Annotated in this window: 103 protein-coding genes, 2 pseudogenes and 1 riboswitch (2 of these 106 only partly in view); of the genes and pseudogenes, 94 read left to right on the forward strand and 11 right to left on the reverse strand. The window is 37.1% G+C overall.

Annotation, left to right across the window (positions count from 1 at the left end; genetic code table 11):
* The 17 genes and pseudogenes from MKZ14_RS05235 to MKZ14_RS05315 form a co-directional block, all read left to right on the forward strand.
* On the forward strand, positions 1-1,430 hold the 3' portion of the coding sequence (locus tag MKZ14_RS05235; protein WP_339280648.1) for a proline--tRNA ligase. The gene continues 277 nt to the left of window position 1, outside the view; the window shows 1,430 of its 1,707 coding nt (coding positions 278-1,707); its start codon lies beyond the left edge, outside the window; it ends in the stop codon at positions 1,428-1,430.
* Positions 1,431-1,700: 270 nt separating this feature from the next.
* A pseudogene (locus tag MKZ14_RS05240) lies at positions 1,701-4,628 on the forward strand (PolC-type DNA polymerase III); the annotation flags it as partial.
* 716 nt (positions 4,629-5,344) lie between these two features.
* The gene (ltrA, locus tag MKZ14_RS05245; RefSeq protein WP_339280649.1) at positions 5,345-7,171 is read left to right on the forward strand and encodes a group II intron reverse transcriptase/maturase; all 1,827 of its coding nucleotides are present in this window, start codon (positions 5,345-5,347) and stop codon (positions 7,169-7,171) included.
* A 109-nt stretch (positions 7,172-7,280) separates the two neighbouring features.
* Positions 7,281-8,684: pseudogene (locus MKZ14_RS05250) on the forward strand (PolC-type DNA polymerase III); the annotation flags it as partial.
* 335 nt (positions 8,685-9,019) lie between these two features.
* Entirely contained in the window at positions 9,020-9,496 is a 477-nt protein-coding gene (rimP, locus tag MKZ14_RS05255; RefSeq protein WP_004269252.1) for a ribosome maturation factor RimP, read from the forward strand.
* Positions 9,497-9,520: 24 nt separating this feature from the next.
* Complete coding sequence (gene nusA, locus MKZ14_RS05260) at positions 9,521-10,660, forward strand: transcription termination factor NusA (RefSeq protein ID WP_048391564.1); 1,140 nt, start codon at positions 9,521-9,523, stop codon at positions 10,658-10,660.
* 136 nt (positions 10,661-10,796) lie between these two features.
* Positions 10,797-11,075 carry a YlxR family protein gene (locus MKZ14_RS05265; protein WP_004269250.1) on the forward strand — a complete coding sequence of 93 codons (279 nt, stop codon included), beginning with the start codon at positions 10,797-10,799 and terminating at the stop codon, positions 11,073-11,075.
* Positions 11,072-11,380, forward strand: coding sequence for a YlxQ family RNA-binding protein (locus MKZ14_RS05270; protein WP_004225011.1), 309 nt, complete (start codon positions 11,072-11,074; stop codon positions 11,378-11,380). Before MKZ14_RS05265 ends, MKZ14_RS05270 begins: the two co-directional genes overlap by 4 nt.
* A gap of 14 nt (positions 11,381-11,394) precedes the next feature.
* Complete coding sequence (gene infB / locus MKZ14_RS05275; protein ID WP_048391561.1) at positions 11,395-13,677, forward strand: translation initiation factor IF-2; 2,283 nt, start codon at positions 11,395-11,397, stop codon at positions 13,675-13,677.
* On the forward strand, positions 13,677-13,955 hold the full coding sequence (locus MKZ14_RS05280; RefSeq protein ID WP_008178987.1) for a DUF503 domain-containing protein: 279 nt from the start codon (positions 13,677-13,679) through the stop codon (positions 13,953-13,955). The genes infB and MKZ14_RS05280 overlap by 1 nt, the downstream gene beginning before the upstream one ends.
* 78 nt (positions 13,956-14,033) lie before the next feature.
* Positions 14,034-14,375, forward strand: a complete 342-nt coding sequence (gene rbfA / locus MKZ14_RS05285; protein ID WP_004225003.1) for a 30S ribosome-binding factor RbfA — start codon at positions 14,034-14,036, stop codon at positions 14,373-14,375.
* 108 nt (positions 14,376-14,483) lie between these two features.
* On the forward strand, positions 14,484-15,395 hold the full coding sequence (gene truB / locus MKZ14_RS05290) for a tRNA pseudouridine(55) synthase TruB (RefSeq protein WP_036080413.1): 912 nt from the start codon (positions 14,484-14,486) through the stop codon (positions 15,393-15,395).
* 12 nt (positions 15,396-15,407) lie between these two features.
* On the forward strand, positions 15,408-16,355 hold the full coding sequence (gene ribF / locus MKZ14_RS05295; RefSeq protein WP_339280650.1) for a riboflavin biosynthesis protein RibF: 948 nt from the start codon (positions 15,408-15,410) through the stop codon (positions 16,353-16,355).
* 174 nt (positions 16,356-16,529) lie between these two features.
* Positions 16,530-16,799 carry a 30S ribosomal protein S15 gene (gene rpsO / locus MKZ14_RS05300; protein ID WP_004224992.1) on the forward strand — a complete coding sequence of 90 codons (270 nt, stop codon included), beginning with the start codon at positions 16,530-16,532 and terminating at the stop codon, positions 16,797-16,799.
* Between the two features lie 421 nt (positions 16,800-17,220).
* A complete protein-coding gene (locus MKZ14_RS05305; RefSeq protein ID WP_339280651.1) occupies positions 17,221-17,742 on the forward strand; it encodes a DoxX family protein in 522 nt (173 codons plus the stop codon).
* 808 nt (positions 17,743-18,550) lie between these two features.
* Positions 18,551-20,665 (forward strand): polyribonucleotide nucleotidyltransferase, encoded by a 2,115-nt coding sequence (gene pnp, locus MKZ14_RS05310; RefSeq protein WP_036080410.1) that lies wholly within the window; start codon positions 18,551-18,553, stop codon positions 20,663-20,665.
* Positions 20,666-20,754: 89 nt separating this feature from the next.
* Positions 20,755-21,978, forward strand: a complete 1,224-nt coding sequence (locus tag MKZ14_RS05315; protein WP_339280652.1) for a pitrilysin family protein — start codon at positions 20,755-20,757, stop codon at positions 21,976-21,978.
* Between the two features lie 410 nt (positions 21,979-22,388).
* Here MKZ14_RS05315 and MKZ14_RS05320 read toward each other — a convergent pair whose 3' ends face one another.
* From MKZ14_RS05320 to MKZ14_RS05335, 4 genes are read right to left on the reverse strand one after another with little or no spacing between them, the layout of a single operon-like run.
* Entirely contained in the window at positions 22,389-23,003 is a 615-nt protein-coding gene (locus MKZ14_RS05320; RefSeq protein WP_339280653.1) for an ABC-2 transporter permease, read from the reverse strand.
* 10 nt (positions 23,004-23,013) lie between these two features.
* Positions 23,014-23,640, reverse strand: a complete 627-nt coding sequence (locus MKZ14_RS05325; RefSeq protein WP_339280654.1) for an ABC-2 transporter permease — start codon at positions 23,638-23,640, stop codon at positions 23,014-23,016.
* Positions 23,641-23,642: 2 nt separating this feature from the next.
* Positions 23,643-24,485, reverse strand: coding sequence for an ABC transporter ATP-binding protein (locus MKZ14_RS05330; RefSeq protein WP_339280655.1), 843 nt, complete (start codon positions 24,483-24,485; stop codon positions 23,643-23,645).
* Between the two features lies 1 nt (position 24,486).
* On the reverse strand, positions 24,487-24,864 hold the full coding sequence (locus tag MKZ14_RS05335; RefSeq protein ID WP_048391548.1) for a GntR family transcriptional regulator: 378 nt from the start codon (positions 24,862-24,864) through the stop codon (positions 24,487-24,489).
* 142 nt (positions 24,865-25,006) lie between these two features.
* Between MKZ14_RS05335 and MKZ14_RS05340 the strand changes: the two genes are divergently transcribed.
* The 60 genes from MKZ14_RS05340 to MKZ14_RS05635 all read left to right on the forward strand — a co-directional run bounded on the left by MKZ14_RS05340 (position 25,007) and on the right by MKZ14_RS05635 (position 90,751).
* Positions 25,007-25,270 (forward strand): hypothetical protein, encoded by a 264-nt coding sequence (locus MKZ14_RS05340; protein ID WP_004224966.1) that lies wholly within the window; start codon positions 25,007-25,009, stop codon positions 25,268-25,270.
* 9 nt (positions 25,271-25,279) lie between these two features.
* Complete coding sequence (locus tag MKZ14_RS05345) at positions 25,280-26,059, forward strand: NAD(P)-dependent oxidoreductase (RefSeq protein WP_016992822.1); 780 nt, start codon at positions 25,280-25,282, stop codon at positions 26,057-26,059.
* Positions 26,053-26,643 (forward strand): dipicolinate synthase subunit B, encoded by a 591-nt coding sequence (locus tag MKZ14_RS05350; RefSeq protein ID WP_004224962.1) that lies wholly within the window; start codon positions 26,053-26,055, stop codon positions 26,641-26,643. Before MKZ14_RS05345 ends, MKZ14_RS05350 begins: the two co-directional genes overlap by 7 nt.
* Before the next feature lie 82 nt (positions 26,644-26,725).
* The gene (locus MKZ14_RS05355) at positions 26,726-27,763 is read left to right on the forward strand and encodes an aspartate-semialdehyde dehydrogenase (protein WP_016992823.1); all 1,038 of its coding nucleotides are present in this window, start codon (positions 26,726-26,728) and stop codon (positions 27,761-27,763) included.
* A gap of 13 nt (positions 27,764-27,776) precedes the next feature.
* Complete coding sequence (gene dapA, locus MKZ14_RS05360) at positions 27,777-28,676, forward strand: 4-hydroxy-tetrahydrodipicolinate synthase (protein WP_016992824.1); 900 nt, start codon at positions 27,777-27,779, stop codon at positions 28,674-28,676.
* Between the two features lie 279 nt (positions 28,677-28,955).
* On the forward strand, positions 28,956-30,623 hold the full coding sequence (locus MKZ14_RS05365) for a ribonuclease J (RefSeq protein ID WP_312123987.1): 1,668 nt from the start codon (positions 28,956-28,958) through the stop codon (positions 30,621-30,623).
* A gap of 154 nt (positions 30,624-30,777) precedes the next feature.
* Positions 30,778-33,069 (forward strand): DNA translocase FtsK, encoded by a 2,292-nt coding sequence (locus tag MKZ14_RS05370; protein ID WP_036080382.1) that lies wholly within the window; start codon positions 30,778-30,780, stop codon positions 33,067-33,069.
* Positions 33,070-33,268: 199 nt separating this feature from the next.
* Entirely contained in the window at positions 33,269-33,997 is a 729-nt protein-coding gene (locus MKZ14_RS05375; protein WP_036080379.1) for a GntR family transcriptional regulator, read from the forward strand.
* 53 nt (positions 33,998-34,050) lie between these two features.
* Positions 34,051-35,136 (forward strand): BMP family protein, encoded by a 1,086-nt coding sequence (locus MKZ14_RS05380; RefSeq protein WP_036080376.1) that lies wholly within the window; start codon positions 34,051-34,053, stop codon positions 35,134-35,136.
* A gap of 377 nt (positions 35,137-35,513) precedes the next feature.
* Positions 35,514-37,061, forward strand: a complete 1,548-nt coding sequence (locus MKZ14_RS05385) for an ABC transporter ATP-binding protein (RefSeq protein ID WP_333006461.1) — start codon at positions 35,514-35,516, stop codon at positions 37,059-37,061.
* The gene (locus tag MKZ14_RS05390) at positions 37,061-38,107 is read left to right on the forward strand and encodes an ABC transporter permease (RefSeq protein WP_004224945.1); all 1,047 of its coding nucleotides are present in this window, start codon (positions 37,061-37,063) and stop codon (positions 38,105-38,107) included. Before MKZ14_RS05385 ends, MKZ14_RS05390 begins: the two co-directional genes overlap by 1 nt.
* A gap of 1 nt (position 38,108) precedes the next feature.
* The gene (locus MKZ14_RS05395) at positions 38,109-39,068 is read left to right on the forward strand and encodes an ABC transporter permease (protein WP_008178940.1); all 960 of its coding nucleotides are present in this window, start codon (positions 38,109-38,111) and stop codon (positions 39,066-39,068) included.
* 170 nt (positions 39,069-39,238) lie between these two features.
* Entirely contained in the window at positions 39,239-40,510 is a 1,272-nt protein-coding gene (locus tag MKZ14_RS05400; RefSeq protein ID WP_054550536.1) for a pitrilysin family protein, read from the forward strand.
* Entirely contained in the window at positions 40,507-41,808 is a 1,302-nt protein-coding gene (locus MKZ14_RS05405; RefSeq protein WP_333006465.1) for a pitrilysin family protein, read from the forward strand. The genes MKZ14_RS05400 and MKZ14_RS05405 overlap by 4 nt, the downstream gene beginning before the upstream one ends.
* A complete protein-coding gene (locus tag MKZ14_RS05410; RefSeq protein WP_333006466.1) occupies positions 41,805-42,533 on the forward strand; it encodes an SDR family oxidoreductase in 729 nt (242 codons plus the stop codon). The genes MKZ14_RS05405 and MKZ14_RS05410 overlap by 4 nt, the downstream gene beginning before the upstream one ends.
* A 45-nt stretch (positions 42,534-42,578) precedes the next feature.
* Complete coding sequence (locus tag MKZ14_RS05415; protein WP_004224939.1) at positions 42,579-42,836, forward strand: DUF3243 domain-containing protein; 258 nt, start codon at positions 42,579-42,581, stop codon at positions 42,834-42,836.
* A 216-nt stretch (positions 42,837-43,052) separates the two neighbouring features.
* Entirely contained in the window at positions 43,053-43,838 is a 786-nt protein-coding gene (locus tag MKZ14_RS05420) for a DUF3388 domain-containing protein (RefSeq protein WP_026023397.1), read from the forward strand.
* Between the two features lie 16 nt (positions 43,839-43,854).
* Positions 43,855-44,790, forward strand: coding sequence for a helix-turn-helix domain-containing protein (locus tag MKZ14_RS05425; protein ID WP_333006467.1), 936 nt, complete (start codon positions 43,855-43,857; stop codon positions 44,788-44,790).
* 47 nt (positions 44,791-44,837) lie between these two features.
* Entirely contained in the window at positions 44,838-45,416 is a 579-nt protein-coding gene (gene pgsA, locus MKZ14_RS05430) for a CDP-diacylglycerol--glycerol-3-phosphate 3-phosphatidyltransferase (protein WP_016992833.1), read from the forward strand.
* Between the two features lie 16 nt (positions 45,417-45,432).
* Positions 45,433-46,692, forward strand: a complete 1,260-nt coding sequence (locus tag MKZ14_RS05435; RefSeq protein ID WP_026023399.1) for a competence/damage-inducible protein A — start codon at positions 45,433-45,435, stop codon at positions 46,690-46,692.
* A gap of 161 nt (positions 46,693-46,853) precedes the next feature.
* Positions 46,854-47,918 carry a recombinase RecA gene (recA, locus tag MKZ14_RS05440; protein WP_016992835.1) on the forward strand — a complete coding sequence of 355 codons (1,065 nt, stop codon included), beginning with the start codon at positions 46,854-46,856 and terminating at the stop codon, positions 47,916-47,918.
* A 523-nt stretch (positions 47,919-48,441) separates the two neighbouring features.
* Complete coding sequence (rny, locus tag MKZ14_RS05445) at positions 48,442-50,001, forward strand: ribonuclease Y (protein WP_036080352.1); 1,560 nt, start codon at positions 48,442-48,444, stop codon at positions 49,999-50,001.
* 227 nt (positions 50,002-50,228) lie between these two features.
* Positions 50,229-50,957: a Wzz/FepE/Etk N-terminal domain-containing protein gene (locus MKZ14_RS05450; RefSeq protein WP_333006470.1), complete on the forward strand. Its 729-nt coding sequence runs from the start codon at positions 50,229-50,231 to the stop codon at positions 50,955-50,957.
* On the forward strand, positions 50,957-51,658 hold the full coding sequence (locus MKZ14_RS05455; RefSeq protein ID WP_333006471.1) for a CpsD/CapB family tyrosine-protein kinase: 702 nt from the start codon (positions 50,957-50,959) through the stop codon (positions 51,656-51,658). Before MKZ14_RS05450 ends, MKZ14_RS05455 begins: the two co-directional genes overlap by 1 nt.
* A gap of 31 nt (positions 51,659-51,689) precedes the next feature.
* A complete protein-coding gene (locus MKZ14_RS05460) occupies positions 51,690-52,454 on the forward strand; it encodes a CpsB/CapC family capsule biosynthesis tyrosine phosphatase (RefSeq protein WP_333006472.1) in 765 nt (254 codons plus the stop codon).
* A 94-nt stretch (positions 52,455-52,548) separates the two neighbouring features.
* The gene (locus MKZ14_RS05465) at positions 52,549-53,667 is read left to right on the forward strand and encodes a glycosyltransferase family 4 protein (RefSeq protein WP_333006473.1); all 1,119 of its coding nucleotides are present in this window, start codon (positions 52,549-52,551) and stop codon (positions 53,665-53,667) included.
* 126 nt (positions 53,668-53,793) lie between these two features.
* On the forward strand, positions 53,794-54,975 hold the full coding sequence (locus MKZ14_RS05470; RefSeq protein WP_333006474.1) for a glycosyltransferase: 1,182 nt from the start codon (positions 53,794-53,796) through the stop codon (positions 54,973-54,975).
* Complete coding sequence (locus tag MKZ14_RS05475) at positions 54,972-56,312, forward strand: hypothetical protein (RefSeq protein WP_333006476.1); 1,341 nt, start codon at positions 54,972-54,974, stop codon at positions 56,310-56,312. Before MKZ14_RS05470 ends, MKZ14_RS05475 begins: the two co-directional genes overlap by 4 nt.
* A 16-nt stretch (positions 56,313-56,328) precedes the next feature.
* Positions 56,329-57,420, forward strand: a complete 1,092-nt coding sequence (locus MKZ14_RS05480; RefSeq protein ID WP_333006477.1) for a glycosyltransferase — start codon at positions 56,329-56,331, stop codon at positions 57,418-57,420.
* The gene (locus tag MKZ14_RS05485) at positions 57,410-58,918 is read left to right on the forward strand and encodes a polysaccharide transport protein (protein WP_333006478.1); all 1,509 of its coding nucleotides are present in this window, start codon (positions 57,410-57,412) and stop codon (positions 58,916-58,918) included. The genes MKZ14_RS05480 and MKZ14_RS05485 overlap by 11 nt, the downstream gene beginning before the upstream one ends.
* 81 nt (positions 58,919-58,999) lie before the next feature.
* Complete coding sequence (locus MKZ14_RS05490) at positions 59,000-60,109, forward strand: acyltransferase family protein (protein WP_333006479.1); 1,110 nt, start codon at positions 59,000-59,002, stop codon at positions 60,107-60,109.
* A gap of 129 nt (positions 60,110-60,238) precedes the next feature.
* On the forward strand, positions 60,239-61,036 hold the full coding sequence (locus MKZ14_RS05495) for a TIGR00282 family metallophosphoesterase (protein ID WP_258859527.1): 798 nt from the start codon (positions 60,239-60,241) through the stop codon (positions 61,034-61,036).
* Positions 61,037-61,215: 179 nt separating this feature from the next.
* Positions 61,216-61,482, forward strand: a complete 267-nt coding sequence (locus tag MKZ14_RS05500) for a stage V sporulation protein S (RefSeq protein ID WP_004224903.1) — start codon at positions 61,216-61,218, stop codon at positions 61,480-61,482.
* Between the two features lie 262 nt (positions 61,483-61,744).
* A complete protein-coding gene (locus tag MKZ14_RS05505; RefSeq protein WP_333006481.1) occupies positions 61,745-63,484 on the forward strand; it encodes a 2-oxoacid:acceptor oxidoreductase subunit alpha in 1,740 nt (579 codons plus the stop codon).
* Entirely contained in the window at positions 63,484-64,350 is an 867-nt protein-coding gene (locus tag MKZ14_RS05510) for a 2-oxoacid:ferredoxin oxidoreductase subunit beta (RefSeq protein WP_036080315.1), read from the forward strand. The genes MKZ14_RS05505 and MKZ14_RS05510 overlap by 1 nt, the downstream gene beginning before the upstream one ends.
* Positions 64,351-64,521: 171 nt before the next feature.
* Positions 64,522-65,229 carry a lantibiotic protection ABC transporter ATP-binding protein gene (locus MKZ14_RS05515; RefSeq protein ID WP_333006187.1) on the forward strand — a complete coding sequence of 236 codons (708 nt, stop codon included), beginning with the start codon at positions 64,522-64,524 and terminating at the stop codon, positions 65,227-65,229.
* A gap of 1 nt (position 65,230) precedes the next feature.
* Positions 65,231-65,959, forward strand: coding sequence for a lantibiotic immunity ABC transporter MutE/EpiE family permease subunit (locus tag MKZ14_RS05520; RefSeq protein WP_333006186.1), 729 nt, complete (start codon positions 65,231-65,233; stop codon positions 65,957-65,959).
* Positions 65,960-65,962: 3 nt separating this feature from the next.
* Positions 65,963-66,715 (forward strand): lantibiotic immunity ABC transporter MutG family permease subunit, encoded by a 753-nt coding sequence (locus MKZ14_RS05525; RefSeq protein WP_333006185.1) that lies wholly within the window; start codon positions 65,963-65,965, stop codon positions 66,713-66,715.
* Positions 66,716-66,734: 19 nt separating this feature from the next.
* On the forward strand, positions 66,735-67,397 hold the full coding sequence (locus MKZ14_RS05530; protein ID WP_333006184.1) for a response regulator transcription factor: 663 nt from the start codon (positions 66,735-66,737) through the stop codon (positions 67,395-67,397).
* Positions 67,385-68,767 carry a HAMP domain-containing sensor histidine kinase gene (locus MKZ14_RS05535; RefSeq protein WP_333006183.1) on the forward strand — a complete coding sequence of 461 codons (1,383 nt, stop codon included), beginning with the start codon at positions 67,385-67,387 and terminating at the stop codon, positions 68,765-68,767. The genes MKZ14_RS05530 and MKZ14_RS05535 overlap by 13 nt, the downstream gene beginning before the upstream one ends.
* A gap of 313 nt (positions 68,768-69,080) precedes the next feature.
* Positions 69,081-69,458 carry a 2-oxoglutarate ferredoxin oxidoreductase subunit beta gene (locus MKZ14_RS05540; protein ID WP_333006182.1) on the forward strand — a complete coding sequence of 126 codons (378 nt, stop codon included), beginning with the start codon at positions 69,081-69,083 and terminating at the stop codon, positions 69,456-69,458.
* A gap of 235 nt (positions 69,459-69,693) precedes the next feature.
* Complete coding sequence (locus MKZ14_RS05545; RefSeq protein WP_333006181.1) at positions 69,694-70,782, forward strand: extracellular solute-binding protein; 1,089 nt, start codon at positions 69,694-69,696, stop codon at positions 70,780-70,782.
* Positions 70,772-71,608 (forward strand): alkaline phosphatase family protein, encoded by an 837-nt coding sequence (locus tag MKZ14_RS05550; RefSeq protein ID WP_333006180.1) that lies wholly within the window; start codon positions 70,772-70,774, stop codon positions 71,606-71,608. Before MKZ14_RS05545 ends, MKZ14_RS05550 begins: the two co-directional genes overlap by 11 nt.
* A 72-nt stretch (positions 71,609-71,680) precedes the next feature.
* A complete protein-coding gene (locus tag MKZ14_RS05555; RefSeq protein WP_312123965.1) occupies positions 71,681-72,526 on the forward strand; it encodes an ABC transporter permease subunit in 846 nt (281 codons plus the stop codon).
* Positions 72,523-73,308: an ABC transporter permease subunit gene (locus MKZ14_RS05560; RefSeq protein ID WP_036080291.1), complete on the forward strand. Its 786-nt coding sequence runs from the start codon at positions 72,523-72,525 to the stop codon at positions 73,306-73,308. The genes MKZ14_RS05555 and MKZ14_RS05560 overlap by 4 nt, the downstream gene beginning before the upstream one ends.
* Positions 73,305-74,306 carry an ABC transporter ATP-binding protein gene (locus MKZ14_RS05565; protein WP_333006179.1) on the forward strand — a complete coding sequence of 334 codons (1,002 nt, stop codon included), beginning with the start codon at positions 73,305-73,307 and terminating at the stop codon, positions 74,304-74,306. The genes MKZ14_RS05560 and MKZ14_RS05565 overlap by 4 nt, the downstream gene beginning before the upstream one ends.
* Positions 74,303-75,085 carry a DeoR/GlpR family DNA-binding transcription regulator gene (locus MKZ14_RS05570; protein WP_016991950.1) on the forward strand — a complete coding sequence of 261 codons (783 nt, stop codon included), beginning with the start codon at positions 74,303-74,305 and terminating at the stop codon, positions 75,083-75,085. The genes MKZ14_RS05565 and MKZ14_RS05570 overlap by 4 nt, the downstream gene beginning before the upstream one ends.
* A complete protein-coding gene (locus tag MKZ14_RS05575; RefSeq protein WP_333006178.1) occupies positions 75,085-76,095 on the forward strand; it encodes a histidinol phosphate phosphatase domain-containing protein in 1,011 nt (336 codons plus the stop codon). The genes MKZ14_RS05570 and MKZ14_RS05575 overlap by 1 nt, the downstream gene beginning before the upstream one ends.
* Before the next feature lie 115 nt (positions 76,096-76,210).
* Complete coding sequence (locus MKZ14_RS05580) at positions 76,211-77,479, forward strand: ATP-grasp domain-containing protein (protein WP_333006177.1); 1,269 nt, start codon at positions 76,211-76,213, stop codon at positions 77,477-77,479.
* A gap of 204 nt (positions 77,480-77,683) precedes the next feature.
* The gene (gene miaB / locus MKZ14_RS05585) at positions 77,684-79,228 is read left to right on the forward strand and encodes a tRNA (N6-isopentenyl adenosine(37)-C2)-methylthiotransferase MiaB (RefSeq protein WP_312123960.1); all 1,545 of its coding nucleotides are present in this window, start codon (positions 77,684-77,686) and stop codon (positions 79,226-79,228) included.
* Positions 79,229-79,666: a RicAFT regulatory complex protein RicA family protein gene (locus MKZ14_RS05590; protein ID WP_036080276.1), complete on the forward strand. Its 438-nt coding sequence runs from the start codon at positions 79,229-79,231 to the stop codon at positions 79,664-79,666.
* A gap of 134 nt (positions 79,667-79,800) precedes the next feature.
* Positions 79,801-80,460, forward strand: a complete 660-nt coding sequence (gene cotE / locus MKZ14_RS05595; RefSeq protein WP_176408483.1) for an outer spore coat protein CotE — start codon at positions 79,801-79,803, stop codon at positions 80,458-80,460.
* Between the two features lie 128 nt (positions 80,461-80,588).
* Positions 80,589-83,159 carry a DNA mismatch repair protein MutS gene (mutS, locus tag MKZ14_RS05600; protein ID WP_333006176.1) on the forward strand — a complete coding sequence of 857 codons (2,571 nt, stop codon included), beginning with the start codon at positions 80,589-80,591 and terminating at the stop codon, positions 83,157-83,159.
* A gap of 15 nt (positions 83,160-83,174) precedes the next feature.
* Complete coding sequence (gene mutL / locus MKZ14_RS05605; RefSeq protein ID WP_333006175.1) at positions 83,175-85,037, forward strand: DNA mismatch repair endonuclease MutL; 1,863 nt, start codon at positions 83,175-83,177, stop codon at positions 85,035-85,037.
* Positions 85,038-85,055: 18 nt separating this feature from the next.
* Entirely contained in the window at positions 85,056-86,549 is a 1,494-nt protein-coding gene (gene glpK, locus MKZ14_RS05610) for a glycerol kinase GlpK (RefSeq protein ID WP_333006174.1), read from the forward strand.
* Between the two features lie 18 nt (positions 86,550-86,567).
* Positions 86,568-88,214 (forward strand): glycerol-3-phosphate dehydrogenase/oxidase, encoded by a 1,647-nt coding sequence (locus MKZ14_RS05615; RefSeq protein WP_333006173.1) that lies wholly within the window; start codon positions 86,568-86,570, stop codon positions 88,212-88,214.
* A 3-nt stretch (positions 88,215-88,217) separates the two neighbouring features.
* Positions 88,218-89,135 (forward strand): alpha/beta fold hydrolase, encoded by a 918-nt coding sequence (locus tag MKZ14_RS05620; RefSeq protein WP_333006172.1) that lies wholly within the window; start codon positions 88,218-88,220, stop codon positions 89,133-89,135.
* Positions 89,122-90,024, forward strand: coding sequence for a tRNA (adenosine(37)-N6)-dimethylallyltransferase MiaA (gene miaA, locus MKZ14_RS05625; protein WP_333006171.1), 903 nt, complete (start codon positions 89,122-89,124; stop codon positions 90,022-90,024). Before MKZ14_RS05620 ends, miaA begins: the two co-directional genes overlap by 14 nt.
* A 97-nt stretch (positions 90,025-90,121) precedes the next feature.
* The gene (hfq, locus tag MKZ14_RS05630; RefSeq protein WP_036080261.1) at positions 90,122-90,352 is read left to right on the forward strand and encodes an RNA chaperone Hfq; all 231 of its coding nucleotides are present in this window, start codon (positions 90,122-90,124) and stop codon (positions 90,350-90,352) included.
* A 96-nt stretch (positions 90,353-90,448) separates the two neighbouring features.
* Positions 90,449-90,751, forward strand: a complete 303-nt coding sequence (locus MKZ14_RS05635) for a rhodanese-like domain-containing protein (RefSeq protein WP_333006170.1) — start codon at positions 90,449-90,451, stop codon at positions 90,749-90,751.
* A gap of 200 nt (positions 90,752-90,951) precedes the next feature.
* Here the strand turns inward: MKZ14_RS05635 and MKZ14_RS05640 are convergent, their stop codons facing one another.
* Positions 90,952-91,155, reverse strand: a complete 204-nt coding sequence (locus MKZ14_RS05640; RefSeq protein WP_016991965.1) for a LuxR C-terminal-related transcriptional regulator — start codon at positions 91,153-91,155, stop codon at positions 90,952-90,954.
* Positions 91,156-91,449: 294 nt separating this feature from the next.
* Between MKZ14_RS05640 and MKZ14_RS05645 the strand changes: the two genes are divergently transcribed.
* The 7 genes from MKZ14_RS05645 to cobT all read left to right on the forward strand — a co-directional run bounded on the left by MKZ14_RS05645 (position 91,450) and on the right by cobT (position 99,022).
* Positions 91,450-91,602: a hypothetical protein gene (locus MKZ14_RS05645; RefSeq protein WP_244905014.1), complete on the forward strand. Its 153-nt coding sequence runs from the start codon at positions 91,450-91,452 to the stop codon at positions 91,600-91,602.
* Positions 91,603-91,669: 67 nt separating this feature from the next.
* The gene (locus MKZ14_RS05650) at positions 91,670-93,082 is read left to right on the forward strand and encodes a radical SAM protein (protein ID WP_333006169.1); all 1,413 of its coding nucleotides are present in this window, start codon (positions 91,670-91,672) and stop codon (positions 93,080-93,082) included.
* Entirely contained in the window at positions 93,066-93,929 is an 864-nt protein-coding gene (locus MKZ14_RS05655) for an ATP-binding cassette domain-containing protein (protein WP_333006168.1), read from the forward strand. The genes MKZ14_RS05650 and MKZ14_RS05655 overlap by 17 nt, the downstream gene beginning before the upstream one ends.
* The gene (locus MKZ14_RS05660) at positions 93,926-94,609 is read left to right on the forward strand and encodes a hypothetical protein (protein ID WP_333006167.1); all 684 of its coding nucleotides are present in this window, start codon (positions 93,926-93,928) and stop codon (positions 94,607-94,609) included. The genes MKZ14_RS05655 and MKZ14_RS05660 overlap by 4 nt, the downstream gene beginning before the upstream one ends.
* Positions 94,610-94,659: 50 nt before the next feature.
* Entirely contained in the window at positions 94,660-95,868 is a 1,209-nt protein-coding gene (locus MKZ14_RS05665; RefSeq protein WP_339280656.1) for a hypothetical protein, read from the forward strand.
* Between the two features lie 39 nt (positions 95,869-95,907).
* A complete protein-coding gene (locus MKZ14_RS05670; protein ID WP_333006165.1) occupies positions 95,908-97,602 on the forward strand; it encodes an ABC transporter ATP-binding protein in 1,695 nt (564 codons plus the stop codon).
* Between the two features lie 96 nt (positions 97,603-97,698).
* A riboswitch (cobalamin riboswitch) is annotated at positions 97,699-97,875 on the forward strand.
* 91 nt (positions 97,876-97,966) lie between these two features.
* Positions 97,967-99,022, forward strand: coding sequence for a nicotinate-nucleotide--dimethylbenzimidazole phosphoribosyltransferase (cobT, locus tag MKZ14_RS05675; RefSeq protein ID WP_333006164.1), 1,056 nt, complete (start codon positions 97,967-97,969; stop codon positions 99,020-99,022).
* 113 nt (positions 99,023-99,135) lie between these two features.
* On the opposite strand, the gene MKZ14_RS05680 is transcribed toward cobT, so the two are convergent.
* Positions 99,136-99,741: a trimeric intracellular cation channel family protein gene (locus tag MKZ14_RS05680; protein ID WP_016991976.1), complete on the reverse strand. Its 606-nt coding sequence runs from the start codon at positions 99,739-99,741 to the stop codon at positions 99,136-99,138.
* Positions 99,742-100,081: 340 nt separating this feature from the next.
* Here MKZ14_RS05680 and MKZ14_RS05685 point away from each other — a divergent pair, with 340 nt between their 5' ends.
* From MKZ14_RS05685 to glnA, 3 genes are all read left to right on the forward strand, one after another.
* On the forward strand, positions 100,082-101,335 hold the full coding sequence (locus MKZ14_RS05685; RefSeq protein ID WP_333006163.1) for a methionine gamma-lyase family protein: 1,254 nt from the start codon (positions 100,082-100,084) through the stop codon (positions 101,333-101,335).
* A 154-nt stretch (positions 101,336-101,489) separates the two neighbouring features.
* Entirely contained in the window at positions 101,490-101,867 is a 378-nt protein-coding gene (locus MKZ14_RS05690; protein ID WP_004225812.1) for a MerR family transcriptional regulator, read from the forward strand.
* Between the two features lie 55 nt (positions 101,868-101,922).
* Positions 101,923-103,257 carry a type I glutamate--ammonia ligase gene (gene glnA / locus MKZ14_RS05695; RefSeq protein WP_036080236.1) on the forward strand — a complete coding sequence of 445 codons (1,335 nt, stop codon included), beginning with the start codon at positions 101,923-101,925 and terminating at the stop codon, positions 103,255-103,257.
* A gap of 98 nt (positions 103,258-103,355) precedes the next feature.
* On the opposite strand, the gene MKZ14_RS05700 is transcribed toward glnA, so the two are convergent.
* A complete protein-coding gene (locus MKZ14_RS05700; protein ID WP_016991980.1) occupies positions 103,356-103,661 on the reverse strand; it encodes a CotD family spore coat protein in 306 nt (101 codons plus the stop codon).
* 507 nt (positions 103,662-104,168) lie between these two features.
* Between MKZ14_RS05700 and MKZ14_RS05705 the strand changes: the two genes are divergently transcribed.
* A complete protein-coding gene (locus MKZ14_RS05705) occupies positions 104,169-105,020 on the forward strand; it encodes an IucA/IucC family C-terminal-domain containing protein (RefSeq protein ID WP_333006162.1) in 852 nt (283 codons plus the stop codon).
* Positions 105,021-105,081: 61 nt separating this feature from the next.
* Here the strand turns inward: MKZ14_RS05705 and MKZ14_RS05710 are convergent, their stop codons facing one another.
* Positions 105,082-105,654 (reverse strand): TetR/AcrR family transcriptional regulator, encoded by a 573-nt coding sequence (locus MKZ14_RS05710; RefSeq protein WP_333006161.1) that lies wholly within the window; start codon positions 105,652-105,654, stop codon positions 105,082-105,084.
* 163 nt (positions 105,655-105,817) lie between these two features.
* Here MKZ14_RS05710 and MKZ14_RS05715 point away from each other — a divergent pair, with 163 nt between their 5' ends.
* From MKZ14_RS05715 to MKZ14_RS05735, 5 genes are all read left to right on the forward strand, one after another.
* A complete protein-coding gene (locus MKZ14_RS05715; protein WP_312124605.1) occupies positions 105,818-106,741 on the forward strand; it encodes a DsbA family protein in 924 nt (307 codons plus the stop codon).
* Positions 106,742-106,755: 14 nt separating this feature from the next.
* Positions 106,756-107,076, forward strand: coding sequence for a monooxygenase (locus MKZ14_RS05720; RefSeq protein ID WP_312124606.1), 321 nt, complete (start codon positions 106,756-106,758; stop codon positions 107,074-107,076).
* 374 nt (positions 107,077-107,450) lie between these two features.
* Entirely contained in the window at positions 107,451-108,806 is a 1,356-nt protein-coding gene (locus MKZ14_RS05725; RefSeq protein WP_312124608.1) for a YjiH family protein, read from the forward strand.
* A 350-nt stretch (positions 108,807-109,156) separates the two neighbouring features.
* Positions 109,157-109,408 (forward strand): phage holin, encoded by a 252-nt coding sequence (locus MKZ14_RS05730; protein WP_333006160.1) that lies wholly within the window; start codon positions 109,157-109,159, stop codon positions 109,406-109,408.
* Positions 109,409-109,489: 81 nt separating this feature from the next.
* Positions 109,490-111,577 carry a DUF2339 domain-containing protein gene (locus MKZ14_RS05735; RefSeq protein ID WP_333006159.1) on the forward strand — a complete coding sequence of 696 codons (2,088 nt, stop codon included), beginning with the start codon at positions 109,490-109,492 and terminating at the stop codon, positions 111,575-111,577.
* Positions 111,578-111,763: 186 nt separating this feature from the next.
* Here MKZ14_RS05735 and MKZ14_RS05740 read toward each other — a convergent pair whose 3' ends face one another.
* Genes MKZ14_RS05740 through MKZ14_RS05750 form a run of 3 tightly spaced genes read right to left on the reverse strand, consistent with a single transcriptional unit; the run spans position 111,764 to position 114,333 of the window.
* Positions 111,764-113,431 (reverse strand): pilus assembly PilX N-terminal domain-containing protein, encoded by a 1,668-nt coding sequence (locus MKZ14_RS05740; RefSeq protein ID WP_333006158.1) that lies wholly within the window; start codon positions 113,429-113,431, stop codon positions 111,764-111,766.
* Positions 113,424-113,870, reverse strand: a complete 447-nt coding sequence (locus MKZ14_RS05745) for a prepilin-type N-terminal cleavage/methylation domain-containing protein (RefSeq protein WP_333006157.1) — start codon at positions 113,868-113,870, stop codon at positions 113,424-113,426. Before MKZ14_RS05745 ends, MKZ14_RS05740 begins: the two co-directional genes overlap by 8 nt.
* The gene (locus MKZ14_RS05750; protein WP_333006156.1) at positions 113,851-114,333 is read right to left on the reverse strand and encodes a type II secretion system protein; all 483 of its coding nucleotides are present in this window, start codon (positions 114,331-114,333) and stop codon (positions 113,851-113,853) included. Before MKZ14_RS05750 ends, MKZ14_RS05745 begins: the two co-directional genes overlap by 20 nt.
* A gap of 529 nt (positions 114,334-114,862) precedes the next feature.
* On the opposite strand from MKZ14_RS05750, the gene MKZ14_RS05755 reads away from it, so the two are divergent.
* On the forward strand, positions 114,863-115,343 hold the 5' end (the start) of the coding sequence (locus MKZ14_RS05755) for a G5 domain-containing protein (RefSeq protein WP_333006155.1). Its footprint extends 851 nt past the window's final position; only the first 481 of its 1,332 coding nucleotides appear in the window; it begins with the start codon at positions 114,863-114,865; its stop codon lies beyond the right edge, outside the window.

A 115,343-nucleotide genomic window follows, 5' to 3' on the forward strand; every position in this document is an offset into this window, starting at 1 on the left:
TAATGCGCTTAAAAGACCGTCATGACCGCGATTTTGCATTAGGACCAACACACGAAGAAGTCATCACTACTTTAGTACGTGATGAAATTAAATCATATAAAAAATTACCGTTAACGTTGTATCAAATTCAAACGAAATTCCGTGATGAAAAACGTCCTCGCTTTGGCTTACTACGCGGAAGAGAGTTTATCATGAAGGATGCTTATTCTTTCCATGCCTCACGCGAAAGTTTAGATGAAACATATGAAGATATGTATCGTGCTTATTCTAATATTTTTTCCCGCCTTGGCTTAAACTACCGCGCTGTTATTGCAGATGCAGGTTCGATTGGCGGTAAAGGAACACATGAATTTATGGTGCTTTCTGAAATCGGTGAAGATACAATTGCATACTCTGATACTTCTGATTATGCAGCAAATATCGAAATGGCTGAAGTAATCGTTGATTATCAACCATCTGATGAAGCTTTAAAAGAAGTGGAAAAAGTAGCAACACCAGAGCAAAAAACAATTGAAGATGTTTCAGCATTCTTAAAGGTAGAACCTGCTAATGTCATCAAATCCCTAGTTTTTGATGTAGATGGAGAGCTTGTTGTAGTCCTTGCACGTGGGGATCATGAAATTAATGATATCAAATTGAAAAATGCACTTGATGCAGGTTCTGTAGAACTTGCTAGTGAAGCAGCAATTCAAGAATTATTAGGGTGTGGCGTTGGTTCAATTGGCCCAGTGAAATTACCAGTAGACGTAAAAGTAGTAGCAGACCATGCTATTAAATCTATCCGTAATGGTATTGCAGGTGCAAACGAAGATGGATTCCATTTAGTCAATGTTAACCCAGAGCGTGATTTTGCTGTTAATGATTATTTAGATATTCGTTTTATTCAAGAGGGAGATCCATCTCCTGATGGACAAGGGAACATTAAGTTTGCAGAAGGTATCGAGGTTGGTCACATTTTCAAATTAGGTACTACATACTCTGATAAAATGAATGGTACATTCTTAGATGAGCAAGGTAAGGCTCAACCATTTATTATGGGGTGCTATGGTATTGGCGTATCTCGTATTCTAGCTGCTGTAGCGGAGCACTTCCAAGATGACAATGGCTTTACATGGCCACCACAATTAGCACCGTATGATATTCATGTTGTGCCAGTTAACACAAAAGATGAGGCACAAGTGGCATTAGCAGAGGAGCTTTATGGCTTACTAAAATCATACCGTTATGATGTACTAATAGATGATCGTCCTGAACGTGCGGGTGTAAAATTCGCGGATGCTGATTTAATTGGTTTACCTGTTCGAGTAACTGTTGGTAAAAAAGCAACAGAAGGTATTGTAGAAGTGAAATTCCGTCAAACAGGTGAAACATTTGAATGGAAAAAAGAAGAAGTAATTGATCGCCTTAACGAATTTTTCCGTAAAAATTAACGATGAGCTAAATTGTTGTTTATAATTGGAATTCGATGCTTTTGATAGAGGCTTTCGTATAATTTTGATAAGATAGATATAAATAATTCGCGACACTTCTGCGGGACAGTGAGCCAAGCAAGAAACAACAGATGGTAAAATCTCTGTTAAACTTGAAGAGCGCCCGCAGTGTGGGAGCGAATTTTTTTCTTGAGTTTTCACATGCATTTGAGACGAACTAGAACATGAGGCTAAAGAAACTGCCTCTTTCTGAAAGTAGGTGTCATTAGATTGGAACAGCAACAAGAGGCAAGAATGAGACTTCGAATGCTCTTGCAACAACTAGAGTTAACAGATGATGTATATATGTCATTTTTTGAGGAAGGTGAACTATCACGCCTGACAGTTCATAAAAAGGATAGACTTTGGCATTTCACCATTAAGCTAAAGGATATACTACCATTTCCGTTATATCAGCTTTTCCGTACGCATTTAACTGAGAAATTTTCAGCCATCGCCCAAGTTAATACGACATTTGAAACATTAGATAAAAATGTCACAGAGGAACTGGTGCAAGCGTACTGGCTAAATGTTGTGGAACAAATTGATGAGATGGCTCCAACGCTTAAAAACTGTCTTATTACCCAAATACCAACATGGAACGGCCAAAAAATCACATTATCCTGTATGCAGGAAATGGAATTTATGATGCTCAAAACTAAATATGCTGACAAACTGGCAGAAAGCTATGGGCAATTTGGTTTCCCTCGTATGGCAATCGACTTTGTGCTACAAGAAGAAACAGAAGAAATGATAGCGGCACAGGAAGCGTTTATGGAGCAGAAACGTATGGAAGAAGTGGCTCTAGCACAGCAAGCAATGCAAGATTTCCAAAAGCGTGAGCAGGAGAAGAAGGACAATCCAGCATTGGCAAACCTTGGTGACCGTCCATTCCAACTTGGGATGCATATTAAAGATGATGAAGTCATGGAAATTAAACGGATTGTTGAAGAAGAACGACGTGTTATTATTGAAGGATTTGTCTTTGATACGGAAATTAAAGAGTTAAAAAGTGGACGTTCCTTACTACAAATTAAAATTACCGACTATACAGATTCCATTGTTGTAAAAATGTTTTCTCGTGACAATGATGATGCTGAATTAATGCAACATTTGAAAAAGGGCATGTGGGTTAAAGTTCGAGGCTCTGTGCAAACAGATACGTTTATTCGTGATTTAATCGTCATGGCGAATGATATTAATGAAATCAAAAAAGCAACACGACAGGATTTAGCACCAGAGGGTGAAAAGCGTGTTGAGTTACATTTGCATACACCAATGAGCCAAATGGATGCTGTTACACCTGTTGATCGACTTGTTGCTCAGGCTGCAAAGTGGGGGCATCCAGCCATAGCTATTACGGATCATGCCGTTGTGCAATCTTTCCCTGAAGCATATGCAGCGGGGAAAAAACATGGCATTAAGATTATTTATGGTCTGGAAGCAAATTTAGTTGATGATGGTGTACCGATTGCCTATGCTCCAGAGCATCGTTTATTGGCAGACACAACGTATGTTGTTTTTGACGTAGAAACGACAGGGCTATCAACTGCATACGATACCATTATTGAATTGGCTGCAGTTAAAATTAAAGATGGGCAAGTGATCGATAAGTACGAAAGCTTTGCAAACCCACATCATCCACTTTCAGCAACGACCATCGAATTAACAGGGATTACTGATGATATGGTTCGAAATGCTCCAGAGGTAGAGCAGGTCATTAAAGAATTTCATGCCTTTATCGGTGATGCAATCGTTGTCGCTCATAACGCATCATTTGATATAGGCTTCCTATATACAGGCTATAAAAAATTTGGTCTTGAAGAGACAGTCCATCCTGTCATTGATACATTAGAGCTAGCAAGATTGCTTTATCCTACAATGAAAAACCACCGTTTGAATACGCTGTGTAAAAAATTCAATATTGAATTAACACAGCATCACCGAGCAATTTATGATACTGAGGCGACAGGGTATCTCCTGCTGCAGCTATTGAAGGATGCTGATGAGCTAGCTATTAAATACCATGATGACTTCAATAAGCATATTGGTGGTGGGGATGCCTATAAAAAAGGGAGACCTATGCATTGTACAATTTTAGCAGTAGATAATGCAGGCTTAAAAAACTTATTTAAAATCGTCTCACACTCGCATACAAAAACATTCTATCGTGTTCCTCGTGTGACACGTGCAGTGCTTGAACAATATCGTGAGGGCTTATTAGTAGGATCAGGTTGTAGTAATGGTGAAGTATTCGAAACGATGATGAATAAGTCTCCAGAGGAAGCAGAGAAAGTCGCTCGTTTTTATGATTATATTGAGGTGCAACCGAAGGCTGTATATGCGCCATTAATCGAACGCAATGTTGTACGTGATGAATGGACATTAGAAGATATTATCCGTAAACTTGTGAAACTCGGGAAGAAGCTAGATAAGCCTGTTGTTGCAACTGGAAATGTTCATTATTTAGATCCGACAGATGGGATGTTTAGGCAAATACTTATTGGTTCACAAGGTGGAGCGAATATTTTGAATCGCTCTAAGCTACCAGAGGTCCATTTTAGAACAACTGATGAAATGCTGAAAGAATTTGATTTTTTAGGACCTGATCTTGCAAAAGAAGTGGTTGTGACGAATACTCAAAAAGTGGCAGCAAGTATAGGTGACGTCAAACCAATTAAGGATGACCTATATACACCAAAAATTGAGGGCTCTGATGATGAGGTAACCAATTTAACTTATGAAATGGCCCATCGTATTTATGGCGAGGAGTTACCAGAAATCGTGAAAGCTCGAATTGAGAAAGAGTTAAAATCGATTTTGGGGCACGGTTTTGGAGTAATTTATTTAATTTCTGCCAAGCTAGTGAAAAAATCATTAGCTGATGGCTATTTAGTAGGATCCCGTGGTTCGGTTGGTTCTTCATTAGTAGCTACTTTTATGGAAATCACAGAGGTTAACCCATTACCTCCTCACTATATTTGTCCTAATTGTAAACATTCCGAGTTTTTTGATGATGGTTCTGTCAGCTCAGGCTACGATTTACCAAATAAAGACTGCACGGAATGTGGAACACCTTATAAAAAAGATGGACAAGACATACCATTTGAAACCTTCCTTGGTTTTAAAGGTGATAAGGTACCTGATATCGATTTAAGTGCGACACGTTGCTAATTGAAAAGATTAGCCACCATTAATGGTAGAACTGCTATTTCGAAGTGTGGAATGACGGAGTAACGCCCCGAAACACACTCGCTGAAGCTACGACATGCAAGCGGATGACTGCAAAATTGAAACTTGTATGAAGCTCGTTAAAGGGGGCTGAAGTTCACCCAAACAGTACAGCTGTGGAAAAGGAGACATCCTGTGAATGATAGGTCTGGCGTCTATAAACTTTCTATGGTTAGAATCAGTAGATTGACTGGGACGAACCCTCGATTGACTTTTCGTGAATGTCACACAGTAGAAATGCTGTGGGGTCCAAATTAGGGCTTCTAGGTGTGGATGAGTAAGCGTTTGATTATGAAAATCCATCTTGTGTTATAGGCACATGCAAGCCTAGCGGAATTTAGGGGGAACCTAAGGGAAGATGTACAGATAGAAATAGTGGAACGTGTGAAGCTCCAAACGTAAGAGACAGTTGCATGTCGATGACGACGGTACGAGGAAAGGCTTTTAGCTATAACTCGTTTTAACGGAGTGGCAGTAGTGCCGTAGTACCGATGATGAAATGCCAATGATGACTGAATAACAAATAGGTCGGAGGAAAAAACATTTCTGAGGGAAGGGCACAAGTCGTTAGTGTTGAAAACAAACCTACACAAGTCAGATTCTAGTATGACTAAAGAGAACGAAAGCTCAAAGGGAGTGATTAGTTGACTGACTTAATGATTCAAAAGTTAAGAAACAATGAGTATTTTGGATTGCAAACAACTTTTGATGATCTTTATAACGAAAGTAAAAATGGTCGTTATTTTACAGACATTTATGATGTGATTATTTCCGAAGAAAATATCATGCTCGCCTTTCGTAACCTTAAAAGTAATACAGGTAGTAAAACGAAAGGTACTAATGGACACACAATTAAACATTTAAACAAAATGAATGCTAATAAACTAATCAAGCTTGTTCGAAGAAGACTAGAAAATTATTCACCACATGCAGTAAGAAGGTTATTCATACCAAAACCGAATGGAAAGATGCGACCTCTTGGTATCCCAACTATTGAGGATAGATTAATACAGCAAATGTTTTTGCAAGTATTAGAGCCGATTACAGAGGCGAAATTTCATCCGCAAAGTTATGGCTTTAGACCGAAACGAAGCACACATGATGCCCTCGCAAGATGCTATCATATGGTGAATCATAGTCATCAGCATTTTGTTGTTGATATCGACATTAAAGGTTTCTTCGATAATGTAAATCATAAAAAGCTAATGAGACAATTATGGACGATTGGTATTAGGGATAAAAAAGTATTAGTAATTATCAAAAAGATGCTGAAAGCTGAAATTACAGGTGAAGGAGTACCAACGAAAGGAACGCCCCAAGGAGGAATTTTATCTCCGCTACTTGCCAATGTAGTATTAAACGAGTTGGATTGGTGGATTTCAAATCAATGGGAAACGAAACCAACACGAGTACCTTATAAGCTAAAACGCAATAAAACGGACGCACTTAAAAAGACAAGGTTAAAACCAATGTATCTAGTTCGATACGCAGATGATTTTAAAATATTCACGAACTCATATGAAAATGCTCGAAAGATTAAAATTGCTGTTGAAAAATGGTTAAAAGAACGATTAGGGCTAGAAATTAGTGAAGAAAAAAGTAAAATCACGAATTTGCGTAAGAATGGTACAGACTTTTTAGGAGTTCGCTTTAGAGCGGTACAAAAAGGCAATGCGAAAACAGGATACATCGTCAATTCTAAGATGGACCCAAGAGCAAAAGAAAAGGTACAAGGCGTTATAAGGCATCAGCTAGTAAAACTAAGAAAAAGTCCTACTCCACAAAAAGTGATGAATTTTAATGCGAATATTTTAGGGCTGCAAAACTATTATAAGATTGCAACTCGGATCGCTCAGGATTTTAATGAGATAAGGCATAACATTCACCCAAACATTAAATCACTCATGATTAGAAACATCTTTTTGAAAACAAAAGAAACAAACGGAGTGATTGATAAATTTTACGGAGATTACAATTATCCACGTTTCAAAAGCAATGGATTGCTGGTATATCCTATTGAAGCTGTTCGACATGATATACGAGGACAGCGAAAGCCTGAATTCACAATTTACAATGAAGCTGATAGGAAAGTAATTCATAAAGATTTAAAACAAGTGTCCATTCGAGAAATCGAAATGTTTCGTAAAGGAATATATAAATCAAAAAGTGTTCTGTATGAGAATAACCGATTGAGTAAATATGTAGCACAAAAAGGCTGCTGTGGTATTACGGGTGAGAGATTAACACCTCATCAAGCGTTATGTCATCACATTAAATCAACAGCACAAGGTGGTACAGATGAATACGATAACTTGATTATTATTAATAGAAAGTATCATATGCTCATTCACAATTCAGACCCTTTAAGGAATAAAGAATATCAGAAGATTTTAAGTAAATTCGAAATAAAAGCAATGAATAAATTAAACAGGCTAAGAACGGAAGTAGGAAATCCAAAGCTTAGTCTATAACATTCAACAAAACTAACGATGGAACGCCGTGTGAGTGTGAAAGCCTCATGCACGGTGTGGGACGGGGGAAAAGCTGGCGATAACTTCAAAGGCTTACCTATCGTCATATTTTTCGGGTGAATATCAGCCTCAAGCGCACAACTATACAAAGGTGCTATTTGGTGAGGATTATGTATTCCGTGCTGGAACAATCGGTACAGTGGCGGAGAAAACAGCATATGGCTATGTGAAAGGCTATGCAAATGATCATAATTTACATTTTCGTGGAGCAGAAGTTGATCGTTTAGTTCAAGGCTGTACAGGAGTAAAACGTACAACTGGGCAACACCCTGGAGGAATTATTGTTGTTCCAGATTATATGGACATTTATGATTTTTCTCCAGTGCAATTCCCTGCAGATGCGCAGGATGCAGAATGGCGTACAACCCATTTTGATTTCCACTCTATTCATGACAATATTTTAAAGCTAGATATACTTGGACACGATGATCCAACGGTGATCAGAATGTTACAGGATTTATCGGGAATCGATCCTAAAACAATTCCGACCGATGATCCTGTCGTCATGAAAATTTTTAGTTCTCCTGAATCTTTAGGCGTGACAGAAAAGCAAATTGGCTGTAAGACAGGGACACTAGGTATACCAGAATTCGGTACGCGTTTTGTACGTCAAATGCTAGAAGATACGAAGCCTTCGACATTCTCGGAGCTTGTACAAATTTCTGGACTTTCCCATGGAACAGACGTATGGCTAGGGAATGCACAAGAATTAATTCAAAACGGTACATGTGTGCTAAAAGAAGTAATTGGTTGTCGTGATGACATTATGGTGTATTTAATTTATCAAGGTCTAGAGCCGTCACTAGCCTTCAAAATTATGGAATCTGTTCGTAAAGGGAAGGGATTATCAGAAGAATTTGAAGCCGAGATGCTCGCCAATAAAGTACCAGGTTGGTATATTGAATCTTGTAAAAAGATAAAATACATGTTCCCGAAAGCCCATGCCGCAGCATATGTGCTAATGGCAGTACGAATTGCCTGGTTCAAGGTACATTTTCCAATCCTTTATTATGCAGCGTATTTCACAGTTCGAGCAGATGATTTTGATTTAATTGCAATGGTGCAAGGATCGCAAATGATTCGAGCACGGATTGATGAAATCAATATGAAAGGCTTAGATGCATCCACTAAAGAGAAAAACTTATTAACGGTGCTGGAGCTTGCATTAGAAATGTGTGAGCGAGGTATGAGTTTCCAAAAGGTTGACCTATATCGTTCCCAAGCTAGTGAGTTTGTCATTGATGGCAATTCACTAATCCCTCCGTTCGATGCAATTCCGGGTCTTGGAACCAACGTGGCGAAAACGATCGTAGCTGCTCGTGAAGAGGGAGAGTTTTTATCCAAGGAAGATTTACAGCAACGTGGTCGTGTTTCCAAAACGCTTATCGAATACATGGACCAGCTTGGTTGTTTAGAAGGCATGCCTGATGCTAATCAGTTATCGCTATTCTAGTATTACAATTGTTTTGCATGGAAAGGTCACAATGTAAATTCAAATTCCTGACACAATATGGTTATCTATAATGAAGGAAATTTGCATTGTGTCGAGAACTGTGCTATTCTAATGGTAATAATTTGTTGATATTTTTCCAGCAAAAGAGTGGGGCATACCCGCTCTTTTCTGTTGTTTAACCGTAGCAAAACAAATTTTGACTAACAGCAGGTAAGACCGTAAAATTTCACCAAAGCAACTGGTGGAATTTCTGTTTTATTATGGTTTATTACTGCGTTAACCTGATAGTGATGAACAATTCATACGCTAGAATTTGATAAATACAGGAGGAAATAATGAGCAAAGTACCATCTTTAATTGAAGAGCTCGCTAAACCAATTGTGGATGAGTTAAATCTTGAGCTAGTGGATATTGAGTTCGTAAAAGAAGGACGAAACTGGTTTTTACGTGTCTATGTTGATACACCTGAGGGTGGAATTGACATAGATCAATGTGCTCAAGTGAGTGAACGACTAAGCTTGTTATTGGATGAAAAAGATCCAATTACACAAAACTATTATTTAGAAGTTTCTTCGCCTGGAGCGGAACGTCCATTAAAAAAAGATACGGATTTTGTCAAAGCAGTTGGCAAGTTTATTTATGTAAAAACCTATGAGCCCATCAAGGACATGAAGGAATTCCAAGGCTACTTAACGTCATACGATGAACATACATTAGTGATGGAAGTGCGTATTAAAACACGTAAAATAACAGTAACAATTGAACAAGAAAAAATCGCATTGGCACGACTTGCCATCGATTTTTCTGCATAAAGCATATTTAGGAGTGAAAACAAAATGAGTAGTGATTTGTTAGATGCGCTGAATGCGCTAGAAGAACAAAAAGGAATTTCAAGAGATGTGTTAATCGAAGCCATTGAAGCGGCATTAGTTACAGCTTACAAACGCAACTTTAACCAAGCACAAAATGTTCGAGTAGACTTAAATTTAGATAAGGGCTCAATTCGTGTATTTTCACGTAAAGATGTTGTGGAAGAGGTAGAAGATGATCGTTTGCAAATTTCTTTAGAAGATGCAAAAGTCATTAATCCAGCCTATCAGCTAGAGGATATCGTGGAGCAGGAAGTAACACCACGTAACTTTGGACGCATTGCTGCACAAACAGCAAAGCAAGTAGTTACACAACGCGTACGTGAAGCGGAACGAGGTTTAATTTATGAGCAGTACGTAGACCGTGAAGATGATATCGTAACTGGCGTTGTTGAACGTTTAGATGCTCGTAATATCTATGTAGGTTTAGGGAAAGTAGAAGCGGCATTGCCTGTAAATGAACAAATCCAAGGTGAATCTTATCATCCACATGATCGTATTAAAGTGTATATTACAAAAGTGGAACGTACAACTCGTGGACCTCAAGTGATTGTGTCTCGTACACATCCTGGTTTATTACGTCGATTATTTGAGATGGAAGTACCTGAAATTTATGAGGGTATTGTAGAGATTAAATCAATTGCACGTGAAGCTGGAGATCGCTCTAAAATTTCTGTTTTCGCTCATAATGAGGAAGTGGATCCAGTTGGTTCATGTGTTGGGGCAAAGGGAGCTCGTGTACAAACAATTGTCAATGAACTAAATGGTGAAAAAATTGATATCGTAGAATGGTCTGAAGACCCAGTTGTATTTGTAGCTAATGCATTAAGCCCATCAAAAGTATTAGATGTACAAGTGAATGAAGAAGAAAAGTCGACAACAGTCGTTGTACCAGACTATCAATTATCTCTAGCTATCGGTAAACGTGGGCAAAATGCTCGTCTAGCAGCGAAGCTTACTGGCTGGAAAATTGATATTAAGAGTGAGACTGATGCTCGTGAATTAGGTATTTATCCTTCGGCTACAAGCACTTTCATCCCTGCTCATGATGAAGAAAGTGATTTTGATGATGTAGCAGTTGACTTATATCAAGACGACGAAGAATAAGTAAGAAAGCCCGTGTGACAAGTTAGCTGACAGTATTCAGTGGGCCCCCTACGCCGACTGAATACTGTCAGAGCGTCAAGTAGAGCATGACTTGTCCACCTCTTACGACAAGCTTCAGAGAGGAATGGTGATTCTTATGGCTGTAAACAAAAAAGTACCTCTTCGTAAATGTGTAGCAACTGGAGAAATGCTACCAAAGAAAGAGATGATACGTGTTGTTCGTTCGAAAGAGGGCGAAGTAAGTGTAGATGTCTCCGGGAAAAAGCCTGGGCGTGGTGCCTATGTCTCTAAATCAGAGCAGGCAGTTGACCTCGCGCGTAAGAAAAATGTATTAGGGCACCAACTTGATGTGAAAATTCCTGAAGAAATATACGAGGAACTTATTTTGCTGATTCGTAGGGAGTCAATTTTATGATAAATCAAGCAATATTTAATTTGCTTGGAATCGCAGCAAGAGCACGTAAGGTGATTTCAGGAGAAGAGTTAGTAGTAAAGGAAGTCCGCAATGGCAATGCTAAACTAGTACTGCTTGCAAACGATGCTTCTAAAAACTCTAGTAAAAAAATTCAAGATAAGTGCACGTACTACAACGTTGAGTATCATGTAATTGGAGATCGATATGATCTAGGACATGCTACAGGTAAGGAGGCCCGTGTGGCTTTAGCTATTACCGATAAAGGTTTTGCAAGTAAATTGTCTAGTCTACTCAACGAAAACTAATCGGGGGTGAGCAGATGACCAAAATCAGAGTTCATGAATATGCGAAGCAAGTGAATAAAACGAGTAAAGAGGTTATTGAAGCACTAAGTAAATTAAATGTGAGTGTAACAAACCATATGTCTATGTTGGAAAAAGACGCTGTGGCAAAGTTAAATCAAACATTTAAAGCAACACCTGAGAAAAATGTAGCAAAACAATCAACTCAAAACATGGCACAAAAACCTCAATCAAATGGCCAGCAAAAACCACAGCATTCGGTGAAAAAGCAAGAAGGACAAAGGCAGCAATCTGCTACTTCTAAGCCAAAAGTAAACAATCAACAACATGCACAGCAAAACTCAAATTCGTCTAACGAAAAATCTAAGAATACAAAAGGTAATCAAAATAGAAATATGACACAAAATAATAATAATAACAATAATAATCGTAGAGGTGGCGGTGGTTACAACCAACGTCCAAAACCAGGGATTCATGGAGGCAAACGTCGCCATCCAAAAACGCATCAACCATCAATTCCAGTGAAACAAAAGGAACTTCCAGAAAAAATTACTTTTGTTGAATCATTATCAGTTGCAGAATTAGCAAAAAAATTACACCGTGAGCCATCTGAAATCATTAAAAAATTATTCATGCTTGGCGTAATGGCAACAATTAACCAAGAATTAGATAAGGATGCAATTGAATTAATTTGCGCAGACTACGGTGTAGAAGTGGAAGAAGAAATTCGTGTAGATATTACGGATTTAGAAACACACTTCGAGCAAACAGAAGAAGTAAACGAGGCAGATTTATCAGAACGTCCGCCAGTTGTAACAATTATGGGTCACGTTGACCATGGTAAAACAACTTTATTAGACTCTATTCGCCATACAAAAGTAACAGCAGGAGAAGCTGGTGGTATCACACAACATATTGGTGCATACCAAGTTACAGAAGGCGACAAGAAAATTACATTCCTTGATACACCAGGACATGCAGCTTTCACAACAATGCGTGCGCGTGGTGCAAAAGTAACGGATTTAACAATTTTAGTGGTAGCTGCTGATGATGGTGTTATGCCACAAACAGTAGAAGCGATCAATCATGCCAAGGCTGCTGAAGTACCAATAATTGTGGCTGTGAATAAAATGGATAAACCATCCGCAAATCCAGATCGTGTGATGCAAGAATTAACAGAACATGGCTTAGTTCCTGAAGCATGGGGTGGAGATACAATTTTCGTTCCAATTTCAGCGTTAAAAGGTGAAGGCATTGATACATTGTTAGAGATGATTTTACTTGTAGCTGAAGTAGGCGAGCTTAAAGCAAATCCAGAACGTTTAGCACTTGGAACAGTAATCGAAGCTCAGCTTGATAAAGGTCGTGGCTCTGTTGCTACACTTTTAGTACAAGATGGAACATTAAAAGTAGGTGACCCAATCGTTGTAGGTCATACGTATGGTCGTGTACGTGCGATGGTAAATGACAAAGGTCGTCGAGTAAAAGAAGCTGGCCCATCAACTCCAGTTGAAATTACAGGTTTAAATGATGTACCTCAAGCAGGTGACCGTTTCGTTGTCTTTGAAGACGAGAAAACAGCACGTCAAGTTGGAGAAACAAGAGCAATGTCAGCGATTCAAGCACAACGTTCAGAAAAACAACGTGTAACGCTTGATAACTTATTTGAACAAATGAGCCAAGGCGAAATGAAAGAGCTCAACTTAATTGTGAAAGCTGACGTTCAAGGTACTGTTGAAGCTATGGCAGCCTCCCTAATGAAAATTGATGTGGAAGGCGTAAATGTGAAAATTATTCATACAGGTGCTGGAGCTATTACCGAATCTGATATTTCTCTTGCAGCAGCTTCTAATGCCATCGTTATTGGATTTAATGTACGTCCGGATGTTAACGCAAAACGTGCAGCAGAAGAAGAGGGTGTAGATATTCGCTTACACCGCATTATCTATAAAGTAATTGAAGAAATTGAACAAGCAATGAAAGGTATGCTTGATCCTGAATTTGAAGAAAAAATTATTGGTCAAGCAGAAGTTCGTCAAACAATTAAAGTATCAAAAGTTGGTACAATTGCTGGTTCATATGTAACAGAAGGAAAGGTAACACGTGATTCAGGTGTACGTGTGATCCGTGATAACGTCGTTATTTTTGAAGGTGAGCTAGATACGCTTAAACGCTTCAAAGATGAAGTAAAAGAAGTGGCAAAAGGATACGAATGTGGTATTACGATTACAAACTTCAATGATATTAAAGAAGGCGACATTATTGAAGCCTATATTATGGAAGAGGTTAAACGCGCCTAATGATCGTGTATGCAGAGGTTGAATTTATCATTCAAACTGCCCATTCGTTAAAGGAAAAGCGTGCTGTCTTACAGCGTATGATTACCCGCACAAAGCAGAAATTTAACGTTTCTATTGCGGAAATTGACCATCAAAATGTATGGCAGCGTACGAAATTAGCACTTGTTGCTGTTTCTTCGTCCAAAGAAGCAGCTGAACGAGAAATTAATCACGCGCTCCACTATTTAGAGTCAAATCCGTCATGGGAACAGCTTAATGTGTGGCGAGATTATTTATAAGTAGTAGTAGATAGTTGTCTAGCTTACGAAGGCATGGAACACACAACTATCTGTACATCGAAATAGAGGTGACAAATTATGTCTCTACGTTCAAACCGTGTTGCCGAGCAAATGAAAAAGGAGCTTGGTGATATTCTTGGCCGTAAAATAAAAGATCCGCGTGTTGGTTTTGTGACTGTTACAGGTGTTGAAGTAACGGGTGATTTACAGCAAGCGACTATTTATATTACATCTTTAGGCAACGAACGTGAACGAGAGGAAACGCTTAAAGCTTTAGTAAAAGCTTCGGGCTTCATTCGCTCTGAAATTGGATCACGTATTCGTTTACGACGTACACCAGAATTAATCTTTGAATTTGATTCATCGATTGAATATGGTAACCGTATTGATTCGTTGCTTAGAGATTTACACAAAGAATAAGCTAAAAAAAGTCTGCCACATGCATGTTTATGCAGGCAGACTTTTTATCTTCATGGAAAAGGTTATATTGCCAATGAATTATAGAGTAGGCAATTTGGGAGGAGCTATATGAACGGTATTTTACCGCTTTGGAAAGAAAGAGGCATGACGAGCCATGACTGTGTCTTTAAATTACGCAAAATTTTACGGACAAAAAAAGTTGGGCATACAGGGACACTTGATCCAGGTGTTGAGGGCGTACTGCCAATTTGTATTGGCCAAGCAACTCGAATAGCAGAATATTTAACTGACGCAGGGAAAACCTATGAAGCCATTATCTCAATAGGTCGTTCTACGACAACCGAGGATGCTGAGGGTGAAACCGTTGAAGAAGATCTTACGATAAAAAATTTTTCTCGTGAGCAGGTGTTAGAGGTTTTAGCTTCATTAACTGGCGTTATTGAACAAACACCACCCATGTTTTCAGCAGTAAAAGTAAATGGGAAGCGCCTCTATGAATATGCGAGAAAAGGCGAAAGTGTTGAAAGACCTACTCGCCAAGTAACAATTTATAATTTGGAGCTACTTGATGAGCTAGCACAATATGAGGGGCAAGAAATCACATTTCCAGTACGTATCGCTTGTAGTAAAGGGACATATATTCGAACATTAGCTGTGCAAATTGGTGAGGCTCTTGGCTATCCAGCACATATGAAAGAGCTTGTACGAACTGCTTCCGGTACTTTTACACGGGATAATTGTTTTACGTTAGCACAGGTTGCTGAGCTAATGGAGGATGAGCAAATAGCTACCTGTATTTTACCTGTCGAGTATGCATTAGCAGACTATCCATATATTGAGATTACGAGTGCTAATGAAAAAGAAATTTTCAATGGACAAGTGCTTCCAGCAGATGCATTATTAAATAGTCATGATAAAATTGTATACGGAATCAATGGAAAGGCAGTTGCGGTTTATCGGGCTCACCCTACAAAGGATGGGTTGATGAAGCCACATAAGATGTTTCCGACGATAGAGTAGGAGGATTTTTCAATGGAGGTCATTCATTTAAAATACCCACATCAATTACAGCAACGAGAAAGCATGCAGCCATATTCATTAGCTCTTGGCTTTTTCGATGGTGTACATAGAGGGCATCAAGCAGTTATCAAGGCAGCTAAGGAAGAAGGAAACAAGCGACAAATTCCAACTGCAGTGATGACATTCGATCCACATCCTTCATTAGTCCTTGGTGGACGTAACGAAAAGGTTTTTTATATTACACTCTTACAGCAAAAATTACAGCTGTTTGAAGAACAGGGTGTGGATACGGTATTCGTTGTCCACTTCACTTCTGATTTTGCCAAACTTTCACCAGCGGCATTTATCGATACATTTATCCGTGGATTAAATGTTCAGCATGTGACAGCTGGCTTCGATTATTCATTTGGAGCATTTGGTAAGGGAACAATGGAAGATATGCGTGTATTAAGCAATGGTGATTATGGCGTTACAATTGTTGAGAAGAAAACAGATGATGTTGAGAAAATCAGCTCTACCCGTATCCGCAAGCTATTACAAGAAGGCGATATGGAAGAAGCAACAGTGTTACTAGGGAGACCGTTTGAAATCAATGGGATTGTTGTACATGGTGATAAGCGTGGCCGTACTATTGGCTTCCCTACAGCAAATGTCCAAGCTTTAGAGGGAACGTTTATTCCAGCAAGTGGTGTCTATGCTGTTCGTCTGCTTGTGCAAAATAGCTGGTATGATGGTGTTTGTAATGTAGGCTATAAACCAACTTTCAAAGACCCAAATGATAAGCAATTATCGATTGAAGTCCATATTTTAAACTTTGATAAAAATATCTACGGTGAAGAAGTACATGTGGCATGGTATAAACGTATACGAAGTGAACGGAAATTCGATGGTATTGAGGCCTTGAAAACACAAATTGAAAAGGATAAACAAGAAGCAATCCGTTACTTTAACCAGCTATAAGAAGTACTTCATTACTGTAGTCACATTAGCCAAGTCGACGTTTTACTTGCTTGACTAAGTAATGTATGATAATATTCATAAGTGCATAAATGCTTAACCTTAGCTCGGTATATCGATGACTCCAACGTTTACTGTGCTAATGGGGATTAATTAAAATTTAGGAGGTCCATACAAATGGCTATTACAAAAGAACGTAAAAACGAAATTATCGCTGAGTACCGTACTCACGAAAGTGACACTGGTTCACCAGAAGTACAAGTTGCAGTATTAACAGAGGAAATCAACGCTCTAAATACTCACTTACGTACTCACAAAAAAGATTTCCACTCTGAGCGTGGTCTTCTTAAAATGGTAGGTCGTCGTCGTCACTTATTAAAATATCTTCGTGAAACAGACGTACAACGTTACCGTGAATTAATCAACCGTTTAGGCTTACGTCGCTAATTCATAGCAAAAGTAATCCTATATTAGACTGTAGACAAACATTCGTTTGTCTACAGTCTTTTTTTTGAAATAAACATTGTTCATAATATTTTGTTCAACAATAAGCCATAACTTTTTTACACTACGATGAACGATAGATAAAAATGATTTGATACTTGATAAAAGGGTGATATATTCTAATCACATTTCACAGCCCATGTTATAGTCATTGCGATCATCATTTGCAAGTGCAATTGAAGTAGACTGCTATTATATTTCATGAAATCAATCCAGCAAATTATAGATAGAGGCTCAAACAATTGGTACATAAGCGTCAATCATACAATCTAAATGCTATCATTGAATACTAGTAAAACGTTGGCTTTGGGTTAGAAAACTAGATGGTGAAATGTAAACTAAATCATTTAGAGGGGTGAGTAGGATGTTTAACCAATTATTAAGAGAGAATAATATTGTTGCAGGTATTCTAACAGTTATTCGTGTTTATTTAGGCTGGCATTGGCTTACAGCAGGTTGGGGAAAACTGTTTAATAGCTTTGATGCATCTGGCTTTTTAGCCAATGCGATTACAAATCCAGTGACAAGTGGAGAAGAGCTTGCATATCCACTGTATGTAAAGTTTATTGAATCATTTGCTTTGCCAAATGCCGGGCTAATTAACATTCTTGTGCCGTGGGGAGAATTTTTAGTAGGGCTAGGATTAATTCTGGGATGCTTAACGACATATGCTGCATTTTTCGGTATGGTCATGAATTTTGCTTTCTTAATGGCAGGTACGATATCTAGTAATCCGTGGGATATTTTACTTGCAATCTTTATAGCTGCTGCAGGTTACAATGCTGGGAAATTCGGACTCGACCGCTTCATTATGCCTATCATAAGTGAAAAGATGGCGAGAAATAAGAAAAAAGATGTAGTTCAACCTGTTGCTAAAATTACATAATAAACTTTTTTAGATATCTTATATTAGGAGACTACTCATTAGTTTGAATATACCCCACCCATTATATGGGTGGGGTATTCATATTGTTGAAAAAAGAACACGTCACTAGCAGAAGAGATCTTTTTGCAAGGTGAGGTGGTGATTTCTGTTCCACCTGCGTCCTTTCCAGGGGGCGTCCAATGAACCGCTAAATCCCCTAGGAAAGAAGCTGGCTAACCATTCTGCAAAAGTGTCTTTTCCTCTTTCATACTAGTAGTGAACGAAATAGCCCATTATCTGTAGTAGTAGAGAGGATGGGCTCCTATTTTCACGGTGGAGAATTGATGCGTGACAACAGCTTCCATAAAATGAGTAGTGAAAACCTTCACTTTATTTAAAAACCTTTGCTAAAAAGTTAACATTTGTGTTTCAACACTTTGTATAACCCGACTATTATTTACCAAGCTACTAACTTTTCTAGCTGATTCGACTTTCTTTTACCTTATAAGATGTTGTATGATAAGCTCCATGTTATAATAAGTCTATTGTTTAAACTTGTACGTGAAAAACTAATGTTAGCGAAGCAGTTATTTCCATTTACATACATTACTTTTCGTCAAGAAGGAATCAATATAAAAAAATCCATATACCAAAAATGCTTTTTCGATAAAATAAAGAAATAAATCTTAAATAAATTGGCAATAACTGAATTTAAATGTATGATTATTTCATGAAATATTATTTAGCATAGAACAAGCATTTTTGGTACACTTACTATTAGTACATACAGACGAAGTAAGTGTTTTTATAATAGAGAGGGGTTCATTGAATGAACGAAAAGAAAGTCTATTCCTATGAATGGGCTGGCCGTCCACTTGTAATTGAAGTAGGACAGTTAGCAAAACAAGCAAACGGAGCCGCATTAGTACGCTATGGCGATACTTCTGTACTTGCTACAGCAACAATGTCAAAATCACCTAAACCACTTGATTTCTTCCCATTAACAGTAAACTATGAAGAGCGTCTATATGCTGCGGGTAAAATTCCTGGCGGCTTTATTAAGCGTGAAGGACGTCCATCTGAAAAGGCGATTTTAGCAAGCCGTTTAATCGACCGTCCGATTCGTCCGATGTTCCCGGATGGTTTCCGTAATGAAGTACAAGTTATTTCTATGGTTATGTCAAATGATCCTGACTGTACATCTGAAATGGCAGCAATGGTTGGTTCATCACTAGCATTAGCGATCTCTGATATTCCATTTGATGGGCCAATAGCAGGTGTACAAGTTGGTTATATTGATGGAGAATTCATTGTCAACCCGACAGTAGAGCAATCGAATCGCTCAACAATTCATTTATCTGTAGCAGGGAACAAAGATGCTATTAACATGGTTGAAGCGGGTGCGCTTGAAGTACCAGAGGAAATTATGTTAGAAGCGATTATGTTCGGTCATGAAGAAATCAAAAAAATCATTGCTTTCCAAGAGCAGATTGTGGCAGAGGTTGGTAAAGAAAAGTTACCAGTGACACTATTTGAAATTGACGAAGCGATTCAAGCCGATATAAAAGCAGCTTGTGAGACTGATATGCATGATGCTATTCAAACGGCTGAGAAACATGCACGTGATGAGGCAATCCAAGCTGTTAAAGATCGGGTTATCGCTTCCTATGAAGAGCAAGAAGCAGATGACGAAACAATGAAACAAGTGTATACAATTCTTGATAAGATGGTAAAAGAAGAAGTACGCCGTCAAATCACGGAAGATAAGATTCGTCCAGATGGTCGTAAGCTCGACGAAATCCGACCACTTTCTTCTGAAACAGGCTTATTACAACGTACACATGGTTCAGGTCTATTTACACGTGGACAAACACAGGCACTTTCTATTTGTACTTTAGGTGCGCTTGGTGATGTACAAATTATTGACGGTTTAGGTGTGGAAGAGTCAAAACGCTTTATGCACCATTATAACTTCCCGCAATTTTCTGTAGGGGAAACAGGACCAATCCGTGGGCCAGGTCGTCGTGAAATTGGTCATGGTGCGTTAGGTGAGCGTGCACTTGAAGCAGTAATTCCTGATGAATCGGTCTTCCCTTATACAATTCGTTGTGTATCAGAAGTACTTGAATCAAACGGATCAACTTCTCAAGCTTCTATTTGTGCATCTACTTTAGCCATGATGGATGCAGGTGTTCCATTAAAAGCACCAGTGGCAGGTATTGCTATGGGTCTTATTAAAAAGGGCGAGCACTATTCTATTTTAACGGACATTCAAGGAATGGAAGACCATTTAGGCGATATGGACTTTAAAGTTGCAGGTACAGCTAAAGGTGTAACAGCGCTACAAATGGACATTAAAATTGATGGCTTATCTCGCAATATTTTAGAAGAAGCACTGACACAAGCAAAAGTTGGACGTATGCATATTCTAGAATCAATGCTTGCTACACTGGCAGAGCCACGTAAGCAATTATCTGAGTTTGCACCAAAAATTGTTATTGTAAAAATTAATCCTGATAAAATTCGCGATGTAATTGGACCAGGTGGTAAACAAATTAACAAAATTATTGAAGAAACGGGCGTTAAGATTGATACGGAGCAAGATGGTACAATCTATATTTCTTCTGCTGATGAAGCAATGAATGCACGTGCAAAACAAATTATTGAAGATATCGTACGTGAAGCAAAAGTAGGAGAATACTACTTAGCAACAGTGAAGCGTATTGAAAAATTCGGAGCCTTTTGTGAAATCTTCCCAGGGAAAGATGGCTTGCTTCACATTTCTGAAATTCAAGAGGAACGTACGAAGCAAGTGGAGGACGTCTTAAAACTTGGCGATCAATTACTTGTGAAAGTGATTGAAATCGACAAGCAAGGTCGTGTGAATTTATCTCGCAAAGTAGTAATTCAAGAGGAAAAAGAGCGCGCTGAACAAGAAAAATAATATCGATCAAAAGGCTGCGTAAATTGCGCAGCCTTTTTCGATAGTAGCAAGAAGAATAGTAGAGGATTTTTAAAATTGGGGGAGATAGTTTGGTTCAAGTACATACATGTCAGAATGGTGTTCGTATTGTATCAGAGCAAATTGATCATGTGAGATCGGTTGCATTAGGAATCTTTGTGAATGCGGGCTCTCGCTACGAGCTACCTGAAGAGAATGGTATCACACATTTTATTGAGCATATGTTGTTTAAAGGAACAGCAACTCGCTCAGCTCGTCAAATTGCTGAAGAATTTGATCGAATCGGAGGAGAGCTAAATGCCTTCACATCGAAAGAAAATACATGTTACTATGCTAAAGTTTTAGATCATCATGCGGAGCTTGCGGTCACAATACTAGCAGATATGTTTTTCAATTCTATCTTTGCGGAAGAAGAATTAGAAAAAGAGCGACAAGTAGTATTAGAAGAAATTTTAATGAGCGAAGATGCTCCTGATGATGACGTTCATGAGAAGCTGTGGGGTGTCATGTATCCGAATGATGCACTCGGTCGTCCAATACTAGGTACGGCTGCTACATTAAAGACATTTACAGCAGATGCTATACGAAAATATATGGATAAACATTATGGGCCAGAGTCCGTTGTTATTTCTATTGCAGGTAATATTTCATCTCAGCTTATGCAAACGATTGAAGATTTATTTGGTCACTATCAACCTTCACCGCATGCTATGGCGCCTGTCCTGACAAATCCTTCATTTTATCCAGGGGAAATTACAAAAATACGCGATACAGAGCAGGCACATGTCGCGATTTCCTATCCAGCAATTGGTGTAAAAGATCCAGATATGTATAGCTTTATTGCGCTTAACAATATAATTGGAGGCAATATGAGTTCTCGATTGTTTCAGGAAGTACGAGAAGAACGTGGGCTAGCCTATTCTATTTTCTCCTATCAATCGTGTTATGCAGATGTAGGTGCTTTTACGATTTATGGTAGTACTAGTCGACAGCAATTAGCACAGCTTCAGCACACGATTGATGCCACTTTATTAGATATTGTAGCGGGTGGTGTGACAGAGGAGGAGCTTGATAATGCGAAAGAGCAGCTTAAAGGAAGCTTTGTCCTTGGATTAGAAGGGACGGGAGCTCGTATGAATCGAAATGGAACAAGTGAACTTGTTCATCGCAAGCATCGAACAGTAGACGAGGTTCTTAAATCGATAGATGCTGTATCGATGGAGTCAGTAGATCGACTGATTGCTAAAATTTTAAAAGCAGAACCAGCTATCTCAATCATTGGTCCTAGCGAATAAAAATATTTTAATAAGGATAGCATTTTTTCCAGGCTATAACGAATTTTTTATTATATTGATACCTAGAAAAGGAGAACTTTGATTATTTTCAAAGTTCTCCTTTTCTATTCGTTTATCATCATTAGCAAAATAGCCTATTATTTCCAATTTGGATAAGTGACAGCAGCCCTCCATAATGAATAGGGCACACGTTTGCTAAAAAGGTAACACTTTGGGCTGGCGTGGAAGGTACTTCACGAGACAGACCAATCTCTAAACGGAGAGGTAGCGAAAGAGGCAGCTATGCGCATACCCATAAGAAAGCCAGTAGCCTGCAACGGAAATCCATTTCCATTTTAATTAACTGTTTTGTTATTCAATACGATTAAAAATAAGCAGCCAAATAAAGTAGCCTATTTTTTGATGACTGTTTAGTAAATCTCCTTTGCCATATATAAATAAAGACATTTGTAAAACACAATAAAACTGATGAGGATACTAACCAGTGTTGGTATGAACAAGATAATTAAATTTGCTGCTACTAGTGATAAATAGTAATGAATAACAAAATTTAGCAGAATGATAAGCACAACAGCTGTAAGCATTCTAACTGTTCGCATTCCCTCTGTTTCCTCAAGATGCTGAATATAAAATTGACTACAGATGAGGAAAGAAGCGCTACTTATATAAGCAAAGTACATAGCTAAATGCTCTATAAAATTTTCAGAGGCTTCGGGTTGTGAGAAATACGTTGGCGCAAGGACAATAAAGAGTAATGAAATAAGGCCATAGCAAAATAGAAAATCGGATTGCAATTGTGTCTTCTTTGAAAGAGGTAGTGTATTGACATACACGTTCCACTTTACTTGACGATCGCCTCTATATAAATTATCTACGAGGTTGGAAGAAATAACGACAACAAATAATCCAATGGAAGGACTTTCTACAAAAGGTATGTGAACAAAATTAAAAAGTAAACATATAATCATTGCAAAAAGAATAGTCCATTTTTGTACGACAATTCTTTGTAACAATAGTGCCCGCATGAGATTCCTCCTAAAACTCTTTTCTTTTATAAATAGCTGTAGAAACTAGAGAGGACAGGCATAGCAGTAAAAGTCCGCCAAAAGGTGTTAAATAGACATATTGCTTTAAATATAAAAGGGTTTGGGACATATCAGGAATATATTCTTTAAACATCCCTGTTAAGAAGCCAGGGATAAAACATAGCGCAATTAGGACGAACCTTCCTTTAATAGAGCCAAATTTAATATAGATAGGTAGTAAAACGGCTAACGAACAGAGCGCCAATGTTACAATCAAATTAAACGTTAGGAAAAATTCTGAAGTGATTTCGTTATTGGTAAAGAAATTGATAAAAAATAGGATAGGTAAAGCCATAACAAGGCCGATAATCATTAACATCACACTAAGTATATATTTACTAAAAACAATATCCGCTTTAGAAATTGGTAAAGTATTAGCATATTTATCCCACTTACTTTGTTCATCGTAGCTAAGCGCAGTTATCGCTTGTATCGTAACAATAAAGACAATAATAGCTAGGAGCATTGAGCTTTGCTGCATAAATATCGCCATCACAAGAAGAAATACAAGAACAAATGCTTGTGCTTTCATTTGACGTTGAATGGTCATTAAATCTTTTAAGATAAGTCCTACCATATTTAAACACTACCTTTCACAAAAAATAGCATGATATCTTCTATAGAAGGTCTTTCAAGTTTGAAAGCCTCATTTACTTCCTTTTTCAGCACTAATGCTTCTATTCCAAACGTACCAGGACGGGTTCTCAGAATAGCATGCTTCGGTAAGTCGTTTACTTCCTCACTATTTCCTTTGAAAATACCATATTCATATAAAAGAGCATCTTTACTCTCGCTCAATAAAATTTCACCATTATGAATTAACGTAATATAGTCAGCAATTTTTTCTAAGTCGCTTGTAATATGAGAAGAAAATAAAATGCTGTGCGTTTCATCCTGCATAAATGCTAAAAATAAATCCAAAATTTCATCCCGAATAATAGGGTCTAATCCACTTGTGGGCTCATCTAAAATCAATAGTTTTGGATGATGTGCCAATGCCAAGGCGATCGATAGCTTCATCCTCATCCCTCGTGATAGTTCCTTAATCTTCTTCCTCTTTGGCACCTTAAATTGAGCTAACCTTTCAAAATAATAGTCTGAATCCCATGTTTGAAATACTTTGCTCATGATTTTGTCGAGTTGCGTCGCATTTAGCGTTTCTGGTACATGTAAATCGTCAAATACAACGCCGATGTCGTTTTTTATCGATAGTTCGTGTTCGACATGATCTTTGCCAAATAGCAAAATTTCGCCATATTCTTTTTTTATTAAATTCAGCATGCATTTTATCGTTGTTGATTTGCCAGCCCCGTTTTCTCCAACAAAACCCATTACCGTGCCTTGAGGGACGGAAAAACTTATATCTTTAAGAAAAAAGCCTTCAAAGCCCTTATGTAGATCATGAATTTCAATGGCATTCATATTACTTATCCTCCTCTAACATTAAAGATAGTAGTTCTTGTAATTCTTCACCAGAAAGTCCAGCGGTTTTCGCTATTTTTGCTGCCTTTTGCAAATGCCCCTCTACCTGCCGTAATAGCTCCTCACGTAGAAAGTCTTGATTTCGTTCTGTGACAAAGCTCCCTTTACCAGCGACTGTTTCAATGAAACCGTCTCGCTCTAAATCAGCATAAGCCCGTTTAGTGGTCATCACACTTATTTTTAAATCCTTTGCTAGAGCGCGGATAGACGGTAGTGCGTCACCTGCCTGTAATTTATTAGCCAAAATAGCCTCTTTGAGCTGTATGGTGATTTGCTCATAAATAGGTTTTTCACTCGCATTACTTAAATGGATATGCACAAATCATCACCTCTTATTACTGTATATACACACTATATACAGTTGGTGATGAAAATGCAACATATTCGTACTTTTGGTAGGGGTCACGATTTGCAAAAACTCGGCATATATTGAGGTAACGGCTCAAGGAGGGAGATGAGGCATGCTACTATCTGAGATGGTGGATAAGGAGTTAATTCAAATTGAGGGTGGCGTACATTTTGGCATCCTGGCACATACAGAATGCCTATTAGATGTGCAAACAGGGAAAATACATGGCTTTGAAATTGTGAAAGATAAACTACCATTCCAAAAAAAGAAAATGAAAGTTAGTGAAATGATACCTTGGCACGAAATTATTTTAATTGGTGAAGATCGTATTTTATTTAATAAGACATCTACAGTACAGTCAGAATATTTACAGTGAGGTGAGCTTTTGGAAAACGAAAAATGGCTTGTTATCGGTGAGGACTCCCGGTTAAAGGAACTAGCTACAATGCTAAGAAGTCCATCGAGAACAGTGTTTTATAAAAGAACGACCGTATGGAACGAAGAGTTAAATAAACTTGTTTTAGAATTCCAGCCCAATAAAATTGTACTACCTATTCTTCCATTAAAAATAGAAGTTGAGCAGCTCTATGGTATATCACAAGTGAAATTTTATACAGGTCGATTAACAATGCATTGGAAGCAGTTACTAGAGAAAAATGAATCTATTTGCTATTTACAGCAAGAATCATTTATTTGGCAAAATGCTCGATTAACAGCAGAGGGATTTATCGCCACGTTTTACGGACTCGAGCAAAAATGTATTTACGGACAAAATTTCACAATCGCAGGTTTTGGGCGCATCGCAAAAATGCTCGCCTCTTTACTAGTTAAGATGGGTGCAAATGTTCATATTGTTGCACGTTCAGTTGTACAAGTGAGTGAAGCAAAAGCATATGGTTATAAAGCCACGAATTTAGATGATCGCCAATGGTCTATTACGGATGGCATTTTTATAAATACAATTCCTGCTAAATGGATTACAGAGTCTTTTATAGAGCATGTTCCAACAGTTTTATACGACTTGGCTTCAGAGCCAGGCTGTTTAGATATAGATTCTGAGCAACTACAAACGTATGTACTATTGCCGTCATTGCCTGGGAAATACTTTGCACATGATGCAGCTACAATATTGTGCAAGGCAATAGAGGAGGAAGAAAATTGTTAACGGGGAAACGAATTGGCCTAGGTATTACTGCTTCCCATTGTACGTATGAAGATGTAGTACCTAAAATCCAAAATTTTATTGATGTCGGAGCAACAGTTATTCCAATTATTACGCATTCCGTTTTACATGCAGCTACTCGCTTTGGTACAGGAGAAGAGTGGATTGCAAAAATAGAAGCTTTGACAGGAGAAAAAGTTATTTCTTCTATAAAAGAGGCGGAGCCATTTGGCCCATCCAATCCATTAGATGCAATGGTCATCGCCCCCATGACAGGCAATAGCATTAGTAAATTTGCTAATGCAGCAACAGATAGCCCTGTATTAATGGCAGCGAAGGCAACTTTGCGTAATGGTTCGCCTGTAGTTTTAGGTATTTCCACAAATGATGCACTAGGCTTAAATGGCATAAATATTATGAAATTGTTAAATGCCAAAAATATATATTTTATTCCATTTGGTCAGGATGCCCCTCACTCCAAACCAAATTCTTTAATTGCTGATTTTGAGCAAATGGTGGATACTGTTCATGCAGCAATTACGCAGAAAAAGCAATTACAACCGCTGTTGATACAATATTTCAAATAAATAAGAGATTACACACAATTTTCAGTATTTTTGTGATACAATAGCACACATTATGGAACATGTATTCAAGGAGAGATGACAGATGACAAAGCAGTTAACAGTTGCGGTTGTTGGGGCAACAGGAGCAGTAGGATCAAAAATGATGGAGCAGTTGATTAAACGTAAATTTCCGATTGGACATATTAAATTTTTAGCTTCTGCTCGTTCAGCAGGAAAATCAATCGAATTTAATGGTGAAACATATACAATTGAAGAAGCGACACCTGAGGCTTTCGAAGGCGTCAATGTCGCTTTATTCTCAGCTGGTGGCTCAGTATCTGCCGCGCTTGCACCAGAAGCAGCTAAGCGTGGTGCAGTAGTTATTGATAATACAAGCCATTTTCGTATGGATCCAGAGGTACCGCTTGTTGTGCCTGAAGTGAATCGAGGCGACTTAGCGGAGCATAAAGGGATTATTGCGAATCCAAACTGCTCTACAATTCAAATGGTAGCTGCACTTGAACCAATTCGTAATGCATTTGGTTTAACAAAAGTAATTGTTTCAACTTATCAGGCAGTATCAGGTGCGGGGATTTCTGCGATCCAAGAATTAAAGGCACAAAGCGAAAACTGGGATGCAGGTAAAGATGTAGAAGCCAATATTTTACCGTCTGGTAGTGATAAACGTCATTACCCAATTGCTCGTAATGTCATTCCACAAATCGATAAATTCACAGATAATGGATTTACATACGAAGAAATGAAAATGATTAATGAGACGAAAAAAATCATGCATGCACCAGAGCTAAAAGTAGCTGCTACTTGTGTTCGTGTGCCAGTCGTTTCAGGTCACTCTGAATCTGTTTATATTGAGGTAGAGAAAGAAGCGTCAATCCAAGAGATTTTTGATGTATTACGCAATGCACCAGGTGTGGTATTACAAGATGATATTGCAACACAAACTTACCCAATGCCTATTTATGCAGAAGGGGAAGACGCTACTTTTGTAGGACGTATCCGTCAAGATTTAGACAACAGCAAAGGGTTCCATCTATGGATCGTTTCTGACAATTTATTAAAAGGCGCCGCATTAAACTCTATCCAAATTGCAGAAGCAATGCTTGAGGATAACTTACTATAAGAGGGGTGTAAGGATGAATTTAGGTCGAATTGGAACGGCTATGATTACGCCGTTCAAAAATGATGGCACGATTAATTATCCAGAACTAGAACGTATTATTAATCATTTAATAGACAATGGTACTGATTGTATTGTTGCTTGTGGTACGACTTCTGAAAACCCAACTATGTCTACAGAAGAGAAGATTGAAGTTGTTCGCTTTACAGTAGAGAAAGTAGCAGGTCGCGTACCAGTTATTGCAGGTACTGGGGATAATGAAACAGCTTACTCTATTGCAATGACACATAAAGCAGAAGAAAATGGAGCAGACGGCATTATGCTTGTAGCTCCCTACTATAATAAGCCAAATCAACGTGGGATTTATGCTCACTTTGAAACCATTGCTAAACAAACGAGTCTCCCAGTTATGCTTTATAATGTCCCAGGGCGTACAGGGGTCAATGTTGCCTATGAAACTTCTGTTGCATTAAGCAAGATTCCTAATATTGCTTGGATTAAAGAAGCGAGCGGTAACTTAGATCAGATGGGTGATGTTATTGAGAATGTAGATCCAGATGATGATTTCTTAGTGTATAGTGGGGACGATGGTTTAACACTCCCACTAATGGCCATTGGTGGAGCGGGTGTTATTTCTGTAGCTGCACACGTGGTAGGTAATGATATGCAATTAATGATTAAAGCGTTTGAAGAAGGAAATCATAAGCTAGCAGCCAAAATTCACCGAGCCTTATTACCTTTAGTACGTGCGCTGTTCGCTCAACCCAACCCTTCACCGATTAAATATGCGATGACAAAATTAGGATTTGATACACTCAATGTCCGTTTGCCAATGATGGAAATGACAGATGAAGAGAAAGCTAATTTTGACCGAATTTGGGATACGTATCAAGAAAAAGCGAAGAGTTTTAGATAAATAGTAACGAGGCTGATAGCATTTCAGCCTCGTTTTTTTATATCTTATAAAATAAAATGTTTTAACCAAATCTGTAACTCCTTGTCCTCACAAATACTAATTAAGCTCTATTTATACAGGATATCCAATTTTTGTTTGCCATCTGCTAGCAATAAGCAAATAGCAGGAAAATCTATTTCCAACGTGAAACATGTATTTTTAATTTGTGCAAAAGCTTTGCAAACCGTATAATAAATGTTAAGTGGTTGCTGTTCGGGATATTTTTTAGGAGGAAATAAATTGACAAAAAAGAAAAATGAATTAATCCGCATCATCCCTCTTGGTGGTGTAGGCGAAATTGGGAAAGCAATGTACGTAGTAGAAATTGATGAAGAACTATTTGTGGTGGATAGCGGCTTAATGTTCCCAGAAGATGAAATGCTAGGTATAGATATCGTGATTCCTGACATTACGTACTTAGAAGAAAATAAAGAACGTGTGAAGGGTATTTTCTTAACACATGGTCATGAAGACGCGATTGGGTCTATTGCCTATGTATTACAAAAAATAAAGGCACCTGTGTACGGATCAAAATTAACCATTGCATTAGCAAAGGAACATTTAAAAGAATTACCTGCACCACATCAGGTGAAGTTTTTTGAAGTAACAAACCGTAGTCGTATGAATTTTAACTCAACGTATGTAACATTCTTCCACACAACACATAGTATTCCCGATTCGTTAGGGGTAGTGTTCCATACATCTGAAGGCGCGATTGTTCATACAGGAGAGTTTAAATTCGATCAATCAGCGACAGGTAAATTTAAACCTGATTTAGCAAAAATGGCACAGCTAGGAGAAGACGGCGTCTTTATTCTATTATCGGAGTCTTGCGAAGCTGAGCGACCAGGATATACGACATCAGAGATTGTCATTGAAGAACAATTATCAAAAACATTCCACTCAGCACCAGGTCGTATTTTAGTAGCTGTTTACGCATCAAACTTTATTCGAATTCAACAAGTATTTGCTCAAGCCCAGAAATCATTCCGTAAGGTTGTGATTGTGGGTAAACCATTGGAAAAAGCGGTTGATCTAGGCGTACAGCTTGGCTATTTAACAGTTCAAGAAGATACAATAATTCCGATATCGGAAATGCAAAAATATCAAGATGATGAAATTATCATTATTACAACAGGCAATAGAGGAGAACCCCTCGATGCTTTAGAAAAAATTGTCCGTAAACACCATCGTGACATTAAAATTAAACAAGGTGACACGGTACTAATCACCTTTACACCTTCTCCTGGCATGGAAGTTCAAATGGCAAATACAATGAACTCTATGTCAAAAGCAGGCGCTGAAATTTTGACTTCTAGCAAAAATGTTCATGTTTCAGGACATGGTAGTCAAGAAGATTTAAAGCTGATGCTAAACTTAATGCAACCAAAGTATTTTATTCCTGTACAAGGAGAATACCGTATGCTAATTGCACACTCTAAATTAGCACAACAGCTTGGTATGCAAAAATCCCAAATTTTTATCGCTGATAAAGGGGATATCGTAGAATATAAAAATAATAAAATGCGCATGAGTGGTCGTGTACAAGCTGGTAATGTCTTAATTGACGGTATTGGTGTAGGCGATGTAGGTAATATTGTACTTCGTGACCGTAAATTATTATCGCAGGATGGTATTTTCATTGTGGTGGTAACATTAAATCGAGCACAAAAGAAAATTGCCTCTGGCCCAGAAATTTTATCACGAGGCTTTGTCTATGTACGAGAATCAGAGGAATTAATGATTGAGGCTTCTGACATTGCGAAGAATGTGATTGAAAAGTACGTTGGGAAAGAAACCTTTGAATGGACGAATATTAAACAAGAAATTCGAGATACGCTAAATACGTATTTATTCCAAAAAACAAAACGTCGCCCAATGATTATTCCTATTATTATGGAATATTAATTGAACAAACTCATCGTATATGCTTTGAGGAAAAAATAAATGAAAAAGGATTTTCTCCCAATTGCGGTGGAAAATCCTTTTTTTGAAATAATCAAGTTCTACATGTGATGATTCGCTACATATATAGAATGGATTGCAGAAGAAGGTGAAATAGATGGCAGTTAGTAAGAGAAAAAAAGTTGCTAAAAGTAAGGCGACAACAGAAAAAAAAGAAATGCATCCGCTTATGTACGAAATTTTAGGGTTGCTCTTAATTGCGCTAGCAGTCATTATGATTTTTGAATACGGCATGATCGGGCGGATTCTACAAACAATCGCCATGTTCCTTTTAGGTAATTTACATTTTGCTGTTCCATTTATGCTTATATTTGTTGCATTGTTAATGATGATTGGTCGTAAAAAAGTTGGGATAAAGGATCGATTAATACTGGGCATGTTTCTCATTGTTATGAGCTTAACGATTTTTAGTCATGGCATATTATTTGAACAACTATCCAAATCAGGTGGTCTACTATCTGATTCTGTGCTACGTGAATCATGGCGAATTTTGATTAATACAGAAGGTATCATCCATCGCAGTAATGCTTTGGGGGGGGGGATGATTGGTGCCCTACTATTTAGTGGGCTTCATGTGTTATTTGAAGCCTCTGGGGCAAAAGTTGTTGCTTGGGTTATTTTCTTTATTGGATTAATTCTTGTCACTGGAAAAGCATTAGTGCCTTATTTAGCAGAAAAAACACCAGATATATTTGGCAAATGGAAAAAAAAGCACCGTGATAAGAAAAAAAATACACCGAAAAAACCAAATAATCGTCGTTCAAGAGTAGAGAGTGGGGATGAGGTAGCAGCCGTTAATCAATCTATAGATATGCCTGAACAGGAAGAGGAAATACCACATGAGCCGATTATTTCTGCTTTTACACAGAATGTTTCACAGGAAAGAGAAGTGTTTGATACAACTCACTTGTTGGAAAATGAACTAGAAGAAACAACGGATGATGTCCAGATTCAGGGCACAGATGCAGTAGAAAATGCAGACTATCAGCTTCCATCATATAATTTATTACAATTACCACCACAACATGATCAAAGTGGTGAATATTCAGTGATTCAAGCGAATGCCAAAAAGCTTGAGCAAACTTTACAAAGCTTTGGAGTAAAGGCAAAGGTGACACAAGTACATTTAGGTCCTGCTGTCACAAAATATGAAATTTTACCTGATATCGGAGTGAAAGTAAGCAAAATTGTTAATTTGCAAGATGATCTTGCATTAGCATTAGCAGCTAAAGATATTCGTATGGAAGCGCCAATTCCGGGGAAATCTGCGATTGGTATTGAAGTACCTAACAGTGAGGTAGCCATTGTAACACTTCGTGAGGTGTTGGAATCGAAGGATGGTGCTAAGCCTGAAGCATTATTACAGGTAGCATTTGGCCGTGATATTACAGGACAAGCTGTACTAGCAGAACTCAATAAAATGCCACATTTACTTGTAGCTGGTTCTACAGGCAGTGGGAAAAGTGTTTGTATAAATGGCATTGTGGTATCCATACTAATGCGTACAAAACCGCATGAAGTGAAGCTCATGATGATTGACCCAAAAATGGTTGAATTAAACGTTTATAATGGGATTCCTCATTTATTAGCGCCTGTCGTAACAGATGCACGTAAAGCTTCGCAAGCACTGAAAAAAGTGGTATCTGAAATGGAACGTCGCTACGATTTGTTTTCTCATACAGGTACAAGAAATATAGAGGGTTATAATGCACATGTACAAAAGGTTAATGAACAAACAGAAGAGAAACATCCAAAGCTACCATATATTGTGGTTATTGTAGATGAGTTAGCGGATTTGATGATGGTCGCTTCAAGTGATGTAGAGGATTCAATTACACGTTTAGCACAAATGGCAAGGGCTGCTGGCATTCATTTGATAATTGCCACACAACGACCAAGTGTAGATGTTCTAACAGGTGTCATTAAAGCAAATATTCCATCCAGAATTGCTTTTGCAGTTTCTTCCGCAATTGATTCGAGAACAATTTTAGACATGGGTGGAGCCGAACGTTTACTAGGAAGAGGCGATATGTTATTTTTACCTGCTGGAGCTTCTAAGCCAAAAAGGGTGCAAGGTGCCTTTTTATCAGATCAAGAAGTGGAAGCAGTCGTTCATTTTGTTATAGAACAGCAAAAAGCGCAGTATCAGGAGGAGATGATTCCTACTGAAGAAGAAACCATTTTAGAGGAAACAGATGATTTATATGATGAAGCAGTCCAATTAGTTGTCAATATGCAAACAGCATCTGTCTCAATGCTTCAACGTCGCTTCCGAATTGGTTATTCAAGAGCTGCACGTATTGTTGATCAGATGGAACAACGCGGTATTGTTGGGCCTCCAGAGGGTAGTAAACCTCGTCAAGTACTTGTTCACCAATACGATAACTAAACAAAAAATGAAGCTGAAAATGGTGAGAGTAACTGTATTTATGTCCAAAAATTTGCAGATAAAATAAAGAAAGAATGAATTCTATAACAGATTTTACTCAAAACTGTTTATTTCATTCTGCAAAAATGTTATATTTATGAACGATTAGTAGGAATGTTGTACATCAGATGTCTGATCTCTGATTTTGGTGGTGATATATGTGACTATTAAAGCAGATCATCGTCATCTCTATCTTCAAGTTATCGATCGTTTAAAATCTGACATCGAGGCTGGCATTTTTAAAGAAAATGAAAAGCTGCCTTCAGAATTTGAATTATCGAAATCACTAGGAGTCAGTCGAGCAACACTTAGAGAAGCACTTCGACTGTTGGAAGAGGAAAATGTGATTGTGCGCCGACATGGGGTTGGGACTTTTGTCAACCCGAAGCCGTTGTTTACATCAGGCATCGAGCATCTATCTAGTATTTCTTCTATGATCGAGGCAGCAGGTATGGAGCCAGGTTCGCGGTTTTTAAAAGCGACTGAGCACGTGCCTTCTGAGGAAGATTTAAAACGCTTCCAAAGTGATGGCGACGATAAAATACTCACGATTGAACGTGTCAGAACAGCGGATGGTGAGCCAGTAGTATACTGCATAGACAGGCTACCTGCAAGCTTCCTGCCTACTGACTTTGTCGAAAAAAAAGAAGTTTCACTGTTCTCTGCACTTGAGCAATCTGGCAAAATTCATGTAGCTTATGCTGTAACCTATATTGATCCAGTTGGGTATCATGAACAAGCCTCACCGATTTTAAATTGTGGACGTGAGACAGCTCTTTTAGTGTTAAAGCAATTGCATTATGATGATCATGATCAAGTAGTGCTCTATTCAAAAAATTATTTCCGAGCTGATAAATTCAGCTTCCATGTAGTTCGTAAACGGGTGTAGAACATTTCTAAATTTTTTCCTGCTAATTACAATACCTTTGGGGGGTTAATTAAATGAAAAAACGTAAATTTGGTTTAGTATTAACATCAGTATTAGCGGCAAGTGCTATTTTAGGTGCTTGTGGTACGAAAGACGACGAAAAGCCAGCGAAAGAAAATGACAAAGCTTCAGGCGGCGAAAGCACAGAAGAAGCTTTCTCAGTAGCAATGGTTACTGACGTAGGTGGCGTGGATGACAAATCATTCAACCAATCTGCATGGGAAGGTGTACAAGCTTACGGTAAAGAACACGGTTTATCAAAAGGTGATGGTGGTTTTGACTACCTACAATCAGCTTCAGATGCTGACTATGAAACAAACTTAAACAACTTAGTTCGTCGTGACTTTAACCTAGTATTTGGTATCGGGTTCATGATGGCTGATGCAATTGATGCAGTTGCTTCTGAAAATCCAGATAATCACTTTGCATTAATCGATGCTGAAGTAGAAGCAGACAACGTAGTAAACGTACTGTTCAAAGAGCAAGAAGGTGCTTTCTTAGCAGGTGTTGCTGCAGCGAAAACATCTAAAACAGGTAAAATCGGCTTCGTAGGCGGCGTTGATATTCCAGTTATTAACCGTTTCCACGCTGGTTTCGTTGAAGGTGCTAAAGCAGTAAATCCAGATATCGAAATTCAAGTAAAATATACTGGTGCGTTTGATAAAGCGGATCTTGGTAAAATTACAGCGAACAGCATGTATTCTTCAGGTGTAGATGTAATCTTCCACGCTGCTGGTGCAACTGGTAACGGTGTATTCTCTGAAGCAAAAGAGCGTAAAGCGAAAGATCCAAATGCTGATGTATGGGTTATCGGTGTAGATGCTGACCAATACGAAGAAGGTAAAGTAGACGATAAAACAAACGTTACATTAACTTCTATGTTAAAAGGTGTTAATACAGCAGTAGTAGATATTTCAAATAGAGCGAAAAATGGTGATTTCCCAGGTGGAGAAACACTTGTTTACGGTTTAGCTGAAGATGGCGTTAAACTTGCGGACTCTCGCGGTGCAATTCCAGAAGATGTACAAAAAGTAATCGACGAATATAAAGAGAAAATTGCTAAGGGTGAAATCAAAGTTCCAGAAAAAGTGGAAAAATAATTCATCTTTTGATCATCATAAGGGACTTTTAGAAGGACCTTATGATGATTTTTCAATCTATCGTTATATTTAGATTATTCGCAATACTCTATTTAGCTAGATTTATAGGAACCTTATAGAGGTAGTAATTATGATTTGAATAATGATGGTAACAAGTTAATAGAAGAAAGGTTTCTAACGATGACCTTTCCTGTATTAATTTAGCAAAACATCTACCTCTATACGTGGGATATTAAATCGGTCAATAAAATATAGCCTCTGGTAGAAAATTCATTACTGGACGTATGGCTTATCTGTACCATCCATCATGTAGCAGCAGATACTATACGCTAAGGCAAAAATACTTAATAATAGTGCCTATTAAGGGAGTGACAAATTTGGATTATGTGATTGAAATGCTAGGAATCCGTAAAGAATTCGGTAATTTCGTGGCGAATAATAATATCACCCTCCAACTGAAACAAGGCGAGATTCATGCATTGCTAGGTGAAAATGGTGCAGGTAAATCGACTTTGATGAATGTCCTTTTTGGTTTGTATCAACCAGAAGGTGGCGAAATTCGTGTACGTGGGAAGGCAGTAAAAATTACAAACCCGAATATTGCCAATGATTTAGGGATTGGCATGGTGCATCAACATTTTATGTTGGTAGAAAACTTTACAGTAACAGAAAATATCATTTTAGGCACTGAGCCTACTAAAATGGGAATTGTGAATATAAAAGATGCGGCTAAGAAAGTACAAGCACTTTCTGAAAAATATGGATTAGATGTTGATCCAAACGCCAAAATCGAGGATATCACGGTTGGTATGCAACAACGTGTAGAAATATTAAAAACATTGTATCGCGGTGCCGAAATTTTAATTTTTGATGAACCAACTGCATCATTAACACCGCAAGAAATTACCGAATTAATTCAAATAATGCGTCGTCTTATCGAAGAAGGTAAATCCATTATTTTAATTACGCATAAGCTAAAAGAAATTATGGAAGTTTCAGACCGTGTGACGATTATCCGTAAGGGAGAAGGGATTGGCACTGTTGTAACCGCTGCCACAAATCCTGATCAGCTTGCTGAAATGATGGTTGGCCGTCAAGTTGAATTCAAAACGGAAAAAACGGATGCGACACCAACTGACGAAGTGCTTGCAATTGAGAACTTGGTTGTTACGGATTATCGAAATATTGATAAAGTTAAAGGTCTTAATTTAAATGTTCGTAAAGGTGAAATCGTAGGTATTGCGGGTATTGATGGTAATGGTCAATCCGAATTAATTGAAGCCATTACAGGTCTACGCAAAATTAAAAGTGGTAAAGTCAAGCTGAATGGTAAAGATATTACTAACATGAAGCCTCGTAAAATTACAGAGGAAGGCGTAGGACATATTCCACAAGACCGTCATAAGCATGGTTTAGTTTTAGATTTCCCAATTGGTCATAATATTGCATTGCAAACATATTACCAATCTCCAATAGCGAAGGGCTTTGTCATGGACTATAAAAAGGTGTCAGAAAAAGCTCGCCAAATCATTAAAGAGTATGATGTGCGTACTGGTAATGGGGAGATGACACCAGCTCGTGCATTATCTGGTGGTAACCAACAAAAAGCAATTATTGGTCGTGAAATTGACCGTAACCCTGATCTATTAATTGCTGCTCTACCAACACGTGGACTTGACGTAGGAGCTATTGAATTCATTCACTCTCGTCTAATTGAGCAACGTGATAAAGGGAAAGCCGTTTTGTTAATCTCATTTGAATTAGATGAGGTTATGAATGTTTCGGATCGAATTGCCGTTATCTATGATGGACAAATTGTCGATGAGTTAAGTCCGAAAGAAACGACTGAACAAGAGCTAGGCTTACTAATGGCAGGGCAAAGTAAAAAAAATATCAAGCGTGATGCGAAGGAGGGGAACGACTAATGTCAAATCGTGTCATTAATATACTCGTTCCTATCATCTCTATCATTATCGGTTTAATTGTAGGGGCTATCGTCATGGTAGTCAGTGGCTATGACCCAGTGCAAGGTTATATCGCTCTTTGGACAGGTATTTTTGGAGATTCATATTCAATCGGGAACACAATTCGTCAAATTACACCATATATTTTAGCAGGTCTTGCGGTAGCCTTTGCATTCCGTACAGGGCTCTTCAATATCGGTGTTGAAGGTCAGCTAATTTTAGGTTGGTTAGCCGCAGCTTGGGTAGGTTATGCGTTTGAACTTCCTAAAATCATTCACTTACCATTAGCATTGCTTGCAGCAGCAGCTGCAGGTGCATTTTGGGCCTTTATTGCAGGTTTCTTAAAAGCGAAATTTAAAGTTCATGAAGTTATTGCGACAATTATGCTAAACTACACTGCACTTTATATTGCAAATGCAGTGATTAAAAAATTGTCCGATGGCAGCTTTAAAACAGAACGTATCCATGAGTCAGCCTCTTTACGTTCTCCGTTTTTAAGAGAGCTTACAGACAATTCAAGTCTTCACTATGGGATCATTGTTGCACTTTTAATGGTAGTCGTGATGTGGTTCATTCTAGAAAAAACAACACGGGGCTACGAGCTAAAAGCAGTAGGTTTTAACAAAAATGCTGCTGATTATGCAGGTATGAGTGTCAATAAAAATATTATTTTAGCTATGACGATTTCTGGTATGTTTGCAGGTCTTGGCGGCGCGATGGAAGCATTAGGAACGTTCCAAAACGCATCCATTAAACCTGGCTTTACAGGAATTGGTTTTGACGGTATCGCCGTTGCTTTACTTGGTGCCAATACACCACTTGGCGTAGTATTTGGGGCATCCCTTTTCGGTTCTTTAAAATATGGTGCATTAAATATGCCAAATGCTGCGGGTATCCCAGAAGAGATCGTATCCATTATCATTGCATTGATTATCTTCTTCGTTGCATCAGGCTATATTATTCGAGTAGGCTTACAAAAGCTGAGCAAGAAAAAGGAGGGACAATAACATGAGCTTTTTAGAAATGTTATATTTCATCATCCCTTCAGCGATTCTATATGCAACACCTTTGATTTTTACAGCCATCGGTGGGGTATTCTCTGAACGCTCTGGTGTTGTCAACATCGGGCTAGAGGGCTTAATGATTGTTGGTGCTTTTGTTGGTATATTTATCAATTTAGAATTTGCTTCATCATTAGGTGCGGCAACTGTTTGGGTAGCAATGCTAGCGGCTGTTGTAATTGGTGCGATTTTCTCACTTTTCCATGCCGTTGCTTCTATTTCATTCCGTGCCGATCAAACGGTATCAGGGGTAGCTATTAACTTATTAGGCTTAGCTGCTACTGTATTCTTGGTAAAAATGATTTATGATAAAGGTCAAACAGATATGATTGACCAACCTATTCGCCGTTTTGGTATTCCTTATTTAGAGGACATTCCGTTCTTTGGACGTTTATTGTTCCATGATGTTTACAGTACGTCTATTCTGGCGTTTGTGGTAGCTTTTGGTGCTTGGTTTATTATTTATAAAACACCATTTGGCTTACGCCTTCGCGCTGTAGGTGAACACCCAATGGCGGCAGATACAATGGGGATTAACGTCAATAAAATGCGTTATATTGCTGTTATGATCTCTGGAGCTCTAGGTGGGCTTGGTGGTGCTGTCTATGCACAAACAATTACGCACGACTTCTCACACGCAACAATTGCTGGTCAAGGTTTCATGGCTATTGCCGCAATGATTTTCGGGAAATGGCATCCGATTGGTGCGCTAGGTGCAGCTTTATTCTTCGGTTTAGCACAAACATTAAGTATTGCAGGGAACCAGATTCCATTTATCGAAAATGTTCCAGCCGTTTATCTGCAAATCTTACCGTATGTATTAACAATCCTTGCTTTAGCAGGCTTTATTGGTAAAGCAAACGCTCCAAAAGCGAGTGGACAGCCTTATATTAAAGGAAAACGTTAAGAAAAGCATTTTAAGGACTGAGCAAGCTATGCTCAGTCCTTTTTATATAGGATTGGCGTAATTTTTAATTTTTCCCATACATACTTTGGATTCCTTTTGCAATTATAGACAATAGACATGTATAGTATGTGTAGTACATCGTTATATTAAGAAGGATAGGAGGGTTTCATATGTTTAAAACAATACCTTTTGCAAAAGGTGTCAATTTGCATATCCGACAAACGACCCAATTTAAAACCGTAAATTTTTCAATTAAATGGAGAAGAGCATTAACAGCTAAAAGTGCATCAGAGCGTACAGTGTTAACAAATGTACTGCAGCACAGTAATGCTAAATATAAGACAACGGCTGCTTTTCGAAGCTTTTTAGATGACTTGTATGGTACAGTTTTGTATTTTGATACATCTAAGCGCGGAAATGAGCATACGGTTCTTATGAATGTAGAGACTGTTAATGATCATTATCTAGCAAATACAAGTGTCTTAAACGAAGTCCTTGGTTTATTGCATACAGCTATTTTTGAGCCTAATCTAGAAAATGGTGTCTTTAAGGAATCCGTTGTTGAGCGTGAGAAAAAGACAGTTATTCAACGTATTGAATCTATTTTTGATGATAAATCTCGCTTTGCTCAATTCCGTCTACAACAAATCCTGAGACCAAATGAGCCAGCATCAATTTCAGCGAATGGTAGTGTCGAAGAAATTCAAAAGATTACCCCTGCCTCATTATTTGAGGCTTATCAATCGATGCTAGCTAACGACAAAATCGATATTTATGTAGCTGGAGACATTAATGAAGAGGAAATTGTTGCGAAATTAAAAAAAGCGCTACCATTTAAGGATCGTACTCCTGAGGAAGTTCCAGCAGTACTCCCTCAACAACATCCAGACAATGATTATGTAAGAGAACAGCATGAAATGAAACAAGGTAAACTTCATATTGGCTTTAGCACACCTGTTAGATTTGGTGATGCAGATTTCTCTAAGATGCAAATTTTTAATGGGATTTTTGGTGGATATCCACATGCTAAGCTGTTTATGAATGTTCGTGAAAAAGAGAGTCTTGCTTATTATGCTTCTAGTTCCTATGCTTCGCATTATGGACTTGTATTTGTTGTATCTGGGATTGAAGCTAAAAATGAAGAAAAAGCGCTATCTTTAATTAAAGAACAACTTGCCGTCATGCAGGCTGGGGACATTACCGATTTAGAGCTGGAGCAAACAAAGGCTATGCTGACGAATCAGCTAAAAGAATCCTTAGATTCGGCACGAGGTCAAATTGAAATTTTTGATCAATATAAAGATTTACCTGAGGAATTCTCAGTTCAAGCCTGGGCAAATAAGTGGAAAGCTGTGACAAAAGAAGATGTTGTTGCAATGGCAAAGCAAGTGCAGCTTGAAGCGGTCTATTTCTTATGTGGAAAGGAGCAAGCCGCACAATGAAAACAATAGAATTTAAACAATTAGATGAAATACTTTATTATGAAAAACTAGACAATGGCTTAGATGTTTATATATTGCCGAAAAAAGGCTTTTCCAAAACATTTGTTACATTTACAACAAAGTACGGCTCTGTCGATCGTACGTTCGTGCCAATTGGTGACACAGAAAGTATTACTGTACCAGATGGTATTGCACACTTTTTAGAGCATAAAATGTTCGAAAAAGAGGATGGAGACGTTTTCCAAAAATTTAGCGAATATGGTGCTTCTGCGAATGCATTTACATCGTTTACGCGTACAGCTTATTTATTTTCATCTACTGACAATATTTATAAAAGTACAGAAACATTATTGAATTTTGTCCAAGAACCATACTTTACAGAAGCTACTGTCAATAAAGAAAAAGGAATTATCGGGCAAGAAATTACAATGTATGATGATCAACCAGACTGGCGTCTATACTTTGGCACAATCGAAAATATGTATCATCATCATCCTGTAAAGATTGATATCGCTGGTACAATTGAATCGATTGATGGCATTACAGCAGAGCATTTATATACATGCTACAATACGTTTTATCATCCTTCGAATATGTTGTTATTTGTGATTGGTGCTGTAGAACCAGAGCAAATGATGACGTTTATTCGTGACAATCAAGGTAAAAAAGAGTTCCCAGAACCAACGCCAATTCAACGCTTCTTTGATATAGAACCAACAGAGGTAGCCATTAAGGAACGTACATTAAATATGGATGTTCAAAAACCAAAAATTTATGTTGGTTTAAAAGCGAAAGACACTAATTTATCAGGTCAGGACATGTTAAAGCATGAGTTGTCCGTTCAAATTGCGCTTGAACTTATTTTTGGACGTACTTCTGATTTTTATGAACGTGTTTACGAGGAAGGTTTAATTGATGAGACGTATGCTTTTGATTTTACCTTAGAAAATGGCTTTGGATTTGCCATGATTGGATCAGATTCAGCAGAGCCTGATAAATTGGCAAAAACGATTATGGACGAATTAGCAAAATATGAAGGAAATAGCCAATTCGATCCTGCTGGTTTGGATCGTATAAAACGCAAAAAAATTGGGTTCTTCCTACGTGCACTAAATTCGATCGAGTTTATCGCAAACCAATTCACACGGTATTCCTTTAATGACATGAATTTATTTGATGTAGTACCAGTACTTGAGACTTTAACCGTTGAGGACTTACAAAAAGCATTTGCTTCTATCCAAGGTGAAACACAGCAAACAGTCTTTAAAATTCTGCCAAGTAAGCAGGATGCACAGTGAAAAAATTTGCCCTTGTTTTAGGTGCATCAGGTGATATCGGTCATGCCATTTGTCAAAGCTTAGCTGAGGACGGCTGGTCCATCTATGTACATTATTCAAACAATCAAAATGCGGCACAGAGATTATGTGAAATGCTTTCCGAAAATTTCCCTGCACAAGAATTTATGCTTGTACAGGGAGATTTTTCAATCGTTAATGGAGCAGAATTAGTAGCCGCGCAAATTTTCAATGTGCAGGCAATTGTTTTTGCCAATGGACAAGCCCATTATTCATTGCTCGAAGATACAACAGTGGAGGATATGGATGCTTTATGGCGTGTTCATGTTCAAAATCCTATGAGACTAACAGCTTTACTTTCTGGAAAACTTCGCAAGCATGATGTAAGCTATGTACTATTTATAGGTTCCATTTGGGGAGAGGCTGGCTCAGCGGGGGAGGCACTTTATGCAACTGTTAAGGGTGCGCAACATGCTTTTGTTAAATCCTATGCAAAAGAAGCGGCATTATCTCGGATTAGAGTGAATGCTATTGCTCCTGGCTTTATAAATACCTCAATGAACAGCCATCTAAATCAAGAAGAGCTTCAATACATTTTGGACGATATCCCACTAGGCTCCATTGGACAAACAAAAGATGTGGCTGAAATGGTACGTTTTTATTTGTCTGGTAAAGCTGATTATGTGACAGGACAAATCGTACGATTAAATGGAGGCTGGTACATATAATAATCTCTTTTGCACATACTACTTGTGTAAAGGAGGAGGAAGAATATGACCATTTTAGAAAACTGGCAAAAATGGACATCGTTTTTAGGACAAAACGTTATGCAAGCTGAATCAAGCGGTATGCCGAAGAAAATGATTCAAACGGCTGCTGTCCAAATTGGGGAATATTTGGCGACTAATGTCGATCCTAAAAACGAACAAGAGCGAGTGCTGTCGGATTTATGGGGCGTTGCCTCTGAAGATGAAAAACATGCATTAGCGAATTGTGTCATTAAGCTTGTACAAAATAAGCATGTGCAGTAAATAAAAGAGGAGAGCCAATCTCCTCTTTTTGCTATACAGTAAACTTTTTATCTGTGAAAACGGGAACGTATGTAAGCCTATTTAACAGTCATCAAAAAAAATTAGTAAATAACACTGTAATTCCATGTATTCTAACTTTCCATTACATAAAAAATCAGCTATGATGGAACTTATAAAGGATTTTTTACGTTAACTAATAGGAAGGGAACGAGTGTGTTGAGCGATTGGTACTTTGAATATGAAATTCAGGTGAATCGCCCTGGATTATTAGGAGATATTGCTTCACTTTTAGGGATGCTTCGTGTCAATATTATATCAATAAATGGTGTAGATGAGGATCGACGTGGTATGTTAGTGCATACAGACAATGATGAGGCAATTGAGCGTTTTCGTACAATTGTTTCGACAATGGAACATATTAACGTAACCAAATTTCGACAACCAAAACTTCGTGACCGTTTAGCCATTAGGCATGGTCGTTATATTCCTCGAGATGCAGATGAAAAAAACACATTCCATTTCGTAAGAGATGAATTAGGTATTTTAGTCGACTTTATGGCAGAACTCTTTAAAAAAGAGGGACATAAGCTGATTGGTATTCGTGGCATGCCACGTGTTGGAAAAACTGAATCCATAGTAGCCGCCAGTGTCTGTGCCAATAAAAAATGGATCTTTTTATCATCTACAATGATTAAGCAAACAGTTCGTAATAAGCTTGTGGGAGATGAATTTAGTCGTAACAATATTTTTATTCTAGATGGTATTGTAACTCGACGTTCATCTGATGAGAAACATTTGCAATTAGTGCGTGAAATGATGAATATGCCTTGTATCAAAGTTGTAGAGCATCCAGATATGTTTGTTCAGCATTCAGAATATAAAATAGAGGATTTTGATTATATTATTGAACTACGTCATCACACTGATGAAGAAATTACTTATGAAATAATGGAAAAAAATCATATGTCCGAATCGGATTCTTTTGGAGGATTTAATTTTTAATTTGATGTTAAAGTAGGTGTTATTAGTGGCAGAATTAGGGACTCGACTGAAAGAGGCGAGACTGTCTAAAGGCTACAGCTTAGACGATTTACAAGAAATAACGAAAATTCAAAAACGTTATTTAGTAGGAATTGAAGAGGGCAATTATTCCATTATGCCTGGTTCGTTTTATGTACGAGCTTTTATCAAACAATATGCAGAAGCTGTTGGGTTGGATGCGGAAGAAATCTTAGAGACATATAAAAATGAACTACCGAGCACTCCAAACGATCAAGTAAGTCAATCGATGACGAATAGCCCCAGCAGAAGAAAAGTAACGAAAGGCCCTTCGAATAAAATGATGGAGGCTATGCCAAAAATCATTGTTGCTTTATTTATTGTAGTCATTATTGTGGCTATATGGGTGCTATGGCAATCAAAAAACAGTCCAGGGACAAGCGAAGAAGTAAATCCAACTCCTGAGATGGAATATGACACAAATGTCAAGCCAATTGATAGTGAGAAGGATAAAAAAGAACAAGAAAATAAAGATGCACAGAAAAATGATAAAGATAAAGATGATACAAAAGCTACAGAAGAAACACCAACTGATGAAGATGACACTGATCAAACTGAAGAGATGAAGCAAACAATTTCCGCGGGTACTGTTGAAGCAGATGGAGCGACAACTTCTTATACGTTAACAGGGACGGATACAATGAAACTTAAAATCGAAATATCAGGCCCTACATTTGTTGGTATTCGCAATCAACAGCAACAAGAAATCTTAACAGATACGCGTGTCTATAATGCCGGGGAAGTAGTTGAATTTGACGCCTCAACACAAAACTATGTTCGTATTCGTCTCGGTAATTCAACGCAAGCTAAAATCTATATTAATGACGAACTTCTAACGTATGCACAACAAATTGTAACGCAAAATATCGTCATCAATTTCAATAAAGAACAGTAGTCATCCTATGATGACTACTTTCTTTCATCATGAAAGGTGTTAGAAAAATGAACATTCCAAATAAAATTACCATCTCTCGAATCTTGCTTATTCCATTCTTTGTCATTGTTATGATGTTTGATTTTGGCTGGGGAACATTATCGCTTTTTGGTGCTGAGATGCCAATCCATCATTTTATAGGTGCACTTATTTTTATCTTTGCTTCAACAACCGATTGGGTGGATGGTTATTACGCACGTAAGTATAACCTTGTGACCACATTTGGGAAATTTTTAGATCCCTTAGCTGACAAGTTACTTGTCTCAGCAGCCTTTATTTTAATGGTCGAGCTTAAGATGGCACCTGCTTGGGTAATTATCATTATTATTAGTCGTGAATTTGCTGTTACGGGTTTACGTTTGATTTTGGCAGGTGGAGGAGAAGTGGTCGCTGCCAATCAGCTTGGTAAAATTAAAACTTGGGCACAAATTGTAGCGATTGCTGCTGCTCTTTTACACAATACAATCTTTACATTGGTTGGTATTCCATTTGATAAAATCATGCTCTATATTGCATTGTTCTTTACACTTTGGTCAGGGTGGGATTATTTCTATCTAAATCGACGTGTATTACTTGAGTCTAAATAAGAAAGGTCTTGGGATCATGAATGCTGAAATTCTTGCGGTTGGCTCAGAACTATTATTAGGTCAAATTACGAATACAAATGCGAGATTTATCTCAAGCCAGCTATCCGAGCTTGGCATCAACGTTTTTTATCATACCGTAGTGGGCGATAATGCAAAGCGTTTAGAACAAGCTATCGAAGTGGCAGAGTCTCGTGCAGATCTCATTATTTTTTCGGGAGGACTGGGTCCAACAAAAGATGATTTAACGAAGGAAACGATTGCACGTCATCTTGGTGTTTCTCTTGAGTTTGATGAAGTAGCATTGACGTATATTGAGCAATTTTTTGCTAAACGAGGACGTCCAATGACGGAAAATAATCGTAAACAGGCATTAATTTTAGCAGGGAGTGAAGTATTAGCTAATCACCATGGAATGGCTCCAGGTATGATCTTCACAAAAAATGATCGCACTTATATTTTATTACCAGGACCTCCAAAAGAGTTAGAACCAATGTTTCAATTTGAGGCTAAACCTAAACTTGCTGCGATGCTTAATGATGGAGGGATCATTGCATCACATGTTATGCGATTTTATGGAATTGGTGAGGCCGAGCTTGAAGTACAAGTTCAAAATATTTTAGATGCACAAACCAATCCAACAGTTGCTCCACTTGCTTCTGATGGTGAGGTAACGTTACGCGTAACAGCTAAAGCCGCAACAGAGCAGCAAGCTAGGCAGCTTATTAAGGCAAAGGTTGCGGAAATACAAGCACTTGTTGGTGATTATCAATATGGTGTAGATGATGATTCCCTTGCCTCAAAAACGGTAGAAATGCTATTGGATAATAAGCTAACAATCGCGGCTGCAGAAAGTTTAACTGCTGGGTTATTTCAATCTGAGCTTGCGGAAATTCCAGGGGTAGGAAATGCTCTTATAGGAGGCGTTGTTACCTATGCAGCAGATGCGAAAGTAAAACAGCTAGGCATTTCACAAGAATTAATTGATACACATGGTGTTGTGAGTGCTGAGTGTGCGGCGGCAATGGCAAGTGCTGTTCGTGAGAAATTTGCTACAAATATTGGGATTGGCCTTACAGGAGAAGCAGGTCCCACTGCGCATGATCATCAGCCAGTAGGTACTGTTTGGATTGGTATTGCCATAAATGATGAGGAGCCGCTTACATATTTACTTCATTTATCAGGCATGCGGAATACGAATCGGCTCCGTGCGGTGAAATTTACATGCCACTATTTAATGCAGCTGTTAGAAGAACGTGGCTACACAAAACGTTATTAAAATAGATTAAAACATAGGAATTTGGGTAGAGGAAAACTATCCAAATTTTTATTTTGAAGGAAAATCGAATAAATGTTCGCTTTTTTCTTGCGTGTTTTCTCAAAAACAAGTATAGTAGAGATAGATAAAAACAGTGAACAGTTTTCGAAGGAGGAAAATGAATGAGTGATCGTAAAGCAGCCTTAGAACAGGCTCTAAAACAAATTGAAAAGAATTTTGGTAAAGGTTCCATCATGAAACTCGGGGAAAAAACCGATTTAGAAATTGCCACATCTTCAAGTGGTTCACTTGCACTTGATGCTGCATTAGGAGTGGGTGGATATCCACGTGGACGTATTATTGAAGTATACGGTCCAGAATCATCTGGTAAAACAACTGTTGCTCTGCATGCCATTGCTGAAGTACAAGCAACAGGTGGACAAGCAGCATTTATCGATGCTGAGCATGCATTAGACCCAATCTATGCACAAAAATTAGGTGTTAATATTGATGAGCTATTATTATCACAGCCTGACACAGGTGAACAAGCACTTGAAATCGCAGAAGCATTAGTGCGTAGTGGTGCTATTGATATTATCGTAATTGACTCTGTTGCTGCCTTAGTACCAAAAGCTGAAATTGAAGGGGATATGGGTGACTCTCATGTCGGCTTACAAGCCCGTTTAATGTCTCAAGCTTTACGTAAACTATCAGGTGCGATTAATAAATCAAAAACGATTGCTATATTCATTAACCAAGTTCGTGAAAAAATTGGTGTTATGTTCGGTAATCCAGAAACAACACCAGGTGGACGTGCACTTAAATTCTACAGCTCTGTCCGTTTAGAAGTGCGTCGTGCTGAAGCTATTAAACAAGGTAATGATATTGTTGGTAACCGAACTAAAATTAAAATTGTTAAAAATAAAGTAGCACCACCTTTCCGTACAGCTGAAGTAGATATTATGTATGGAGAAGGAATTTCTAAAGAAGGCGAAACAGTCGATTTAGGTGTGGAATTAGACATTGTACAAAAAAGCGGTTCTTGGTATGCATATGGCGATGAGCGCTTAGGTCAAGGACGAGAAAATGCTAAACAGTATTTAAAGGAAAATACTGCTGTCCTGGAAGACATAGCAAACAAAATCCGAGCTTCTTATGGTATTGCGGCTTCTTCTTATACAATTGCTGCACATGATGATGAAGAAGAGATGGATGAAGAATTAATGTTACTTCTTGAAGAAGAATAATTAATGATTGCATTGTTCCCACTTTATTGAGGGGGCAATGCATTTTTTTGTCTATATTCTTAAATTTTTACACATAATAAGAGAGAAGCTATGTATTTCGGTGTTTATTTCTAATGTACTGTTTTTTTATTAATTGTATTTAACGTGAAAATTTTCTAGTGAAATAGTAATAGGAAGAAAATTCGCTGAATGGATAGGACTTACTTTTTTTTGGCTAAGGTGGCGAACAGACGCCCGACTATCCTTGACAGAGCTTGAGGCTAGCTATACAATTAAATATGTATAATTTCTGAATTATGACTTTAAATAGGCAGTACATTTTATCTTCATTTAGCAAATGTTTTATAGTGAAATATCCTTTAAAATGGATGTCTAAACGCCTACTGGATGAAGATAATGCCTTTGGCCAATGAAACGGGTTTTGCACAAATTCTAACAAAATCTGGTGCATTTTAGCTAAGGCGACATAGATGTATGCGCCGACTGAAACTGTAATACCCAAATAGCAAGAGGAGGTGTTCATATGGATGGAATTACTATCATCTCCGCTTTGCTTGGACTCATCGTTGGTGCCGCTGTTAGCTATATCTACATGAAAAAAGTGAATGACTCAAAAATCACTGGTGCTAAACATGTCGCTGAAACAATCGTTGAAGAAGGAAAACGAGAAGCGGAGGCAATGAAGAAAGAAGCACTACTTGAAGCCAAAGATGAAACTCACAAATTTCGTACTGAAGCTGAAAATGACATTCGTGAACGTCGTTTAGAACTTCAAAAACAAGAGAACCGTTTATTGCAAAGAGAAGAGAATCTTGATCGCAAAGATGATGCTCTAAATAAGAGAGAAGCTGGCTTAGAGCGCAAAGAACAAGCTCTAGCTGAAAGACAACAGCATATTGAACAGATGGAGAGCAAAGTGGACGAGCTCATGGCATCACAAAAAACAGAGCTAGAACGTATTTCTGCTTTAACTAGGGATGAAGCTAAATCAATTATCCTCAATGAAGTAGAAAAAGAGTTATCAACTGATATTGCTGTGATGACGAAAGAAGCTGAAACGCGTGCGAAAGAAGACTCAGATAAAAAAGCACGTGAAATTTTATCATTAGCACTACAACGCTTTGCTGCAGATCACGTAGCAGAAACAACTGTATCTGTTGTGAACTTGCCAAATGATGAAATGAAGGGACGTATTATTGGTCGTGAAGGCCGTAATATCCGCACATTGGAAACGTTAACAGGAATTGATTTAATTATTGATGATACGCCAGAAGCGGTTATATTATCAGGCTTTGATCCAATTCGCCGTGAAACAGCACGACTTGCACTTGAAAAACTTGTACAGGATGGTCGTATTCACCCAGCTCGTATTGAGGAAATGGTGGAAAAAGCTCGACGTGAAGTGGATGAACAAATCCGCGAAACAGGTGAGCAAACTACATTTGAAATTGGTATTCATAACTTACATCCAGATTTAATGAAAATTTTAGGCCGCATGAAATATCGTACAAGCTATGGACAAAACGTCCTAAAACATTCAATTGAAGTCGCACATTTGGCAGGATTACTTGCTGCTGAACTTGGCGAAGATGTAGCATTGGCTCGCCGTGCAGGCTTATTACATGATATTGGAAAAGCAATTGACCATGAAGTTGAAGGAAGCCACGTCGAAATTGGTGTGGAATTAGCAACAAAATATAAGGAACACCCAGTTGTTATTAATAGTATTGCCTCGCATCATGGTGATACTGAAGCAACATCTGTTATTGCGGTATTAGTCGCTGCAGCTGATGCATTATCAGCAGCTCGTCCAGGTGCACGTAGTGAAACACTTGAAAACTATATCCGCAGACTTGAAAAGTTAGAGGAAATTTCAGAAAGCTATGATGGCGTAGAAAAATCTTTTGCGATTCAAGCTGGACGTGAAATTCGTATTATTGTACAACCTGAAAAAATTGATGATTTAGCCTCTCATCGTCTTGCACGTGATATTCGCAAACGTATTGAGGAAGAACTCGATTATCCAGGTCATATTAAAGTAACAGTTATTCGCGAAACACGTGCTGTGGAATACGCGAAATAAATAATAAAATATTAGGCATCCCTTGACCGAGGTCAGGGGATGCCTTTTTGTATGTGAATAAAATTCGATGTAATCTACCCAGTAAGAATAAATGGATGATTCCAACAATATAGTATGGAATAAAGCATAGTGAACTAGCCTCAACATGAATACCTTTTAAAAATTAACCAGCCTAGTTATACTCCGTTTTTACAACTGGTTTATGTTTTGACAAGGAGTGAGAAGCATTGAAAGAAACGATCACATTACAAGATATATTGAAAATAGTCCGAGAAAATCTTCTTTTTATCATAAGTTTTACACTTTTCGTAGCGTTGGTTACGGCCTTTATTAGCATCTTTATTTTAAAACCTACCTATGAGGCAGAAACGCAAATTTTAGTTAACCAAAAAAATATAGAGCAACCACATTTAGGCGTACAACAGGTTGAAACAGATCTCCGACTTATTAATACGTATAACATTATCATTACAAGCTCAGCTATTTTATCTAAAGTTATAAATAAGCTAGATTTGGATGTCACACCTGAAGTGTTAATGGATCAAATTACTGTATCAAGTGCCAATAATTCGCAAGTCGTCAATATTAATGTTGTAGACAAGCAAGCAGAATTGGCTGTTGAAATTGCCAATACAATAGCAGATGTGTTTCAAGAGGAGATCCAAGTTTTAATGACGGTTGATAATGTTAATATTTTGTCCGTTGCAAAATTAGATAAGGAGCCTGTACCGATTGCGCCAAATAAAACTCTTTATGTAGTAGCAGCCTCGTTTATTGGTTTTGTTTTAAGTGCTGCCTTCATAATTATAATAGAGAGCTTAGATACTACAATCAAGACAGAGCAAGATATTGAAGAGTTGATAGGGCTACCGATTATAGGCTTGATTAGTCAAATTAGTGATTCTCACAATAAAAGTGCTAGGATAAAATCCCGTAAAACGAGGAGGGGATCATAATGTTCTGGAAAAAAAAGAAGAAAAAGAAGCTAGTGAAAATGGCACGAAAACTTGTGACGATTGCAAATGGCCAATCTTTTATTTCTGAACAATTTCGAACAATCCGAACAAATATTACATTTTCAATGCCAGATAAAGAGATTAAAACAATATTAGTGACATCTGCAACACCAGGTGAAGGAAAGTCAACCAATGCAGCGAATATCGGCGTTGTTTTTGCACAAGAAGGAAAACGAGTCATCATCGTAGATGCAGATTTACGTAAACCAACAATGCATTATACGTTTCTATTGCAAAATGCTAGGGGACTATCAAATTTACTAACACGACATTTTACAATGTCCCAAGTTATCAATAGTACAGATATTGCTAATCTATTTGTCTTGACGAGTGGGCCTATTCCACCCAATCCAGCAGAGTTACTGGCTTCTAATGTAATGGAGAGTGTAATAGAAAACCTAAAAAAAGAGTTTGACATCATTATTTTTGATGCGCCACCGATTTTATCTGTGACGGATGCTCAAATTTTGTCCAATAAATGTGATGGTACATTATTAATTGTAAACAGTGGAGTTACAGAAAATGAAAGTGTGTTAAAAGCAAAGTCAAACCTAGAAGCCTCAAAAGCAAATATTTTAGGCGTCATATTAAATAACTATAAAATGCCACTCCATCAATATTATGAGCAATATTATTATTAATTCAAGTACTTAGACAGGGAAGTGAAGTACAGTGATTGATATACACAGTCATATATTATTTGATGTCGATGATGGACCGAAAACAATTGAAGAGACACTTTGTTTATTTGAGCAGGCAGTTTTAGAGGGGATTACAACGATTGTTTCCACTTCACATGTCTTACATCCATTTTATAATGTTCCTTTTAATGTAGTGAATGATCAAGTTGAACAGTTGCAATTGGCAATTGACCAACGTAACATGCCGTTAAAACTTTACACGGGACAAGAGGTACGCTTGGCCGGTAACATTCTAGAATTGTATGAAAAAAAACAATTACATACATTAGCACATTCCAATTATTTGCTGTTGGAACTCCCCTCTAATCATATTCCAAAATATACAAAGGATATCATCTACTCGTTATTAACAGCAGGCATAACACCCATTATTGCACACCCAGAACGAAATAGAGTCATTACAGAAAATCCAAGTCATTTGGAACAAATTATACGGGAGGGGGCACTTGCACAAATTACAGCAGGAAGTTTAGCAGGATTGTTTGGAAAAGCCATCCAAAAGCTTTCAATAAAATTTGTGCGCTCGAATCTTGTCCATACATATGGTTCGGATGTGCATAACTTAAGTACACGTCCTTTCTTATTTGAAAAAGGTCTTCGATATTTAGAAAAGCAAAAAGACTTAGATATGGTAGATTTTTTGCTTGAGAACAACGAACGAATCATAAACAATCAGCCATTAATTGTATATGAACCAGATGATACTTTCACAAAAAAATGGTGGAAGTTTTTTTAAAATGCGAGAGCATCTTTCAGCTGGAAGGATATAAAAGATAGCAACAAGTAGCTGAAGCGCTGGAGACATTCAGTGTTTAAGGGGGCCGTATGGGATGCGAGTTGTTTTTATGAGGAGTAACCCTGTTTCACCAGACCCAAGGGTTGAAAAAGAAGCACTTTGCCTTGTGAAAAATAATTGGAATGTCCACATTTTAGCTTGGGATAGAGATAATAAATATAAAGTAAAGGACCAACTGCTAGAAGGTGAACATGCAATCCGTATTACAAGGTTTGGTATTCCTGCAACATTTGGGGGAGGTTTGAAAAGGAACTTATTTCCATTTATAAAATTTCAGATTAAACTTTTTCAGTGGTTACTTCGCCATAAAAATACGTATGATATGATTCACGCTTGTGATTTTGATACAGCACTAATAGGTACAATATGTGGGAAATTACTGCGTAAAAAAGTAATCTATGACATGTTTGATTCGTATACCTCACCATTTTATGGACCAGCGAGTATTGGAAAGGTCATTGAAAGTATAGATTTACGTCTTTTGAATAGTGTAGATGCAGTCATTATATGTACAGAAAAGCGTAAAGAACAGATTGCTAAAGCTTCACCTAAAAAAATAGAGATCATATATAATACCCCGCGTTATATAGATTCAAATAATCGCTTAGATTTGAATCCGAAAAAAGTAAAAATAGTTTATGTAGGCATACTTACTGAAAATCGGTTGATTAATGAATTGGTTGAAGTAGTAAAGAATACGCCAAGTTACGAGCTGCATATTGGTGGATTTGGTAAATTAGCCGATACATTGCTGCAAACTTCAAAAATGCATGACAACATTCACTTTTATGGTAAGTTACCCTATGAAAAAACAATAGAGTTAGAAAATAGTTGTGACATTATGACGGCTATTTATGATCCTAACATTTCTAACCACTATTATGCTGCACCCAATAAATTCTATGAAGCATTAATGCTTGGTAAACCTTTGATTATGGTAAAAAATACGGGAATGTCGGAAGTAGTTGCAGCAAATAATTTTGGAGAACTTATTGATTATAATAGAGAGAGTTTACAAAAAGGAATTGAGAATTTGGTAAAGCGTAGAAAAGAATGGTCAGATATTTCTCATGAAATGAAGGCACTGTACGAAGAAAGTTATAGCTGGGCGAAAATGGAGAAACGAATCACTGATTTATACAGTAATTTATAAAAGGTGTGCGAAGGACGGAGTGACTCGTAGCGGCAATCGATATCCCAATTGAGGAAATTTGTTCATCCACAATCGTAAGAGCAATATGAAAATTTACAATAGTATTGGATTTTTAGGGGGACTAATATGAAGATATTATTTGTTGCACAAAATTTTCAAATGGGTGGTATCCAAAAGGCATTGATTAATATGCTAAAAGAAATCAGCCTCTACGAGCAATATAAGATAGATGTTTTTACATTTAGTGGTGGGGAATTAATGAACGATATTCCCTCCAATGTGAAGGTAAATACAGGGAACTTACTGTTGCAACTAATTGCTACACCTTTTGCTGAAGTGAAAAAAGGAAGTAACATATGGCATATTATTTTACGAATTGTGTGTATGATAGTCGTTCGATTGATAGGTTCCCACAACTTCTACTCGATGCTATTAAAAAAACATCGTATTAATGGTCATTATGATATCGCCATTTCTTATTTTAATGATGTACCTAATCAATATTTCAATAGAGGTACCAATTTATTTGTAGATCACTTTGTGGTAGCAGATCGTAAGTTCGCATGGATCCATACAGATCCCATTAAAGCGAATTTTAATTATGAAGCTTGTGTCAAAACCTATAAAAATTTTGATCGATTGTTCTGTGTTTCGGTAGCATGTAAGGAAAATTTGATAAATTTTCTTCCTGAATATCAACATAAAATTCAAGTGGTTTATAACTTTTTCCCAATTGAAGAGATTAAAGAGCAGGCATGTCAATATACACCGTTTCTAAAAAGCGAGTTGGATTTAATATCTGTTGGGCGAATTGAAAATAGTACAAAAAGGTTCGACCTTATTCCACATCTGTGTAAGTTGTTAAAGGAAGCTTCTATAAATAATTTCCGCTGGCGCATTTTAGGGGATGGACCAGACCTTTTGGCCAATCAGCAACTAGCTCTGCAACTAGGCGTAGAGGATGTAGTTGAATTTGTAGGGGAAATAAAAAATCCGTATCCCTATATAAAATGTAGTGATGTATTCATTTTAACATCAGCCTATGAAGGCTATCCAATGGTCATAGGGGAGGCATTAATTGTACAAACGCCTGTTATTACAACGGATTTTGCAGCAGCAGGTGAGCAAATATGTAATGGTCATAACGGGTTGATAACAGGCTTTAATGTTGAAGACATCTTTCAAGTCATTGCCAATGTAATGAAAAATACAGAATTACTAAATAATATGAAAAATTACATAGAAGAAAATCACTACACAAACGAAAAAGCTCAAGAGCAACTAGAATTGGAGTTTGATGCTATATGATAGTGGAAAATAAAAATTTTAGTGTGCTCATTTGCATTATTTCTAGTATCTTTGTCGTATTAAAAATATATACAGGTAGTAATCTATTTCTCTGGATCTTCTTTCTTTTAACAAGTACGGCGATGCTGCTAGATAAGCAGCAGCATCGAATTGACTATTTATTGTTTTTTATTTCATGGGTTTATGTCATTAAATTTGATATATCTGGCTATTCACTGCTTGTCGTACTTAGTTCTTTCTATATTTTGTTAAGTATTTTGACGATCTTTTTACAAAAGCAAGGTATATCAAAACGTCTCTTATTGACCTTTTTCTTATTTGCGTTTTATACGGTGGCCGTAACGTTAATTAGTGGGGGCAATCTTATAGCAGTTTTAGGCTTTGTGTTGAATTATAGTGTGCTCTTTTGTGCAGTAGTGACTATCAATGAGAGGACATATTTCAGAAGGTATACGTATATCTATGCATTGGGTTTACTAGCTGCTTCGATCGTTCGATTAATCAGTTATTCTGTTCCAAAAATTGATCATTTTATAGAGTCAATGACCGTTGTGAATACAGTGAAGACAATGAACTCAATTAGTACAAGATTTACGGGTTTAGATTTAGATCCAAACTACTTTAGTTTGCAAGTATTAATAGCAATGGCTTGTTTATTAGTGCTTTTTAATCTGGATGGAAAAAAGGAGAAAAAGTCAATTGTATTACTCGTAATATTAGCGTTTTTTGGCATACTGACATATTCCAAAATGTTTATTATTACATTCGTCGTTTTCATTTTGATGACATTCATCGTATTCATTAAAAATAATGTGAAGACAGCCATTAAATTTTCAACTTTTATAGTGATCATATGTGGGGTTGTACTCTATTTTTTTTACGAGTCTTTATTCGAAATTTATTGGATTCGGTTTTTCGGGTCAGGAATATCGACAGATGCTATTACCACTGGTCGAGTGAGTAGTTGGAGCATATTTATCAATGAAATCCTTCAAAACACGAAAGTATTTGTTTTGGGAGCAGGATTTGGCACAAGCTTTGCGAAGGTGAAGATGGCACATACAATGTACTTATCAACTCCCTATTATATAGGCCTACTTGGAGTAGCCTTGTCAGTACTATACATTTCAAGCCTCTATAAAGTACTTAGAGAGAATGTCGGTATTATTAATACACCAGGCTTTCAAATCCTCTCAATTAACGCTATTCCTCTCTATATCGTGTTACTAGCGAATATAGGACTTGATTCATTTGTCATGGATTATTTTCCATATCATATTTTATTAATTATGTTAGCTCTGACTATGAGTAAAAGTAAGACGGACTACTTACGATGAATGAGAGGTGAGGTGAGTGCCATTTTTAAGCATTATTGTCCCCATCTATAATACGGAGCCTTACTTAAATATGTGTCTTGATAGCATTTTGAGACAGGAATTCGTGGATTTTGAGTTGATATTAGTGAATGATGGCTCGACTGATAACTGCTCAGTAATTTGCGATGAATATGCCGAAGCTGATACAAGAATTACTGTCATTCATCAAGCAAATAGTGGTGCTGTCAGTGCCCGTAAAGCAGGGCTAAGCGTCGCCAAAGGACAGTATATTGGATATGTAGATAGTGATGATTGGATTGAAGTGGATATGTACAAATCATTATGCAATGCTGCACGTGATTTTGATGTAGATATTGTCATTTGTGACATTGTAGAAAATTATCCACTCCAAGAAGTGAAGAGAGCGCAGCTTGTCGCGCCCGGTTTGTACAGGAAGGATAGGCTGGAAAAAGAAGTGTATCCGATTATGCTATATTCGGGCGAGTATTACCGTTTTGGATTATTTCCATCTTTGTCTAATAAAATATTTAAAAGAGACCTATTAGAGAAAAATCTATTTGATGTGAATGAAAAAATTTGCATGGGGGACGATGCTGCTTGTACGTATCCAAGCTTATTTGATGCAGAAAGTATTTATATATTAGAAAATCAATACCTCTACCATTACCGTCAGCATACTTCTTCCATGACAGCTAGTTATGATCAGCTGTTTTTTAACAAAATACTTATTTTGTATGAACAATTGAAAGTTTTAAAGCACAGAAAAGCAGACCTGGTTCCTAATTTTACTGAACAACTTCAGTATTATTTTACTTATTTAATGATTGCAGCAGTGAATAATGAATTGAATAGATTTAACTATAAGCGTTTACATGAAAAGCGTATCTTTATCAAGAAAATGTTGATTCATGAAGTGTTTCATGAATCGTTGCACACTATTCGTATGACAAATATGCCGCTCAAATCAAAGGCCTACATTTGGTTATTAAGGAAAAAACAAATTCTATTACTTTTCATGTTGAATAGGATCAATCGGTGGTTAATTGATTGTAAAGGATTAATTCCCACTTTTACTAAAAGAAAAGGTGCTTACCAGCATGAGAACTAAGAGGGTAGTTTTAAATTTAATGTCTAATGTATTGCTACAAGTTGTTGCAGCGGTTATTAATTTCATTTTGCCTCGACTATTTATGACAACATATGGCTCTGCTACAAACGGGCTTGTTTCGTCGATTAAGCAATTTTTAAGTTATTTAAAAATAGTAGAGGCAGGTGTTGGTAGTGCATCCATAGTGGCGCTCTATAAGCCACTAGCCAAGGGTGATAAAGACCAAATAAATGGAATTCTTTCAGCGACTAATCGTTTTTATAGACGTTCGGGTTATGTCTTTGTTGGATTAGTCGCCATTTTGGCTATTTGTTATCCGTTATTAGTAGGAGATGAAGTGAATCCGCGAACGGCTCTTTACATGGTACTTATTTTGGGGATTAGTGGCATGTGGGAGTATTTTTTTATAGGGAAATATTTAGTTCTACTGTCGGCAGATCAAAAAAGCTATGTTATTTTTCGCATTCAAACAATGTTGCTTTTTGCGAGTGCACTATTGTCAGTTACTTTGATAGCATTTGGTTTTTCCATCGTCATTGTTGTTGCTAGTTCAAGTGCCATATTGTTACTGGATGTTCTTTTTTTAAGATTGTATGTTAAAAAGAAATATCCATATTTCAATAGTAAAAAACAAGCGAATACGTTAGCAATTAAAGATAAATGGGATGCTTTAATTCATCAAATTGCCTCGTTAGTGGTGTTTAACACGCCGTTTATTTTAATAACGATTTTTCTGGGCTTAACAGAAGTCAGTGTGTTTACAGTTTATAGTATGGTGTTTAATGCAGTCACATTGTTTATATCCACTTTTTCAGGGGCGATATTAGCAGCTTTTGGAGACATTCTTGTCAAAGAGGATAAGGACGTTCTTCGGAAATATTTTCATCACTTTGAATATATTTTTTATGGCATCATTGCTTTTAGCTACACATGTACAGCTATTTTAATATTGCCATTTATAAAGATTTATACAGCAGGGATTGAAGATGCCAATTACATAAGGCCCTGGTTAGCAATATTGTTTGTCATTGTAGGAGTAGCGAATACAATTCGGATTCCTGCCAATACGTTAGTGAATGCTGCAGGCCATTTTAGAGAGACGAAAAATCGTGCCATTATGGAAGCATTAATCAACCTTGTAGTTTCTCTTGTTTTTGTACAGTTTTTTGGCGCAGAAGGAATATTACTAGGAGGAATTTGTTCATACGTCTACCGAACTTATGATTTAATCATTTATTCTTCAAAAGTGATTTTACAAAGTTCCCCTTTAGATACTGTCAAAAAAATTGTGCGTAATAGTATCTTTGCATTTCTTGCAGCGACACCATTTATATTCTTTTTTGAGCTCCATATTACAAGTGCCAGTTCATGGCTTGTAGCAGCTATATGTATTTCCCTGTGGACGATGTTTATTGTATTAATAGGTAATTTTATTATTGAGCCTAAAGCAATGCGAGATATTTTGATGCAATTAAAGCGGACAATTACCAATAGCTAATAATTTTATCCCTGCATTTTAGTAAGGTAAGAAGCATAATTGAAAGGCAAATAGATTCCTTTGAAATGGCAGGTGATGATGATGAAAAGAGAAGTCAAAGAAATATATTTACTACGATTCGTTGCTTGCTTAGGAATTGTGTTAATGCATAGTGTTACGTTGGCGTTGAACATGTATAACATAGAAGAAGGCCCACAATTCGTAATCCTGACATCAATTCAGCTGATCTTTATGTTCGGGACACCTCTTTTTATATTTATCTCAGAGTTTGTCATTGCCTTTTCCTATTCAGATCGTTTGCCGAAAAAGTTTTATGTAAAACGTTATAAATATATTTTAGTTCCGTTTCTTTTTATTGGGTTCCTTGATGCAGTTCTTAAATCAATTGAATCACCTACTATTGAATTTGCAAAAAAACTCCTACTGAATTATTTAGAAGGTGATTATCACGGTTATTTTATCGTTATTATCTTTCAGTTTTATATCATACATCCATTTTTTGTAAAATTTATTGTATCGAGATATCCAGCCCATAAAGTAATAATAACTGCGTTTATTATTAATTTTGGTTACTTAGCCTTTTTTAATTTTTTGGATCCATATAAGTATTTTCCGTATTTGTCTTATATTAGTTTGCAATGGGATTTCTTTAATAAGATGCCATTTCCAGCGTGGATTGCTTATTTTGTAGTAGCTTATTATTGTGGAAAAAATTATGAAAAATTTCTATCGTTGTTACAGCGTTTTCGTCATCTGCTGCTAATAGTATCGCTAATTACAGTAAGCATTTTGCTAGCCTCCCAGCTATCAGGTATCATTACGGAAGTTCATTCTAAGAGAATAGACGTTATCCTTTATACATTCAGTATAGCTTTTCTGTTATTTTTCATCGCGAGTAACAGAAGAAAAATGCCGAAATTTATCATTTTTATTAGTCGATATTCCTTCGGTATCTATTTATTACATCCCCTAGTTAATAGCCTACTTAAAATTTTTTTAACGAATGTTATCGAAACATTAAGTGTCTTCTCTGTTATTGCCATTTCATTTATTATCAGTATTAGTTGCTCTATTTGTATAACCTATGTAATGAGTAAATGGCAATTCGGTGCATTTTTTGTAGGGCAACTCACCAACAATGGGTACTCCTCTAATAAAAAAGATGCACAATTACCCATCCAGCAATCCTAGATAAATTGGTGCTATCCAAAAAGTATCCAAAAACGTAAATTGAGTATGGCTTACGTTTTTACTTTGCGATTGCCAAAGCAAAGATGGTAAACTAAAAGATGTTATTTAGAGAAAGTGTGGTCTTGCATAATGAAAGTTCTATTTATTGGTGATATTGTTGGTTCAATTGGTCGAGATGCGGTGGAAAAATATTTACCTCGCTTAAAAAAGAAGTATAATCCAGATGTTGTGATTGCAAATGGAGAAAATGCTGCAGCTGGACGAGGGATTACTCGTAATATTTATAACAGCCTGCTACAAATAGGTGTAGATGTCATTACAATGGGCAATCATACATGGGACAATAAAGACATTTTTGATTTTATTGATGATGCGGATTACTTAATTCGACCAGCAAACTTTTCAAATGAAGCACCTGGTAAAGGTATGGTTCAAATTTCTAAAAACGGTGTGACATTATCTGTCATTAATTTACATGGTCGTGTATTTTTACCTCCACATGAGGATCCGTTTGCAATGGCAGATCAATTGATTGCAGAAGCACGACAAATATCTCCACTTGTCTTCGTGGATTTTCATGCTGAAGCGACTAGTGAAAAAATTGCTCTTGGTTGGCATTTAGATGGGAAGGCTTCAGCCGTTGTAGGCACACATACACATGTGCAAACAGCAGACGCAAGAATTTACCCGCAAGGTACAGCTTATATCACGGATGTTGGTATGACAGGTCCATATGATGAAATTTTAGGTATGACGAAGGAAAGTGTCATCTACAAATTCCAAACAAACATGCCATCTCGTTTTGAAGTTCCGAAAAAAGGGCGAGAGGTTTTAAGTGGTTTCTTTGTAGAGATAAATGATCGCACAGGGAAAGCTATTGCCTGTGAACGCATTTATATAAATGAAGACTATCCATTTCAAGGGTAGATAAGTCGAAGAATGTTTTTTTACGTTTCTTTTTCAGGGATATAGGTTTCTTTGTCAAACTAGTCTATTTCCGTTTTGCGGAGCATAAAATGTGCTACGGACAATAACTTGAGGTCCAAAAAGGGGGACACATGAGTTGTTGAGCGTAAACACTATTCGCGAAACGGGGAGGAATAATTGTGGATTCATTAAAAGTATCATCACGCTCTAATCCAAATTCAGTTGCAGGTGCATTAGTCGCGGTAATCAGAGAAAAAGGGCAGGCAGAAATGCAAGCAGTTGGGGCAGGTGCACTTAACCAAGCCGTGAAAGCAGTGGCCATTGCACGCGGATTTGTAGCGCCAAGTGGCACAGATTTAATTTGCGCGCCGGCGTTTGCCGATATTTTGATTGCTGGAGAAGAACGAACAGCATTAAAGCTGCTAGTGGAAAAACGTATTCGATAAAAAAGTAATGAAGTAAAATGCTCTGTCACATAATATTGTGGTGGAGCATTTTTTCGTTTTCCTATTTACATATGATAGATGTCACTTGAAATAGGGGCGTGATTTTGCTTAGATTTGAAAATTACAACTTTATGAACAGGATTTTCAGTCAAAGGTCTGATTTTCGCCTAAATCGTGGAGAAACAATAGTCCAGACGGTTTCTTCGTGTTAAACTTATGAAGGAAAAATAATAGTACACATTGGATTTAAGGAGTTGTTGACATGTTACATCAGCTTTCATGGAAAGTCGGTGGGCAACAGGGTGAAGGGATTGAGAGTACAGGTGAGATTTTCTCAATGGCAATGAATCGTCTAGGCTATTTCCTATACGGTTATCGTCACTTCTCTTCTCGAATTAAAGGTGGCCATACGAATAATAAAATTACAGTTCGTCCAACAGAAGTACGTTCAATTGCGGATGATTTAGATATTTTAGTGGCATTCGATCAAGAAACAATTGATGTCAATTATAAAGAGCTTACAGAAAAGGGTATTATTTTAGCCGATGCAAAATTTGATCCTGTTAAACCAGAGGATTCAAAAGCTCCATTATTTGCAGTACCGTTCACAGAAGTAGCAGCAGAGCTTGGTACTTCGTTAATGAAAAACATGGTGGCTATCGGAGCAACTGCGTCATTGCTAAACCTAGAAGATGCAGTTTTCCAAAATGTTGTCGATGATATTTTTGGTAAAAAGGGCGAAGAAGTCGTTCAAAAAAATATGGAAGCCATTACACGTGGTCGTCAAATTATGAATGAGCTTTTAGGTGATCGTATAGGCGAATGGGAGCTTGCACCTGCGGATGGTAAACGTCGTATGTTTATGATTGGGAACGACGCAATAGCACTTGGCGCAATAGCTGCTGGGACACGCTTTATGGCAGCATACCCAATTACACCTGCCTCTGAAATTATGGAATATTTAATTAAAAAATTACCGAAGTTCGGTGGCACTGTCATCCAAACGGAAGATGAGATTGCTGCAGCAACAATGGCTATTGGAGCTAACTTTGGCGGTGTACGTTCCTTTACCGCTTCTGCTGGTCCTGGTCTTTCATTAATGATGGAAGCAATTGGTCTTTCAGGTATGACTGAGCAACCTTTAGTAGTAGTGGATACACAACGTGGTGGCCCTTCAACTGGGTTACCAACTAAGCAAGAACAATCTGACTTGATGGCTATGCTTTACGGTACACATGGAGAAATTCCTAAGGTAGTCATTGCACCTTCTACGATGGAGGAAGCTTTCTTTGATACGATCCAAGCATTTAACATTGCAGAGGAATTACAATTACCAGTAATCTTAATGACAGATTTACAATTATCTCTAGGTAAACAATCTGTTGAGCCATTTGATTATAATAAAATTGAAATTCGTCGCGGTAAAATTGTGATGGATGATCTTGAGGAAGCGGCAGATAAAGCCTACTTCAAGCGTTATGAAGATACAGAAGATGGCATTTCACCTCGTGTATTACCAGGAACATTACATGGTATTCATCACGTTACAGGTGTTGAACATGATGAAACAGGGAAGCCATCTGAAGCAACGGGTAATCGCCAAACTCAAATGGATAAACGCTTCCGCAAATTAGAGAGCTTGAAATTTGATAACCCAGTCTATGTCAATGCACCACATGAGGAAGCCGATATTTTATTAGTAGGCTTTAACTCAACAAGAGGAGCTATTGAGGAAGTGCAAGAACGACTGAATGCGCAAGGAATGAAAGTGAATCATGCACATATTCGTTTAATTCACCCATTCTCATCTGCGGAAATGGCACCTCTTATTACACAAGCGAAAAAAGTGATCGTTGTAGAAAATAACTATACAGGTCAATTAGCTAATATTATGAAGATGAATGTTGGTGGTCACGATAAAATCGCGACAATCACTAAATATAATGGTACACCATTCTTGCCAGGTGAATTAGAAAATCGTGTGAAGGAGTTGACTCGCTAATGGCAACATTTAAGGATTTTCGTAATACAGTGAAACCAAACTGGTGCCCAGGCTGTGGAGACTTCTCCGTACAAGCAGCTATCCAACGTGCTGCTGCAAATGTTGGCATTGAACCAAATGAACTGGCTGTCATTTCAGGAATTGGTTGTTCAGGTCGAATTTCAGGATATATCAATTCTTATGGATTCCATGGTATTCATGGTCGTGCACTTCCGATTGCACAGGGCTTGAAAATGGCTAATCGTGATTTACATGTCATCGCTTCAGGCGGTGATGGTGATGGATTTGCAATTGGTATGGGGCATACAATTCATGCAATCCGCCGTAATATTGATATTACTTATATCGTGATGGATAACCAAATCTATGGTCTTACAAAAGGTCAAACATCTCCACGTTCTGCTGCTGGATTTATTACAAAATCTACACCAGGTGGAGCGATTGAGCCATCATTGAAACCATTAGAGGTAGCATTAACAAGTGGTGCGACATTTGTGGCACAGGGCTTCTCTACTGACATTAAAGAATTAACAGCTCTAATTGAAGCTGGTATTAACCATAAAGGCTTCTCGTTTATCAATGTCTTTTCACCTTGTGTAACGTATAACAAAGTGAACACATATGATTGGTTTAAAGAAAACCTAACAAAATTAGCGGATGTTGAAGGTTATGACCAGTCAGATCGTGGTATGGCGATGCGTACAGTGATGGAGCATGAGGGCTTAGTAACAGGCATTATTTATCATGATACGGAAACAAGGTCTTATCAAGAAAAAGTACCTGGCTACTCTGAGTTACCATTAACAGATATCGATATCAAAATGAGCGAAAATGATTTTAATGATTTAATAAAAGAATTTATGTAAAAAATAGAATCAAAGCATTTGGAATGTCATCATTCCAAATGCTTTTTTTGTGCTTTAGTAAGTGTTTGATCGTGGGTAAATGCATAGCCACTTTGAGTATTTGATATGATCCTTATAAAATCCTTATATTTATTTTTTACACTAAGGTCATTGAAAGGATGATGACTAATTATGAATGACTTGATTTTGAAAACAAACAATCTTAATAAAACGTTTAAAGGACAAAAAATCGTAGACAATTTATCGTTAGAAATTAAACGCAATACGGTATATGGCTTACTTGGACCGAACGGAGCGGGGAAATCTACAACCTTAAAGATGATAACGGGCATGCTACGACCTAATGAAGGAGATATCATTTTTAATGGACATTTATGGACTCGAAAAGATCTGCAGAATATCGGAGCCTTAATTGAAACACCACCCTTGTATGATAATTTAACAGCTAAAGAAAATCTAAAAGTTCGAACGATCGCGTTAGGCTTACCGCAAAGTCGGATTGACGAAGTATTGGAAATTGTAGATTTAACGAACACGAGGAAAAAACGAGCAGGTCAGTTTTCTTTAGGGATGAAGCAACGATTAGGTATAGCCATTGCACTGTTAAACAAACCGAAGCTGTTAATTTTAGATGAGCCGACAAATGGTTTGGATCCAATTGGTATACAAGAGCTGCGTAAGCTCATTCGCTCCTTTCCAGAACAAGGTATCACTGTTATTTTGTCAAGTCATATTTTGCATGAGGTAGAACAAGTCGTGGATGATATTGGCATTATTGCTGATGGCAAGCTGGGCTATCAGGGACCAGCTCCACAAGGTCATGAATTAGAATCACTCTTTATGCAGGTTGTCACTGCCAACAGAAAGGCTGGTCACTAGCATGTTAGCCATCATAAAAGCAGAACGATTAAAATGGAAGCGAACTTTTATTCCCAAACTTCTTTGGCTTACGCCTCTTATAACCTTACTTTTAAGCGCTGTACTTATGGGAGGTGCTTACTTTCAAACAGGTGCTTATAACTGGTGGTATACGATGCTACTGCCAGGTGCACTGACGATTTGCTGTGCCTTAGTGGTCGAAAAAGATAAGAAGTTGAAATACCATAGTATACTGGCACTACCGCTTGACCTCAAAAAAGTTTGGCTAGGAAAAATACTTTCATCAGGTGTATGGCTTTTCCTTATCACTAGTATGTTCTTTGGAGGAATTACAGCAGGGGGCTGGCTATTTGGTCATACATTACCAATAACAAGCAGCTTATTAAGTTCTCTAGTTATTTTCGTAACATTTTTGTGGCAAATTCCTTTATGTCTTTTTCTGTCAGCTAAATTAGGGACCTATTTGGCTATTTTGCTTAATGTAGTGGCCAATATCGTAGGGATTGTAGTATTTGCTGATGGAGAGCTATGGTATTGCTATCCATTTACGATTGGTGCACGTTTACTATGCTCAACCCTCGGCATATTACCAAATGGTCTGCCTGTACCTGAAGGAAGTTCTTTACTCGATAAAGATGTTATATTTCCTGGCTTATTGATAACAATTGCTTGGTTTATCATAATAAGTTTTCTCACAACAAAGTGGTTTCAAAAAAGGGAGGCAAAATAGCAAATGGACATGTTACGATTATTGAAAGCAGAATGTCTTAAAACAAAACGCACGAAATTGTTACTTACACATCTACTTGTCCCCATAGCTATTTCTGGACTGTTTTTAGCTTACTATTCCTATTCACCATGGGATTCTCATGGAAAAATAACTGCCTATTTTCAAGGCTTAGCGTGTGGACTACCTATGATTATAGGATTAGTATGTGCAATGGCATCCGAGCAGGAGGCAAATGCAGGTCATTATCAAAGCATGCTAGTCACAACAAAATTAAAAATAAAGGCATATCTGAGTAAGCTTGTATTATTATTGATGTATAGCTTTGGAGCCATCTTTATGTCTGTAGCTATTTTTAGTATTGGTTTTAGAGAACTATTACATGAACTAGATTTTGACTATTTATTTTATAGTATTGCTGCCTGTATTATATTCGGCAGCCATATTATCTTTTATATCTTACATTTATTTGTGAGCTTACAATTTGGGAAAGGTGCTTCGATTGGTTTAGGTATTGTAGAAGCTCTGCTGGTTGCTTTGTTGCTTACTGGTTTAGGGGATACTATTTGGCCGTTTTTACCGTATGGATGGAGCGGTCACTTTGTTACTTTATGGATTTTAGCATCGGCGGGTACAAATTTAACATGGCTCGAGGCAAGTATCCAGACTAGCATAGTTTGGTGTTTAGGCGGAATCATATTAGCATTTGCATTGTCTTGCTTATGGTTTTGGAGATGGGAAGGTAGAGCATCTGAATAGTGGGAATGGATGGTTGATTATGGCAAATATATTAGTAGTTGATGATGAAGTTGATATTTTAATGCTGATTAAAAATGCACTACAGGAAGATGAACATTTAGTAAGCATTGTGTCTAATTCGACAGAAGTAGAGAAGATGGAGCTAGGTTCCTATGATTTGATTTTGCTTGATGTTATGATGCCTGCTATTGATGGATTTACGTTATGTAGGCAAATTCGCCATGCTGTAGATTGTCCAATTCTTTTTCTTACCGCTAAATCCTTAGAGGAAGATATTATGTTTGGTCTTGGTTTGGGTGCAGATGACTATTTAATCAAACCCTTTAGTATTGGAGAACTAAGGGCAAGGGTCAATGCTCATATTCGACGTGAAAATAGAGAGAAACGGAATATCCTTTTTAATGGTAAAGTTCATTTTAATCTTTCCGGTAAAGAACTATTTGTTCAAAATGAGCGTGTTCTGTTAACCAAAAGTGAGTATGAAATATGTGAATTTTTAGCACGTCATCGCGGGCAAGTATTCTCTAAAGAACAAATATACGAAACGATTTTTGGATTTGATGGCAAAAGTGACAGTACAGCGATAACAGAGCATATTAAAAATATTCGTTCAAAGTTACATGCATTTGATATAGAACTTATTGATACGGTTTGGGGGATTGGCTATAAGTGGAAACCATAAAACCGAGGAAAGGAACACATCTGCATACATTTTTCCTGAGATATTTATTTTTTCTTTGCATTGGCATCATTCTTTTAGTAGCTCTATTAATAGGTCTATTTATGTTTGCCTTTTCAGCTAATATTATTTTACCTGCAAATTATGCAGAGACACAAATCACTTTAGCAAAAGACCGAATTGCGACAAGCAGCTCGGTAACGGACGAGATGATCCCTGATCTTGTAGATTATGCAGTGGTTTCTATGCAGGGAGAATTTATTTCAGGCAATTTAACAAAAGAAGAGGCTTCCTATGCATGGCATTTAAAACAAAAGGGAGAGAAGCAAGGAAGTTCTCGATTTTATGCATTTATTGAGCGCGAACAGGAAGTATGTATTTTACGCTATAGTTTAGTCCCTGAGTATCGATCTGCGATCATAAGAAATTATTTACCTAACCCGCAATTAACGGTTTTATTAGTTTTTATTATTGGAGTTGTTGTACAAGCAGCGGTACTTGCTGTTCATTTTGGCAGAAGACTAAAACAAAAAATGATGGGCTTGCAAGAAGCTATTGAAAAAATACAACATCAGAATTTGGCATTTCATTTACAACCATCTGGAATTCAAGAAATTGATGATATTGCTCTTTCCTTCGAACAAATGAAGGAAGCATTAAATACTTCTTTGACACAGCAATGGCGGGCAGAAAGATTGCGCAGAGAACAAATATCAGCACTGGCACATGACCTGAAAACACCATTGACAATTATTAAGGGAAATGCCGAGCTTTTATCGGACACTGCACTAGACGAAATACAAAAAGAATATAACCAATATATATTAAAAAATACGGTTGAAATTGAAAAGTTCACAAAGCAATTAATGGATCTTTCGAATATGGAGCAAGGTATTGTCACATCAAAATCAAATGTAGCCATGCATTCTTTTATTCAACAGGTCGAACAACAAATGAAAGCTCTTGCTTTAGAAAAAAATCTTGAAGTTAGTGTAGAAAAGGTCAGGCTACCTACTTCCATTATGATAGAGGAAGAGCTTTTTTATCGGGCTCTATTAAATGTGATTGTCAATGCAGTTGAGCACACACCAAATAACGGCAAAGTTACTTTATTTGTTCAAGGAAAGGAAGATGTTATTCATTTTACTGTGAAAGATAGTGGTACTGGTTTTTCATCAAAAGATTTAATAGAGGCTACCAAACAATTTTATCGTGGAGACCAAAGTAGAAACACAACAAATCATCATGGTATGGGCCTTTATATTGCAGAGTCAATTATTAAAAAGCATGATGGGGTATTGACACTCACTAATGATTCGATAACGGGAGGAGGGAAAGTGACAGTTACTATTCCTGTTATGAGCATGGAATGATAGCCTATTTTTTCAATTCACTTCAGGTATAGGTTAAAGTCATTGCTCTATTGAAGGCCTTTATGTTTACCCTAGAATAAAGTTAGTCCTTTTTATTGGAGGTAAGGTTTTACAACTAATTATCCTTATAAAGGACTTTTTCTATAGAAATAAAGGCGCAATTGGAGAAGAAAGCTTTTCTGTGGAATTTCACAAATTGGCTACTTTTTTAGAGGAATTTAATAAAAAACAAACCATTTAAGTGGATTGGATAAAGGGCTCTTTCAGGCAATGTTTCTATAAAAAATGCTACAATAAAAGAAAAAAAGAGGCGATGGACGTGAATAACGTCATTGATTTTATTGCAAAAAAAAAGGAACGTGAAGACCGAAAGCGTGCGCAGGATTTAGAACGTTATGTTGCAACTCAGTGTAATTTTCAGCAGCCTGAAAATATTGATGCTCTTGTAGAAGACAAACTAATTGAAGTCAAAGATCATACGTTATTTCTTGGTTTTCTATCCATTTTAAAGGATGAGCAAATAGAACCGCTAGATATTTTTCAAGATGTCTTTTCATTAGAGCCCTCTCGTTTTGAAATGACCTACAATATGAGATGGTGGTCAGTTGTGCAACTGGCATTTACATTTTTAACAATTCTCAAGGAAAATGAACCGCATACATATGCTGATTTTTTAGGTCTCTCCAAATAACCTAAGTATGTGTACGTCTGTAAAGCAAACGTACACATACTTAGGTTTTTCCTTATCTTCCCCCTTCAGCTTTACAAGTCTACTTCATTTATTCATTAAATTCATAGATATTTATAATTCCTCAATAATTTTTACTAAACATTCTTAACATCTCCATACTTGCTTAATGTTTGTTTTATAACATAACGTTTGTAAGCAAATAAAAATAAAGCAAAACAAATGGAGGGTCCAACACATGGCAATTCATAAACTGTGGAAAAAAAGTCTAATTGGAGCATTAGCCATTTCCATGTTGGCAGCTTGTTCTGACAGTTCATCTAGTGCAAATGAGGTAAACAAGGATTTATCGCTTGAGGACATTACAGAAAAAGCAAAGGAAGAGGGCACTGTTAATTCTGTTGGTATGCCAGATACATGGGCGAATTGGGTAGAAACCTGGGAGGAACTCGGGACTGAATATAGCATCAAACACAAGGATACGGATATGTCGAGTGCCGAGGAGTTAGCGAAGTTTGAAGCAGAGAAGGAAGATGCTACAGCAGATATTGGAGATGTCGGGATTGCTTTTGGACCAATCGCTAAGGACAAGGGCTTAACATTACCATACAAAACATCATATTGGGATGAAATACCTGATTGGGCTAAAGACGATGAAGGACACTGGATTGTTGGCTATACAGGCACCATTTCTTTCTTGACAGATAAAAATAATGTGAAGAATGCTCCAACATCATGGGAAGATCTGAAAAATGGAGATTACACAGTCAGTATTGGGGATGCATTAACAGCTAACCAAGCACAGTTTGCCATATTAGCAGCTGCTATGGCATTTGGTGGAGATGAGTCGAACATACAGCCAGGTATAGATTTCTTTGCTGAATTAGCGAAGCAAGGTCGTTTACAGGGGGATCCATCAGTAGCGAACCTAGAAAAAGGTGAAATCGATGTTGCGATTTTATGGGATTTTAATGCATTAGGCTATCGTCACCAAATCGACGAGGAGCGCTTTGATGTAGTGATACCAAAGGAAGGATCTGTTACTTCTGGTTATGCAACAGTTATTAATAAATATGCTAAAAACCCACATGCTGCCATGCTAGCACGTGAATACATTTTATCTGACGCTGGTCAAGAAAATTTAGCAAAAGGCTATGCTCGTCCGATTCGAGACAACGTAGAACTTCCACAAGATGTAAAGGATTTATTATTACCAGCTGATATGTATACGAATGCACAGCCAGTAAAAGATCAAAAGAAATGGGAAGAAACAACAAAGCAAATCCCTCAACTTTATCAAGAGCAGGTGTTAATCCATGCAAAATAACAAAGTGGTTCTCATTGTCATCGATGCATTACGCTTTGATACAGCCTGTACACATATGGGATTCTTACACCATCTAGTCGAGCGTCAGGTGGCTGCTCGCTATAAGATTTGCTCAGAGGTGCCATCTTTATCGAGACCATTGTATGAGACGATTTTAACGGGTACTCCCCCTATTGTCCATGGCGTTACCAGCAATATGACAGTGCGTTTATCGAACGGGCAAAGTGTCTTTCATGTCGCAAAGGAGCACGGTTTATCTACAGCAGCCTCCGCCTATTATTGGGTGAGTGAGCTTTATAATAGAGCACCATTCAATCATATGGAGGACAGAATACAACTCGATACACAATTACCAATTGACAACGGTATATTTTATTTTGAGGATCATTATCCAGATAGTCATGTGTTTGCCGATGCAATATGGTTAATGGATCAAAAGCAGCCTGATTTCCTTTATATTCATCCAATGAATGTCGATGATGATGGTCACAAATTTACGGCGGATTCTGCCCAATATCGCAATCGTGTTTTAGCGATGGATGCCTTATTATCATTATTTATTCCAAAGTGTATGGCACAGGGCTATGAGGTGATCGTTACGGCTGATCATGGCATGACAAGAGATGGGAATCATGGCGGCACAACGCATGAGGATCGTCATGTTCCGCTATTTGTCATTTCAGATGCTGTAAAGGCTGGTATAAAAGAAGGCATTATTTCGCAATTACAAGTTGCACCACTGTGCTGTCATTTATTAAATATCAAGCCTGCTGATGATATGGTGCCACTGCTATTAGACGGTGTGTTTACAGCAAAAGAGGTTTAAATAGTAGTAGTCGCTCTTATTGTAAGGAGCGGCTATTATCCCCATAAAGCTGCAAGTCATTTATAGAAAGAAGTGAGTGTGTTGATATCGAAGCGGCAATCCATTGCTTGGCTTTCGCCTTTTCTTGTATTACTATTACTGTTTTTCTTAGTACCGCTACTATATATGCTCATTACAAGCTTTCAAAATAGTGAGGGCTTTACATTGAAGCAGTATGAATCGATTTTTACGAACGACTACATTCTCCAAGGTTTTAAAAATAGTATTACATTATCTGTTATCTCGGCTATGATTGCGTTACTTATCACATTGTTCGCGGTTTATGCCATGATGAAGTTTTCAGAGCCAGTACGGGAGAAGATTTTAATACTTACGAACTTAACCTCCAATTTTTCAGGTATTCCGCTAGCATTTGCTTTTATCGTTTTACTTGGCAATAGTGGTTTATTTACATTGTTATTTGACAAATGGGATATTGATGTGTTGACGTCCTTTTCACTTTACAGTTGGAGCGGATTGTTACTTATTTATATTTATTTTCAGCTGCCATTATCGCTTATGCTGCTCTACCCCATTTATGATGGGATTCAGCAACAGTGGAAGGAGGCAGCAGCCCTTCTAGGGGCATCCAGCTGGCAATTTTGGATGAAAATTGGTATCCCTGTTATGCTGCCAGGAATTGTGGGAACCTTTAGTGTATTGTTTGCCAATGCCATGGGTGCGTATGCCTCTGCTTATGCATTAACAAGCAGTAATTATAATTTAGTGGCGATTCGTATTGGCTCCTTAATAAAAGGTGATATTTTTGCTCAGCCAGAGCTAGCCAGCGCCATTGCAGTAATATTAGCAGTGACAATGGTGACTGCCATGCTTATCAGTGAATGGAGCATCTCTAAAACAAGGAGGAAAGTAAAATGAAAAAGCGTGGTTTGGCTGATTTCTTTTTCCTTCTGCTAGTGGGGTATTTACTATTACCTGTGTTAGCAACAATGCTCTATGCGTTTGCAACAAAATGGAATAAATCGATATTGCCAGAGGGACTTACGCTAAAATGGCTTGCTACATTGTTTCGGGATACCGATTTTATTCAGGCATTTGGTCGTTCAGTACTTTTAGCAGGTGGTGCAGTTAGTATCGCACTCCTTGTCATTGTGCCAGCCATCTTTGTCATTGTCTTGTACTTTCCTAAATATGAAAAGTGGATACAGATGGCAGTGGTGATGGTGTATTCTTTTCCAGGCATTATTTTAGCTGTTGGGCTTATACGCGTTTATAGCAAAATAGGTATACCGATGATATTCGTTGTTTTAGGTGCCTATGTTGTGGGGATTCTTCCTTATATCTATCAAGGTACACGAAATAGTTTAAGAAATATAGATGCGAGACAGCTACTTGATGCGGCACAATTGCTAGGTGCCTCGAAAAGGCAGGCATTCACAAAAATTTTACTGCCTACCGTTTATCCGGGCTTATTTGCAGGAGCATTGTTATCCTTCTCAGTCTTATTCGGTGAGTTTGTCTTAATTAATCTTGTTGTCGGTTCTCGCTTTGAAACCGTTCAAATTTATTTAATGAAAAAGCTTAGCACAAGTGGACATATAGCTAGTGCAGTTGTATTCATCTATCTCGTGCTAATGGGTCTTTTAACATTCGTCATTGCAATCGTAACGAAACGATCGAAAGGTGCTACAAATCTATGAGTTATCTTATTATTGAAGGGCTTCATAAAAAATATGGACAAGTATCTGTTTTAACCAATATTCATATGGAAATACAAAAGGGGGAATTTATCACACTATTAGGTCCTAGTGGCTGTGGAAAGAGTACCATTTTGCGGATTGTTGCGGGCTTAACAGATGCATCGGCAGGTAAGATTTCGATTGAAGGAAAAGATATGAGTGGCGTACAACCGAAGGATCGTCAAGTAGGTATGGTCTTTCAATCCTATGCACTTTTTCCAAATATGACTGTGCACGAAAATGTTGCTTTTGGTTTGCGTATGCAAAAAGTCAATAAGACAGATATGGAGCAGCGTGTTCATGAAATGCTTGCGCTTGTTCATCTAAGTGAGAAAGCTAATGCTTACCCAAAAGAATTATCTGGAGGTCAACAGCAGCGTGTTGCTCTGGCTCGTGCATTAATTGTCCGTCCTAAAGTATTGCTATTAGATGAACCACTTAGCGCGCTCGATGCTCAAATTCGTAAAAAACTTCAAGCAGATTTACGATCAATTCAAAGAAAATTAAATATGACTATGATTCTAGTTACACATGATCAGGAGGAGGCAATGGCTGTTTCGGATAGAATATTCGTTATGAATAATGGCAACATTGCCCAAACAGGTACGCCAACGGAAATCTATACGAGACCAAATAATGAATTTATTGCTAACTTCATCGGTCATTATAATGTTTTTCCACGCCAATCTTTAGAAAAAATGCTTGGCAAATCTTTAATAGGTCAATCCACTAAATTTGCCATACGACCTGAAGCACTGCATCTCGATCAACGAGATGGAGACTTGTGTCTCTCTGGAATTGCCAAACAATCATTAATGAGCGGCAATATTATTCGTACTACGTTTGAAGGAGAAATGCCGTTTACAATGGAACAACTGCATCAACAAGGGTACTCGATTGAAATGGGAAAATCCTATAAGTGTTATGTCGCACAAGAAGATGTGATTGCGCTATCATGACTTACGCTAAACTGGAAAGATTTGAATTTATTTTAAAACAATTAGATACAGAAGGAAAAATTATTGTTGCTAATATTGCCGATGCCCTTCAGGTGGCACCAGAAACAATTCGCCGAGACTTTGATGAATTAGAGCAACAGCATTTATTATCAAGGGTTCATGGTGGGGCTATTAAATATACGAATGTACGCAATGAACCGGTATTTTTACGCAAGCTACAAATGCACAAGGACGCAAAGAGACAAATTGCTCAGATGGCAGCAAAACGCATTTGCGACGGCGATACTATTGCAGTAGACACAGGTACTACAACAGTACATATAGCCGATTTTTTACTAGCTGTTGAAGATATAACGGTTGTAACGAATTCAATTGCAGCAGCTATTCAATTTAATTTAGCCATAGAAGAACGACGCATGACAGGCAAGGTCATATTACTAGGGGGCACGGCGAATCCAAAACAATCTTCCGTTGCAGGTGCTATGACGTTAGAAATGCTAGATAATATGAATTTTGATAAGGCTTTTCTATCGTGTGGTGGTATGAGTGAGGGCATTGTTTATGATTACGATTTGGATGAATCTCTTATTTCTAAGAAAATGCTCAAGCATAGCAAAGTGAGTTATTTATTAGCCGATGGATCCAAAATTAATGGCAAATCATTTTTTCAAATCTGTCATCTTGATGAATGTACAGAAATTCTTTGCGAAAGCACTTGTCCATTAGAATGGCAGGCTTATGAGGAAAAATGGACGATATGTAATGGAGGGAAGAACTGATGACAATTGATTATCACGTACATTTAGAAGAGGGGCCTTATTCATTTCGCTGGCTAGAGCGTACATCGCAGGCACTGGAGTTTTTTCATTCGGATGATGAAACGGAAAAAGGCTCTAAGCAACAAATGACCTGTCATTTACAGCGGCTAGCACAGCGCGTGAAAAATGGCTGTTATAGTGAGGAATGGTTGGATTTATATCTCGAACAGGCAAAGCTGCTTGGCTTACGTGAGGTTGGTATTGTCGATCACTTATATCGTTTTCAAGAAACGCGTGCCTATTTTGAGCGCTATATGAGACTGGATGGTAGTGAAATTGGGCAGGTACAGCGCTATTGGCTGGATCGTGTGATGACAGAAAACATAGATGCTTTTGTGGCGTCCATTCAGCAGGCAAAGGAAAAATGGCGTCAACATGGGATTACGCTGAGACTTGGTATAGAGGCAGATTATTTTGTTGGTGGAGAGGAGAAATTAACGGCTTTACTAGCTGGTTATCCTTGGGATTATGTAATTGGTTCTGTCCATTTTGTCGATGGGTGGGGCTTTGATAATCCGCAAACACAATATCTTTTTGAGCAAATGGATCAACTTTCTTTACAACAAAATTATGAGCGATTTTTTAAAGTAGTTGAGAAAATGATTCTTTCCAATATGTTTGATTTTGTTGCCCATTTAGATAATTTTAAAGTATTTAATTATCAGGTGGAGGATCGTGCTTTTCTTGAAGCTTGGTATAAACGTATTGCAAAGGCACTAACATCTACTCAAACCGCCACTGAAATCAATGCCGGGCTGTATTATCGTTACCCTGTACAGGAAATGTGCCCGAGCCCTCGTTTTTTACAAACCTTACTTGAACATGGAGTTGCTTTTACTGTATCCTCTGATGCACATTTCCCAGACGATTTAGGTAAATTTACATCTGCTAATACAGAGCTACTAAAGAGTCATGGCGTTCAAGCCGTTGTCTCCTTTGAACAGCGAGTTAAAAAAATGATTACATTATAGGTTGAGTATAGGGCACTACAGCTTCGATATAGTGCCTTTTACTCGTATTACATAACTACAATTTAGCTCGCATACACATGATTAAATTCATTTTTTTAATGTGAGGAGAGTCCAATTGACATCCATAAAAGAACAACCCTTTTTGCCAATTATTATACAATCGGGTCAACATGCCTACGGGGTAGCCCGCTCTTTTTATGCAGCCTATCGCGTGAAAAGTCTTGTCATTGAGCCAGCTAAAAAAGGAAGATCGATGCGCTCAATCTTTTTGGGGGGCACTCAGGGAATTGCAACGCAAAATAGCGGTATTCTGGATTTTCAATATGTTGAACATTTAGATGACCCAGCCCTATTTGTACAAGCGCTAGTCAGAGTAGCCATGCAGTGCCAGCAAAAGAAATTGATTCTATTAGTGTGTGACTGCTACTATGCTGAGCTTATCATTGAAAATAAAAAGAAGCTTGAAAAGTACTTTATTTTACCTTATATAGATCAGGCTTTACTAAAAATGGTCCAAACTAAGGAAAAGTTTTACCAGCTTTGTGATAAATATCAGTTAAAATACCCCAAAACCATCATCATAACAAAGGAACATCATCCAAATAGAGACCTCCCTATCCAGTATCCCATTATTATTAAACCTTCCAATGCCGTGACCTATACGAACTGTTCCTTTCCTGAAAAGAAAAAAATATATCTAGTGCATGATGCCGACGAGATGGAGCACATCATTCGCTGTATTTATCGTTCTAGCTATCAAGACACCTTAATCGTTCAAGAATTTATTCCAGGCGATGATTCCTATATACGTGTTCTAGACGTATATGTAGGAAGGGATCGAAAAGTAAAGTTAATGTGTGTAAGCAACAAGCTACTTGAAGATCCCTCTCCACAAAACAAAGGCATTTCTTTAGCGGTCATGACCGATTATGATGAACAGCTAATGGAATCCATTCGGTATTTTTTAGAGGACATCGGCTATACAGGCTTTGCTAATTTTGATATGAAATATGATATCAGGGATGGGAAATACAAGCTATTTGAAATGAATTTGCGCCCAGGGGCTTCAAGCTACTATGTGACCGCAAGCGGGTATAATTTAATGCAATATGTGGTGGATGATTATTTATTCCAAGTTCATCATGAACGAACATATGTCCAGACGAAGCATGTATGGTCACTCCTTCCTCCAAAAACGTTATTTAAATACATGAAGAATGAAAAATTAAAAATAGAAGCAAAGCAATTAAAGAAAGATGGGCAATACACGGATGCATTACTATATAAAGAAGATATGAATATAAAGCGTTGGATAAAGCTGAAATTGTATCATTCATATTTACAGATAAAATACAGCAAGTATTTTAACAAAAGCAATGGTTAGCATAGGTGAAATGAAGGATAGGGCTTTAAAACTTTCAGGATAGAACGCCAGAGCTGATGGATAATTACGCCTATCTTCATATAATTAAGTCGAAACCACGACATTTGAGGCGCAAACCTTGTAGGAAGTATCAACTATTCAGTATAATAATAAAATGGGAATTCAAGTGCATGGATTTCGTTTGAAAGGAGTTACCTGATTGCGATGAATGAGGAACAACGCTTAGCAAATCAACAAGTCAATCAACCCAAAAAAGAAGACAAGCCTGAAAAGGATTATAGTAAATATTTTGAGAGGGTCTTTACAGCTCCTTCCTTAAAAGATGCTAAAAAACGTGGGAAAGAAGATGTCAAGTATCATAAGGATTTTAGCATTGCAGAAGAGTTCACAGGAATGGGCAAAGATCGCACTTTCTATATTCGAACTTATGGCTGCCAAATGAATGAGCATGACACAGAAGTAATGGCAGGGATTTTTATGCAGCTAGGCTACACACCAACAGAGGTGATTGAAGAGGCTGACGTTGTCTTGCTAAATACATGTGCTATTCGTGAAAATGCAGAAAACAAAGTATTTGGAGAACTTGGTTTCCTGCTGAAATATAAACGAAAAAACCCTGAGATGCTAATAGGGGTATGTGGCTGTATGTCGCAAGAGGAATCTGTGGTTAATAAAATTTTAAGAAGCTATCCACATGTCGATATGGTATTTGGTACACACAATATTCACCGTCTGCCAAACATTTTAAAAGAAGCCTACATGTCGAAAGAAATGGTCATAGAGGTTTGGTCTAAAGAAGGCGATGTCATTGAAAATCTGCCGAAAAAACGTCTTGGTTCCATTAAGGCTTGGGTTAATATTATGTATGGGTGCGATAAGTTCTGTACGTACTGTATTGTTCCGTATACACGTGGTAAAGAGCGTAGTCGCCGACCAGAGGAGATTATTGCTGAAGTTCGTGAGCTAGCGGCAGCGGGCTACAAAGAAATTATGTTGCTGGGACAAAATGTCAACGCATATGGCAAAGATTTTGAGGATATAAATTATCGTCTTGGAGATTTAATGGATGAATTAAGAAAGATTGATATTCCACGGATCCGTTTTACAACGAGTCATCCACGTGACTTTGACGATCATTTAATCGAAGTTCTTGCAAAACGTGGCAATTTAGTGGAGCACATCCATTTACCAGTACAATCTGGCTCGAATGACGTGCTAAAAATTATGGCGCGTAAATACACACGCGAACATTTCCTCGGTTTAGTGGATAGAATTAAAGCGGCAATTCCTGAAGTAACATTAACAACAGATATTATCGTTGGCTATCCGAATGAAACAGAGGAGCAGTTTGAGGAAACATTGTCCTTGTACCGTGAAGTCGGCTTTGAGGCAGCGTTTACGTATATTTATTCTCCACGTGAAGGCACACCAGCTGCGAAAATGATCGACAATGTACCTGAAGAGGTGAAAAAAGAGCGTCTTCAACGTTTAAATGAAGTGGTGGGCGAATACTCACGCAAAGCATTAGAGCGTTTAAATGGCGAGGTTGTCGAAGTATTAGTTGAAGGAACAAGTAAACGGCGCGACGATGTGCTAGCGGGCTATACGCGGAAAAATCGTTTAGTTAACTTTAAAGCACCAGCAGAAGTAATTGGTCAATTAGTAAAAGTAAAAATAACAGAGACTACATCTTATTCACTTACTGGTGAATTTGTAGAAGTCGTAAAAAATGAAAAGGTGGAAGCGTAAATGACACAAGTCTTATATACAAAAGAAGATTTAATTAAAAAATCACACGAAATTGCACATATGATTGCGAATACGCCAGAGGTTGAATTTTTCAAAAAAGCAGAAGCGCAAATTAATGAAAATCAACATGTACGTGAACGTATTGCAAGTTTAAAAAGCTTACAAAAACAAGCTGTTAATTTCCAACACTTAGGGAAAGAAAAAGCATTAAAAATGATTGAAGATAAAATTGCCAAAATCGAAGAAGAAATTAATGCCATCCCAGTCGTACAACAATTTAAAGAATCACAAGGCGATGTAAATGATTTATTGCAACTTGTTTCGAATACAATCGCAAATAATGTAACAAATGAAATTATTCGTTCAACTGGTGGCGATGTACTTCGTGGTGAAACCGGCTCGTATGTAGAAAACACTCAGCCAGGTAGCTGCTCTTAAAAGATGATAGAAATCAAAGCTCGAATGCTGTCATTCGAGCTTTTTTTACGTCTTCTTCTATTGAAGCTTACAGCGGCTATCTTAGGCCTCTCACAGAAAAGTTTTAAATGATCCATTTCATTCTCTAAAAATATATGTTCACCCAATGGGCGCTACCTGCATATGATGGAGTGAAAAGAGTCGAAGGAGGAATTGCGCTGAAACGTTTACGACAAATCGTGACGAAAGCAGTAGTTGCCAAAGGGAAGAAGAGAACGGAAGAACGTGTGACATTATCACCAACAAATAAACCGACAAGTATTTTAGGATGCTGGGTAATCAATCATACTTGCTCTGCAAAAAAAGTTGGGAAATTTGTAGAAGTAACAGGGAAATTTGATGTCAATGTATGGTATGCCTATAGTAATCATTCGAAAACAGCTGTGTTTTCTGAAACGGTTCACTATAAAGACAAAGTGAAGCTTCACTATCGAGAAGGTGAAATTAGTGTTGGTGATGATGTTCGTGTACGTGTGATACAAGAACCAAATTGTATTGAAGCGATAATCTCTCCATGTGGTACGAAATTTGAAATTGTAGTAGAACGTGAAGTAATTGTAGAAGTAATGGGTGAAACAACAATTTGTATTAGTGTGCATCCACTAGACTATGAAGAAGATTGGAACCTTAGTGATGAAAGTTCATCCTCATCTTCATCCTCATCAAGCTCTAGTTCTAGCTCATCTTCTAGTTCTGAAGGAGAAGGCAGGTATGTGTTAGAGTCTTCATCGTTTCCTGATGAACGTCCAAGATAAGTCTACTAAACATCATTTTTTGATACATGCGAAATGCTAGCATCTTAAAAAAGGTGATTGAAGCGTTTCGCATGTATCTTTTGTTATAATAAATATATCTATAAGGCAAGAGCGAGGTAAATAGTGATATGACAACATATACACCAATGATGCAACAGTATCTACAGGTAAAGGAAGATTACAAAGATGCCTTTTTATTTTTTAGATTAGGTGACTTTTATGAAATGTTTTTTGAGGATGCAATCAATGCCTCACAAATTTTAGAAATTACATTAACAAGCCGAGATGCAGGCGCAAAAGAGCGAATACCAATGTGCGGTGTGCCGCATCATTCGGCTAAAAATTATATTGAAACACTTGTGCAAAAGGGCTATAAAGTGGCTATTTGTGAACAAACAGAAGATCCAAAGCAAGCAAAAGGTGTGGTCAAACGTGAAGTGGTTCAGCTTATCACACCAGGAACAATTATGGAAGGGAAGGCCCTTGATGGTAAATCTAATCATTTTATTGGCGCGGCAGAGCAATTAGATGACACAACATTTGGCTATGCTTATTTAGATTTATCAACAGGTGAGGCAGTAGCGTCTTCTATTGAAGGCGATGGGAAAGCTTTATTAATGCAAATGCAGGCTTATGGCATTCGAGAACTGATTGTAACGGATAGTTTGCAGCTATTATTAGCAGAGCATGCCGTCAATGCTGGTATCGTGCTTTCAATTGAAGTGAATGAAATGCCTATGCACAAAGCAGCAGGCTATTTAGAAGCTGTACCACAACCGTTACAAATAGCATGTCTTCGATTGTTAGCATATATTGATCAAACGCAAATGAGATCTTTATCACATATTCAGGCATTCACATTTAATGAAATGAAAAATTATTTGCGCATTGATTCTAGCTCAAAGCGCAATTTAGAGCTGATTCAATCGATTCGTGGTGGCGATCAAAAAGGGACACTCTTATGGCTATTAGATGACACTGTGACAGCGATGGGTGGGCGAAAATTAAAGCAATGGCTACACCAGCCGCTTGCCACACGTTCAGCAATAGAGGCTAGACTAGCGATTGTGACGGATTTATTGGAAGAATATTTTGTACGAACAGAGCTTCAAGCATCCTTAAAACAGGTATATGATTTAGAGCGTTTGGCTGGTCGTGTTGCTTTTGGTAATGTGGGTGGACGAGATTTAGCCCAATTGCGTGATTCTTTACGCCAAGTGCCAACTATCCAGCAACAGTTAATGGGTTCAAATAAAGAAACGTTACAGCATTTAAGTGCAGACCTTGATACATGTTCAGATGTCGAGGCATTATTAGCAAAAGCGATTACCGATAATCCCCCTATTACCATTAAAGAAGGGGATGTTATCCGTGATGGCTATAATGAACGCTTAGATGAACTTCGCTATGCTGCTCGTAATGGTAAGGATTGGATTGCCCAACTTGAACAAGAAGAGCGTATGAAAACAGGTATTAAAAATTTAAAAATAGGCTATAATCGCATTTTTGGTTACTATATTGAAATTACAAAATCAAATATTCATTTAGCAGATTTAACACGCTATGAGCGCAAACAAACACTGGCGAATGCGGAGCGCTATATTACACAGGAACTAAAAGAAAAAGAAGCATTGATTTTAAATGCTGAAGAAGAAAGCTTAACATTAGAGTACAACCTATTTGTAGAAATTCGTGATGTATTAAAAGCTTATATTCCACGTGTCCAAGCACTGGCAGCAAGCATTAGTGAATTAGATGTTTTACTAAGCTTTGCAAGTGTCTCAGAAAAATATCGATTTACGAAACCGCAATTTCATGGTGGACGTGCCCTAGAAATTATAGAAGGACGTCATCCTGTAGTTGAAAAAATGCTGAATAAGCAAATGTATGTACCAAACGATTGTGTCCTAGAAGAGCAGAACAATATGATGCTTATTACAGGACCGAATATGTCAGGTAAAAGTACTTATATGCGTCAAGTTGCATTAATAGTTGTTATGGCACAGATGGGCTGCTATGTACCCGCTGAAAAAGCGAGATTGCCTATTACCGACCAAATTTTTACTCGGATTGGAGCGGCTGATGATTTAGCGGCAGGGCAATCTACATTTATGGTGGAGATGCTTGAATCGCAACATGCAATTATGCATGCAACAAAAAATAGCTTGATGCTATTTGATGAAATTGGACGTGGAACATCGACATATGATGGTATGAGTTTGGCACAATCAATGATTGAATATATTCATGACAAAATTGGGGCAAATACGTTATTTTCTACGCACTATCATGAATTGACAGCACTTGAAAAGGATTTGCCACGCTTACAAAATGTGCATGTTTCGGCAACCGAAAAAAATGGTACGGTCGTATTCCTGCATAAGGTAAAAAAAGGAGCGGCTGATAAATCCTACGGTATTCATGTGGCACAGCTTGCTCAATTACCTGAGGAAATTTTAGCTAGAGCCCGTGTATTACTTGAGAACTTTGAGTCAGGGAAAGAGGTAGTTGCCGAAACACAGGTGATAGCTGAACAACCAGTGCAGATGTCTTTATTTGCAGAGGAAGAGTCGATTTCTCCATCCGAGGCAAAGGTGCTAAAGAAATTAGAAAAGGTCAATATTCTAGGTACTTCACCGATGCAGGCGATGAATATTTTATATGAGCTACAGCAAGAGCTAGTGAACGCTAAAAAATAAAGGAGTGATACGTTAGTGGGAAACATACAAATTATGGACGAATGGCTATCCAATAAAATCGCAGCAGGAGAGGTAGTAGAAAGGCCAGCTTCTGTTGTCAAAGAGCTTGTGGAAAATGCTATTGATGCTGGAAGTACGTCCATTGATGTTTTTTTACTAGAAGCGGGTCTCACTTCCATTCAAGTAATAGATAATGGTAGCGGTATGGATGAAGAGGATGCACTCATGTCATTCTCTCGTCATGCTACTAGTAAAATTCATCAGGAACATGATTTATTCCGTATCCGGACACTTGGCTTCCGTGGTGAGGCTTTAGCATCCATTGCTTCTGTTTCTAAAATGACATTGATTACATCAAATGGTGAATCTGGCACACATTTAGAGCTTGAAGGTGGACATATCCTCACTCATAAGCCTGGTCCGTTGCGTAAAGGGACTGATTTAACTGTATCACAGCTATTCTTTAATACACCCGCGCGCTTAAAATATATGAAAACCATTCAAACTGAACTTGGGCATACAATAGACCTGATGAATCGCCTCGCACTTGGTAACCCACAAATTGCTTTCAGATTACTGCATAATGGTCAACAATTACTACAAACAAATGGCCGTGGAGATGTACAACAAGTACTTGCTGCTATTTATGGTGTACATAATGCCAAGAAAATGGTGTCTTTCCAAGGCGAGTCACATGATTATCAAATTTCTGGCTTTGTAACCTTGCCAGAGGTAACACGTGCTTCTAAAAATTATATGTCCCTATTTGTAAATGGTCGTTGGGTCAAGCATTATTTAGTACAAAAGGCTATTGTGGATGCCTTCCATACGTATTTACCTATTGAGCGCTACCCGATAGTTGTTCTATTTATAAAAGGTGATCCTTACTTAACAGACGTGAATGTGCATCCTGCAAAACATCAAATTCGTTTAAGTAAAGAGCCTGAGCTTTTGAAGCTAATAGAAGAAACCATTCGTGAAACAATACGCAACATTATTCGAGTCCCGCAAATGGAAAAGAAAGAAAAAATCGTTAAACCAGCTACTGAGCAATTAAACATTTGGAAGCCTGCTCCCAAGATGGATGTGGAGAAAATGAATGCCATCGTAGAAAAATTATATGATGTCCAAACCATTCAAGAAAATAATTGTGAGCAGATAGTTGAGCCTAAGCCTATTTCTACTGTTCGAGAGGAAAGTTGGCAGCCTACACCTCAAATGGAGGCTGAAATAAAAGATGAAGTAACTATAGTGGCACATTCCGAAATATTGGAAGACGCGCCTACAAAGGAACCCTTTCCTGAACTCGAAGTAGTAGGGCAAATCCATGGCACATACATTGTCGCACAGATGGAGGATGGTTTTTATTTAATTGATCAGCATGCTGCACAGGAACGTATTAAATACGAATTTTTCCGTGAAAAAGTCGGTCAAGTCAATCCTCATGAACGTCAGGCATTATTGTTACCACTAACATTCCATTATGCAGCCGATGAGGCATTGATCTTACGAGAACATAGGCATGAATTAGAAGCTGTAGGCGTATTTTTAGAGGAATTTGGACAGTCATCTTTTGTTGTGCGTGAACACCCGAGTTGGTTCCCACAAGGGGAGGAACAGGAAATCATTGAGGATTTAATTGAACAGGTGCTGACAACTAAAAAGGCTGATATCAAAAAGCTACGTGAGGCAGCAGCGATTATGATGAGCTGTAAAAAATCGATTAAAGCCAATCATTATTTAACAAAAGAGCAAATGGAAACATTGCTACGAGATTTACGCAATGCAGATAATCCATTTACATGCCCGCACGGACGTCCAGTGCTTATTCACTTTACTTCGTATGAAGTGGAAAAAATGTTTAAACGGGTTATGTAAGGGAGAGGGGGAAAATGGATGGGCGAATTTATTTTAGCGATTGATCAAGGAACGACAAGTTCAAGAGCCATTTTATTTAATAAAAAAGGTCAAATTGTTCATGTAGCACAAAAGGAATTTCAACAAATTTTTCCAAAGGCTGGCTGGGTAGAGCATAATGCAAATGAAATATGGGGATCTATCTTGTCCGTAATTGCGGCTGTATTAACCGAAAGTGGCCATGAAGCAAGTGAGGTTCATGCGATCGGCATTACCAATCAGCGCGAAACAACAGTGGTGTGGGATAAACACACAGGTCAGCCGATTTACAATGCGATTGTCTGGCAATCACGTCAAACACAGGACATTGTGAATGCATTAAAAGAACAAGGACATGAGGAACGTTTTCAGCAAAAGACAGGGCTACGCTTAGATGCCTATTTTTCAGCGACTAAAATTAAATGGATCTTAGATAATGTTGAAGGTGCGCGTGAAAAGGCAGACAATGGCGATTTATTATTTGGGACGATTGACTCCTGGATTGTTTGGCGATTATCAAAGGGAAAGGCCCATGTGACCGATTACTCAAATGCAGCTCGAACAATGCTCTACAATATTCATGAATTGCAGTGGGATGAGGAACTTTGCGAGCTTTTAGCTATTCCGATGTCCATGCTTCCAGAAGTGAGAAATTCATCAGAAATATACACAGAAACGGCTCCAAGTATATTTTTTGGAGAAAAAATTCCGATAGCTGGTATTGCGGGTGATCAGCAAGCCGCACTTTTTGGACAAACTTGTTTTACCAAAGGAATGGCGAAAAACACGTATGGCACTGGCTGCTTTATGCTTTTAAATACAGGACAGCAGGCAGTGACATCTGAAAATGGTTTACTAACGACCATTGCGTGGGGAATAGATGGGACAGTGACCTATGCATTGGAGGGTAGTGTGTTTGTAGCAGGATCAGCTATCCAATGGCTACGCGATGGACTACGGATGATTCGTACAGCAGAGGATTCAGAAACCTATGCTAGAAAAGTAGCCAATACGGATGGCGTCTATGTTGTCCCTGCCTTTGTTGGACTCGGTACACCTTACTGGGATACAGATGCACGTGGCGCCATTTTTGGGTTAACACGAGGAACGTCAAAAGAACATTTTATTCGAGCAACACTAGAATCATTAGCCTATCAAACGAAAGATGTACTAGATGCAATGGAAGAAGCAGCAGGTACTCCGATTGAAGTACTCCGTGTAGATGGTGGAGCTGTCAAAAATCAATTTTTAATGCAGTTCCAAAGTGATGTTTTACAGCTACAAGTAGAACTAGCAAAATTGAATGAGTCGACAGCCCTCGGTGCAGCCTATTTAGCAGGACTGGCGACAAGCTTTTGGCCAAACCAAGAGGCTTTATCCTCATTATGGGTGAGTGGGCAAACCTACCAACCTCACATGGATGAAGTGCAAGCCATGGCTCTGTATACAGGCTGGCAGAAGGCTGTTGAGGCAACACGAATTTTTAAATCATAGCTATTGGGGGAGAAAGGTATGTTTTCATTTGAGCAGCGACCAAAAATTATATATTATCTAGAGCACTATAGCTTTGACGTATTAGTCATTGGTGGTGGTATTACAGGTGCAGGAATTGCATTAGATGCCGCATCAAGAGGCCTTTCTGTCGCATTAATTGATATGCAGGATTTTTCAGCTGGTACGTCGAGTCGTTCAACCAAACTGATTCACGGCGGTCTACGTTATTTAAAGCAATTTGATGTGGGAGTTGTAGCAGAAGTAGGGAGAGAGCGTGAAATTGTTTATGATAATGCGGTACATGTCACAACGCCTGAAAAAATGCTATTACCTTTATATAAAAAGGGTTCACTCGGTCCCTTCACAACATCTATGGCATTAAAGGTCTATGACCGCTTGGCAGGCGTCAAAAAACATGAACGTAGAACGATGTTAAATGCTCAGGAAACCCTGGCATTAGAGCCTTTACTCAATCAAGATGGCTTAGTCGGCGGTGGCTATTATGTAGAATACCGTACAGATGATGCCCGTCTAACAATTGAAGTATTAAAAAAGGCTGTAGAATATGGAGCGCTTTGCCTCAACTATGCTGAAATGACGGAATTTATTTATGAAAAGAAAAAGCTTGTTGGCATTAAAGTGAGGGATCATGTGACGGGGAAAATGCTCAATGTCCATGCCGCCCAAATTGTGAATGCAACGGGTCCTTGGGTTGATGACGTACGACAAAAAGATAAAGTAGCGGATAACAAGCAATTACGTCTAACAAAGGGCGTTCATATTGTCCTCAAACAAAAGGATTTCCCGCTAAAGCAAGCTGTTTATTTTGATATTGCTGATGGTCGTATGGCCTTTGCCATTCCACGAGATGGCAAAACCTATGTAGGGACTACGGATACTGTCTATGAAGGTAATCCTGTACATCCAGTGGCAACACAGCAAGATGTGGATTATCTAATTGAGGCTGCTAAAAAGGTCTTTCCAACTGCTACTATCACAAGAGACACAATTGAATCCTCTTGGGCTGGCGTCCGACCTCTGATTTATGAAAAAGGTAAGGATCCATCAGAAATTTCAAGGAAAGATGAAATTTGGACAGCGCCAAGTGGTTTAATGACGATTGCGGGTGGTAAGCTTACGGGCTATCGCCAAATGGCTGAAACGATTGTGGATAAAATTGTGAAGTCCCGTCGCTACAAGCATGCAAGTGCCTGTTTAACACGTGAGCTAGCACTTTCTGGTGCAAAGGGAATTAACGCTATTAATTTCCCTGACTATATTGCCTATAAAGCTCGTGAAGGCGTACAATATGGCTTAAATTATGATGAAGCCAAGCATCTCGTACAAAAGTATGGCACGAATGTAGATGCCTTATTTGATCGGGTGAAATTTTTACATGAACATGGTAGTACAATGCCTCTTGCCTTACATGCGATGCTACTGTATGGCATTGAAGCCGAAATGGTCTATACACCAAGCGACTTCTTTATCCGTCGGACTGGTTTATTATACTTCGATATTGAAGCAGTAAAGCTTTATAAACAGCAAGTGATTCAGGTGATGCAACAACGCTTAAATTATACAGAGGAGCAAAAAAATAGATATATTGCTGAATTAGAGCAAGCCATTAACGATGCAACAAATTTTGTGAAAGAAGGGGAGTAAGGGATGGAGTGTTATATTCAAATGTCGGATGAACAATTTGTCTTCACGCGAACATTGGAGCCTTCAACGCCATGTATTGGACATATTCACATTTTGCATGGCATGGCAGAGCACAGCGGTCGCTATTTAACATTTGCGAAAACACTCAACGCAGCAGGCTATGTTGTGACGATGCACGATCACCGTGGGCATGGTGAAACGGCAGCATATAATGGGACATTGGGCTTTTTTGCTGAAGAAAACGGCTTTGAGCGTGTTGTAAAAGATGCTCATGAAGTGATTACACAACTTCACGTACCATACGCTAATGTACCATTAATTCTCTTTGGCCATAGTATGGGTTCTTTCATTACTAGACGCTATATTCAATTATACGGAGAGCAAGTAGATAATGTTATTCTCTGTGGCACTGGAAATGTGACAGCCTTGCATGCTGTAGGAAATCTAGTAGCCAAGGCTTTAGCAAAGGGACTAGGAAAAGAAACTGAAAGTAAGCTGTTAAATCAATTGAGCTTTGGTAGCTTTAATAAGCAATTTCCTAATCCGAAGACTGCCTATGATTGGTTATGTTCAGTACAACAAGAGGTGGAAAAGTATATCGATGATCCCTATTGTGGCTTTATTCCAACGAATCAATTTTTCGTGGATTTGACAACTGGCTTTGCCACACTAAATCGTAAAAGAGAATTAGCAAAAGTAAGAAAAGACCTCCCTATTCTCTTGATTAGTGGCAGTAAAGATCCGGTTGGTGAACAGGGGCTAGGCGTTTACAAAGTTGCTGAGCAATTGGTAGCGGTAGGTGTAGAGGATGTAACGGTTTATTTATTCGAGGAAAAACGACATGAAATTTTAAATGAAGACAATCAAGAAGCAGTCTTTCAAGTTTTATTACGGTGGTTAGAAAAATATGATAGAAACTAAATTGCAACAGGCAGAGGTCGTAGCAATAGTAGGACCGACTGCCTCTGGTAAAACGGCTTTAAGCATTGAACTGGCAAAAAAATATAACGGTGAAGTCATTAATGGTGACTCCATGCAAATTTATAAAGGGCTCGATATCGGTACAGCTAAAATTACTGAAGAAGAGATGGAGGGCGTTCCACATCATTTACTAAGCTTTTTAGAGCCGACAGAATCTTTTTCAGTAGCAGATTATCAAAAATTAGTACGTGCGAAGATCGCGGAAATTCAAGCTCGTCAAAAATTACCTATAATAGTAGGAGGCTCTGGCTTATATGTACAAGCTGTCCTCTTTGATTTCCAATTTACTGATGAAAAAGTAGATGAAGAAGCACGTAAAGCCTATTATGAGGAATTAGCAAAGCTTGGCCCTGAGGCAATGCATGATAAATTAAAACAACTCGACCCTCAAACAGCGGAGACAATCCACCCAAACAATACACGACGTGTTATTCGTGCTTTAGAAATGCTGGAATTAAGTGGTGTATCAAAAGCAGCAGAAGCGCAAAATCGAGGGGAAATGCCTCTTTACAATCATGTTATTTTAGGTCTAGGTCAAAACATGTCCCGTGACGTGCTATATGACCGTATTAATCGTCGGGTTGATTTAATGATGGAAAATGGTCTTCTGCAAGAGGTGAAGGGATTATGGCAGCAAAATATCCGAGGTGTGCAATCTATACAAGCCATTGGGTACAAGGAATTATATGATTATTTAGATGGCAAATGTACCTTAGAGGAAGCCATTGATAGCTTAAAACAAAATTCCCGTCGCTATGCAAAAAGACAACTTACTTATTTCCGCAATAAAATGGATGTTCATTTTATTACGCCAGATGACCGATTATAAGAATAAAGAAAAATTTCTAAAAATTACTAATTGATAAATTGGTAGAACGTGCTACTATAGGAATGAAGAGGTAGAAAGTTAGTAGGGAGGCTATTTGATGAAATCAATCAATTTGCAAGATACGTTCTTGAACCAACTACGTAAAAACAGTGTTTTTGTAACTGTATTTCTATTAAACGGATTTCAGTTAAAAGGGACCGTGAAATCATATGATAATTTTACAGTATTACTATTAGATGCTGAAAATAAGCAGCACCTAATCTACAAGCATGCCATTTCTACATTCGTTCCAGCAAAACAAATAGAGTTTTTAGAGACAGATGTATAAAAAGATTGTAAAACAGTTAGTGTTCTCCACACTGGCTGTTTTTTTTGCTACAAGCTATAATGATAGTGGAATTTGATATTTTGGAGGACGAAGTTAATGAAAACAATGGAAACAACACAATTATTAGATCTTTTAGATGCAAATGAGGACCTATATATTATCGATGTTCGTGAAGAGGAAGAAGTAGCACATGGTATGATCCCAGGCGCTCAGCATATTGCACTTGGAACAATCCCTGAACGTTTAGAGGAATTAGATATAGAAAAGCCATATATTATTGTATGTAAGGCTGGAGCTCGTTCTGCCAATGCGTGTGCTTACTTAGAAGCACAAGGATTTGATGTAACCAACCTTGAAGGCGGCATGCTGGCTTATGATGGAGAATTAGAATTTAAATAAAGTGTGAGTAAAAAAGAAAGAGTTCCTTATCTTGGAATGACAACTTCCAACTCGATTAAAATGAATAGACCAGACATATTATACACATAAATATGTTTGGTCTATTTTTTTGTTTTGTTCGTTCTTAACTAACAGAGCAGTTTAATGTAGTGTCATATAAAGGGATTTCTCCAAAATTAAATCTTTCATGAGTTGAAAATTTATTTGATACTTAGTAAGCCTAGTTTAATAGCTGTTACAACAGCACCTAAACGAGTTTCAGCATTTAATTTGCGAATAATAGAAGATATATGATATTCCACTGTTCTCCTACTCATACCTAATTCTAAACTAATCTCATTATTGGTTTTGTCCTCAGCAATACGTTCTAAAATCTCATATTCTTTAGGTGTTAACTTTATCATATGTAATACTCCCCCCTATTTATTTTCAGAAGATATCGTATCAACAAATTCCATTTTATTCTATATTCTGGATAAAAAATACCGTTTAATCAAATGTAAAAAGTGACAATTTTTCAAAATAATAATTAAAATTTCACTATGATTGCGGAAAATACGGATACCTCATTTGAGAAATTTTGTTAAATTTGAACTACAAAACAAATTAATATTTACATATTAGTACCTAATAATTAATTGTTTTGTTGTAGTTATAAGCGGTTTGAGGAGGTGAAAAAATGCTCAAGAGAATTAATCATGGTTTTAATAGTGCTAGTTCTAGATCTAAATGGTGTGTTTTTTGTGATGCAAAAGATTATTGCAATAAGTGTGATGCTATGGATTGGGGATGTGCTGGAGGCTGGGAAACTTGTTTTAGAAAAGATACAGACGGTTAAAACAAGTGCTTAATTTTTTATTTTGCAATGTAGAGTAAAATTATTTACTCTACATTGTATCAAAGAAATGGAGGGTATTTATGATTGAATCTATGGAGAAAAAAATTAAAGTATCAAGTTTTAAAGAGTTAGAAGTTAATCATAAAAAATATATTTATGTACCGAATACTAATGGTTTATTTGAAATAGATGATATTGTTTATTCTATTTTATCAAGTGACAACAAAAGCATAGTGGAAGTTTTTAATCAATTAAAAGAAAAAATAGCTGAAAATGAATTTAATAATATTATTCAATCACTAATAGAAAATAGGATTATCAATGATACTACTGAAAGTAATGCTGTTAACGAAGAAAATGTTAAAAACATAAGTGCACTCACATTAATGATGGTGCAAGAATGTAATTTACGATGTAAATATTGTTACGCTGGTGACGGAGAATATAACGAAAAAGGCAGAATGTCTATAATGACAGCAAAATCAGCAATTGACTATTTGCTAGAACAGTCAGGTGATCGTGATGATCTATCCATTGTATTTTTTGGGGGTGAACCTTTATTAAATTTTCCAGTAATTAAGCAAGTAGTAGAATATGCAAATCACAAAGTAAAATTACATAATAAAAAAATAGGCTTTAGTATGACATGTAATGGAACGCTAATAAATAAAGAAATCACAAAATTTATTTTAGACAATAACATCGCTGTTCAAGTAAGTGTTGATGGGACTAAAAGCGAGCATGACATAAATCGCTTTTATGGAAATAAAAAGGGAAGTTATGATGTTATTTTAAACAGAACAAAAGAATTAAGGGAGCAAAGACAATTGGGAGTAAGGGCAACCATTACTCCGAATAATGTTGATTTGGTAAATATATATGAGCATTTATTCGATTTGAATTTTAGAAGTATATATGCTGCCCCAGCTATGCAGATGTTTACAGAAGATCAATTCATTGAATTGTCTAAAAGTTATAATGAATTAATTTATTATTTCGAGTATTTAGTTAATAGAAAAGAATATTCTAAAGCAGTCAAACTCAATAATATAATGAAGAATTTAGAACGTATTCATATTGGACACGAATCAACATATTTTTGTGGTGCAGAGGTTAATTTTTTAGCAGTTGATATTAATGGTGATTTATATCCTTGTCATCGTTTTGTCAATAATAAAGAGTATAAACAAGGAAATATTTTTGAAGGAACCTATTCAATTGCTAGGTCAAAATTTTTAGAAGAAGCACATGTTTCAAATAGATTAAATTGTAACAAATGCTGGGCAAAAAATTTATGTGGGGGTGGGTGTCACCATGAAAATTTAGAATCAACAGGTAAAGTAACGACACCCCCTTTACATTATTGCATTTTAACACAAAAGCAATTAGAAGCTACCTTGCATTTATATTTACGTTTATCAGATGAACAAAGAGAATTATTATTAGAAAAGAAAAATACAAGAGAGTTTGTTAAAAATGGAAATCAAAATTAAAAATTTAACAAAAATTTATAAAAATATAAAGGTACTAGATAATGTCTCCTTAGAAATTCATAATGGTGTATTTGGTTTATTAGGGGAAAACGGAGCAGGAAAAACAACATTGATGGAAATAATCTCTACATTACTTCCATTTGATGACGGAGAAATTGAAGTTGCAGGGCTAAACGTAAAAAAAGAACCACTTAAGGTTTGTGAAATTTTGGGTTATCTTCCCCAGAAGTTTGATTTTTTTCCAAAGGTTACTTTAGAAGAGTCATTTGATTATTTATGTAAATTAAAAGGAATGAATAATAGCGAAAGCCGAAAACAGGAAATACACTTAAGACTTCAAGAGGTGGGGCTATTAAGCGAACAAAAAAAATATATTCAAGAACTTTCGGGTGGTATGAAACAAAGATTTGGCATTGCTCAAGCTTTAATTGGTAATCCCAAAATAATACTTATTGATGAACCAACAGTAGGTTTAGATCCTCATGAGCGCATTTCCTTTCGAAATTTAATTACTCGGATTAGTCGCGATAAAATCATTCTGCTTTCAACACATATTGTACAGGATATTGCTTCTACATGTAAAAATTTGATGGTGCTACAAAAAGGAAAAGTGAATTACTTCGGTAGTACAATAGACCTTATTAATAAAGTTCGAGGGAAGGTATGGCTTTATAATATTTTAGATGATGAAATACCTCATGTGGATTTATTTGTATCTTTACAAGATAAAGGCAGCAGTATTGAGATTCGTTACATTGCAGATAATCCGTTACAAGGAAGTATATCGACAGAGCCTACTTTAGAGGATGCATATATTTATATAAATAGAAAAGAGTTAACCGTATGAGAGAATTACCTTTTTTAATAAACTTTGAATTAAAAAGACTCATAAAGAGTAGAGCTATTTCCGTCTTTCTTATACTTATAATGTTGGTTCTTCCAATTATAATGAATAACTTAGACACTCAGGAAACGATTATTGAGAAATGGTATGGAACACTTCAGTTACAAATGGTATTTTTACTTATTTTAATTCCGAGTATGGTTTCATATGTTTGGAAAGGGTATCTTCAATCATTTGAAAGAGCAGTCATCCTACTAAAATTGACAAATAGAGCGATGTATATAGTTGGAAAAATCGTAGCAGTTCTTCTTTTTGTTTCAGTTTATCTATTTTTCTTCTATGTAATTTTTTTTATTTTTTATGCAAATAAAATTCCTATTAGCATTTTATTAATTACATTGTTTCAAGTCTTCCTTTCTATTTTCTACAGCATTACCTTTAGCTTTTTCATTTCCTTTTATTTGAAACGTACTGTATATCTACACATTTTACTAATAGTATATTTGGTATTCAGTATTTATTTAAATTCTCCTTATTTTTCTATATGGTTTAATCCTGATTATATACAACATCAAATGACTGATCTGCTATTTAATGTAAAGAGAGGTATTTTTCTAAGTATTGGCATACTATTTATGTTTGGAAATGTGTTGCTATTTAAAAGAAGGGTGAATGACAAATGAGAGATATCTTTTTATTTTGGTCGAAAGTGGTCTTACGAAGTGATTATTTGTTGACTTATTATGCTATCGTCATTCTATTATGTATCTCTCAGTACTTCTTTACAGTCAGTGATGCGCAAGCATTGATTCCTTTATATGGGATTTTCTCAAGTGTATTAACGATTCAAATTATAACTTTGCATCAAAGATATCATGTAGAGAAAATTTTAATGATTTCCCCAATATCAAATGGAAAGCTTTTATTATGGCAATGGGTTTTCAGCTTTATTCTGACCACCCCTGCCATTATGTTATTAGTTGGTTTTGTAAAGTTTGTATATGTAGAGACACCAATATATAAAATTCTACTTATCGTTTTTGTTTTTCAGCTATTTACTATATCCATTCCATTTTTAATGGCAACAATTTTTAAAAATCAAGCCGTGTCTATAATTTTAATTGTCATCATTTATTTTTTACTAATGTTAATGCATGGTTATAGACTAGAATCGATTCAATATATAGCTCCTACTCTTAACTTTATGTATCCAGATTTCATTCATTATTTAAATGTTATAGGTGTTTTATCCATTTGTTTGTGTTCTATATCGTGCGCGATTTTATTCAGCAGGAGGGCCAAAAATAAAACGGAAAAGAGGGTTGCTGGAATTATGACCAGTATGATGCTTTTCGTTCTATTAAGCTTACATTTTTATAATGGATATAAAGAAGAGGAGCTGTTAAATAAACCTTATCAAAATTATCAATATAACGGGCTAACTGTCCAATATAAAGGTGTGAGTATAGAAAAAGTGGAGAATTATGCGAATGTTTATAAAGACATTACTCAAATAATGGAGAGCTTCGGTGTCCACAACATTCCGTATCACACGCTGAAAATAACGAGAGTTTTTAGCCTTCCAGATAACAATAGTTTAGAAAATATTATTAGTAGCTCTGGCGACATCATTGAAATACGCCCGTATTCTAATAAATTTTTTGAATTTAACTATGGCTATAATATTACGGAAGACATGATAAATACATTAATGGGCGAACAGTGGGAAACCAAGGAACAAACTAATTGCTATGAGGTTTTAAAAAGAACGATCGAGCAAAAGGTTATATACACCAACAAAAGCATGCTCTTTAGTGAGGCGAAAAAGAAGTCAGTAGAAAACTTGCTCATTAGTAATGAAAAAGATCCGTATATGGAAAAGTTTCTACATATATTACAGGAAGAGCCGAAAAATGCTTATCTGTATATCAAAAGGTTATAAGAAAACCTTAACTAAATCAGGGAGATAGAGTATTATTTCATGAAAATATTAGGTGAGGTATTTAAGTATACAAAGCCATACAAAGCAAAATTATTTCAAGTAAATATTTTGATGGGTATTTCAATGATTTTAAGTATAGTACACCCCCTTTTATTTGGTAAATTTATTGATTCTATAACAGTAAAAGATCTCAATTCAGCATTCCTCATTATAGTGTTTATGGCTTTTTTGTTTCTGTTTAATTTATTTTTTAAAGTAATCCAAAAATATTATTTAACGAAATTTGCCTGCTATCTACAAATGGATATTAAATTAAAGATAATAAAAAGAATTATGGCTATGGACATGGATGAGTATCAATTAAAAGCAAAAGGTGAACTGATGAATAAAATAGAAAATGATACAAAGGCATTTTCTGAAGTAGTATCAGAGTTTTTAAATATTGTTGTAGACTTTATCAGTATAATAATTGTGTTAATAATATTGATCAATCTAAATTTTATTTTAGCTAGTATTTTATTCATAGCTTGTCCTTTAGCACTTATCATTTTTAAATATTATGGAAAAAAAATAAGGATGATGGATACTGCCATCAAAAAAGATTTAGATTCTTATTTAACCTATCTGGGAGAATTACTGTCATCATTTAAATTATTTAAGATATTTAATAATGAGATAAACGCCATAGATAACTATCAAAAGAAAATTACCTTATTATACAAAAATACTCTTGATAAAATGCGTTTAAGCATAAAATCAGGATCAATAATAGAATTAATAAACTTTACAAGTTATTTGATTATCCTTATTATAGGTGCCTACTTTATTTATAAAGGAAGCCTCACGTTAGGAGTATTAATAGCATTCACAACCTATGCCAATAACTTTAGTCAGTCATTTTTAAGATTTTCCCAACTAAATTCATTTTTACAAGAAGCAATTGTGTCTGTAAATAGAGTGAAAAACTTAATGGAAGACAATAAATATCAGCTAAGGAAATTAGAAGTACCAGACTATGTAAATTCATCGCATCATTTTAATAAAGATAAAATAGTATTACGGAATGTAAGCTTTACCTATACTAATGCATTTTCTCCTGTTTTAGAAAATATAAATTTCCAAATACCTTTGAAGAAAATTGTATTGATTAAGGGAGAAAGCGGATCAGGTAAATCGACATTATTGAATATATTATCAGGTTTATACATTAATTATCAGGGTGAAATATTTCTATCCAATCAGAATATTAGATATATTCCTATTGATGTTTATAGAAAAAGGGTATGTTTGGTAACGCAAGAGCATTTTATAATGACAGGGACAATAAGGGAAAATTTGTTATTAGCAAAGCCGGATGCAACAGACGAAGAATTAATTCAAATTTGTAAAATGGTTAACATTTATTCATATATAGAAACGTTAGACTATAAATTTGAAACGCTTATAGGGCATAATGGGCTTGAATTATCTACTGGGCAACAGCAAAGACTTTCAATAGCAAGATCGCTTCTAAGAGATGCGGATATCTATTTGTTTGACGAGATTACTTCTGCGCTTGATAAAGACAACCAAATAAATATAGAATCATTACTTTTATATTTAAATAAAGAAAAACAAAAGACTGTTATATTGGTTACTCATCACCCTGTTTTAATAAATGAAGCAGATAAAATATTTGAAGTTGATAGGAATCAGGTGAACGAGAGGGATTCATTTGTTGTGACAGGTTCTTGATAAGCCTATATTGTTAGAATAGGTGGTGGTACTAAGTTAACACTCAAAAAATTTTTATCTATTGACACTAAAAAAGTTGTAAAGTAGATTTAACATAATTACATAAAAGCAATAGGTGCCCACTAGGGAGAATAGGGAATAAAGTGAAAAGCTTTAGCGGACCCGCCACTGTATAAGGAAGTTTCATAGTGTATGCCACTAGCGAATTGCTGGGAAGGTACTATGAGATGTTGAACTTGAGCCAGGAGACCTGCCTATTTGCTTTAGAAGATATAGATGATGGAAAAGTCTGTAGTTTATTTGTTATGACAATAAACTACAGACTTTTTATTTTGTCTTAATGAGAACGAGAGGAGAAATAATTATGCCATTATTACAAGACACGATTGAAAACATTCAAGGGGTTGATATGAAAGGTATGGAGCAAGCTAGAAAGCGGATTGATGCGCTTTGTAAGCCCCCAGGTAGCTTGGGTAAACTAGAATCACTTGCCGTACAGCTCTCTGGTGTAACAGGACAATTATATCCGACGGTTGACAAAAAGGTGATGATTGTTTGTGCTGCAGATCATGGTGTATGTGAGGAAGGTGTAACCACGAATCCGCAAGATGTTACAGTCTTTCAAACATTAAATTTTCCTAAGGGGGGGACAGGCGTTTGTGCGATTGCGGGCATTACCAATGCAAAGGTGGTCACAGTAGATGTTGGGGTAAAAGCAGATATTCCACTTGATGCTGGTGTCATTATTCATAAAATCAAATACGGTACAGATAACATGGCACAAGGTCCAGCTATGTCCAAACAAGAAGCCATTCAATCGATAGAAGTAGGAATCCGTGTGGCCACTGAGGAAATCATACAAGGTGCTGATGTACTAGGTACAGGGGAAATGGGTATTGGCAATACAACACCAAGTGCTGCGATATTAGCTGTTCTGACTGGATGTGACCCTATAGAAGTAACAGGGTTTGGGGCAGGAGTTGGCCAAGGAGGCATTGCCTATAAAGCGGCGATTATTGAAAAAGCAATTACCTTAAATAAGCCTAATCCAAAAGATGCTATTGATGTTCTGGCTAAGGTAGGAGGATTAGAGATAGGGGCGATGACAGGTATTATTCTTGGGGCTGCAGTTCATCGTAAACCAGTGGTTATTGATGGATTTATTTCGACTATAGCTGCCCTCATTGCTTATAAGCTCGAACCAAAAGTAATCGATTATATTATTCCTTCCCATGCTTCAGAGGAGCCAGGGGCAAAAATTGCCGCTGCATTACTAGGTATTGAACCGATGTTGCACATGAATATGCGTTTAGGCGAAGGTTCTGGAGCAGCCTTAGCCTTTCCTATTTTAGATGCAGCTTGTTCAATGATGAAAAACATGGTGACATTAGAAGAAGCAATGCAGTTGTTAAAAAGATAAGCTAAGTTAATGTCTTCTTCAATCATATAAGGAATGAAACTCATAAAAGATTATTATTAGCCAAAAAATAAAACAGCCAATGACTTAATTTTTGGTCATTGGCTGAATAGTATTTATGCACGATTTAACTTACGTAATGGCAAGCGCCACTTCATCGTATAGGAAAGAATACGTAACGCAGTAATTACCGCGAATAAAATATAAAGGAAAATGTCCCCTGTAAAAACCTCGAAGCCGATTAGTAGTCCAGCAAGAGCTGCCCAAACACCATAAACTTCATCACGGAGAACTAATGGTTTTCTTCTAGCTAATAAATCACGTACAATGCCACCACCTGAACCTGTTAACACAGCAGCTACAACCACAGCACTAACAGGCATATCCAGCTTGACAGCATAAAGTGCGCCTTGAATAGCGAACGCTGATAAGCCAATCGCATCTGTGAAGTTACCCCAACGATGCCAATGTTGAATCAGATGATGCGGAAAAATAAAAAATATCGTAATCGCAGCCAGCGCAATTTGAAACATCATATCCTGTCCCCATAGGGTTGTGACAGGTAGCCCGATGAGTAAATTTCGAATGGCTCCTCCACCAAAAGCAGTGACAATACCAAGTATATATACACCAAATAAATCGTATTCTTCTTCCATGGCAATAATTGCCCCAGAAATAGCAAAGGCAATTGTTCCTATGATACTAAAAACCTCCCAAGCCATCCCTTTCACCCCTTCTATCAATAAATAAACTTTTTTAAAGTTAAAAGACTATTTTACGTAACAGAATCTATGAATTTAATAGCCAAAATCGGTCATTAAATACGCTTCTCGAAATAAGTCCGCACATTAGCTTAGCGTAAAATGCTCTTAGAAACAATAGGCAAGTTTTACAGGTGCACATACAAATTGATAAAATGTGATTAAAATAAAGAAAACATTCGTCAAAAGCGTTCATATACCAGTAGTTGGTTAGGTAATTCTAGAGTGATTGAAGTCAATTTAGATAGTCAATAAATGTTACTGATTGAAATGCGAGACATTGTGAAATGGAGAAGAAAGAATGACGTTTACATCAAATTTATCAATACAAACGCTGTCGTTAGCGACAAAAATTGAGGAGCAAGTTCGGCCTTATCATGCCAAGGTAGAAGAAATGGCGTTTTATAATCAGCAGAAGGTGCTAGCAGCGTTCGGAAAGCATCAAGTAAGTGATTATCATTTACATCCATCAAACGGCTATGGCTATGATGATGAGGGACGGGATAATCTAGAGCGTGTTTATGCAGAAGTATTTGGTGCAGAGGCAGCAATAGTTCGACCACAAATTATTTCAGGCACACATGCAATCACGCTTAGTCTATTCGGTGTTTTGCGTCCTGGTGATGAGCTGCTTTATATTTCTGGTCAGCCGTATGATACATTACAATCCATTGTCGATGGTGGTGATAAAGATACAGGTTCACTGAAGGATTATAAAATCGGTTATCAACATGTGGATTTGCTAGATAATCAGGCCATTGATTGGGCAGGTGTTGAAGCAGCCATTACAGCACAAACCAAAATGATTGCGATTCAACGTTCGAAAGGCTATGCAACACGTCCATCCTTTACAATTGAAGAAATTGCTACTATGTGTGCAAAGGTACGTAAATTGGCTCCAGAAGCTGTTATTTTTGTAGATAACTGCTATGGCGAGTTCGTAGAGGCACAGGAACCTACAGAGGTCGGTGCTGATTTAATGGCAGGCTCGCTCATTAAAAATCCTGGCGGAGGCTTGGCTAAAATTGGGGGCTATATTGCTGGCCGAGCAGATCTAGTGGAGAAATGTGCCTATCGCATGACTTCTCCAGGTATTGGTGCCGAAGCGGGAGCCACATTAAATACACTAGGTGACTTTTATCAAGGGTTTTTCCTGGCACCACATGTAGTATCGCAAGCATTAAAAGGTGCAATTTTTACAGCTGCAATGTTAGAGGAAATCGGTATGAGCACTTCTCCGAGCTATCATGCGAAGCGTACAGATTTAATTCAATCAGTATCTTTCCAAACAGCACAGCAAATGATAGCCTTTTGTCGTGAAATACAAGCGAACTCACCGATAAATGCCCATTATGCTCCTGAACCAGCCTATATGCCAGGCTATGAAGATGATGTCATCATGGCGGCTGGAACATTTATTCAAGGGTCCAGCATTGAGCTGACAGCGGATGGCCCAATACGACCACCCTATACAGCCTTTATTCAGGGCGGACTAACATATGAACACGTTAAATTTGCTATTTGCAGTGCGGTTCAAGCTATTCAAAAATCATAATAAGACAATAGATAAAGCCTAAATATGAATAGTTTTTTACAATTTTCACTCGGATTGAAAAAAATAGTACCAACCATGTTAGGTTACCTTACATGGTTGGTTGACAGTAAAAAAATTTCGTTATATGATAAGCGGGTATTGGAGGAGGACTTAAATGAGTCGTGAAATTAGACGAACTATGCCGTTATTATCGATGAGTATTGTGATGCAATTAACAGAGCTTTCGGCAAGACAAATTCGTTATTATGAAGAACACCATTTAATTGAGCCGCACCGAACAGAAGGCAATCGACGTATGTTTTCACTAAATGATGTCGATACATTGCTTGAGGTTAAAGACTACTTAGAACAGGGTATGAATATGGCGAAGATTAAAAAAATATTTGCTAAAAAGAAAAATCCTGTTGCTACAACTGATGAACAAGATTTAAGTGATTCAGAATTACGCCAAATTATGCGCGAAGAAATGCGTCAAGCACAGCGCATGCAAAAATCATCCATCCGACGTGGGGATTTATCTCGATTCTATTAATAAATAGGGTAGGGTAAACATAAAAGCTAGACAAATTATAGGAGTGTGGAAAACTGTGGGTAAATACACAAAAGAGGACATTAAACGTCTCATCGAAGAAAAAAACGTAAGCTTTATTCGTTTACAATTTACAGATATTCTTGGCACAATCAAAAATGTTGAGATTCCTGTAAGTCAATTAGACAAAGCACTTGAAAATAAAATGATGTTTGATGGCTCATCTATTGAAGGCTTCGTTCGAATCGAAGAATCTGATATGTATTTATATCCTGATCTTGATACTTTCGTAGTTTTCCCTTGGACTTCTGAAAAAGGGAAAGTAGCACGTTTTATCTGTGATGTATACACTGCGAAAGGCGAACCGTTTGCTGGTGACCCACGTAACAACCTAAAACGTATTCTTAGAAAAATGGAAGAAATGGGCTTCTCAAGCTTCAATTTAGGGCCTGAGCCAGAATTCTTCTTATTCAAATTGGATGCAAAAGGAGAGCCAACGTTAGAAGTAAATGACCATGGTGGTTATTTCGACTTAGCGCCAACAGATCTTGGTGAAAACTGCCGTCGTGATATCGTATTAGAGCTAGAAGAAATGGGCTTTGAAATTGAAGCATCACACCATGAGGTAGCTCCAGGACAACACGAAATCGACTTTAAATATGCTGATGCTGTTACTGCGTGTGATAACATCCAAACATTCAAATTAGTGGTTAAAACAATCGCTCGTAAACATGGCTTACACGCTACATTTATGCCTAAACCACTATTTGGTGAAGCAGGCTCTGGTATGCACTTTAACGTGTCACTATTTAAAGGCAAAGAAAATGCGTTCTATGATGAATCTACAGAATTAGGTCTTTCTGACACAGCTATGCAATTCATGGCAGGTGTTCTTGCACACGTACAAGGTTTCACAGCTGTAACAAACCCAACAGTTAACTCTTATAAACGTCTAGTACCAGGTTACGAAGCACCATGTTATGTTGCATGGTCTGCACAAAACCGTTCACCATTAATTCGTATACCATCTGCACGTGGACTTTCAACTCGTGTTGAAGTACGCTCTGTAGACCCTTCTGCAAACCCATATTTAGCGATGGCTGTTATTTTAGAAGCAGGTCTTGAAGGTATTCGTCAAGGCCTAACACCACCTGCTGCTATTAACCGCAACATCTATGTGATGTCGGAAGAAGAGCGTCAAGCAAATGGTATTGAAAACCTACCTGCTGCACTTGATGATGCATTAACATTACTTGCTAAAGATAAAGTAGCACAGGAAGCATTAGGTGAGCATATTTATGCAAACTTTAAAGAAGCAAAAGAAATCGAGTTCGATATGTATCGTACAACAGTACATCAATGGGAACGCGATCAATATTTAAAAATGTATTAATCATAAAGATACCGAGTGCCTGATAAAAGGTACTCGGTTTTTTTATGAATATATTAGGAACGATGGGGTCATATGACAACCCCATCGTTATTTTAGTATTAGCGCATATGTTTATGATGGTGTGGCATATGGCAAGGGTTAGGTGGCATACCGCACATAGTATGTGTTTCACAGCATTCATTTACGACAGATTCTGTGCATGGGAAATAGTACTGATGATCAATCATATGTTTGTTCACTGTAGTGACATGTGCAGGTTGTACGTGTGGAACAACTGTATGGATATAATTTGTGCGTACATATTGCTCTGGTGGTAAAAATTGTGGTGGATCATATTGCATTGGCATCATTTGTGGTGGACAGCAGTGTGGACCCTTTGCCGGATGGCGTCTTCGTTGAAACATGTTATTACCTCCTGTTTTGATAAGTTGTGGTTCATTATTAAGATATGAGATATACGTTGATAGGGTCTATTTATTTGCCTATTAGTGCATAGGTAAATCTAACAGGTAACTAAAATAGTAGAAAATCGATCATCAACTTGCCTACGTCTTTGAGTGAAATGGAAGCATGACAAATTGTTGAAAAAAGATGATATCAACGACAGAAAAAGCAATTTTGCAGGGCGAAGGGGTGACTTCCGTTTCAACACCATCCATAAGTTTAAAAATAATTTCTTATAAAAGTATGTTTTTTAAAATTAAATATTGTCAATAAAACAATCGTAAAGTATACTTTTTAATTAATAATGATTATCGTTATCGATTATTTCTTGCTTATTTTAGGGGATTTGAAAAACACGATTTAAACTTAGCCTGTCGCTATGCCTATCATATTGGGACGGTGCTTATAAACAGGTTATGCCCAAGACAAGCGGTGACAGCTGAGATATGGTCCAGGCTGTTTTTCGCATGGACTATACCATTAAAGACCCGCTATTTGGTACGCCAGGCAAGGGGCGAACAGTTCAAACAATGGAATTTGAGGGAGGTAGGAATCAGTTGAGTCTAACACTGTCAGCAGAAGAATCATCAGTGCTACTAAGAGACTATCGATTGACGATAGAACCAGCAGTGGATGCTACTTACTCTTTATATGCCAAAGATTTATTGGACAATGCTCAAGCTCTAGATTATTTACAAAAAATTGCCCATTTCTTTCAATCGCCCTCTATCCTAGTTACGGCATCATTATTTGCGAAGCGCTATAGCGTCTTAACGATGGCTTCAGCATTCTATGCTATGTCCAGATACGATAAAGGACTACATTGCAGAATTGAAAATTTGTGGGTAGAAGCGGAATATACAAAACCTTGGCTTCCTACTATTCGGCTAATCGATCGCACAGTATCGATACCTACTAAAGACCGTGAAAAATGGCGTGATGAGATTCTTAGAGAAATCTTTGCGAATAATTTAGCGAAAGTTTGGCAGTCATTAGGGAAAATAAGTAAAATTCCAAAAGCAATCTTATGGGAAAACACAGCTATTTATGTGAATTGGCTCTATGAAACGAAATTAGGGGAAGGGGCCAGTGTGCAAGAAAAGGCTCGTATACAAGAGGATTATCACTATATTGTAAACCTAGCACCAGGCTCCATTTTTGGTGAAAGGAAAAATCCTTTGACGGACTATTGTGGACCTAAAGTGACAATTAAGGAATCGGAGCAACCTGTTCGCTTAAGAAAAACATGTTGTTTCTATTATCATACCTCTGATGAAGCAAATGATTATTGTATCTCTTGTCCAAAAATAAAAAGATGACCATAACAACAAAATTTCTTCCACCAAAAGTGAGTAAACACTTAAATGATTTCATAAGTGTTTACTCATTTTTATGTTGACCATCAATACCTGCCAATAAATGAGGAATAACAGGTTTGATAAACTCCTCGGGCTGCATCTCCTGATTGCTAGTTCTCCATTCTATAGAAGCGCCATAGATTCCCCAGCTTAATATTACAGCAGTCATTTTTAGCGCTTCGTTCTCTGACGCTGCATTTTGTTTCACTAACATTTTATAAAAGATAATTTCAAGCTGCTCTCTAATAATACGAGCAATTGTCTCTTCATAGCCTCTATGACAACGATTAGACAATGACTTTTGAAAATTAGTTATCGCTTTAAAGAGAATTAGGAAAGCTCCTTCATTTAGTTCGTTATGCTGTAGAAAGTCATCATTCAAATTAATTAATAATACTTCTGATAGGACCTTCTCTAACAAATCATATATATCTTCAAAGTGATAATAAAAAGTCGCACGATTAATCATGGCCTCTGTCGTAATATCCTTAACCGTTATATCCTTAAATTCTTTTTTACTAGAAAGTGCAATGAAAGCATCCATGATTAATTTACGAGTCCGTATAACACGAAGATCTGTCTTAGATGAGGTCAATACTTACACTCCTTTTTAAACAATTTCTTAAAAGTGTTGTATAAACAACAATTCAAATAGATTATTGGTTTATTGATGATTTTATTATGAATAAAATACAGCTGTAAGGCAAATAAGAGAGTTATATACTTATTCTTAAAAAGTAAGAAAAGGGGATAGTCAATTGAAGAATCATCCAATGCTTTGTGATTTAGAGACAGGTATATGTGGAGTAGCTGACGAGGATGAATTGGGGATGATTGATTTTAATCAACCAAAGAAATCCATTGAAGTATACTATGTAACTGATCCAATATGTTCTCATTGTTGGGCACTCGAACCCGTTCTTCGACGTTTTATCGAGCAGTATGGACACTATTTTAACTTTCATACGATTATGGGAGGGCTACTAGAAAAATGGGGTGATGGTCCAGTAGACCCTGCAAATGGAATATCAGGACCTGCGGATGTTGTAGGACACTGGAGAGAAGTTGGAGAATATTATCGTATGCCAATAGATGGAACAGTGATGATGAATAATCCAGTGCAATCATCCTATCCACCATCTCGTGTATTTAAAGTAATTCAAAAAAATCATCATGATGCTAGAGCATTTGAATATTTGCGTCGAGCAAGAGAAGCGCTATTTGTATTTAATCAAAATATCGCTGATAAATCCGTTATGATTGACATTGTAAACAAATTGGGGCTTGATGGAGCGGCTATTGTAAGCGAATCAGAACAAACAAACGGGCAACAGTTATTAAATGAAGATTTTGACCTTGCAAGAAATTTAGGCGTAAGAGGATTTCCAACTATTATTATGATGAATGAGGATAATAAAGGGTTGAAAATTGTTGGTGGGCGTCCATTTGTAAACTATGTGGAAGGACTAAAACAGGTTCTCAATTTTGAAGAGCTGCAACCAAAACAACAGCCATCTCTTTTAAGCTTGCTTGAAAAAGAAAAGCTTCTATTTTCGAAAGAAATGGAAGTCATGTATGATCTGGAAAAGTCAGAGGTTACATCTTATGTGAAAAAAGAGCTTTCCTCAGATCAATATGAAATGAAGGAAATACTCGGTGAATGTTATATTACTACTAAATAATGAGGAGAAGGGCAATGACATACGTATTACAGGTAGATTTTAAAATGGATGGACCATTTGGTGATGAGATGGCAGGAGCGTTTTCTGATTTAGCAAAAAGTATTCAGGAAGAGGAAGGACTTTTGTGGAAAATTTGGACAGAGAGCCCTGAAACAAATGAAGCAGGCGGAATCTATCTATTCGAATCAAAACGCACAGCTGACCAATATATAGAAATGCATTCAAAGAGGCTAGCTGAATTTGGAATCACTACTATCAACGCAAAAATCTTTGCTATCAATTCAAAACTGACTGAAATCACGAAAGGTCCAGTAAAACAACTAAATAATCGCTGAAGCATAATAGAATTACCCGCTAATTCAAGGAGTCTAATTTCTAATTTAGGAGTTAGGCTTTTTATATATTTATGGATGTATAAATATTCAGAATATTGTGAGGTTGAACCAAATGTATTGTAGAGTTTACAATAGTTTTATAACAGGTTTATGTTATAAAAACATGAATAATTTGAGTGTTTTTCTGTTTAATGCTCAAACTTCAAAGTTTTTAAAAACGTTCTATAACAGAGGGAGGGATGAGATATTGAATGAAAACTACATAGTAGTACAGCGATTGATAAATAAATGCTTTAAATAAACACTATTTTAATTGTTGGAATGCAAAATACATAAATTATTGAGATTAAAAGAGATGAGGTCTTATAAAAAAAATGAAAAAGTATTCTGTTGCTACATATTTTTACTTTATTATTCCGTCTTTAATTGGTATCTTTCTATTTATGACCCCCATTTTAACGGAAGAGGGCTGGAAAGTACCCATTGCCATATTAGCTAATGTTTTAGCAGGTATTGTGGCTCCAGTCATTAGTTATTTTACAATTATAATGTTTTCAATCTCCGCAATTGGTGCACTTATAGCGAAATTTATACCTCGTAAAAATGCTAAAGAACCACGTATTTTAGATACATTGTTTTATGTGAATTGGTTTTGGACAATTACGCGTTTTATCGGTTTAGCCTTTGCTTCAATGGTGGTCTTCAATTTTGGACCTTCTGCCATCAATAATGAAAATACTGGTGGACTCCTCATGGATCCAAATGAGGGACTTGTGACGTTTTTATTTACCATTTTTTTGTTTGCGGGTTTCCTTTTACCATTTTTAACAAACTTCGGCTTACTTGAATTTTTCGGGACAATGATGGTGAAAATTATGCGGCCACTATTTAAAAGTCCAGGGCGTTCTTCAATCGATGCTCTTACGTCATGGGTTGGTGATGGCACAATAGGTGTGTTAATGACCAGTAAACAATATGAGATGGGGAACTACACAAAAAAAGAAGCCGCGATTATTGCCACAAGTTTCTCAGTAGTGTCCATCACATTCTGTATCGTTGTATTGGATACTGTCCATTTGGCACGCTATTTTATTCCTTATTATTTGACAGTAGTACTTTGTGGAATTGTATTAGCCATTATTATGCCTCGAATCTATCCACTTGCGAAAAAGGAGGATACGTATATAGATGGGACACCAGTAGATTATTCACGTGAGAAATTACCTGAGGGCTATAATTCTGTCTCACATGGCTTAGAAAATGCGCTTGCTGTTGCGCATGCAAATCGTGATCCTCGACAATTTTTCAAAGACGGCTCTAGAAATGTAATTGATTTATGGGTGGGTGTGGCCCCTATCGTTATGGCTTTTGGGACAATTGCCTTAATGCTTGCTGAATTTACAAGTATTTTTGCGATTTTAGGAAAACCGTTCGAGCCAATTTTAACCGTCCTTGGCTTACCTGAAGCGGCTGAAGCAGCACAAACAATGGTCGTAGGCTTTGCCGATATGTTTCTACCTTCTATTTTAGGTGCAGGGATTGAATCGGATGTTACTAGATTTGTTATTGCCGTTGTTTCTGTGTCACAGCTTATCTATATGTCTGAGGTAGGTGGACTTATTTTAGGTACAAAAATTCCATTGAAGTTTTTGGATTTAGTCGTCTTATTTATCCTACGTACGCTTATTTCTCTTCCAATTGCCGCATTGGTTGGTCATCTACTCTTCTAACTAAAATGCCAAGTCTTAAAGGGACTTGGCATTTTTCATGTTGTTAAAAAAAGTAATATCAACGGTAGAAAATTTTTTGACACCATAAAAAATGGGAAGGTAGCTGGTATTGGTAGGGACGTTTCACTTACTCCTTTTCCATTATTCTTGGCGAAATCGAGGCAACCTTACAAAATATATGAATATGTTACTCATGATAAACCTCCCCATGCCTTCTATTTTTTGAAAATAGCTTGCATCGCAAAATATTATCAAAAAATCCTAGTAACTTGGCAAGAGTTCCATTTTTGCATATGTGTCACATAACCACTATGCATATACTGTGGCAAGAGGGAGGGAGGTGAGCTTTTATGAGAATTAATTGGAAGGTTCGTCTTCAACATATTCCATTTATACTAGGGCTATTTTCATTGTTGCTCTTACTCGCACAACAAGTGGCTGCAATTTTTGGCTATGATTTTACAGGTGTGATGAGTGAGCAAATGTCATCTATATTAAATACAGTCTTATCCATTCTTGTGTTAATGGGGGTCATTGTTGATCCAACCACACGGGGCACCAGTGATAGTGAACGTGCCTTAATGTATCGGAGACCGAGATAAAATAAACAAAAAGTGTAATTTTACAATAAGGATAAATATGTTATAATGTTAGAAAATTGATAAAGTGGGGAGGATGATTGAATGTCCCTTGAATTGGAGCGCAGAATTGCGAAGCTCGAGGAGGAAATGGCAGATTTACGTCAGGAGTTGTCAGTATTAAAAGGTTCGCAAAGCACTGAAAAAATGAATACTCTTGATGCCAGACAGTCGATGATCAAGCAATCAGAACCAATTAAACCAAAACCAGTACTGGAGTCGAAGCCTATCCCGACTAAAGTAGCGGAAAGAGAAGTGCAACCACAGCCATCGATGGAGGAACGTGTTATGTGGGCACTTCCAAAAGTATTCATGGTTATTTTAGTAATGGGCGTACTTTGGGGTCTAAAACTTGTCAGTGACTATGGCTATTTATCGGATGGCGTGAAAATCATCCTTGCCTATGTACTATCGGTGGGATTGGCGGTTATTGCCTATGGACTAGAGCGTAGGAAAGTAGACTCATCGGCTATAACGATTTCTTTATATGGTGGGGCATTTATTGTCGGTATTTTAACAACCGCAGCGAGTGCCATATTATATGAAATCATTGGTCTTATTCTAGCACTAGGCATTACGCTGCTTTATATTGGCTATGGTATTGCCATTAGCTATTTAAAGAAAAATGAAGCACTAACTGTTTTTGTTGCCTTTACATCATTATTACTACCTTACTTACTAGAATATATGGATTTTAGTGCTGTCATTATTTTATTATTTGTGGTCGTATTGTTTGCTGCATTGCAATTAGTTATTTACCAGCACAAGCAAAAGCTAGCCCTTTATATTGCCACATTCTTTTCAGTGCTAGCAGTGAGTGTTGTAGCATTTATGAATAGTGATCAGCAAGTTGTTTTTGCACTTGGCTTACTTGTGATTCTAGCAATCTTTTATGCTATATGGTGTTTACTCTATAACGCTCAATCCAAATGGAAGCCACTTCACATCGGACTCCAATTTTCTTTAGGCTCATTTAGTTTATTACTGCTGAACCTGATTATCCGTTCTCTTGAGAATGGGGAAATGCTACTTCTTATCTTAATGGTTTTATTGGGCGCTCTAGCGTTTTATAGCTATCGTCAAAAATGGCAGGAGGTAGTGGATAGTGCTGTGACACTCGTGTTTATCACCTTCTGTAATATGATACTGCTATTGAATATTCCGAATAAAGTGGATGATTTATTGTATCCTTTGATTGCATTTACAGGCGTGATGATGAGCTTACGAATACGTGCAAGTATAATGAAGGTTGTTACTTCACTTTCCCTTGTGATGACATTTACACTAAACTTTGTTTTCCATGAACCAAGTCCATTTTTCAGTATCGATCATTTAAGCTTATTTATGCCAGTCATCTATTTCATCATTATTTACTTATATGCAAGACGTCCAAAAGAGACACTCACACCTTTTGAAAAGGTCATGAAGGATTTATATGTAATCGATATTTTAGTAGTGGTCACAGCTGGCTATTTCTTAGCCTATATTGGCAAGCTAGATACCGTATATTTTGCAGCAACAAATGGCATGCCATATATGATGTGTATCGCATTAGCTGCCTTATTTACTGGCTCTCTATTTGTAGAGGAAACTTACAAAGGACGCGCTTTAACGCCAGTACTTGGCGCATTTTTCCTACTAGTCTCCTTGATGATCAGCACTAGAGTGTCAATGTTGGAAAGCTTAAACAGTATTACAAGATTAATTTATATAGCAGTGATTGTAGCGATTGTCGCGGATGTGCTTGTAAAAGGAATTATTTATCGATTGTACGAGGAGCGTCTAGGGAAATATGTAGACGTCATTGTAAGCGGTGGTATCGTGCTCACGATGATTTCCATATGGGGGCTAATCCATCAGTTCACATATAACAACGCCCTCGATTGGAAGCTGAGCATCGCCCTTACAACTATTACATTATTCTTAACATCCAGTGTTTCACTATGGATTAGTTCCACACATCATTTAAAAACATTGCGCACAACAGGCTTTATTATTTTAGTTATCGCATTTATTAAGCTCATTTTCTTTGACTTATCTGCCCTTGATTTATTAATTAGAGCTGTTCTATTTATTACCATTGGTGGTATTGGGATGCTGTTGTCGGGTAGGTTGTTGAGGAAAAAGGAATAAAATAAATGGATATGGATGTCAGTAAAAGGTAGTCATTAAATACAAAATACCAAAGCGTATACCTTTTATTGTAACGATGTGAAATGGAAAGATGATAAAACAGCCAAATGAGAGTTGAATTTCTCATTGGCTGTTTTATTTGTTTAGAAAATCATTAGGTCTCGCATTGTTTATTTCTTTGTATTATTAATTTTCTATAATAGAGCCTTCTTTAAGAGGTAATCGTCCTCCATCAGGATTAGGTAATTCTTCGAAATCATCCGATGGCACTACACCTGGAGGAAGGGGAGGTAAATTAGAACCTTTGTAAATTCTACCATTCCCAGTGAAATTTATAGAGTCAGCTACAACTGAACCTCTAATAGAAGCGCTACCATCTATAATTAACTCTGCATTAGGTGCAATAACATATTGACCTGTAGTAGGTGTACTACCAGAAACAGTAATTTTACTTCCTCCAGAAATAATATTACCATATACTTTAGAGTCCCCACCCAATGACATATTAGCACTTTGGTTAAATAACGTTGCATAAAATGGTGTAGAACCATTTAAGATGAATTGTGATGAGCCTACGTAATAGAAGTTTACTTTTGAAGGGTCACTAGTATTTTGATTGAAACCTTTATTACTATCAGAGTTAAGTGCAGTGAATTTTTTAACATATAAATTTAATTTTCCAGCACCTGTGACATTTATTGTTCCGTAATTCATATCAAAATCATCTACTAATAAATTTACTTCACTGTCTACGTTAATAGTAATTGTTCGATTGGAAGTAATTCTAATTTTAGATAGATGTGTATCTGATGTTAAATTGAATGTTGCATTATTTTTCAAATCGCCATTAGGATTTTCAGTTGATAATAGACCATTAGAAACTAGATCTACTTTATTAGGTAATGTATACTTTGGTAATAATGGAAGTATTGATAACTGGTTTAATTTATCCGTTGTACTTTTCCAAAAATCATTCGGTAAAAAGCTTTTTGGGTCAATGGCAAGGGGTGGTAATATTGTTTTAGGGTAATGCCATTCTTTCTTTTGTTGTTGATTTTTAGGGGTAATCGACTGTTTTGTACTATCCATATTTATATTTCCACCAGTTGAACCGTTTTCAGTAAGGATTTTACCTGAATAGTTATTAAAAATAACATTCCCATACCTTAAAGATGTATCTCCATGAATTTCACCACTACTATTAAATACAATATCTCCAGATGTCAGAACCGTATGATTTTCCCAACCACCAGGTACAGTAGGTGGAGTACCACTTCCGTCGCCATCTTCCTCCTCCACACCGTCACCTAAATTAATATATAGGGATGGTCTAAGTTTGATTTCTTGATCAACTACACGCTTCCTAGTGGAATCAATTATCCCAGATGAAATGATTTTGACTTTAAAATCTGCACTTGTCGGTTGTAGCTTAATAGAGGCTATTTTGCCTGGAGAGATAGTAAATGATGTGTCAGAAAAATAACCCTCATCAATTGCTTTATCAAATTCCTTTTTTAGAACAACATCTACATAATGCTGCATTGCCACTTGCTTTGTTAGCTTTGGTAATTTATTAGCTTTACGATAAATATTTTGATCAGTAATCCAGTTCGTCATTTCTTGAATTGCGTCATCTTCAATTTTTCTTAATTTAAATTTTACTTCCTCTTTAGCTAAATTAACCCCAGCCTCAGCAATATAAAAGACAGCCTGATCTTTTCTCTCGTAATCTACTTGTTTTAGACTGTTAGAAGAGACACTGAGTAAAGAAATACCAAGGATTGAGATAATCACAACTAAAAATAACGCAAGCGCAAGCGCTGAACCTCGTTGATTTTTAATTTGTTTACTCATTAATTTCCTCTCCTTTCCTTTGAGTAATATCTGTTGTAACTGTTTGACCATCTTCGCTTATAATTACAATAGTGCCTCCGCGGATCGTAAATATGGAGATTCCAGATGCTATGACTTCTTCATTACCATTTGAATTTCGAATAATTTGGTTATTTTCTAATCTATAAGTTGATACAATTTCTTCACCTAACAGTAATGTGTGTAGTTCTGTCGGAGGGTCTGTTGTTTTAAGGACATCGCTCTTCCGAAAATCCTTCGTAATTACTTTTAAAGCAAAGGATATATCCTTAATATCACGATTATGTGTACTTTGCTCGAGTTGTTGCTTTGTAGCAGTTGTTACAATACTAATACTCAGCATGGATACGATGGCAAGAATAACAACGACTGTAAGCACTTCGAATAATGTAAGGCCTTTGCTATTTCGGAGCCATTTCATCTTTTGCACCCCCTAGTATATACACATTTTCCATAGTGGATTTGCTGTTTGTACTGTTTTCAATAACTTCTAGGTGCACATAAACCGCATTTTTATAAGTGTCATTTTCAGGAAATGTTTCTAATGTTAAATTGTAAGTAAAACGATCTTCTTCATGTGGTAGATATTTATACACTTGGTTAGTCGGTAGAGAAGACAAGGACGTTCCAGGGTTCTCTTCATCCAATGTATAGCCCCTTGCTAAATCATCATAAGAATCAGCCCCTCCAGACGAATTATAAATCTCCTCCATTTTTTTTTGTGCCGCATAAGTAGCATCCATAATATCATTTGACTTGTGCGTTGTTTTATTTGACTGAACGAGCAAGCCAAAAAATGAAATTAACACAATGCCTATTATTAAAAGGGCGGCAACAACTTCGATCAACGTCATGCCTTGATTGTTTTTAAAGTGTTTTATCAAATCAATTCCCTCCCTATACAACTATTGATATATCAATAGTTTGATCTGTTTTGAAAATCCGATTTTTGTATCTTTGCCCATTCATTTATAATGAGGACTTCTCAGAGCAATGATTTATCAGCCGTTTGAAGACTAATAAATCTTTCATGATTTGGTATTCATAAACATAGATTGCATACAAGGTGTGTAAAACCTCCTAAATATCATAATTGTTTTTAATGCTAAAGATATAGTTAACTTCAGTTTATTATAAAATAAAAATTTCCTAATATGTAAGTAAGTTCAAGAAGATAATGAATTATAATAGTTGATTAAGGCTATTATAACAAATTCTAAAAATGTATCGAAAGAAATTTAAGGTTATATATGGTTCTTTGTGACTAATCATTGAATTATTTTTGAATTTTCATATGAATTATCTAATCAAAATCAGAACAAAGTTGCATTTTGGTAGTGTCAGAATACCATAATTGTAGTATCATTTGTATATAAATAGAAAAACCACTAAGTTAAATAAAGGATGATGTGGATGAAAACATACATAAAAATAATTAGCTTGTTTTTGGTAATTGTTCTAATTGTGGGATTTTTTGTTCCGTCATTTGTGCTAAAAGACATAGTCTTCGCTAAAGAAGATCCCAAATCTTCAACCATTGGAGGGATGGAGATCAATGATGTGAAAACAGCAGATTTAGCAACTACGCTACAAAATGCAATTTCAGAATGGCAAGGCTCGGAAGTAGAAATTGTTAGTGATGGAATTTCAAAAACCATTGACCCGAAACAATTTAATTTTGATATAGCCACAGCGATTTCTCAGTTTGAAATGCTAACAAAAAAGCCATGGTATGCATTTTGGCGAAAAGAGAAAATTGTTCATATTCCCATTCCTATTACCGTTAATGAAGCGATTACACAGCAAATAGATGAAGCAGGTGTTTGGGATACAGATAAAACACTACAGAAATTAATCTTACAAGCCAGCTATTTGAAGGAGCATAAGGTTGAAG

Origin of the sequence: Lysinibacillus sp. FSL P2-0066 (genome assembly GCF_037969495.1) — a bacterium.
Taxonomy (GTDB): Bacteria; Bacillota; Bacilli; order Bacillales_A; family Planococcaceae; genus Lysinibacillus; species Lysinibacillus boronitolerans.

Bases quoted from the DNA above. Each gene is read 5' to 3' on its own strand.
- rimP (WP_004269252.1), top strand. From the start codon at position 9,020: ATGAGCAAAGTACCATCTTTAATTGAAGAGCTCGCTAAACCAATTGTG.
- nusA (WP_048391564.1), top strand. From the start codon at position 9,521: ATGAGTAGTGATTTGTTAGATGCGCTGAATGCGCTAGAAGAACAAAAA.
- MKZ14_RS05265 (WP_004269250.1), top strand. From the start codon at position 10,797: ATGGCTGTAAACAAAAAAGTACCTCTTCGTAAATGTGTAGCAACTGGA.
- MKZ14_RS05270 (WP_004225011.1), top strand. From the start codon at position 11,072: ATGATAAATCAAGCAATATTTAATTTGCTTGGAATCGCAGCAAGAGCA.
- infB (WP_048391561.1), top strand. From the start codon at position 11,395: ATGACCAAAATCAGAGTTCATGAATATGCGAAGCAAGTGAATAAAACG.
- MKZ14_RS05280 (WP_008178987.1), top strand. From the start codon at position 13,677: ATGATCGTGTATGCAGAGGTTGAATTTATCATTCAAACTGCCCATTCG.
- rbfA (WP_004225003.1), top strand. From the start codon at position 14,034: ATGTCTCTACGTTCAAACCGTGTTGCCGAGCAAATGAAAAAGGAGCTT.
- truB (WP_036080413.1), top strand. From the start codon at position 14,484: ATGAACGGTATTTTACCGCTTTGGAAAGAAAGAGGCATGACGAGCCAT.
- ribF (WP_339280650.1), top strand. From the start codon at position 15,408: ATGGAGGTCATTCATTTAAAATACCCACATCAATTACAGCAACGAGAA.
- rpsO (WP_004224992.1), top strand. From the start codon at position 16,530: ATGGCTATTACAAAAGAACGTAAAAACGAAATTATCGCTGAGTACCGT.
- MKZ14_RS05305 (WP_339280651.1), top strand. From the start codon at position 17,221: ATGTTTAACCAATTATTAAGAGAGAATAATATTGTTGCAGGTATTCTA.
- pnp (WP_036080410.1), top strand. From the start codon at position 18,551: ATGAACGAAAAGAAAGTCTATTCCTATGAATGGGCTGGCCGTCCACTT.
- MKZ14_RS05320 (WP_339280653.1), bottom strand. From the start codon at position 23,003: ATGCGGGCACTATTGTTACAAAGAATTGTCGTACAAAAATGGACTATT.
- MKZ14_RS05325 (WP_339280654.1), bottom strand. From the start codon at position 23,640: ATGGTAGGACTTATCTTAAAAGATTTAATGACCATTCAACGTCAAATG.
- MKZ14_RS05330 (WP_339280655.1), bottom strand. From the start codon at position 24,485: ATGAATGCCATTGAAATTCATGATCTACATAAGGGCTTTGAAGGCTTT.
- MKZ14_RS05340 (WP_004224966.1), top strand. From the start codon at position 25,007: ATGCTACTATCTGAGATGGTGGATAAGGAGTTAATTCAAATTGAGGGT.
- MKZ14_RS05355 (WP_016992823.1), top strand. From the start codon at position 26,726: ATGACAAAGCAGTTAACAGTTGCGGTTGTTGGGGCAACAGGAGCAGTA.
- dapA (WP_016992824.1), top strand. From the start codon at position 27,777: ATGAATTTAGGTCGAATTGGAACGGCTATGATTACGCCGTTCAAAAAT.
- MKZ14_RS05370 (WP_036080382.1), top strand. From the start codon at position 30,778: ATGGCAGTTAGTAAGAGAAAAAAAGTTGCTAAAAGTAAGGCGACAACA.
- MKZ14_RS05380 (WP_036080376.1), top strand. From the start codon at position 34,051: ATGAAAAAACGTAAATTTGGTTTAGTATTAACATCAGTATTAGCGGCA.
- MKZ14_RS05390 (WP_004224945.1), top strand. From the start codon at position 37,061: ATGTCAAATCGTGTCATTAATATACTCGTTCCTATCATCTCTATCATT.
- MKZ14_RS05395 (WP_008178940.1), top strand. From the start codon at position 38,109: ATGAGCTTTTTAGAAATGTTATATTTCATCATCCCTTCAGCGATTCTA.
- MKZ14_RS05400 (WP_054550536.1), top strand. From the start codon at position 39,239: ATGTTTAAAACAATACCTTTTGCAAAAGGTGTCAATTTGCATATCCGA.
- MKZ14_RS05405 (WP_333006465.1), top strand. From the start codon at position 40,507: ATGAAAACAATAGAATTTAAACAATTAGATGAAATACTTTATTATGAA.
- MKZ14_RS05415 (WP_004224939.1), top strand. From the start codon at position 42,579: ATGACCATTTTAGAAAACTGGCAAAAATGGACATCGTTTTTAGGACAA.
- pgsA (WP_016992833.1), top strand. From the start codon at position 44,838: ATGAACATTCCAAATAAAATTACCATCTCTCGAATCTTGCTTATTCCA.
- MKZ14_RS05435 (WP_026023399.1), top strand. From the start codon at position 45,433: ATGAATGCTGAAATTCTTGCGGTTGGCTCAGAACTATTATTAGGTCAA.
- recA (WP_016992835.1), top strand. From the start codon at position 46,854: ATGAGTGATCGTAAAGCAGCCTTAGAACAGGCTCTAAAACAAATTGAA.
- rny (WP_036080352.1), top strand. From the start codon at position 48,442: ATGGATGGAATTACTATCATCTCCGCTTTGCTTGGACTCATCGTTGGT.
- MKZ14_RS05455 (WP_333006471.1), top strand. From the start codon at position 50,957: ATGTTCTGGAAAAAAAAGAAGAAAAAGAAGCTAGTGAAAATGGCACGA.
- MKZ14_RS05465 (WP_333006473.1), top strand. From the start codon at position 52,549: ATGCGAGTTGTTTTTATGAGGAGTAACCCTGTTTCACCAGACCCAAGG.
- MKZ14_RS05470 (WP_333006474.1), top strand. From the start codon at position 53,794: ATGAAGATATTATTTGTTGCACAAAATTTTCAAATGGGTGGTATCCAA.
- MKZ14_RS05475 (WP_333006476.1), top strand. From the start codon at position 54,972: ATGATAGTGGAAAATAAAAATTTTAGTGTGCTCATTTGCATTATTTCT.
- MKZ14_RS05485 (WP_333006478.1), top strand. From the start codon at position 57,410: ATGAGAACTAAGAGGGTAGTTTTAAATTTAATGTCTAATGTATTGCTA.
- MKZ14_RS05490 (WP_333006479.1), top strand. From the start codon at position 59,000: ATGAAAAGAGAAGTCAAAGAAATATATTTACTACGATTCGTTGCTTGC.
- MKZ14_RS05495 (WP_258859527.1), top strand. From the start codon at position 60,239: ATGAAAGTTCTATTTATTGGTGATATTGTTGGTTCAATTGGTCGAGAT.
- MKZ14_RS05505 (WP_333006481.1), top strand. From the start codon at position 61,745: ATGTTACATCAGCTTTCATGGAAAGTCGGTGGGCAACAGGGTGAAGGG.
- MKZ14_RS05510 (WP_036080315.1), top strand. From the start codon at position 63,484: ATGGCAACATTTAAGGATTTTCGTAATACAGTGAAACCAAACTGGTGC.
- MKZ14_RS05515 (WP_333006187.1), top strand. From the start codon at position 64,522: ATGAATGACTTGATTTTGAAAACAAACAATCTTAATAAAACGTTTAAA.
- MKZ14_RS05520 (WP_333006186.1), top strand. From the start codon at position 65,231: ATGTTAGCCATCATAAAAGCAGAACGATTAAAATGGAAGCGAACTTTT.
- MKZ14_RS05525 (WP_333006185.1), top strand. From the start codon at position 65,963: ATGGACATGTTACGATTATTGAAAGCAGAATGTCTTAAAACAAAACGC.
- MKZ14_RS05530 (WP_333006184.1), top strand. From the start codon at position 66,735: ATGGCAAATATATTAGTAGTTGATGATGAAGTTGATATTTTAATGCTG.
- MKZ14_RS05540 (WP_333006182.1), top strand. From the start codon at position 69,081: ATGGACGTGAATAACGTCATTGATTTTATTGCAAAAAAAAAGGAACGT.
- MKZ14_RS05545 (WP_333006181.1), top strand. From the start codon at position 69,694: ATGGCAATTCATAAACTGTGGAAAAAAAGTCTAATTGGAGCATTAGCC.
- MKZ14_RS05550 (WP_333006180.1), top strand. From the start codon at position 70,772: ATGCAAAATAACAAAGTGGTTCTCATTGTCATCGATGCATTACGCTTT.
- MKZ14_RS05560 (WP_036080291.1), top strand. From the start codon at position 72,523: ATGAAAAAGCGTGGTTTGGCTGATTTCTTTTTCCTTCTGCTAGTGGGG.
- MKZ14_RS05565 (WP_333006179.1), top strand. From the start codon at position 73,305: ATGAGTTATCTTATTATTGAAGGGCTTCATAAAAAATATGGACAAGTA.
- MKZ14_RS05570 (WP_016991950.1), top strand. From the start codon at position 74,303: ATGACTTACGCTAAACTGGAAAGATTTGAATTTATTTTAAAACAATTA.
- MKZ14_RS05575 (WP_333006178.1), top strand. From the start codon at position 75,085: ATGACAATTGATTATCACGTACATTTAGAAGAGGGGCCTTATTCATTT.
- miaB (WP_312123960.1), top strand. From the start codon at position 77,684: ATGAATGAGGAACAACGCTTAGCAAATCAACAAGTCAATCAACCCAAA.
- MKZ14_RS05590 (WP_036080276.1), top strand. From the start codon at position 79,229: ATGACACAAGTCTTATATACAAAAGAAGATTTAATTAAAAAATCACAC.
- cotE (WP_176408483.1), top strand. From the start codon at position 79,801: ATGTTCACCCAATGGGCGCTACCTGCATATGATGGAGTGAAAAGAGTC.
- mutS (WP_333006176.1), top strand. From the start codon at position 80,589: ATGACAACATATACACCAATGATGCAACAGTATCTACAGGTAAAGGAA.
- glpK (WP_333006174.1), top strand. From the start codon at position 85,056: ATGGGCGAATTTATTTTAGCGATTGATCAAGGAACGACAAGTTCAAGA.
- MKZ14_RS05615 (WP_333006173.1), top strand. From the start codon at position 86,568: ATGTTTTCATTTGAGCAGCGACCAAAAATTATATATTATCTAGAGCAC.
- MKZ14_RS05620 (WP_333006172.1), top strand. From the start codon at position 88,218: ATGGAGTGTTATATTCAAATGTCGGATGAACAATTTGTCTTCACGCGA.
- miaA (WP_333006171.1), top strand. From the start codon at position 89,122: ATGATAGAAACTAAATTGCAACAGGCAGAGGTCGTAGCAATAGTAGGA.
- hfq (WP_036080261.1), top strand. From the start codon at position 90,122: ATGAAATCAATCAATTTGCAAGATACGTTCTTGAACCAACTACGTAAA.
- MKZ14_RS05635 (WP_333006170.1), top strand. From the start codon at position 90,449: ATGAAAACAATGGAAACAACACAATTATTAGATCTTTTAGATGCAAAT.
- MKZ14_RS05640 (WP_016991965.1), bottom strand. From the start codon at position 91,155: ATGATAAAGTTAACACCTAAAGAATATGAGATTTTAGAACGTATTGCT.
- MKZ14_RS05645 (WP_244905014.1), top strand. From the start codon at position 91,450: ATGGTTTTAATAGTGCTAGTTCTAGATCTAAATGGTGTGTTTTTTGTG.
- MKZ14_RS05650 (WP_333006169.1), top strand. From the start codon at position 91,670: ATGATTGAATCTATGGAGAAAAAAATTAAAGTATCAAGTTTTAAAGAG.
- MKZ14_RS05655 (WP_333006168.1), top strand. From the start codon at position 93,066: ATGGAAATCAAAATTAAAAATTTAACAAAAATTTATAAAAATATAAAG.
- MKZ14_RS05660 (WP_333006167.1), top strand. From the start codon at position 93,926: ATGAGAGAATTACCTTTTTTAATAAACTTTGAATTAAAAAGACTCATA.
- MKZ14_RS05670 (WP_333006165.1), top strand. From the start codon at position 95,908: ATGAAAATATTAGGTGAGGTATTTAAGTATACAAAGCCATACAAAGCA.
- cobT (WP_333006164.1), top strand. From the start codon at position 97,967: ATGCCATTATTACAAGACACGATTGAAAACATTCAAGGGGTTGATATG.
- MKZ14_RS05680 (WP_016991976.1), bottom strand. From the start codon at position 99,741: ATGGCTTGGGAGGTTTTTAGTATCATAGGAACAATTGCCTTTGCTATT.
- MKZ14_RS05685 (WP_333006163.1), top strand. From the start codon at position 100,082: ATGACGTTTACATCAAATTTATCAATACAAACGCTGTCGTTAGCGACA.
- MKZ14_RS05690 (WP_004225812.1), top strand. From the start codon at position 101,490: ATGAGTCGTGAAATTAGACGAACTATGCCGTTATTATCGATGAGTATT.
- MKZ14_RS05700 (WP_016991980.1), bottom strand. From the start codon at position 103,661: ATGTTTCAACGAAGACGCCATCCGGCAAAGGGTCCACACTGCTGTCCA.
- MKZ14_RS05705 (WP_333006162.1), top strand. From the start codon at position 104,169: ATGGACTATACCATTAAAGACCCGCTATTTGGTACGCCAGGCAAGGGG.
- MKZ14_RS05720 (WP_312124606.1), top strand. From the start codon at position 106,756: ATGACATACGTATTACAGGTAGATTTTAAAATGGATGGACCATTTGGT.
- MKZ14_RS05725 (WP_312124608.1), top strand. From the start codon at position 107,451: ATGAAAAAGTATTCTGTTGCTACATATTTTTACTTTATTATTCCGTCT.
- MKZ14_RS05730 (WP_333006160.1), top strand. From the start codon at position 109,157: ATGAGAATTAATTGGAAGGTTCGTCTTCAACATATTCCATTTATACTA.
- MKZ14_RS05735 (WP_333006159.1), top strand. From the start codon at position 109,490: ATGTCCCTTGAATTGGAGCGCAGAATTGCGAAGCTCGAGGAGGAAATG.
- MKZ14_RS05740 (WP_333006158.1), bottom strand. From the start codon at position 113,431: ATGAGTAAACAAATTAAAAATCAACGAGGTTCAGCGCTTGCGCTTGCG.
- MKZ14_RS05745 (WP_333006157.1), bottom strand. From the start codon at position 113,870: ATGAAATGGCTCCGAAATAGCAAAGGCCTTACATTATTCGAAGTGCTT.